This is a genomic window from Bacillus sp. REN3, from assembly GCF_017912555.1.
GTDB lineage: Bacteria > Bacillota > Bacilli > Bacillales > Cytobacillaceae > Mesobacillus.
Genome location: NZ_JAERSD010000018.1, coordinates 1 through 88,840, shown reverse-complemented (window position 1 = coordinate 88,840; position 88,840 = coordinate 1). Strand labels below are relative to the sequence as shown.

General features: G+C 44.5%; 91 protein-coding genes, 3 pseudogenes and 1 other annotated feature. Of the genes and pseudogenes, 81 read left to right on the top strand and 13 right to left on the bottom strand.

The genetic code is table 11. The features are described from left to right. Positions 1–385 precede the first annotated feature (385 nt). Positions 386–1,405, top strand: a pseudogene (locus JJQ88_RS15540) (IS110 family RNA-guided transposase). A 337-nt stretch (positions 1,406–1,742) separates the two neighbouring features. After that, on the top strand, positions 1,743–2,504 hold the full coding sequence (locus JJQ88_RS15535; RefSeq protein WP_210366956.1) for a tRNA threonylcarbamoyladenosine dehydratase: 762 nt from the start codon (positions 1,743–1,745) through the stop codon (positions 2,502–2,504). Positions 2,505–2,687: 183 nt separating this feature from the next. Here the strand turns inward: JJQ88_RS15535 and JJQ88_RS15530 are convergent, their stop codons facing one another. After that, positions 2,688–3,995 (bottom strand): replication-associated recombination protein A, encoded by a 1,308-nt coding sequence (locus JJQ88_RS15530; protein ID WP_210366955.1) that lies wholly within the window; start codon positions 3,993–3,995, stop codon positions 2,688–2,690. 202 nt (positions 3,996–4,197) lie between these two features. On the opposite strand from JJQ88_RS15530, the gene cymR reads away from it, so the two are divergent. From cymR to JJQ88_RS15425, 21 genes are all read left to right on the top strand, one after another. Continuing rightward, entirely contained in the window at positions 4,198–4,620 is a 423-nt protein-coding gene (cymR, locus tag JJQ88_RS15525; RefSeq protein WP_210366954.1) for a cysteine metabolism transcriptional regulator CymR, read from the top strand. A gap of 40 nt (positions 4,621–4,660) precedes the next feature. Beyond that, on the top strand, positions 4,661–5,806 hold the full coding sequence (locus tag JJQ88_RS15520; protein WP_210366959.1) for a cysteine desulfurase family protein: 1,146 nt from the start codon (positions 4,661–4,663) through the stop codon (positions 5,804–5,806). A gap of 49 nt (positions 5,807–5,855) precedes the next feature. Then, a complete protein-coding gene (gene mnmA / locus JJQ88_RS15515; protein WP_210366953.1) occupies positions 5,856–6,971 on the top strand; it encodes a tRNA 2-thiouridine(34) synthase MnmA in 1,116 nt (371 codons plus the stop codon). Between the two features lie 110 nt (positions 6,972–7,081). Beyond that, complete coding sequence (locus tag JJQ88_RS15510) at positions 7,082–7,738, top strand: tetratricopeptide repeat protein (protein ID WP_210366952.1); 657 nt, start codon at positions 7,082–7,084, stop codon at positions 7,736–7,738. A gap of 26 nt (positions 7,739–7,764) precedes the next feature. Then, positions 7,765–10,218 carry an SF1B family DNA helicase RecD2 gene (gene recD2, locus JJQ88_RS15505; protein ID WP_210366951.1) on the top strand — a complete coding sequence of 818 codons (2,454 nt, stop codon included), beginning with the start codon at positions 7,765–7,767 and terminating at the stop codon, positions 10,216–10,218. A 26-nt stretch (positions 10,219–10,244) separates the two neighbouring features. Next, positions 10,245–10,721: a PRC-barrel domain-containing protein gene (locus tag JJQ88_RS15500; protein WP_210366950.1), complete on the top strand. Its 477-nt coding sequence runs from the start codon at positions 10,245–10,247 to the stop codon at positions 10,719–10,721. A 10-nt stretch (positions 10,722–10,731) separates the two neighbouring features. Next, entirely contained in the window at positions 10,732–10,926 is a 195-nt protein-coding gene (locus tag JJQ88_RS15495; RefSeq protein ID WP_210366949.1) for a hypothetical protein, read from the top strand. Positions 10,927–10,950: 24 nt separating this feature from the next. After that, on the top strand, positions 10,951–11,082 hold the full coding sequence (locus JJQ88_RS15490) for a YrzQ family protein (protein WP_210366948.1): 132 nt from the start codon (positions 10,951–10,953) through the stop codon (positions 11,080–11,082). Between the two features lie 162 nt (positions 11,083–11,244). Further along, positions 11,245–12,324 (top strand): AI-2E family transporter, encoded by a 1,080-nt coding sequence (locus JJQ88_RS15485; protein WP_210366947.1) that lies wholly within the window; start codon positions 11,245–11,247, stop codon positions 12,322–12,324. A 64-nt stretch (positions 12,325–12,388) separates the two neighbouring features. Then, positions 12,389–12,602 (top strand) — a binding site (T-box leader). 74 nt (positions 12,603–12,676) lie between these two features. Further along, complete coding sequence (gene alaS, locus JJQ88_RS15480) at positions 12,677–15,310, top strand: alanine--tRNA ligase (protein WP_210366946.1); 2,634 nt, start codon at positions 12,677–12,679, stop codon at positions 15,308–15,310. A gap of 78 nt (positions 15,311–15,388) precedes the next feature. Continuing rightward, positions 15,389–15,658: an IreB family regulatory phosphoprotein gene (locus JJQ88_RS15475; RefSeq protein WP_210366945.1), complete on the top strand. Its 270-nt coding sequence runs from the start codon at positions 15,389–15,391 to the stop codon at positions 15,656–15,658. Next, a complete protein-coding gene (gene ruvX / locus JJQ88_RS15470) occupies positions 15,659–16,075 on the top strand; it encodes a Holliday junction resolvase RuvX (RefSeq protein ID WP_210366944.1) in 417 nt (138 codons plus the stop codon). A gap of 14 nt (positions 16,076–16,089) precedes the next feature. Then, complete coding sequence (locus tag JJQ88_RS15465) at positions 16,090–16,377, top strand: DUF1292 domain-containing protein (protein ID WP_210366943.1); 288 nt, start codon at positions 16,090–16,092, stop codon at positions 16,375–16,377. A 792-nt stretch (positions 16,378–17,169) separates the two neighbouring features. Further along, positions 17,170–18,321 (top strand): endolytic transglycosylase MltG, encoded by a 1,152-nt coding sequence (mltG, locus tag JJQ88_RS15460; RefSeq protein WP_210366942.1) that lies wholly within the window; start codon positions 17,170–17,172, stop codon positions 18,319–18,321. Positions 18,322–18,736: 415 nt separating this feature from the next. Continuing rightward, on the top strand, positions 18,737–19,375 hold the full coding sequence (locus JJQ88_RS15455) for an O-methyltransferase (protein WP_210366941.1): 639 nt from the start codon (positions 18,737–18,739) through the stop codon (positions 19,373–19,375). Positions 19,376–19,380: 5 nt separating this feature from the next. Then, on the top strand, positions 19,381–20,310 hold the full coding sequence (locus tag JJQ88_RS15450; RefSeq protein ID WP_210366940.1) for a peptidase U32 family protein: 930 nt from the start codon (positions 19,381–19,383) through the stop codon (positions 20,308–20,310). Positions 20,311–20,340: 30 nt separating this feature from the next. Further along, positions 20,341–21,609, top strand: coding sequence for a peptidase U32 family protein (locus JJQ88_RS15445; protein WP_210366939.1), 1,269 nt, complete (start codon positions 20,341–20,343; stop codon positions 21,607–21,609). Positions 21,610–21,612: 3 nt separating this feature from the next. Continuing rightward, entirely contained in the window at positions 21,613–22,248 is a 636-nt protein-coding gene (gene udk, locus JJQ88_RS15440; RefSeq protein WP_210366938.1) for a uridine kinase, read from the top strand. A 179-nt stretch (positions 22,249–22,427) separates the two neighbouring features. Beyond that, positions 22,428–22,904, top strand: coding sequence for a transcription elongation factor GreA (greA, locus tag JJQ88_RS15435; RefSeq protein ID WP_210366937.1), 477 nt, complete (start codon positions 22,428–22,430; stop codon positions 22,902–22,904). A gap of 69 nt (positions 22,905–22,973) precedes the next feature. Continuing rightward, positions 22,974–24,728: a peptidoglycan D,D-transpeptidase FtsI family protein gene (locus tag JJQ88_RS15430; protein WP_210366936.1), complete on the top strand. Its 1,755-nt coding sequence runs from the start codon at positions 22,974–22,976 to the stop codon at positions 24,726–24,728. Positions 24,729–24,828: 100 nt separating this feature from the next. After that, a complete protein-coding gene (locus JJQ88_RS15425; protein ID WP_210366935.1) occupies positions 24,829–25,515 on the top strand; it encodes a YrrS family protein in 687 nt (228 codons plus the stop codon). 31 nt (positions 25,516–25,546) lie between these two features. Here JJQ88_RS15425 and JJQ88_RS15420 read toward each other — a convergent pair whose 3' ends face one another. Continuing rightward, positions 25,547–25,753 (bottom strand): DUF2536 family protein, encoded by a 207-nt coding sequence (locus JJQ88_RS15420; protein ID WP_210366934.1) that lies wholly within the window; start codon positions 25,751–25,753, stop codon positions 25,547–25,549. 272 nt (positions 25,754–26,025) lie between these two features. Between JJQ88_RS15420 and JJQ88_RS15415 the strand changes: the two genes are divergently transcribed. The 3 genes from JJQ88_RS15415 to JJQ88_RS15405 all read left to right on the top strand — a co-directional run bounded on the left by JJQ88_RS15415 (position 26,026) and on the right by JJQ88_RS15405 (position 27,824). After that, positions 26,026–26,754: a 5'-methylthioadenosine/adenosylhomocysteine nucleosidase gene (locus JJQ88_RS15415; protein ID WP_210366933.1), complete on the top strand. Its 729-nt coding sequence runs from the start codon at positions 26,026–26,028 to the stop codon at positions 26,752–26,754. Positions 26,755–27,046: 292 nt separating this feature from the next. Next, a complete protein-coding gene (locus tag JJQ88_RS15410) occupies positions 27,047–27,301 on the top strand; it encodes a YrhC family protein (protein WP_246861214.1) in 255 nt (84 codons plus the stop codon). A 385-nt stretch (positions 27,302–27,686) separates the two neighbouring features. Continuing rightward, positions 27,687–27,824 carry a YrzI family small protein gene (locus JJQ88_RS15405; RefSeq protein ID WP_210366932.1) on the top strand — a complete coding sequence of 46 codons (138 nt, stop codon included), beginning with the start codon at positions 27,687–27,689 and terminating at the stop codon, positions 27,822–27,824. Positions 27,825–28,233: 409 nt separating this feature from the next. Here the strand turns inward: JJQ88_RS15405 and JJQ88_RS15400 are convergent. After that, positions 28,234–28,629, bottom strand: a pseudogene (locus JJQ88_RS15400) (sigma-70 family RNA polymerase sigma factor); the annotation flags it as partial. A 769-nt stretch (positions 28,630–29,398) separates the two neighbouring features. Here JJQ88_RS15400 and JJQ88_RS15395 point away from each other — a divergent pair. The 7 genes from JJQ88_RS15395 (at position 29,399) to JJQ88_RS15365 (ending at position 33,168) form a co-directional block, all read left to right on the top strand. After that, positions 29,399–29,626 carry a helix-turn-helix transcriptional regulator gene (locus JJQ88_RS15395; RefSeq protein ID WP_169098055.1) on the top strand — a complete coding sequence of 76 codons (228 nt, stop codon included), beginning with the start codon at positions 29,399–29,401 and terminating at the stop codon, positions 29,624–29,626. A gap of 62 nt (positions 29,627–29,688) precedes the next feature. Continuing rightward, positions 29,689–30,285, top strand: coding sequence for a hypothetical protein (locus tag JJQ88_RS15390; RefSeq protein WP_169098053.1), 597 nt, complete (start codon positions 29,689–29,691; stop codon positions 30,283–30,285). Between the two features lie 85 nt (positions 30,286–30,370). Then, positions 30,371–30,577, top strand: coding sequence for a hypothetical protein (locus JJQ88_RS15385; protein ID WP_169098051.1), 207 nt, complete (start codon positions 30,371–30,373; stop codon positions 30,575–30,577). 1 nt (position 30,578) lies between these two features. After that, entirely contained in the window at positions 30,579–30,842 is a 264-nt protein-coding gene (locus tag JJQ88_RS15380; protein ID WP_169098049.1) for a hypothetical protein, read from the top strand. Between the two features lie 76 nt (positions 30,843–30,918). After that, entirely contained in the window at positions 30,919–31,563 is a 645-nt protein-coding gene (locus JJQ88_RS15375) for a hypothetical protein (RefSeq protein WP_169098047.1), read from the top strand. A gap of 977 nt (positions 31,564–32,540) precedes the next feature. After that, on the top strand, positions 32,541–32,936 hold the full coding sequence (gene merR / locus JJQ88_RS15370) for an Hg(II)-responsive transcriptional regulator (RefSeq protein ID WP_169098145.1): 396 nt from the start codon (positions 32,541–32,543) through the stop codon (positions 32,934–32,936). Positions 32,937–32,967: 31 nt separating this feature from the next. Beyond that, the gene (locus tag JJQ88_RS15365) at positions 32,968–33,168 is read left to right on the top strand and encodes a hypothetical protein (RefSeq protein ID WP_169098043.1); all 201 of its coding nucleotides are present in this window, start codon (positions 32,968–32,970) and stop codon (positions 33,166–33,168) included. Positions 33,169–33,325: 157 nt separating this feature from the next. Here JJQ88_RS15365 and JJQ88_RS15360 read toward each other — a convergent pair whose 3' ends face one another. Together JJQ88_RS15360 and JJQ88_RS15355 are read right to left on the bottom strand one after the other, a co-directional pair. Then, the gene (locus JJQ88_RS15360) at positions 33,326–34,852 is read right to left on the bottom strand and encodes a recombinase family protein (RefSeq protein WP_210366931.1); all 1,527 of its coding nucleotides are present in this window, start codon (positions 34,850–34,852) and stop codon (positions 33,326–33,328) included. A 235-nt stretch (positions 34,853–35,087) separates the two neighbouring features. Further along, positions 35,088–35,462: pseudogene (locus JJQ88_RS15355) on the bottom strand (sigma-70 family RNA polymerase sigma factor); the annotation flags it as partial. Positions 35,463–35,729: 267 nt separating this feature from the next. On the opposite strand from JJQ88_RS15355, the gene JJQ88_RS15350 reads away from it, so the two are divergent. The 4 genes from JJQ88_RS15350 (at position 35,730) to JJQ88_RS15335 (ending at position 38,301) form a co-directional block, all read left to right on the top strand. Beyond that, positions 35,730–36,131: a DsrE/DsrF/DrsH-like family protein gene (locus tag JJQ88_RS15350; RefSeq protein WP_210366930.1), complete on the top strand. Its 402-nt coding sequence runs from the start codon at positions 35,730–35,732 to the stop codon at positions 36,129–36,131. 173 nt (positions 36,132–36,304) lie between these two features. Next, positions 36,305–36,544, top strand: a complete 240-nt coding sequence (locus JJQ88_RS15345) for a sulfurtransferase TusA family protein (RefSeq protein ID WP_210366929.1) — start codon at positions 36,305–36,307, stop codon at positions 36,542–36,544. A gap of 44 nt (positions 36,545–36,588) precedes the next feature. After that, complete coding sequence (locus JJQ88_RS15340; protein ID WP_210366928.1) at positions 36,589–37,725, top strand: NAD(P)/FAD-dependent oxidoreductase; 1,137 nt, start codon at positions 36,589–36,591, stop codon at positions 37,723–37,725. Between the two features lie 15 nt (positions 37,726–37,740). Continuing rightward, the gene (locus JJQ88_RS15335; protein WP_210366927.1) at positions 37,741–38,301 is read left to right on the top strand and encodes a helical membrane plugin domain-containing protein; all 561 of its coding nucleotides are present in this window, start codon (positions 37,741–37,743) and stop codon (positions 38,299–38,301) included. 30 nt (positions 38,302–38,331) lie between these two features. Here JJQ88_RS15335 and JJQ88_RS15330 read toward each other — a convergent pair whose 3' ends face one another. After that, positions 38,332–38,688: a group I truncated hemoglobin gene (locus tag JJQ88_RS15330; protein ID WP_210366926.1), complete on the bottom strand. Its 357-nt coding sequence runs from the start codon at positions 38,686–38,688 to the stop codon at positions 38,332–38,334. A gap of 114 nt (positions 38,689–38,802) precedes the next feature. Then, on the bottom strand, positions 38,803–39,486 hold the full coding sequence (locus tag JJQ88_RS15325; RefSeq protein ID WP_210366925.1) for a response regulator transcription factor: 684 nt from the start codon (positions 39,484–39,486) through the stop codon (positions 38,803–38,805). Between the two features lie 403 nt (positions 39,487–39,889). Here JJQ88_RS15325 and JJQ88_RS15320 point away from each other — a divergent pair, with 403 nt between their 5' ends. Both JJQ88_RS15320 and JJQ88_RS15315 read left to right on the top strand, forming a co-directional pair. Further along, positions 39,890–40,042, top strand: a complete 153-nt coding sequence (locus JJQ88_RS15320) for a hypothetical protein (protein ID WP_210366924.1) — start codon at positions 39,890–39,892, stop codon at positions 40,040–40,042. A 375-nt stretch (positions 40,043–40,417) separates the two neighbouring features. Beyond that, complete coding sequence (locus JJQ88_RS15315; protein WP_210366923.1) at positions 40,418–42,199, top strand: M3 family oligoendopeptidase; 1,782 nt, start codon at positions 40,418–40,420, stop codon at positions 42,197–42,199. A 78-nt stretch (positions 42,200–42,277) separates the two neighbouring features. Here JJQ88_RS15315 and pssA read toward each other — a convergent pair whose 3' ends face one another. Next, positions 42,278–42,817 (bottom strand): CDP-diacylglycerol--serine O-phosphatidyltransferase, encoded by a 540-nt coding sequence (pssA, locus tag JJQ88_RS15310; RefSeq protein ID WP_210366922.1) that lies wholly within the window; start codon positions 42,815–42,817, stop codon positions 42,278–42,280. Between the two features lie 121 nt (positions 42,818–42,938). Here pssA and JJQ88_RS15305 point away from each other — a divergent pair, with 121 nt between their 5' ends. Beyond that, positions 42,939–43,727 (top strand): phosphatidylserine decarboxylase, encoded by a 789-nt coding sequence (locus JJQ88_RS15305; protein WP_210366921.1) that lies wholly within the window; start codon positions 42,939–42,941, stop codon positions 43,725–43,727. A gap of 319 nt (positions 43,728–44,046) precedes the next feature. On the opposite strand, the gene sda is transcribed toward JJQ88_RS15305, so the two are convergent. After that, positions 44,047–44,187 carry a sporulation histidine kinase inhibitor Sda gene (gene sda, locus JJQ88_RS15300; protein ID WP_210366920.1) on the bottom strand — a complete coding sequence of 47 codons (141 nt, stop codon included), beginning with the start codon at positions 44,185–44,187 and terminating at the stop codon, positions 44,047–44,049. Positions 44,188–44,608: 421 nt separating this feature from the next. On the opposite strand from sda, the gene JJQ88_RS15295 reads away from it, so the two are divergent. The 13 genes from JJQ88_RS15295 (at position 44,609) to JJQ88_RS15235 (ending at position 56,415) form a co-directional block, all read left to right on the top strand. Beyond that, the gene (locus tag JJQ88_RS15295) at positions 44,609–45,124 is read left to right on the top strand and encodes a YqeG family HAD IIIA-type phosphatase (RefSeq protein WP_210366919.1); all 516 of its coding nucleotides are present in this window, start codon (positions 44,609–44,611) and stop codon (positions 45,122–45,124) included. Positions 45,125–45,126: 2 nt separating this feature from the next. Then, positions 45,127–46,233, top strand: a complete 1,107-nt coding sequence (yqeH, locus tag JJQ88_RS15290) for a ribosome biogenesis GTPase YqeH (protein WP_210366918.1) — start codon at positions 45,127–45,129, stop codon at positions 46,231–46,233. Positions 46,234–46,251: 18 nt separating this feature from the next. After that, positions 46,252–47,091, top strand: a complete 840-nt coding sequence (gene aroE, locus JJQ88_RS15285) for a shikimate dehydrogenase (RefSeq protein ID WP_210366917.1) — start codon at positions 46,252–46,254, stop codon at positions 47,089–47,091. Beyond that, entirely contained in the window at positions 47,085–47,378 is a 294-nt protein-coding gene (yhbY, locus tag JJQ88_RS15280; RefSeq protein WP_210366916.1) for a ribosome assembly RNA-binding protein YhbY, read from the top strand. Before aroE ends, yhbY begins: the two co-directional genes overlap by 7 nt. Before the next feature lie 20 nt (positions 47,379–47,398). Further along, positions 47,399–47,968 (top strand): nicotinate-nucleotide adenylyltransferase, encoded by a 570-nt coding sequence (locus JJQ88_RS15275; protein ID WP_210366915.1) that lies wholly within the window; start codon positions 47,399–47,401, stop codon positions 47,966–47,968. After that, the gene (yqeK, locus tag JJQ88_RS15270; RefSeq protein ID WP_210366914.1) at positions 47,958–48,524 is read left to right on the top strand and encodes a bis(5'-nucleosyl)-tetraphosphatase (symmetrical) YqeK; all 567 of its coding nucleotides are present in this window, start codon (positions 47,958–47,960) and stop codon (positions 48,522–48,524) included. The genes JJQ88_RS15275 and yqeK overlap by 11 nt, the downstream gene beginning before the upstream one ends. 4 nt (positions 48,525–48,528) lie before the next feature. After that, positions 48,529–48,882, top strand: coding sequence for a ribosome silencing factor (gene rsfS / locus JJQ88_RS15265; protein WP_210366913.1), 354 nt, complete (start codon positions 48,529–48,531; stop codon positions 48,880–48,882). Beyond that, positions 48,882–49,628, top strand: coding sequence for a class I SAM-dependent DNA methyltransferase (locus JJQ88_RS15260; protein WP_210366912.1), 747 nt, complete (start codon positions 48,882–48,884; stop codon positions 49,626–49,628). Before rsfS ends, JJQ88_RS15260 begins: the two co-directional genes overlap by 1 nt. A gap of 1,512 nt (positions 49,629–51,140) precedes the next feature. Continuing rightward, positions 51,141–51,692 (top strand): TetR/AcrR family transcriptional regulator, encoded by a 552-nt coding sequence (locus JJQ88_RS15255; protein ID WP_210366911.1) that lies wholly within the window; start codon positions 51,141–51,143, stop codon positions 51,690–51,692. A gap of 220 nt (positions 51,693–51,912) precedes the next feature. Then, the gene (locus JJQ88_RS15250) at positions 51,913–52,581 is read left to right on the top strand and encodes a TorD/DmsD family molecular chaperone (RefSeq protein WP_210366910.1); all 669 of its coding nucleotides are present in this window, start codon (positions 51,913–51,915) and stop codon (positions 52,579–52,581) included. Then, a complete protein-coding gene (locus tag JJQ88_RS15245; RefSeq protein ID WP_210366909.1) occupies positions 52,575–54,962 on the top strand; it encodes a DMSO/selenate family reductase complex A subunit in 2,388 nt (795 codons plus the stop codon). The genes JJQ88_RS15250 and JJQ88_RS15245 overlap by 7 nt, the downstream gene beginning before the upstream one ends. A gap of 26 nt (positions 54,963–54,988) precedes the next feature. Then, complete coding sequence (locus tag JJQ88_RS15240; protein ID WP_210366908.1) at positions 54,989–55,564, top strand: DMSO/selenate family reductase complex B subunit; 576 nt, start codon at positions 54,989–54,991, stop codon at positions 55,562–55,564. A gap of 14 nt (positions 55,565–55,578) precedes the next feature. Further along, positions 55,579–56,415: a dimethyl sulfoxide reductase anchor subunit family protein gene (locus JJQ88_RS15235; RefSeq protein ID WP_210366907.1), complete on the top strand. Its 837-nt coding sequence runs from the start codon at positions 55,579–55,581 to the stop codon at positions 56,413–56,415. Positions 56,416–57,028: 613 nt separating this feature from the next. Here the strand turns inward: JJQ88_RS15235 and comER are convergent. After that, complete coding sequence (gene comER, locus JJQ88_RS15230) at positions 57,029–57,853, bottom strand: late competence protein ComER (protein ID WP_210366906.1); 825 nt, start codon at positions 57,851–57,853, stop codon at positions 57,029–57,031. 89 nt (positions 57,854–57,942) lie between these two features. Between comER and JJQ88_RS15225 the strand changes: the two genes are divergently transcribed. The 3 genes from JJQ88_RS15225 (at position 57,943) to JJQ88_RS15215 (ending at position 61,450) form a co-directional block, all read left to right on the top strand. Next, positions 57,943–58,557 (top strand): helix-hairpin-helix domain-containing protein, encoded by a 615-nt coding sequence (locus tag JJQ88_RS15225; protein WP_210366905.1) that lies wholly within the window; start codon positions 57,943–57,945, stop codon positions 58,555–58,557. 88 nt (positions 58,558–58,645) lie between these two features. Then, entirely contained in the window at positions 58,646–59,077 is a 432-nt protein-coding gene (locus JJQ88_RS15220) for a deoxycytidylate deaminase (RefSeq protein ID WP_210366904.1), read from the top strand. A 33-nt stretch (positions 59,078–59,110) separates the two neighbouring features. Continuing rightward, positions 59,111–61,450, top strand: coding sequence for a DNA internalization-related competence protein ComEC/Rec2 (locus JJQ88_RS15215; protein ID WP_210366903.1), 2,340 nt, complete (start codon positions 59,111–59,113; stop codon positions 61,448–61,450). A 93-nt stretch (positions 61,451–61,543) separates the two neighbouring features. Here the strand turns inward: JJQ88_RS15215 and JJQ88_RS15210 are convergent, their stop codons facing one another. Then, entirely contained in the window at positions 61,544–61,678 is a 135-nt protein-coding gene (locus tag JJQ88_RS15210) for a YqzM family protein (RefSeq protein WP_210366902.1), read from the bottom strand. Between the two features lie 325 nt (positions 61,679–62,003). On the opposite strand from JJQ88_RS15210, the gene holA reads away from it, so the two are divergent. Beyond that, positions 62,004–63,026, top strand: a complete 1,023-nt coding sequence (gene holA / locus JJQ88_RS15205) for a DNA polymerase III subunit delta (RefSeq protein ID WP_210366901.1) — start codon at positions 62,004–62,006, stop codon at positions 63,024–63,026. A 41-nt stretch (positions 63,027–63,067) separates the two neighbouring features. On the opposite strand, the gene rpsT is transcribed toward holA, so the two are convergent. Next, positions 63,068–63,328, bottom strand: coding sequence for a 30S ribosomal protein S20 (rpsT, locus tag JJQ88_RS15200; protein WP_210366900.1), 261 nt, complete (start codon positions 63,326–63,328; stop codon positions 63,068–63,070). Positions 63,329–63,557: 229 nt separating this feature from the next. On the opposite strand from rpsT, the gene gpr reads away from it, so the two are divergent. The 12 genes from gpr to mtaB all read left to right on the top strand — a co-directional run bounded on the left by gpr (position 63,558) and on the right by mtaB (position 77,937). Beyond that, positions 63,558–64,673, top strand: coding sequence for a GPR endopeptidase (gene gpr / locus JJQ88_RS15195; RefSeq protein WP_210366899.1), 1,116 nt, complete (start codon positions 63,558–63,560; stop codon positions 64,671–64,673). Between the two features lie 75 nt (positions 64,674–64,748). Next, entirely contained in the window at positions 64,749–65,954 is a 1,206-nt protein-coding gene (gene spoIIP / locus JJQ88_RS15190) for a stage II sporulation protein P (RefSeq protein ID WP_210366898.1), read from the top strand. A 33-nt stretch (positions 65,955–65,987) separates the two neighbouring features. After that, a complete protein-coding gene (locus tag JJQ88_RS15185; protein ID WP_246861211.1) occupies positions 65,988–66,317 on the top strand; it encodes a YqxA family protein in 330 nt (109 codons plus the stop codon). 334 nt (positions 66,318–66,651) lie between these two features. Further along, entirely contained in the window at positions 66,652–68,487 is a 1,836-nt protein-coding gene (gene lepA / locus JJQ88_RS15180) for a translation elongation factor 4 (protein ID WP_210366896.1), read from the top strand. Positions 68,488–68,591: 104 nt separating this feature from the next. Beyond that, positions 68,592–69,731 (top strand): radical SAM family heme chaperone HemW, encoded by a 1,140-nt coding sequence (gene hemW / locus JJQ88_RS15175; protein WP_210366895.1) that lies wholly within the window; start codon positions 68,592–68,594, stop codon positions 69,729–69,731. A 76-nt stretch (positions 69,732–69,807) separates the two neighbouring features. Continuing rightward, the gene (gene hrcA / locus JJQ88_RS15170) at positions 69,808–70,839 is read left to right on the top strand and encodes a heat-inducible transcriptional repressor HrcA (RefSeq protein ID WP_210366894.1); all 1,032 of its coding nucleotides are present in this window, start codon (positions 69,808–69,810) and stop codon (positions 70,837–70,839) included. Positions 70,840–71,000: 161 nt separating this feature from the next. Further along, positions 71,001–71,600 (top strand): nucleotide exchange factor GrpE, encoded by a 600-nt coding sequence (gene grpE, locus JJQ88_RS15165; RefSeq protein WP_210366893.1) that lies wholly within the window; start codon positions 71,001–71,003, stop codon positions 71,598–71,600. A 36-nt stretch (positions 71,601–71,636) separates the two neighbouring features. Beyond that, positions 71,637–73,475, top strand: coding sequence for a molecular chaperone DnaK (gene dnaK / locus JJQ88_RS15160; protein WP_210366892.1), 1,839 nt, complete (start codon positions 71,637–71,639; stop codon positions 73,473–73,475). A gap of 178 nt (positions 73,476–73,653) precedes the next feature. Beyond that, positions 73,654–74,775, top strand: coding sequence for a molecular chaperone DnaJ (dnaJ, locus tag JJQ88_RS15155; protein WP_210366891.1), 1,122 nt, complete (start codon positions 73,654–73,656; stop codon positions 74,773–74,775). 19 nt (positions 74,776–74,794) lie between these two features. Beyond that, complete coding sequence (gene prmA / locus JJQ88_RS15150; RefSeq protein ID WP_210366890.1) at positions 74,795–75,733, top strand: 50S ribosomal protein L11 methyltransferase; 939 nt, start codon at positions 74,795–74,797, stop codon at positions 75,731–75,733. Positions 75,734–75,829: 96 nt separating this feature from the next. Further along, entirely contained in the window at positions 75,830–76,579 is a 750-nt protein-coding gene (locus tag JJQ88_RS15145) for a 16S rRNA (uracil(1498)-N(3))-methyltransferase (protein ID WP_210366958.1), read from the top strand. Between the two features lie 5 nt (positions 76,580–76,584). Next, complete coding sequence (gene mtaB, locus JJQ88_RS15140; protein ID WP_210366889.1) at positions 76,585–77,937, top strand: tRNA (N(6)-L-threonylcarbamoyladenosine(37)-C(2))-methylthiotransferase MtaB; 1,353 nt, start codon at positions 76,585–76,587, stop codon at positions 77,935–77,937. A gap of 229 nt (positions 77,938–78,166) precedes the next feature. Here the strand turns inward: mtaB and JJQ88_RS15135 are convergent, their stop codons facing one another. Continuing rightward, on the bottom strand, positions 78,167–79,093 hold the full coding sequence (locus JJQ88_RS15135; RefSeq protein WP_210366888.1) for a Na/Pi symporter: 927 nt from the start codon (positions 79,091–79,093) through the stop codon (positions 78,167–78,169). A 44-nt stretch (positions 79,094–79,137) separates the two neighbouring features. On the opposite strand from JJQ88_RS15135, the gene JJQ88_RS15130 reads away from it, so the two are divergent. From JJQ88_RS15130 to JJQ88_RS15075, 12 genes are all read left to right on the top strand, one after another. After that, positions 79,138–79,281 (top strand): hypothetical protein, encoded by a 144-nt coding sequence (locus JJQ88_RS15130; RefSeq protein WP_210366887.1) that lies wholly within the window; start codon positions 79,138–79,140, stop codon positions 79,279–79,281. A 90-nt stretch (positions 79,282–79,371) separates the two neighbouring features. Further along, positions 79,372–79,545: a 30S ribosomal protein S21 gene (gene rpsU / locus JJQ88_RS15125; RefSeq protein WP_015595024.1), complete on the top strand. Its 174-nt coding sequence runs from the start codon at positions 79,372–79,374 to the stop codon at positions 79,543–79,545. A 16-nt stretch (positions 79,546–79,561) separates the two neighbouring features. Continuing rightward, on the top strand, positions 79,562–80,008 hold the full coding sequence (locus JJQ88_RS15120; protein WP_210366886.1) for a GatB/YqeY domain-containing protein: 447 nt from the start codon (positions 79,562–79,564) through the stop codon (positions 80,006–80,008). A gap of 172 nt (positions 80,009–80,180) precedes the next feature. After that, on the top strand, positions 80,181–81,485 hold the full coding sequence (locus tag JJQ88_RS15115; protein WP_210366957.1) for an NfeD family protein: 1,305 nt from the start codon (positions 80,181–80,183) through the stop codon (positions 81,483–81,485). A 25-nt stretch (positions 81,486–81,510) separates the two neighbouring features. Continuing rightward, positions 81,511–82,509, top strand: a complete 999-nt coding sequence (floA, locus tag JJQ88_RS15110) for a flotillin-like protein FloA (RefSeq protein ID WP_210366885.1) — start codon at positions 81,511–81,513, stop codon at positions 82,507–82,509. A gap of 33 nt (positions 82,510–82,542) precedes the next feature. After that, the gene (locus JJQ88_RS15105; protein WP_210366884.1) at positions 82,543–83,019 is read left to right on the top strand and encodes a hypothetical protein; all 477 of its coding nucleotides are present in this window, start codon (positions 82,543–82,545) and stop codon (positions 83,017–83,019) included. Positions 83,020–83,092: 73 nt separating this feature from the next. After that, positions 83,093–83,377: a sporulation protein YqfC gene (gene yqfC, locus JJQ88_RS15100; RefSeq protein WP_210366883.1), complete on the top strand. Its 285-nt coding sequence runs from the start codon at positions 83,093–83,095 to the stop codon at positions 83,375–83,377. Positions 83,378–83,391: 14 nt separating this feature from the next. Beyond that, positions 83,392–84,579, top strand: coding sequence for a sporulation protein YqfD (gene yqfD, locus JJQ88_RS15095; protein WP_210366882.1), 1,188 nt, complete (start codon positions 83,392–83,394; stop codon positions 84,577–84,579). A gap of 2 nt (positions 84,580–84,581) precedes the next feature. Beyond that, a complete protein-coding gene (locus JJQ88_RS15090) occupies positions 84,582–85,541 on the top strand; it encodes a PhoH family protein (protein ID WP_210366881.1) in 960 nt (319 codons plus the stop codon). 181 nt (positions 85,542–85,722) lie between these two features. Further along, on the top strand, positions 85,723–87,906 hold the full coding sequence (locus JJQ88_RS15085) for an HD family phosphohydrolase (protein WP_210366880.1): 2,184 nt from the start codon (positions 85,723–85,725) through the stop codon (positions 87,904–87,906). Then, positions 87,903–88,373: an rRNA maturation RNase YbeY gene (ybeY, locus tag JJQ88_RS15080; protein ID WP_210366879.1), complete on the top strand. Its 471-nt coding sequence runs from the start codon at positions 87,903–87,905 to the stop codon at positions 88,371–88,373. The genes JJQ88_RS15085 and ybeY overlap by 4 nt, the downstream gene beginning before the upstream one ends. Further along, a complete protein-coding gene (locus JJQ88_RS15075; RefSeq protein WP_210366878.1) occupies positions 88,357–88,746 on the top strand; it encodes a diacylglycerol kinase family protein in 390 nt (129 codons plus the stop codon). The genes ybeY and JJQ88_RS15075 overlap by 17 nt, the downstream gene beginning before the upstream one ends. The last annotated feature ends 94 nt before the right edge of the window (positions 88,747–88,840 follow it).

Here is an 88,840-nt window from a genome sequence, read left to right as displayed (position 1 = left end):
AAGGGCCTGACAGTGAAGTCGCTCTTTGACTTCATTGGCAGGAGCGAAGCGACTCGGACGGGCTAAGCGCTGAAGCTAAACCAGCTCCACTGACGCCCCGCGGAAAGCATGTCCCCTGGAGTGGAAATCAACAGCCAGGTTTAACAGACATTCATGCAAATAAATTGGTACATAAGGGAATGAAAACTAGCCCCCCTTGTCAATAAAGTTATTGCGGTTGGCGTCAAGAGGTCATGGCTCTGTGATGCTTCGAGCTCTATTAACAGACGGACCCCAACGCCTGGTGCACATATGATTGTTGCTCCTTTATGGAAGTACGCAGGGTAGATTGCCCACTTAATAGGTTGTTGCACCAACCGCAATCCTTATAAACGAGGTGTTAAATATGAGAGTTTTAAATCCTTATGCATGCGGTTTGGATATCCATAAGGATACCATTGTAGGATGTGTGGCAACTCCTATCGCGAAGGAAATTCGCACGTTTGGAACGATGACCAAAGATCTTCTCCATCTCCTTGACTGGATTAAAGGCCGTAACTGTACAATCGTGGCAATGGAGAGCACAGGCGTTTACTGGAAACCAGTATACAATGTGCTTGAATGTACCGATTTAGATTTGATGGTCGTCAACGCCCAGCACATCAAAGCGGTTCCTGGCAGGAAGACAGACGTCAAGGACGCTGAATGGATCTGTGATCTGTTACGGCATGGACTTCTAAGAGGAAGCTTTATCCCTTCTCGTGAACAAAGAGAGTTGCGGGAACTCGTCAGATATCGGAGTAGCCGTGGAAGAGCGTACACGAGAAGTCAATAGGCTTCAGAAGGTGCTTGAGGGAGCCAACATTAAACTTAGTTCCGTGGCAAGTTCAGTTGTCGGTGTTTCTGGAAGGTTGATGATTGAGGCGATGATTTCGAGGGAAACGGATGCGGCATCCTTGGCCAAATTGGCAAAAGGAAAACTGAAGGAAAAGAGGGAGCAGCTGGAATATGCCCTGATGGGCGTCGTGGGACCACACCAACAATTGATGTGGGAACTTCAACTGAAACACTTGGATTTTATTGATGAACAAATCAAAGTGCTGGATCAGGAAGTGTCGAAACGACTTGCCCCCTTCGAAGAAGACCTCTTACGAATCATGACCATACCAGGTGTTGGGCGAAGGACTGCAGAACATCTAGTTGCGGAACTTGGCCTGGATATGAGCCGGTTTCCCTCCGCGCAGCTGTTGCCATAGGTCATGGAGTCATCAAGATTGTTTACCACATCCTAAAAAACAAGGAAGCATATCAGGAGTTGGGTGCTGACTATTTTGACAAACGAAGGGAAGAAACATTGGTAAGAAGAGCATTAAAAAAACTAAAGACACTAGGTTATGAAGTCGATCTTCAAAAATCTAGTGCCTAATACAAAGTATGAAAAGATGGGCATTTTTTTAAAAAAATTATACACTGTCCTTTAGCCCCCCTTCCCTTTTTTGCTTTTTTATCGTTAAAGGGGGTTTTCAGGGTAGAGCCTTAAAAAAAGGCCAGGTTAAAGACCGATATTGATTTTTGAATTCAGGATAGTTTGGAGCGGAACTTAACAGCCAATTTTGATATAGCCAAAAGAAAAGGCAACAGGGGTGAGCTAGCCGGCTATACACCTTAATTCCTATAAAAATACTTGTTTTTGACTGTGAGTATGATATATTCAAAAACGGGTATAAAAAAGTTAAGAATTTTTTACGTTTGGAGTGGGACAGATGCTTCATCAATTTTCCAGGAATGAACTGGCCATCGGCAAAGAGGGCCTTGATATATTGAAAAATAGTACTGTCGCAGTGCTCGGGATTGGCGGTGTGGGTTCATTTGCGGCAGAGGCGCTTGCGAGGTCAGGTGTAGGCAAGCTCGTGCTGGTCGACAAGGATGATGTCGATATCACGAATGTCAACCGCCAGTTGATTGCGCTGCTGTCCACAGTAGGCAAGCCGAAGGTTGAAGTGATGCGCGACAGGATCAAAGACATTAATCCAGACTGCGAGGTCATCGATCTCAAAATGTTCTACACTGAAGAAACATATGAACAATTTTTCAGCTATGGATTGGATTTTGTTGTGGATGCTTCCGACACAATTTCTTACAAGATTCACTTGATCAAGGAATGCCAGAAGCGGGGGATTCCGATGATTTCCAGCATGGGAGCGGCCAACAAGATGGACCCAACCCGCTTCATGATTGCCGATATCTTCAAAACGCATACCGATCCGATTGCGAAAGTCATGCGCACCCGCTTAAGAAAAGAGGGAATCAAGAAAGGAATACCAGTCGTTTTCTCTGACGAAAGCCCAATTGTGATCAGGGAAGATGTTCGGAAAGAAGTTGGAAATGATCATGCGGAAATAAGGAAAGCGAAAATGCCGCCATCCTCCAACGCATTTGTCCCTTCTGCCGCAGGCCTGATCATGGCAAGCCATGTCGTCAGGGAGCTTTTGAAGGATATCAAGATCCAACGCGTGAACGATTGAAAAAGCGGAAGGCCAGTTTGATGTGGCCTGTCCGCTTTTTTTTTGCCTATATAGGAAATAGCAGATCCATGGGTGTCGATTGTCGATAGCTATGGGTGCTTTTTGGTACAGCTATAGCGCCTAGCCTTAAAGTGATCAGCCGTCCTGCTGTGGCGGCAGATGACATGCCTCCTCGCGGGTAGTCTAATTCCTGTCGGGGCTGGACGAGGCACTCGAGCTTTTTGTTCTTCCGAGTATTTTATCATAGATGGCCGAGAGGGCATGCTCAAATTTCCCGGTCTTTTTAGGTTTGTAATATACCTTGTTTTTAATCCTGTCCGGAAGGTATTGCTGCTTCACCCAGCCACCCTCATAATCATGCGGATACAGATAATCGATTCCCCTGCCAAGAGCCTTGGCCCCCTTGTAGTGGGCATCCCGAAGATGGTTGGGGACTTCACCGCTGATGCCCGTGCGAATATCAGCAAGGGCGGAATCAATCGCCGTATAGGCGGAGTTAGATTTTGGCGACAGACAAAGTTCGATGACCGCATTGGCAAGAGGAATCCTGGCTTCGGGAAAACCGAGCCTTTCTGCAGCTTCGATGGCAGCGAGGGTCCTCTGTCCAGCCTGGGGGCTTGCCAGACCGATATCTTCATATGCTATGACAAGTAGTCTCCTGTTGATACTGACAAGGTCGCCGGCTTCGATTAATCTTCCAAGATAGTGAAGGGCAGCATTGACGTCGCTGCCCCTGATCGATTTTTGGAAGCCTGAGAGGACGTCATAATGGGCATCACCATCCTTATCATGGGCAAGGCTTTTTTTCTGCATGCATTCCTCTGCTGCCTGCTCATCGATAGAAAGGACTCCATCCCCATCTGGTTCAGTCGATAGCACTGCGAGCTCCAATGCATTCAATGAACTGCGGACATCTCCATTGGAGGCAGTCGAAAAATGCGTAAGAGCCTTCTCTGAAATGTTGATTTTAAGATTTCCCAGCCCTCTTTCCTCATCAACGATCGCCCTTTTCAAAGCGATTCTCACATCCTCAGGCTCCAGAGGCTTCAACTCGAAGATTTGACAGCGGCTGCGGATTGCCGGATTGATCGCATGGTATGGATTGCTCGTTGTAGCGCCAATCAGGACAATCATCCCATTTTCCAGGTAAGGGAGCAGAAAATCCTGCTTTGCTTTATCAAGCCGGTGGACTTCATCAAGGAGCAGGATCACTTTTCCAGACATCTTTGCCTCTGCTGCCACAATTTCCATATCCTTTTTATTGTTTGTGACAGCATTCAGCGTCCTGAACGCAAATTTGGTGCTCCCGGCGATTGCGCTGGCAATCGAAGTTTTGCCGATGCCAGGCGGGCCGTATAGGATCATGGAGGATAACTGCCGCGCTTTTACCATTCTATTGATTATTTTTCCTTCAGCTACAAGATGCTGCTGGCCGATGATTTCGTCGATTGTCTTCGGCCGCATCCTGTAGGCAAGTGGCTTAAGGTTCATTCTCATCGCTCCATTAGTACATAGATTCGTAACTATACAATAACATGAATGCCGTCAACAAGCATGTGCCATGCAATTTATGCTATAATGGCAAAAGCCTACCTATGGACTAAGGATTTTTGTTAAAATTTATATAAGAACATGCCCACAGGGGCATAAATAATAAATCTGGCAAAGAAAAAATAGATAGAGGTGTTTTTTTATGAAAATCTCAACCAAAGGCCGCTATGGGCTTACGATCATGATCGAACTCGCCAAGAAATACGGCGAAGGTCCTGTTTCCCTGAAGTCAATCGCCCAGATGAATGATCTGTCGGAACATTATCTGGAACAATTGGTTGCACCGCTGAGGAATGCCGGATTGGTCAAAAGTATCAGGGGAGCATATGGAGGTTATATACTTGGAAATGAACCGTCCAAGATAACTGCTGGGGACATCATCCGTGTCCTTGAGGGACCAATCAGCCCGGTTGAGGGAATCGAAAACGAAGAGCCCGCAAAACGTGAACTCTGGATCCGGATCAGGGATGCTGTCAAGGATGTCCTTGATAACACGACAATAGAGGATTTGGCTAATCATTCGGATGACTTTGGTGAATCTGATGCCTATATGTTCTATATTTGAAATCGTATAATCTTCTGAAGAGGAAGAGAGGGTATTGATAGTGGAGAGAATTTATTTAGACCATGCAGCAACAACACCGCTGCATCCAGAAGTTTTGGCTGCGATGGTAAAGGTGATGGAGGCGGAGTTCGGGAACCCGTCCAGCATACACCATTTCGGACGCGAAGCAAGGAAAATACTGGATGAGACCCGCCAGGAACTGGCTGACAGCATCAGAGCAAAGTCAAATAACATTATATTCACGAGCGGCGGGACAGAAGCCGATAACCTGGCGATCATCGGCTATGCCGAAAAGAATAGGGACAAAGGCCAGCATATTATCACGACGCAATTCGAACATCATGCTGTCCTGCACAGTTGTGAAGAGTTAGAGAGACGAGGCTTTGAGGTCACATACCTTCCAGTCGATGAAACAGGGCGGGTTTCTGCTGATGCTGTTGCCAAGGCATTAAGGGATGATACGATCCTTGTTACAATCATGCATAGCAATAATGAGGTCGGCACCATCCAGCCAATCCGCGAAATCGGGCAGCTGCTTTCGGAACACCAGGCTGTTTTCCATACGGATGCAGTCCAGGCATATGGGATTGAACCATTGGATGTCGAGGGACTGCAGGTGGATTTGTTGTCTGTTTCCGCGCATAAAATCAATGGACCTAAAGGAGCAGGTTTTTTGTATATCCGGGATGGCATCAAGATAGCGCGCCAGCTTTTCGGCGGGGAGCAGGAAAAGAAGCGGAGGGCAGGGACGGAAAATGTCGCCGCGATTGCAGGTTTCCGCGAAGCTGTAAGGGTATCGATCAGCGAGCAGGACAACAAGCGCCGAATCTATGAAGAATTCAGGAACATTTTTTTGGATAAGCTGAAAGAAAAAGGAGTTTATTTCCATCTAAACGGAAAGCTTGATATATCACTGCCGCATATTTTAAACTTAAGCTTTCCAGGGACAAATGTCGAAGCGATGCTCGTCAATTTGGATCTGTCGGGAATAGCTGCATCGAGTGGTTCGGCTTGCACGGCTGGATCGATTGATCCATCACATGTCCTGGTCGCCATGTTCGGAAAAGAATCAGACCGATTAACAAACTCGATCCGATTCAGCTTCGGATTAAATAATACAAAAGAACAGATTGGCAAAGCTGCTGAAGAAACGGCAAAAATCGTAAAAAGGCTAACAAGGCAGTAGCTTCCAATCACGGAAAACCATCAAAGAGAAGATGGAGAGAGGTGAATGAATGATGAAATCTCCAAAAGATACTAGAGTTGTCGTCGGGATGTCCGGTGGTGTCGATTCATCTGTCGCCGCGCTCCTTTTGAAGGAACAGGGCTACGACGTCATCGGCATCTTCATGAAAAACTGGGATGATACCGACGAAAATGGGGTTTGTACAGCTACGGAGGATTACGAAGATGTCATACGCGTCTGCAACCAAATCGGCATCCCTTATTACGCAGTCAATTTTGAAAAGCAATATTGGGACAAGGTGTTCACCTATTTCCTTGATGAATACAGGGCAGGGCGGACACCGAACCCGGATGTGATGTGCAACAAGGAAATCAAATTCAAGGCTTTCCTTGAACATGCCATGAATCTTGGCGCTGATTACCTTGCGACTGGCCATTATGCAAGGGTCGAGGACAGGGATGGGGAGCGCAAGATGCTCCGCGGCGTGGATGAAAACAAGGACCAGACATACTTTTTGAACCAGTTGAGCCAAAGTCAATTGGAAAAGGTGCTGTTCCCGATCGGAAATCTTGAAAAATCCCGGGTGAGGGAGATTGCGAAGGAAGCGAACCTTGCCACTGCCGGAAAAAAAGACTCTACTGGCATTTGTTTCATCGGCGAGAGGAACTTTAAAGAATTCCTTGGAAATTACCTTCCAGCACAACCCGGGAATATGGAAACAATGGCAGGCGAGATAAAAGGGAAGCATGATGGGCTGATGTATTATACCATCGGGCAGCGCCAGGGCCTTGGGATAGGTGGTGCTGGCGAGCCCTGGTTCGTTGTAGGCAAGGACCTGGAACGCAACGTCCTCCTTGTTGAACAGGGTTTTCATAATGAATTGCTCTATTCAGACAGCATCATTGCTGTCGATATCAGCTTTGTATCGGACAGGCCCAAGCCAAAGGCTTTCGAATGCACCGCCAAATTCCGCTATCGCCAGCCTGATAATGAGGTAACAGTCGAGCTGCAGGATGATGGGACAGCGAAGGTTATTTTCAAAGAACCGATCAGGGCGGTCACTCCTGGGCAGGCAGTGGTCTTCTATGACGGTGAAGAATGTCTCGGTGGCGGGACAATCGACGAAATCTTCAAGGATGGAAAGAAATTGACATATGTCGGCTAAGCCGATTTCAACCCCCGGCGGACTTGCTTTCGCTGGGGGTTGTTTCTTGAACCAAGGGAAAAAAATCAACATGATTATGGTATACTTGTCAGAAGATTGGAGTGGTGAAATTGGATAAAAACCAGACCGGAATTCAATTCATGAAGGATGGAAAATGGGAAGAAGCAGCGAAGGCTTTTATGGATGCCATCGAAGAGGCACCTGCAGATCCTGTTGCATACATAAATTTTGGAAACGTCCTGACAGCGGTCGGCGACAGTGAAAGAGCGCTGAATTTTTACAATAAGGCCATCAGCCTTGACGAAAATGCAAGCGCGGCATATTACAGCAAAGGCACACTCTACTATGAACAGCAAAATTTCCAGGAAGCAAAAAATATGTTTGAAATCGCGCTTAAAAAAGGACTTGCGAGCGGCGACAGCTATTTCATGCTGGGCATGTGCCTTGTCCAGCTGGGGAACAACAGACTGGCACTGCCTTATTTGCAGCGGGCCGCCGAGGTGTTGGAAGGGGATGCGGAAGCCAGCTTCCAATATGGACTCTGCCTTGCTCGTGAAGGTTTCATTGATGAAGCAATCGAAAGCCTTGAGAAGGCGGCCAAATTCGATCCGAAAAATCCGGACGCTCTATACAATCTTGGCGTCGCTTACGGGTTCAAGGAAGAAGGGGAAAAGGCACTCGAGCTGTTCAACCGCACTCTTGAAATACAGCCTGGCCACCTGTTGGCTATCCAGGGAAAGAAACTGATCGAGGGCCAAGAACTTTAGGTTTTGCAGGGAAAGAGGGGAGTTATGTGGAGAAGCAAGACTCACTTGATCTGTTTTCCGAACAGGGAAAATACATGAAGGGCAAGCATCTTGTCACGATTTTCCATAATGAACAAAATCTTTATACTGTTCTCAGGATCAGAGTAGAAGAAACAAATGAGCAGTATGAGGACAAGGAAGCGGTCATCACCGGATATTTCCCCCGGATCCATGAGCAGGAGACGTATATTTTCTTTGGGGAAGTAAAGGAGCATCCGAAGTTTGGGCTTCAGTTCCATGCTACCCATTTCCGCAAGGATCTGCCGCAGTCGAAACAGGGGATCATCAGTTATTTATCGAGCGATCTGTTTAAGGGGATCGGCAAGAAGACAGCTGAAAAAATCGTTGAAACGCTTGGAGAAAGGGCGATAACACGGATTATTGAAAATCCTTCGCTGCTTGATCAGGTTCCGAAGCTTTCACCCGAAAAAGCAAAAGAGCTGTATGACACGTTAATGGAGCACCAGGGACTTGAGCAGGTGATGGTCGCCCTGAACCAGTACGGCTTTGGCCCACAGCTTTCGATGAAGATTTACCAGGTGTACAAAGAACAAGCGATCGAAGTGATTCAGAATAATCCCTATAAGCTGGTTGAAGATATAGAAGGAATCGGCTTTGGCCGGGCGGATGAACTTGGCAGCCAGCTCGGGCTTACTGGCAACCACCCTGACAGGATCAAGGCAGCCTGCCTGTATACCCTTGAGAATTCCAGTATCCAGGGCGGGCACGTCTATATGGATGCCGAAATACTCCTGACAGAAGTCAAGACACTCCTCGAGGATAACCAAAAGATTGAAATTGAGTACACCGACATTTCAAAGGAAATCATCAAGCTTGGCGAGGAAGGTAAATTGGTGGCTGATGACCAAAGGATTTACTTGCCTTCGCTTTACTTTTCCGAGAAAGGCCTGGTCACGAATATCAAGAGGATCCTTGAACAGACAGAGTACGAAAACCAATTTCCTGAATCGGAATTTCTGATTGCCCTTGGGAATCTTGAGGAGCGGCTTGGTGTCCAGTATGGGGCAAGCCAGAAGGAAGCGATCCAGACGGCGTTGATGTCGCCGATGCTGATTTTGACTGGAGGGCCGGGAACAGGGAAGACAACAGTCATCAAGGGGATTGTTGAACTATACGCAGAGCTTCATGGCTGTTCCCTTGATCCGAAGGATTATAAAAAAGACGAGCCCTATCCATTCCTGCTGGCGGCGCCAACAGGCCGTGCTGCGAAAAGGATGACCGAATCAACCGGGCTTCCGGCAGTGACGATCCATCGCTTGCTGCGCTGGAATGGTGCGGAAGGTTTTGAACATGATGAAAACCAGCCGCTTGAAGGGAAAATTTTGATAATCGACGAAACATCAATGGTCGATATCTGGCTTGCCCATCAGCTGTTCAAATCGCTCCCGGACAATATCCAGGTAATCGTAGTCGGCGATGAAGACCAACTTCCGTCGGTAGGGCCGGGACAGGTGCTGAAGGATTTGCTTGATTCCGGCAGGATCCCGACTGTAAGGCTGACTGATATCTACAGACAGGCGGAAGGCTCTTCGATCATCGAGCTTGCCCATCAGATAAAAAACAGCTACCTTCCTGATGATATTACTGTCCAACAGCCTGATCGATCCTTTATCAAATGCAGCACGAGCCAGATTCCCCAAGTAGTGGAAAAAGTTGTAGCAAATGCGAAGAAGAAGGGGTATTCACCTAAAAACATCCAGGTGCTTGCCCCTATGTACCGTGGTCCGGCAGGGATAGACCGACTTAATGAACTGCTGCAGGAACTTTTCAACCCTAACCCGGATGGCTCTCGGAAGGAACTGGCTTTCGGTGATGTGAAGTACCGTGTCGGAGATAAAGTGTTGCAGCTTGTCAACCAGCCTGAAGCGAATGTCTTCAATGGGGATATGGGGGAAATCGTTGCGATTTTTTATGCAAAGGAAAACACGGAAAAACAGGACCAGCTGGTCGTTTCATTTGATGGCATTGAAGTGACGTATAACAGGACTGACCTTTCGCAAATTACCCATGCTTATTGCTGCTCTGTACATAAGGCGCAAGGCAGTGAATTTCCAATTGTTGTCCTTCCTGTTGTCAAAAGCTATTACAGGATGCTGCGGAGGAACCTTATTTATACTGCTATCACAAGAAGCAAACAATTCCTCATCCTTGTCGGCGAAGAGGAAGCTATGAAGATCGGCGTGCAGCGCAGAGAGGATACTCAGCGAAACACAACGCTTGTGGAAAAACTTAAGGAAATGCTTCCGGTACTGAATGGGGATGCAGGAGAGCATCATGGACGGATTGAAGAAAAAATCGCAAAAAGCGATAAATCTTTCAGGCATGAAACAGATTATTTGAAAGTCATGCTGGAGGCTGACCCGATGATCGGCATGGAAAACGTTACCCCTTATGATTTCATGGAGGACGGCGGAAACTAAAGGTGTTCGGAAAGGCGGGAACACTTTTGCGGACATTTTCACTTTTAAAAGGTCTTCCTGTTTATGAACTGGCAAGCGGGCAAAAAATGGGCGAAGTTTGTGATGTAAGCATCTCGGGCAGTGGAAGTGTGGTAGGCTTACTTGTAAAAACAGGTACGTTCATCAAGAGGACCTGTCTGCTGAGACTTCCACAGGTTGCTTCTTACGGCTGGGATGGGATCATGGTTCAAGACCGGTCAGCCATCGAAACACTGGAGACAGATCCTGAATATACCTTCAAGCACCAGCAAAGCCTTGCTGGAAAACAGCTGTTTTCGGGTGAAGGTGAACAATTAGGATTGCTGGATGATGTATATTTTCTGGAAGAATTGGGCACGATTGTAGGGTATGAAATCACGGATGGCTTTTTTTCGGATATCGCGAATGGAAAGCGTGTAGTCAAGCCCGTTGGTCCGCCTGCAATCGGAAAGGATGCCATCATCGTCAATGTAAAAACGAGATGAGGTGTCCCGCATGTTAACATGTCCAAATTGCCAGAGCAAGGATATAGGCAAAATCGGCATCAATCAATATTATTGCTGGAATTGCTATATTGAACTCTCCCTTTCACACGGGCTGATCCATACCCATCAGGTCGAGGAAGATGGAACATTGAGTTCCCTTGATGACTTGTTCGATGAAGATCAACGGCAATACGGCGGCTTGTAAAAATAATCGTTAGAGGTGAGGCGCATGAACAGAATGTTAACCTCGATCCTGGCATTAGGTGCTGGGATGGCAGCTTACAATTATGCCACCAACAATAAAATTGTTTCGGGCAGGCAAATGAGGAAGCTGCGAAGAAGAATCGACCGATTATTTTAAAAGGAAGCGATCCCCTGCAGGCAAGCAGGGGATTTTTTGTCTGCATCTTGAAACAACTTCAGTAAAAAGGGTACAGCAGCCAGATACATCCTCTGATATGACGTCCTGATGCATAAACCCCATCATTTTTTTTAAAGATATATCATGAAGGAGGGCGCGGAAATGGATATCCAGATAAAATGGTATTACCGGCTTGGTTTTTTTCTTCTCTTGTTCATTGTCATTTATGTATTCATCAAGCTTCAGCCATTATGGGTGCCAGTTATCGAAGTGATTTTCACCCTCCTCATCCCGTTTTCGATTGCAGCATTCATTACTTATCTATTCCATCCAGTCGTCGAAGCCCTGCATACTAGAGGACTGCACCGAGGAATCGCTATCCTCCTCATCTACAGCCTATTCTTTGGCGGGGCAGGCTTTGCACTGTACCGGGGCATCCCGGCGATGATCCATCAGCTCCGTGATCTGGCAGAAAATGCCCCGCTGTTTGCGGAACAATACAAACGGATGGTCAATAGCATCATGGACGAGACCTCAAGATGGCCAGCTGGCGTCCATGAACGAATCGAGGATGGAATCAACGGGCTTGAACAAAAGCTTGACCGCTTCCTTGCAAAAACGATGACTTTCCTGATGGATATTGCCAATTCACTCATCACGATTGCGATCATTCCCTTCATTGCTTTTTATATGCTAAAGGATTTTAAGTCAATGAAACGGGCAGTCTGGTATCTGACTCCAAAAAAATGGAGGCAGCCAGGTGCGAAATTCCTTCATGAAGTCGATAAATCCCTTGGCAGTTATATAAGAGGGCAACTGCTCGTCTGCTTGATCATCGGTGTGCTCTCATCTATGTTTTTTTGGATTGCCGGGATTAAATATCCTCTGCTTTTGGGGGCGATTGTCGGCATTACGAATGTCATCCCTTATTTTGGCCCGATCATCGGCGCCATCCCGGCCGTCATCATCGCGGCAACGATGTCCATGAAAATGGTGCTGATTGCCCTGGCAATCGTCTTTTCCCTGCAATTTCTGGAAGGGAATATTCTTTCGCCGCTGATTGTAGGCAAAAGCCTGCACATGCATCCGTTAATCATCATGTTCGCTTTGCTGGCTGGCGGGGAAACAGCGGGAATCCTGGGAATGATCCTGGCTGTACCGGTATTGGTCGTCTTAAGAGCGGCGATTGTCCATGCCAAGGACCACATCATACTTGAAAAGAAAAAACAGCGATTGACTTGATTTTTTGTCACAAGTTTGACAAACCGGAACCGTCTATATATAATTCGGCTATAGAATAATAATCGGCAAAATGTAGAAGGAACGAGTATGTTATAGACCATCGGCCAGAGAGGGATTTCCGAGGCTGAAAGAAATTCCCGGTGAAGGATAACAGAAGGCTATTCCGGAGTGCAGTCAAAACCTGCCGTGCAGCCGCGTTAAGGCGATATTGAGAGATGGGCATATAATCAACGTGTCCATAATCAGGGTGGTACCGCGAGCAAGCTCTCGTCCCTGTCCAGGGATGAGGGCTTTTTTTGTTGCCTTGAAATCCCTGAAAGCTAACAATTCATCGATTTAGGAGGCCAGGAAAATGAAAAACCTATCAGGTGCTGAAATCAGAAGGATGTTTCTCGAGTTTTTTAAGGAAAAGGGCCATGCGATTGAACCAAGTGCCTCACTTGTTCCGCATGAAGACCCGTCACTGCTCTGGATCAACAGTGGCGTCGCTACATTAAAGAAGTATTTTGATGGCCGCGTGATTCCCGCCAATCCTCGTATCGCAAATGCGCAAAAGTCAATCCGGACAAACGATATCGAAAATGTCGGAAAGACCGCACGCCATCATACTTTCTTCGAAATGCTCGGGAACTTTTCTATTGGTGATTACTTCAAGGAGGAAGCAATCGAGTTTGCGTGGGAATTCCTGACTGATAAAAACTGGATTGGCTTTGATCCGGAAAAATTATCTGTTACGGTCCACCCTGAGGATGATGAAGCATTCAACATTTGGCGGGAGAAAGTTGGCATACCGGAAGAACGAATCATCAGGCTGGAAGGAAACTTTTGGGATATTGGCGAAGGGCCAAGCGGCCCGAACACAGAAATCTTCTATGACCGCGGATCGGATTACGGTAACGATCCCGAAGATCCAGAATTGTACCCGGGGGGTGAAAATGACCGCTATCTTGAGGTTTGGAACCTTGTGTTTTCTGAATTCAACCATAATCCAGACGGAACATACACTCCGCTTCCGAAGAAGAACATCGATACAGGGATGGGGCTTGAGCGAATGGGCTGTGTCGTCCAGAATGTCCCAACAAATTTTGATACTGACCTATTTATGCCAATCATCCGTGCTGTAGAAGGAATCTCAAGTGGGAAATATGGGCAGACAAAGGAAAAGGATGAAGCATTCAAAGTAATAGCTGATCATATCAGGACGGTTGCTTTCGCTGTTGGTGATGGAGCGCTGCCTTCGAATGAAGGCCGCGGCTATGTCCTGAGAAGACTGCTGCGCCGCGCTGTCCGTTATGCGAAAAAACTGAATATTGACCGTCCGTTCATGTATGAACTGGTTCCGGTTGTTGGAGAAATCATGGAAGATTTCTATTCGGAGGTTAAAGCAAATACAGATTTCATCCAGAAGGTAATCAAAAATGAGGAAGACCGCTTCCATGAAACGCTCCATGAAGGGCTTGCCATCCTTGCTGAGCTGATCAAGAAAGAAAAGGAAAAGGGGAGCGGCATGATTCAGGGCAAGGATATATTCCGGCTTTACGACACATATGGCTTCCCTGTGGAGCTTACGGAGGAATATGCAGAAGAGGAAGGCTTGAAGGCTGATCATGAAGGATTTGAAAAAGAAATGGAACAGCAGCGTGAAAGAGCACGGGCTGCACGCCAGGAAATAGGATCGATGCAAGTCCAGGGCGGTGTACTTGGCGATATCAAGGAAAATAGTGAGTTTGTTGGTTATGATACATTTGAAACAAACAGCAAAATTACGGTTCTTGTAAAAGACAACGAGATTGCCGAGGAAGCAAATGAAGGGGACGAGATCCATCTGATTCTCGATGTCACACCTTTTTACGCAGAAAGCGGCGGACAAATCGCTGATAAGGGAACAATTGAAACTGGCGGCGTGAAGCTATCTGTCAAAGATGTTAAAAAAGCGCCAAACGGACAGAATCTCCATCATGCTGTCATCTTGCAAGGAACGGTACGGAAGGGCATGGAAGTGACAGCGAAGGTCGATCAGGACAACCGTGCAAGAATAATCAAGAACCATACTGCAACCCATCTTCTTCATCAGGCTTTGAAGGATGTTCTGGGCAATCATGTCAATCAGGCTGGTTCACTTGTTGAACCTGACAGGCTGCGTTTTGACTTTTCCCATTTTGGACAGGTAACTCCTGAAGAATTGGAGAAGGTTGAAGCAATCGTCAACGAAAAAATCTGGAAGAACATCGAGGTTGAAACAGGCTATAAGCCGATAGATGAAGCAAAGGAAATGGGAGCCATGGCTTTATTTGGCGAAAAATACGGCGATATCGTCCGCATTGTGAAGGTTGGCGACTATAGCCTGGAGCTATGCGGCGGCTGCCACGTGCCGAACACTTCAGTCATCGGTTTGTTCAAGATCATATCCGAAAGCGGAATTGGGGCAGGAACTAGGAGGATTGAAGCTGTCACAGGCGAAGCAGCATACAAAGTCCTGAATGAACAGATTGGCATTCTTAAGGAAGCGGCAGGCAAATTGAAGACATCTCCAAAAGAAGTAGCGAACAGGATCGATTCACTCCTTGCCGAAATGAAGCAGCTGCAGCGCGAAAGTGAATCACTTGCTGCCAAATTGGGCAATATTGAAGCAGGAAGCTTATCTTCGAAGGTAAAAGAGGTAAATGGCGTCCAATTGCTGGCAGCTCGTGTTAGCGCCGCTGATATGAATGGCTTGAGGAACATGGCGGACGATCTGAAGAAAAAGCTTGGGTCTGCTGTCATCCTTTTAGGGATGACAGATGGAAGCAAAGTCAATTTAATTGCGGCAGTTACGGACGACCTCATCAAAAAAGGCTATCAGGCAGGAAGACTTGTCAAGGAGGCAGCGTCGATTTGCGGCGGAGGCGGCGGAGGCCGTCCTGACATGGCCCAAGCGGGGGGAAAGGATCCATCCAAGCTGGATCAGGCGCTTCAATTTGCAGAAGAATGGGTAAAATCAATTTGATATCGACATGAAGTAGTGTAGAATGAAAATAACTTGTAGAAAAGTTTGCCTGCGAAACTTAGAAGTGAGGTGCATTCGATGAGCTCGTTTGATAAAACGATGAGATTCAATTTTCCCGAAGAGCCTGTTGAGCATGATGTCAATGAGGTCCTTCTGCAGGTTTATGAAGCGTTGCAGGAAAAAGGGTATAATCCGATCAACCAGATTGTCGGCTATCTGTTATCCGGTGATCCGGCTTATATTCCGCGCCATCGGGATGCCCGCAATATCATCCGGAAGCTGGAACGGGATGAAATCATTGAAGAGCTGGTGAAATCCTATTTGAGGAATAACCGAGAGGGGAAGTAAATGCGTACTATGGGATTGGATGTCGGCTCGAAAACCGTCGGCATTGCACTGAGCGATGAACTTGGATGGACAGCTCAGGGCCTTAAAACGTTGAAGATCAATGAAGAAGAAAATTTGTTTGGCTTCGACGAAATAGGTAAAATAATTAAAGAGCATCAAGTAGGCAAAATTGTCGTAGGGCTTCCCAAAAACATGAATGGCACGATCGGTCCACGCGGCGAAGCCAGCCAGACTTACGCCCGCGAACTGGAAAGCAGGTTCGGAGTGCCTGTTATCCTTTGGGACGAACGCCTGACGACTATCGCGGCCGAACGTGTATTGCTCGAGGCTGATGTCAGCCGGAAAAAACGGAAGAAAGTCATTGATAAGATGGCGGCTGTTATGATTTTACAAGGCTATTTGAATAGCCAAAATTAAATGAGGTGACTTACATGGACCACGGAGAAAACAATATTACAGTAGTAGACGAAAACGGAAACGAACAATTATGCGAAGTACTTTTTACTTTTGATTCGGACGAGTTCGGCAAGTCGTATGTCCTATACTATCCTGTCGGGGCAGAAGAAGAGGATGAGGATGAAATTGAAATCCACGCTTCTTCCTTCGTTCCGACCGAGGATGGCCAGGATGGCGAACTTATGCCAATTGAAACAGACAAAGAATGGGATATGATTGAAGAAATGCTGGAAACATTCCTTGCTGAACAGGACGAAGAATAGGTTCGGAAAAAGAGGCTGTCCCAAAAGGCCATGATTTTTGGCCTTTTGGCAGCCTCTTTTTTCTTATTCATGGAAAAACTAACGGTGGATCAATTAATCCACGTTATAATCGATGAAGGAAATATGATTTTGTTTCATCAAGAGAATCGCTCTTTTTGGTTTGTTGTTGTGGTGACTACATACTAAAAAGAGGACGGTTCTTTTATTTTTGCCTATCACCATAGACATCGCACACTTAGTTGATTGGAGCGGAAAGATTTCCTGTCCGTCGAAGTGCCTGGAGCGCAAATCAACGGGTTGTTTTACAAGTGAAAGAAAAGAGGCACCCAAAAGTTATACTTTTGGAACAGCCTGGCTTTTTTTTTACATACATTAATGAGAGTTTGTGCTGCTATCGGAGAGTTTAGTTCCTTTCCTCAAGTCTTTTTTCTTTTGGCTGTGTTAAAGTTGAATGTTTAAAGAGTTGATTGGAACGGAAGGGACTGACTCCTCGAAAATGCTAATGCATTTCCTTCGTGCGTGGGCGAATTCGCCGGAGCCTTTCAGTGTCCTGCGGGATGCAGCGGCAAGGTGGAGACCCCCTTAGGCGCCCTGAGCGCCGAGGAGATAGGGAAGCTGAAGCGCTTTGGTCAGCCCCGAAAATGTTCGATGTCGAATAATAGAGCAAAATGTCGCCTGGAGTATTTTTTCGTAATTATTTGCAAATAGAAATAAAAAATATAGTATAATGATGCGAGATATGAAAATAGAATCGATCTAGCTGGCCATTAGAGCCGACTGGAGGGGGAAGTTATGTCTGACGGAAAAAATATAAATGATAGCAAAGAGGAACGAAAGAAAATCATTGTTGAAAGGCTGATCGAGCAGCAAAAAGAAGCAAGAGTTGTGAGGAAGATTGTTTTTATCACTGCCCTTTTAATGTTTTTACTGATTGCAGCTATTGGCGGAGGAGGCTACTATTATGTTAAATCTGCCCTTAAGCCAGTCGAAACAGAGAGCAAAAAATTGATAAACGTGAATATTCCGATTGGCTCCTCGACCGCAGGAATCGGTAAAATCCTTGAAGAAAAAGGAGTCATCCGGGACGCCAGGGTTTTTAAATACTACGTGAAATTCAAGAATGAGTCCGGATTCATGGCTGGAGATTATAAAATGAAGCCAACGATGACAATGGATGAAATCATCCTGAGCTTAAAAACAGGCAAGGTCATGCAAGATGTGGCACTGAAAATCACGATTCCAGAAGGAAAGCAACTTTCGCAGATCGCGGGCATCATTGCAGAGAAAACGGATCAGGATCAGGAAGAAATCTTCAAGCAATTGAACGACAAGGATTTCATCAAAAAAATGATGGAAAACTATCCAGAAGTCCTGTCCAAAGACATCCTCAATGCAAAAGTCAAGTATCCGCTTGAAGGTTATCTGTTTCCTGCTACTTATCCTTTTTATACTGAAAAACCGACGGTTGAGGAAATAGTGACAGTCATGCTGAAGAAAACAAAAGAAGTACTTGGGGAATACCATGGGCAAATGGAAGAGAAGCAGATGTCTACACATCAGTTAATGACCATGGCCTCCCTTATTGAAGAAGAAGCGACTGAAAAGGCGGACCGGGATAAGATTGCCAGTGTGTTCTATAACCGCATGGATATAGACATGCCATTGCAGACGGACCCTACTGTACTTTATGCACATGGAAAACATAAGAACAGGGTGCTTTATGAGGATCTTAAGATTGATGATCCGTATAATACCTACAAGTATGTTGGAATGCCGCCAGGTCCAATCGCTAACCCAGGAGTGATGTCAATCGAAGCGGCTCTGGCGCCAGAACAAACCGATGATTTATATTTCCTGGCAACATCTACAGGTGAAGTGCTTTTTTCAAAAACGTTAGCGGAACATAACCGCAAAGTAGAAGAACATATTACAAACAAAAAATAGCAAAAGGAGAGGGGAAATGCGGAAAGGATGGCATTTCCCTTCTTTTTGTGTTAAAATAATTCAAGTGTTTTTAAAGCTAAACAAAAAGTTTGCTTGTCTTGACCAGGGCTCCTTCCAGTTTTATTGTGTACCGGAGCCCAAAGGGACTGGGATGGAATTGCTGCACATTGTGCCCCGCTTATTCGGCGTACTTGTTTAAAGGATAAAGGACGCTTTACGCTTTTTCTTGAAATAGCGTGCATTACAGATGTAAGAGTTTTGGCTGTCGATGGCTGGATTCCAGCCAGTATTTGCTGCAAGGCTGGATATTGCCTCTCTTATCCTGTGAACGCTATTTTTTTCGTGCCTGGATTGGCACAATTGTATGGCACTCAATCCATTGTCAAAGCGAATTTTGAATAGAGGTGAGGGCAGCTTGCTGAATGAAAAGCTGCAAAAATATATAGATTCACTGATCAAACCAAGAGAGGGCCTGCTCGCCGAGATGGAGAAGCATGCCCGTCTCCATGCTGTACCAATCATGGAGCCGGCCGGGATCGAAACAATGCTCCAGCTTCTTCGAATCCTGCAGCCGGAAACCATCCTTGAGATTGGCACGGCAATCGGCTACTCATCCCTAAGAATGGCCATGGCCCTTCCAGATACAAGGATCGTGACCCTTGAACGCGATCATGAAAGGTATGGCGCTGCCAAAGGATACATTAATGCAGCTGGCATGCAGGACCGGATTATCCTGATGGAAGGGGATGCCCTGGAAATAGCGGAAGAGGCCGGGAAGCATGGCCCGTTTGACGCTGTGTTCATTGACGCCGCAAAGGGACAATACAGGCGTTTCTTTGAAATATACTCATTGTACCTGAAGCCTGGAGGCATCGTCATTACCGATAATGTCCTATTTAAAGGGCTTATATATGAGCAGGAAATCGAAAGCAAGCGACTTCGCAGCCTGGTCAAAAAAATAGATGAATTCAATCGCTGGCTTGCCGGCCATCCCGAGTATGACACGGTCATCCTCCCGATTGGCGATGGCGTCGCGGTTAGTAAGAAGAGGTGATTGGAATGAACAAACCAGAATTGCTGGTAACACCAGTACGTATTGATGATATCGTCCTATTAGCGGATGCTGGAGCGGATGCATTCGTTATCGGGGAACAGAAATTCGGACTTCGCCTTGCTGGGGATTTTTCCCGCGAAGATGTGAAAAAGGCAGTTGAACTTGCCCATTCCAAAGGGAAAAAAGTATACGTCGCGATGAATGCGATTTTTCATAATGACAAAATCGATATGCTTGGAGAATACCTTGAATTTTTGAAGGATAATGATGTGGATGCTATTACTTTCGGCGACCCAGCCGTCCTGATGGCGGCAAGGGAGCATGCCCCTGACATGGAGCTTCACTGGAGTACGGAAACAACCGGAACGAACTGGTACACTTGCAATTACTGGGGAAGAAAAGGGGCAAAGCGAGCCGTTCTTGCCAGGGAAATCAATATGGATGCCATTATTGAGATAAAAGAAAATGCCGAGGTCGAAATCGAGGTTCAAGTACATGGAATGATGAACATGTTCCAGTCAAAACGCACTTTGCTTGGGAATTATTTCGAATACCAGGGGAAGGCGATGGAGATCGAGAACCGCAGGCAGGCTCGCAATATGTTCCTGCATGATAAAGAGCGTGAGAACAAGTACCCTATCTTTGAAGATGAAAATGGCACACATATCATGAGCCCAAATGATATCTGCATCATCGATGAACTTACCGAACTCGTCGAGGCTGGAATCGATTCCTTTAAAATCGATGGAATCCTGAAAAGTCCTGAATATATTCTTGAGGTTACCAAGCTTTACCGCAAAGCGATCGATCTTGCGGTTGAGGAACCGGAACAGTATGAAGAGGAAAAAGACAGCCTGCTCGAAGAAGCAGAAGCCCTTCAGCCTCCAAACCGGCCGCTTGACACCGGCTTTTTCTTTAAAGAAACAGTTTACTAAGGCAGATTAATGATACAAGGAGGTAACGTCATGACAGCAGTGACAGACAGTATTTCACAAATTGTCGATGGAAAACGGGTGATTGTGAAAAAGCCAGAACTGCTTGCGCCTGCCGGTAATCTTGAAAAGCTTAAGATTGCCGTCCATTACGGTGCAGATGCCGTCTTCATTGGCGGCCAGGAATATGGTTTGCGTTCCAATGCTGACAATTTCACGTTTGACGAAATGAAGGAAGGCGTAGAGTTTGCAAAGAAATACGGCGCTAAAATCTACGTAACGACTAATATTTTTGCACATAATGAAAACATTGGCGGACTTGAGGACTATTTGCGCGGATTAAAGGAAGCTGGGGTACACGGAATCATCGTCGCGGACCCATTGATCATTGAAACATGCCGCAGGGTGGCTCCTGAAATTGAAGTCCATCTAAGCACACAGCAATCTCTCTCGAACTGGAAAGCTGTCCAGTTCTGGAAAGAGGAGGGGCTGGAACGTGTCGTGCTTGCGCGTGAAACAAGCGCGGAAGAAATCCGTGAAATGAAGGAAAAGGTCGATATCGAAATTGAGACTTTCATCCACGGGGCGATGTGCATCGCTTATTCAGGCCGCTGCACATTGAGCAACCATATGACAGCCCGTGATTCAAACCGTGGCGGATGTTGCCAATCCTGCCGTTGGGATTACGACTTGTACCAGCTTGAAGGAGATCAGGAAAAAGCTTTGTTCGCTCCTGGAGAACACGCTTTTGCGATGAGCCCGAAGGACTTGAAGCTGATCGAATCGATTCCAAGGATGATCGAGCTCGGCATCGACAGCCTCAAAATCGAAGGAAGGATGAAATCCATCCATTACATCGCTACGGTCGTAAGTGTGTACCGAAAAGTCATCGATGCATATTGCGCTGATCCTGACAACTTCGCGATTAAGCAGGAATGGCTTGACGAGCTTGACAAATGCGCCAACAGGGACACAGCACCAGCGTTCTTCGAAGGTGTGCCTGGGTATAAAGAGCAAATGTTTGGAAACCATAGCAAGAAGACTACTTTCGACTTTGCAGGACTCGTCCTTGATTACGACGCAGAAAGCCAGATGGTGACCCTCCAGCAGAGAAACTACTTCAAGCCTGGCGACGAGGTGGAATTCTTTGGTCCGGAAATCAGGAATTTCACGCAAGTGATCGATAAGATTTGGGATGAAGAGGGCAATGAGGTGGATGTCGCCCGCCATCCTTTGCAAATTGTCAAGTTCAAACTGGACAAGCCGGTATACCCAAATAACATGATGCGGAAGGAGAAGTAAAGCATGACCCGCAAACCTGTTGTTATTGGTGTAGCCGGCGGCTCCGGCTCAGGGAAGACAAGTGTAACGAAAGCGATCTACGATAGCTTTAAAGGCCATTCCATCCTGATGATTGAACAGGACTACTATTACAAAGACCAGAGCCATTTGCCAATGGAGGAACGGCTGAAGACAAACTATGACCATCCACTCGCATTTGACAATGATCTTTTGATCGAGCATCTTAAGAAACTGCTCCATTATGAAGCGATCGAGAAGCCTGTTTACGACTATTCAATCCATACGAGATCGGATAAAGTCGTGCATGTTGAACCAAAGAATGTTATCATACTTGAAGGAATCCTGATTCTTGAGGATGAACGATTGCGTGATCTCATGGATATCAAACTCTATGTCGACACCGATGCTGATTTGCGTATCATCCGCAGGCTGCTCCGCGACATCAAAGAACGCGGGCGCTCCATGGACTCGGTCATCGAACAATATGTCAATGTCGTCCGTCCGATGCACAATCGATTCATCGAACCGACGAAACGGTATGCGGATGTCATCATCCCTGAAGGCGGCCATAATCATGTCGCGATCGATCTTATGGTAACAAAAATTCAAACAATTCTTGAACAAAAATCATTTTTGTGACACAATAGCATAGATAAAGTTGGGTGAATAAGCAAGACTAATGACCCGCTCCGATTTACCCATAAACATGGTTTTCTTTTATGCGCGCCCTTTTGCAAAGGACGCGCTCATGTATATTGTAGATTACATACATTTTGCACAATTTCGGGGAATTGTGAAGACTAGAAGGAGTGAAGGATTTGGCTACAGAAAAAGTTTTTCCTATGACGATAGCTGGGAAAGAAAAACTGGAACAGGAATTGGAATTATTGAAAACGGTTAAACGGAAAGAAGTCGTTGAAAGAATCAAAATTGCCCGCAGTTTCGGTGATTTATCCGAAAACTCGGAGTACGACTCCGCTAAAGAAGAACAGGCATTTGTTGAAGGAAGAATCACGACTCTTGAAAATATGATCCGAAACGCAAAAATCATTGATGAAGATGAGATTAGCACGGATTCAGTCAGCCTTGGCCGTACTGTCACATTCGTAGAGCTTCCAGATGGGGACGAAGAGTCCTATACGATCGTGGGAAGCGCAGAAGCAGATCCGTTTGAAGGGAAAATATCCAACGATTCTCCAATTGCCAAAAGCTTGATTGGCCGTAAAGTAGGAGAAGAAGTAACCGTACAGACTCCCGGCGGCGAAATGAACGTACGTATCATATCCATCAGCTAACAGAATATTTTTTACCTGGCAGTTTGAAATCCGCTTACCTCGTCAACACTTTTGACGAGGTGTTTTTTTATGGTAAAAAAAAGGCTGGTGATCTCAGCGTGCCTATTCATTGTCGGAATCGCCGTACTGCTGTTCAGGCTTTCCCAAATACAGCTGATCGAGACGGAATCCTTCTCGAAGCATGGAATCAACTTGATTGAAGCGAGTGTCCGCCAAAGGTCGCAGGAAATGGTCGTGGATGACGGACGCGGCCATTTCATTGACCGTTCCGGCAAGCCATTGACATATGAAAGGGCTTCTGTTCTTGTTCTTTTCCCTTTTTTGAAGAAAATGGACTGGCCGGTCGAGAAGGCAGCAGCTGTGCTTAATGTGCCATCCCATGAGTTGAAAATGGCTGTCGAAGCTTCAAAAGAGCCTTTTGCGTTCGGTGATCCAAAGCCTTTCATCCTGACTCGTAACCAAATGGAGAGGATAAATAGCATGAAAATACCAGGCGTATTCGCGGTGGAGCGGAAATATCCCCTAAGTAACATCCCTGCTGCACAGTTGCTGGGAGTCGTTGGGGAAAATGAAGGTGAACTGAAAGCAAGATATGGTGAGAAAGAGCTGTTCCCCAGAACGCTGATTGGCGTGTCAGGTCTTGAAAAAAGCTTTGATGAGTTCCTGGTGGCCGAAGGAAAGTCAAGACTTGTATACCATGTGGACGGAGAAGGTGCCCCGCTGTTTGGAATCAATGTAAAGTATATTGAGCCTGCTAATCCCTTTTATCCAATCAACATCCAAACTTCAATCGATAAACACCTTCAGGAAACCCTTGAAAAAGCAGTCGATGCGCATGGCATCAAAAAGGGAGGGATCGTCCTGCTGGACATCAAAACAAACAGCATATTATCTGTCGTTTCCCGCCCCCGAATGAACTCCGCTTCCCCCTTTAGCGGGGAGGGAATCGAAAACCTGATGGCCAAACAGCATATCCCAGGCTCTGTATTTAAAACAGTTGTTGCCACTGCAGCGATTGACCAGGGACTCGATCGTCCAGATAGGCTATATGACTGCAGCAAGAAAATCAATGGAGAACCGGATTTGAAGTATGACCATGGGATGCTGGACTTCAGCGAAAGCTTCGCCCGCAGCTGCAACCGCACGTTCGCTGAACTAGCAAAGGAGCTACAGGAGAAGGACCCGCATATGCTGGAAAAGTACGCTGAGAAGCTTTCCGCTATTGGTCCTGTGGGTTGGACTGGGGATGTCTTCCATCTGGAAGGATTCAGGCAGTTTCAGGATGAAAATAAGGGAAGGGTTTTCCTTTCGGACGATGCAAGGAAGGATCCCAACTACTCAGCGCTTTCTGGGATTGGGCAGCATGAAGTGAGGATTACACCTCTTGCAGTCGCGAACATGATGGCCACGATTGCAAGGGGCGGGGAAAAGGATATGGTAAGGGCAGTTTTGTCGATCCAATACCAAAACGGCAATAACATGACAGAATTTTCTCTGAAGAAGCTTCCAGGCGATACCATTTCACCAATCACCGCAATGAAGCTCCAGAAGCTATTGCGGGCGGTCGTGATCAATGAGGATGGAACCGGCAAATGGTTCAAGGATTTGCCATACGCAGTTGCCGGGAAATCTGGAACGGCCGAAACCGGTCTCTATACCGGGGAAGAGCAGCTTCACAATAAGTGGTTCGCAGGCTATTTCCCATATGAAGATCCAAAATACGCGCTTGTGGCTGTCAATCTCGGCGTGCCAGAGGATGAAGGAGGCGTCAATCCGTTGTTCTCGGATGTCGTGAAAGCAGTCTATGAGTATGATCAACAGTGATGCAGAAGCATTTCCGGAAGATTAGATAAAGATAAAATCCTTCAAGTTTCCCGCCAGTCATGATAGAATGTTGACAACCTGATATGGGAGGGAAAGGATCTTGAAGCATGATTATCAAAATCCAAATGAGGGTGCCCGGACAAGACAACGGGCGAAACGGAGAAAAACGAACCTTATTTTAAATAGCTTGATCGCGATTGTCTTATTGCTGATCATTTATGTTTCCGCAAATATCTTTTTCAGCAAGGATGAAGGGACAGCTGATAACAGCACCAAAGTGGAACAAAATGAAAAGGCGGGTTCTTCCGGAACAAAAAATAGTTCGAAGGATGACAGCGAGGATAAATCAGAAAACAGGGAGTCTGCTGATAAAAATGAAGATGAAGCTGCTGAGGAGGACGCCTCGAAGGACAGCGAGGAAGCTGAAGACAATGAAGGAGAGCCTGTCGTTACCGAAGGCGGCAGCGATCCAAATGTAAAGCAGACAATTGAAAATCCAGATTGGAAACCGGTTGGAACTAGCCAGACTGGAGACCATGTGGCTGTTTTCAGTGAGAACTCTGTCGATTGGCAGGAAATGATTGCAGCATACTCATATGCTACAGGCATCGATAAAAATAATATGACAGTTTGGTGGAATGAAAATAATGGCGGACCTAATTCCGCATTGGGGACGGTATCTGAAAAAGGAAGCGACCAGACGTTCAGGGTGGCAATCGAGTGGGTTGACGGCGAAGGCTGGAAGCCAGTCAAGGTAGAGGAATTAAAACAAAACGATAAACGCTAAAAGGTGAGTAGGGGGCCTGCAGAAGGGCCCCTCATTTTTTGGCCTTGAAATGGACCATTGCCGAATAAAATAGTCTGCCTTTTTCATCAATGTGCATCTGGTGCGAAACATGATGTACTGAAAGCATGATTGCTTTATTGATTTCAATTTGCTGGCTGATCTTTTTTTCAAGACTCTTTAAATCTGTTGCTTCGAAGAACTCGATTTTGTCCTCAATCAAGTCAAAGTGCAATTCCATTATCTTTTCTCCTTGTCAGTTTTGTCAATCCTGCAGCAATGATAAAGTTTAGTTGAAATGTTCTTTAGCAAAGCGGATAAAAAGTTAAATCCCTATAAAAATACCACGTTTTTTGATAAATTAAAACGGCAGGATGATTTTACAGGGGATCATGTGATACGGGAACGTGAAACATAAAAGCTATTAAAAGCATCTGGAAGTGTGGCAACAAAGTTTTTATATAATGCCATTAAGATCGCATTTATACGGCCAAAGATATTGGAGGAATCAGGATGAGGATTGGGATAATCGGCGCAATGGATGAAGAAATCGAGCATATTCTTGATGGCATGGGTCACCATGAAGCAAAAACGAAGGCTGGCATCACATATTATACAGGATCGTTCAATGGATATGGAATCGTCTTATGTAAATCGGGTGTGGGGAAAGTCAATGCCAGTGTTTGCACACAAATCTTGATTGATGAATTTGCTGTATCACATGTCATTTTCACCGGAGTCGCAGGGGCAGTCAATCCTGACCTCGGGATCGGGGATATCGTCGTATCATCGGACTGCGTGCAGCATGATATGGACGCAACGGCTCTTGGATTCAAGCTAGGGGAAATCCCTTATACGGATGAATCGCTATTTAAAGCGGACCCAAAACTGATCGACCTTGCCATCTCCGCTGGCAAAGAAACTGTCGAAGGCAGGAAAATCGTAAGCGGCCGGATTCTTTCAGGTGACCAGTTCATCGCCGATCGCAGCAAAGTCAAGTTCCTATATGATGAACTGCAGGGATATTGCACCGAAATGGAAGGAGCTGCTGTCGGACAGGTCTGCAGCATGAATGGCATCCCATTTGTGATCATCAGGTCGATGTCAGATCAGGCGGATGGCTCTGCGGATGTCAATTTCCTGGAATTCACAAAGCTAGCTTCGAAAAATTCATATGAAATCGTCAATGAGATGGTCAGAAACTGGCATCGTGACTTTCAGTCAAATCCCTTATTAATCTAAGGGATTTTTCACTTTAATAAGTAATGGGCTGCAAGAAGAAAATCCAGCTCAGGCGCCTGTTTTAGAAAAGGGAAGGTTTCAGTCGTCGGTACACCGATCTTACCCGGCGATGCTCCTTTCCTGCTTTAGGGCACATGGCTTGGCGCACTGCCTTCACAAGGCAGAGGGGATGCTCGAAGAAGAAAAAGATAAAAGAAATATCTGTATATTTTCCAGGAATTACATAATCAATGTATGTTTAAATATGTTAAAGTAAGGATATGTTCAATGACAAATCATTAAGGTGATCTAAATGAATGCAAAGCAATTATATGAGAGAATGGTCGATTACAAGCAATTTGCCATTGTTCTTTTAACGGTCGGCGTCTTTTTTTACCTGGGCGTCATCATTCCATCGACGACTAAAGAAATGACAGATATATATATTGCCACAGGAGCTTCTGTCGGCTTCCTTGCCGGGTCTTTCGTGTTCTTTTCGCTTGCGAAAAAATACCGGAACAATCTGATTGAATCAGAAGATGGCCAGGATTATTTGATGAAGAAATGACGTCCATATGTGGGGCGTCATTTTTTTATTCAATTGACGGCCAGGTGGACTCCAGTAATGAGTATTTGATCGTGGCGAAGACTTTTTGAAAATTGGGTCATAAAAAGGTTTACAAATACCTTTTAAGTGGATATACTTACCATTGTAAGCAAATAATTCAGAAGGAGGTCGAGTGAAATGATCATGATGGGAAAAGAATACAATTCGAAAACTGTATATTATGATGCGCATTCGACCGGATCGGACTGGGTTATTTAAACTGTTTCTACGACTAATACATCCATGCCGCAGGGAGAAGCGTGCCCTGCGGCATTTTTATGCCCATTTTGCCGCAGGGATTTCCTTGCGGCTATTTGTGTTGGAAAAATAAGGAGGTGAGCCGACAATGACCTTGAATATCTTGTTCTTTACAGTGACAATCAAAAGACGTCAATTCACAATGGAAGAAATTCGCCATATTGAAATGGTCGAAAAAATTCATGAAGAAAACAAGACTCGTCAGGCATGGCTTCGCCAGTTTTAATGATTGCCTAATTAAAAACAGAAAGGTGGAAAGAAAATGATTTATATGATTCAAGGAAGACTGGCTAGCCTGTGGGTGGAGAAGGACACCACCTAACCAAGAACGCGGGAGGTGTGTCGATGTCATTGCATGTTTTGCTTTTAACGCTTATTTTTAGGAGAAAATCATCACAGCCACGTAAAATTAATTAACAAAATGTTCACAACCTGATCCTTTTTACACAGTCCTAATATGATAAATTTGGATTGATAATCAGAGTATGGTAAAGAGGGGTGCAGGAGATGTTCATAATTGTGATGGGATTCGTCGTCTGCGGCACAATTGGATTGATCATCGCCGCGGAAGTAAGCGTGGAATAGGAAAAAGAGCGGCAGCCCATCGGCTGACGCTCTTTTTTTCGAACCTTGCTTCATTGTCCCATATTTTTTTTCTTCTCTTTTTCGGCACGATAAAATTCATGGAACATTTTCATCAATGCCCTTTTTTCAATCCTCGATACATAACTCCTGGAAATCCCAAGCTCCTTTGCAATTTCCCTCTGTGTTTTTTCCTTCTTTAAATCCAGGCCGAATCGGCCGACAATCACTTCTTTTTCGCGGTCATCAAGTACATCGATATATTCCTTCACTTTTTCCAGCTCCATATTCAGCTGGATTGTATCAATGACATCCTCGGATTCGGACTTCAGGACATCAATCAAAGAGATTTCATTCCCTTCCTTATCCTGGCCGATAGGATCATGGAGTGAGACGTCCTTTTTCGTTTTTTTCAATGCTCTTAAATGCATGAGGATTTCGATTCTAATGTCAAATGTGTGCATAGTCAAGGACAAGTTTTTCGAAGTTATGCCAATAAATATTACAAAATTGTTACAAAAATATTAAATTTGTGTTAAATCGTATTTGTGACGCTTGTCAAGGGATTTTGCGGTTGAATTACGAAGTAGAAGTCGCTTAGATAACGTTAGTATTTCGTTAGTTTCAACGAAACTTCGATACAATACTTCGCTTGATAGTAACCATTCTTTCGGAACTAAAAATCAAGTTCCTCAAGAACGGTGCAAGCAAAGCTTGCTTAACTTTGGAACATAAGTGACAAAGTTAATTAGATAACGACAAAGATATTCGCAATATAGATTCGATTAGATTGTCGCAAATTACGAAGTAAACGTTAATACGTAATAGATGTCAAAGAAGATTAAACGAAAATACATAAAATTAATCCTTACCGTTTCCGTATGCGGCATTGACATACAATCGGTTATTCCTCCGAGAAAATGCGATTGGTTGCGAGCTTTTTACCGTGACCGTCGCATTTTTTTATACATTGTATCTTGTTTTTTACGAATTTAGTCCAATTGTAACTTACAAGGGACGTTTTAGAACAATTGATAATTAGAAGCGGGTTCTTTAACGGGGGAATCCGCTTTTTTACAACTGAATATTGGTTGCCGACCCAAGTTCGATTTGACCTATCGAAGCAGCGTGCAGTAGTGCGATTGCCCGTCTTATTGGCGGGACATTACTTTTTGGTCAAGAACTTGTTTTTTACTAATTTAAAAGGAGGTTGAAAGTATGGAAGGATTTGTTGTCAAAGCATTGCGGACGAATCTAGGACTGAATCAAGGCGATTTTGCCCGTGAAGTTGGCGTATCTCAACAAATGATTTCGCTAATTGAATCTGACAAATTGCCAATTTCCGAACGACTTAAACAACGAATCATTTACCGATTCAACGTTAAGCCAGAAGAAATCGAAGCAATTCGCAATTTGAAAATCATGCGTAGGTTTGAAAGTGAATGAAAAAATCAAATTGAAAATTCAAACGCAACATTGTGTTGCGGTAAAAAGGGGGGAGTTGATTTATGTCAAAGCAACAATTGGAAGCGGTCAAGTCTAAAATTCAAGAATTGGAAAACAAGCAAGACGAATTGACGAATCAAGTAATTGAATTAACGCAAGCAATCGAAGATTCAACCGAACAATTACTTTTAGGGATTGTTTCTGAATCCGACGTTGAACAAGCAAAGGTATTGTTGAACGATAAGAAATCTGAACTTGCCGAAACAACCGAACTTCTTCAACGTGCCTATGCAGTACGCAAAAAATTAGCGGTTGAAAAGTTTGTTCCGTTCGCAAAAGAACACCGTGAAAAACGGTTGAAGGAAATCCAATCCCGATATGACAATAAGGTTGAATCCGTGATTGCTGCAAGAAATGAATTATTGAAGCAATTAGCGGAACTTGGTCAAATTAAGAACGAAATCGGGAATGTAAATCAAGAATACAACAAAACAATGTTTGACTTAGGGATTCCTACCGATAAGTATGGTCGAACTATTAATGAACGAAAAGTCTATTCACCAAAGGATTATACTCCCGAAGAATTTTGTCTTGGATTAAAGACTGAAACACAAGAAAAAACGTATTCCAGCGGTCGTGTTCCCGCTTGGGTGAAGTAATTATGAATGTTCTTGCAATGATTCATTTCTTGATTGCAGTTTGGTCATTGGTCATAATTGAAAAACATTTTGGTGGTGTATCGGAATGACGGCACTCGAAATGTTAGTGAAACAGACGGAATATGAAGTTAAAACGCTTGATATGATTCTTCGCATGAAACGCGAACGCAAGTCGCTTGAAGATATTGCGAAAGAAGTTGGCGTATCTACAACCGAAGTCCGTATCGCACGACCTAAGGGATTGGAACGGGCAAAGGAACGTCTTGAAAGATATAAAAGGGGGTTGAATTAATATGGCATATTCACAACGTAAAGCATTAGAAGAAATTGCGAAAGGTTATGCGGAAAGTCCGAAGTCAAAGAAGATAGTCGAGGAAGCTAAGAAAAATGAAAAGCATAACGTCGAGCAAATTGAGTATTGGCGTAAATTGCTTAATGAAGGACACAATCTTCCACCAATTTGTTTAATTGCAATTGGAATGTACGACGAGCAGATCCGCCAGCAGAAGGAACGTGAAAAAAGTGGAGAATTAACAACAATCGAATTAAAGAAGTAAGGACGTCCTTCGGGGCGTCTTTTTGATTGGTCAAAATGAACACACCAAAACGAACTTGGGATAGGAGGTCATCAATATGTTTGTTGAAGCTGATGGAAATATTAGATTTGAACCAATAAATGAAAACGAGGTCAAATTGTTGAATTATATTAAGAGAAAGAACGGTTTGCACGGTTGTCGCCGATTCAATGACTTCAAGTTCAACGACGACCGAAGTGTCACAATATTCTTGAAGGACGGGCGGGAAACACTAATTTCGAAGCATAGATTGTCGGAAGTATTGCAGAAAGGAAAAGTCGCCGCTTTCTTAGGGAACAATGGAATTTACGCAAATATCGCCGTTGGGAAAGGAATTCGAAGAAAGGAACAATTGCATAGATTCATCATGCGTCAGGAACTTGCCAAATACAACGGATTTTTCGAAGAAACGGGAATGTCAATTCAAGTCAATCATAAAAACGAACAAACTCTTGATAATCGGGACGAAAACCTTGAAGTGGTTACCGACCGTGAGAATTGTTTGAAATATAAATTGAACCATGCAAAAGGATTTACGAAGACGTCAAGCGGTAAATACCAGGTTGGAGTTTGTGGAAAGCATATTGGAACGTTTGAAACAGAATCAGAAGCCCGTGCAGCATACGTCAAAGCGGTCAAGGCGGAATTAAAGCGATTGGAACAAATACGAATGAATTGGTTGAAATCGAAAGGTCACGCATAGGTCGAACTTGGGAACGCACAAGAATACGTTCCCTATTACATAAAACACCCGCAAGCCTGTCGTTATATGTCCGATTATAGAAATATCACTTTGTCTCTTTATTGTGGTAAAGTGTTGATGCGTAAGGGATTAAACGGTCTTTCGTTATGTCACACGAATACCAAAAGTGACATTGGCGTTATATCATTGCACGTTTATTGCACGTTCAACGGTTTCTTGAAATCCTCGCTTTCCATGCAATATATGTTCCGTTTTGTCCGTTTTTTTTCATCGAAAGGAATTGCCCCAACGTTTGCAGTCGCAAGGGATTCCAGCGTTTTTGTTGCGGTACAATAGGACATAAGCGGAAATTGACTTCGATATAATTGTTCGAAACTCCAAAGACGACGAATCGGATATCCCAACGAATCAAACACGACGAATCACCAACGAAAGAATACGGGTTCGTGCGGTCTTGTATATTTCAATTCGTCCTATATTGCCTATTATATGACGAATAGCAATAGGTTTGTCCATAAGATAGTAATTGTAATGACGGGTTGTCTTCCGTATGTTTATACATCGCTTGCTATTTCATTGCAAGACCGTACATAGCCTTATGGTGAACGACATTTAATTCATGAATAACCATTCGGAATGATTCAATCGCAACACACACGCAAGTAAACGAAGAAACGGACGAAATATTCGACCCCACCCACGGGGGGACGGGGGGGGGCATTTCGGCGGAAGAAGACGCATTCAGAATATACACAACAATTTTGAAATATCGGGTCACTACACGTCAGGGAACGTCCTTCAAAAGTGAATGACCAAACGTAGGCGAGTATCTTGTTATGATATTACAAAAATATGAAATGAAATCCAGTGTGGTAAAAGTCAATTCTTCTTCAACTAACGGTAGCTAGTAATGAAAAATATTAAAATTTTCTTTACACTGTACTATGGTACAGGCTTTATAATTTGTATGGGGTGATATTATGTATGGGATTGGTGAGCTTGCTAAAAATTGCGGTATCAATAAAGAAACAGTAAGATATTACGAAAGAGTAGGTTTGCTTAAAAATACTCCTCGAACCAATGCTGGTTATAGGATGTTTACGGAGGAAAGTGTTAAGCGTATAAAATTTATCAAGAGGTTTCAAGAACTAGGATTTACTTTAAGCGAGATTTCTAAATTACTTGGGGTTGTAGATAAAGATGATGAACGATGCCTTGATATGTATAGCTTTGTTGTCGATAAAATTGCGGAAGTACGAGCGAAAATTGGGGATTTAAAAAGAATTGAACAAATGCTGCTAAAGTTAGAGGAATGTTGCCCCGACAATAAAGCTATATACGAATGCCCAATAATTGAAACGCTAGATGATTGAATGTAGTAAATAACAGAAATGGGGGGTTAATATGGTCATACAATCAAATATGTCTCCAAAAGCAATAATTGACGTCTGGGAAATTACGATACCTATTTTTGCGAAATTTAATGTACCAATAACAGATAAAGCATTAGAAAGTAATGTTGATTCTGAGATTCTTTTGGGACTTCTTGCTGAATTAAATACAGCTGTTGGAAGTTCCTCCGTTACCTGTATTGAAGGCGGCTGACAAATGCCAACTAAAAAGGAGTAGGTTACTCCCATAAAAAATGAACTTTACTTTGAAGTGGTACTCCTAATTTAATTAAAGGAGTGCTTACTTCATTTTGAACCGTCGAAATGTGGTTTTTTGTTCGAAAGAAAAGACGCTCCGCCCTTGGAACGTCCTACAATGAAATGAAGTCAATTTTTCCGTTTGAATATACACGAATTTCCCGATATAACATTCGAAGTAATTCTTGTTTTTCTTCAATCGACATAGATTCGGGATTTTCGTTTTCAAAATATCGTTCAACCGCCTTTGCCCGAATTTCGTCGTTGACTTCGTTATTTTTCCGTTCTTCAATCAATGCAGCGGTTTCTTCCTTCAACTTCAACAAGTGATCTTCTTTTTCTTTTAACTCTTTCAATTGGTTGCGAATATCTTCTTCGTCCACAATATCGGCATTGTTCGTCAAAAAGTCGAGAAGACGTTTCCGCCCCGATTTAATGCGAACGAGTTCCGATTCAATGCGTTGCAATTCCGATTCTTCGAATGAAATTGAATCCTGGGATTCGGTTGTTGCCGCAACTTCGGAATATGCCGATTCCCCTTCGGTTGTAATGACATTGACAAAATGATTCCATACATAAGCGTCAAGGTCTTCGCATTTTACCCGATTTCCACAACCCTTATGCTTCGCCCCTGCGGTATTCTTGACGTCGGAATATTCAAAGACATAAGTTCCCCAATTCTTCGCCCGTCGCCCCGTCATGGTATTGCCACAATCGCCGCAACGAACCAATCCCGAAAGAAGATATTTGTTCTTTGAAGTACCAGCCCAACGACGTCGGGATTCCTTCAACAACTTTTGGGCAAACTTGAATGTTTCCTTTTCGATAATCACTGGAACTTCGACGGGAATCCATTCTTCTTTAGGTCGTAAGGTCATTGAAACCTTTTCGTCGTCTGAATCCTTGTATTTGTTGACAAGCATTCCTTCCGTATTCCATTTGTTGTGATAGAATACACCCGTGTAGGTTTCATTCATAAGAATCTGGCGGACTACTTGCCTATGCCAAACGCCTTTTCGTTTTTTGGTCGGAATTCCTTTGTCGGTCAAATAGTGGGCGATTCCATTTATACCCTGTACCCGCCCCCGTGGGTCGGTAAATAGTTCGAAAATCAATCGAACAATCTTTGCTTCGGGTTCATATATTTCAAGTTCTTGCGATTCCTTGTTGAACTTGTATCCATAAACTTTGACGTCTTTGACGACTTTGTTCTTTCGAGCCTTTGCACGTCTTCCGTTGGTCATACGTTCTTTGATTTTCGCCTTTTCGAATTCCGAGAATGCCCCACGCATTTGATAGAACAAAATTCCTTCGGGTGTATTCTTGTATTCTGAATTGACGAAGATTAATTTTGCTCGTTTTTCGATTTCTTCCGTAACAATCAATTGATTCGCAAGTTTCCGTGATAAACGGTCGGGGTCATAGACGATAACTTTGTCAATTAGTCCTTCCCGAAGGTCATTCCGTAATTTTGAAAGTGCCGGACGTTCAAGGAATCCCCCCGAATAGCCGTCGTCCACGTATTCAATACATTCCGCATTTTTGCCCGCCTTTTCACGGCATTGGCGAATTTGGTCTTGAAGTGAAGATCCGCTTTTAGCTTGTTCTTCTGTTGATACCCGTGCGTATAGTGCAATCATTGTTCCGTCGTTCCCTTCTAATTTTTTCTTTAATTGCGTTATAGCAATTAGCAATTAGTCGGTCGGTTGCGTCGCTTCTTATGAATTCGGAATGAAATTTACTTGCGGAGATATAACCTTTTTTACTCATTGGTGTCGTCCCTCCCGTTTTCAATTTCGTGGTTGCTTCACAAATAAATGTGTTGTGTGAAAACGGTTATTGTGACGTTAAGAGGAAATATTTTTGAAATGATTGTTTCGAAGTGATACGCAACACTATTGACTTTACAATTTCATTCTCGATACAGCGGGCAGCATAGGTCGCAAGCTTCGTTCCTTTTCCTTCGGAATAGCTTTCAATCGCTTTGATCAGCCCGATGGTACCGATGGAAATCAAATCCTCCGAATCCTCTCCCGTGTTCTCGAATTTTTTGACGATATGGGCAACGAGCCTCAAATTGTGTTCAATCAGCATGTTTCTTGCATGCGGATCGCCATTTGCCATCAACCTTAAATATTTTCGTTCATCAGCAGCAGATAACGGTTGAGGAAATGCATTGTTTTTTACATATGAAACAAGAAGGATAACTTCTTTCACTAGATATCCTAACGCTGTAAGAATGCCGGACATGTTTTCCACCCCCGTTCGTAGGCTTCCGCCTATACTAAATTCCTATGAACTGTTGAGGCTGTTTGTGTCTGTCCAGGCAAATATTTATTTTGGAAATTTTTTTGATTGCTTCAAGTTAAGCTTGCGGAGTTCCTCCTATGGATGGCTTGTTTTGTCACTTTTTAGATGAAAAACGTTCACACAAAAGAAACAGACATAGTCATAGGGGTATGGGTATAATAACGATGTAAGATAAATAATAAAGACGATTCAAGGAGGAAATAAATTATGGAACAGCAAGCACCATCCTTAGCGATCATTTTATTATCGGAGGACCTTGAAAAGCTGCATGCTGGCTCACTCGTCGGATCCGTTGCATCCATGACAGGAATGACAGTGAATGTTTTTGTCACGATGAATGCCCTGAAGTCTTTCAGGAAAGACAACTTTGAAAACGGGGACTTCGTTACCGGGACAATCGGCAAGCAAATGCTGGCGAAGAAAATTCCTTTGTTCGATGACCTTCTGAAGGAAGGGAAAGAAAACGGGGAGCTTAATATTTACGGATGCGCTCTCGCTATGGACATTATGGATTGGAAAGAAGAGGACATGATCGATGTGTTTGACGGAGTGATTGGAGTGACGAAGTTCCTAGGCATGACCCAGGGAGCTACAGTCGTAACAATGTAAAAGAGCGGAAAAGGAGAAAGTGGAGGGGCTTGCAAGCCAGGCTCCGTTTTCCTTCCTAAAAGGAAACGGAAAGTTCCTGCAGCCAAAAACCAACGCCTCTTAAACAGCGGCAATGTTTGCGAAAACAACCGGATAACTTTTATCACTAATATATTGAACGGGAGGAAAAAACAATGAGTGAAGTAACTGTGAACAAATCAATTGATGCCAGAGGAGCTTATTGCCCAGGACCTTTAATGGAGCTTGTAAAGGGAATCAAGACAGCGCAGGTTGGCGAGGTAGTTGAAGTCCTTTCCACCGATAAGGGTTCCGCAGTGGATATTCCTGAGTGGGTGAACAAAATGGGTCACGAGATTGTTTACACAGAAAGTGAAGGGGAAGAATTCAGAATCGCAGTCAGGAAAGTTAAGTAGAGTAATTTTCCAAACAAGGATTCCATAAAAGAGGTGTGGTTCAAATGACGAAGAAAATTGTAATCCTGGGTGCCGGCAGTGCAGGCACGATGGTTGCCAATAAGTTAGCCCGGCAGCTTGGTGAACAGGTCAAAAAACGGGAAGTAGAGATCACGTTGATTTCCAATACGGAAAAGCATATCTATCAGCCGGGCTACCTGTTCATCACATTCAATGAAAAACCATCCGAGCACTTTATAAGAAAACAGGATTCACTCGTCCATAGGCATGTAAATCTTGTGTACGATGATATTGAACATGTGGATGTCGAAAAGAAAATGGTCAAGGGCAGCAAGCAATACCAGTATGATTACCTTGTGATAGCGACTGGATCCCATCCTGATTTTGACAGTGTCCCCGGGCTGAAAGATGGAGCCCATAATTTTTATACGATGGAGGGGGCTGAACGTCTCCGCGATGCCCTTGCGGAAATGGAAAAGGGCAGGATCCTGATCACGATCGATGTCCCGCACAAATGTCCCGCGGCTCCACTGGAGCTTGCTTTGATGCTTGATGATTATTTCAGGAAAAATGGGCGGCGGAAGGATATCGAAATAAAATATGCGTATCCGATTGGCAGGATCCATTCACTTGTTCCGGTTGCTGAATGGGCTCAGCCAGAGTTTGACAAAAGAGATATTAAATACGAAACCTTCTTCAATCTGGAAGAGGTAGATCCTGAACGCAAGGTTGCGATTACAATGGATGGACAGGAGCATGAGTATGATCTGCTTATCACAGTACCTGCCCATACTGGCGCAAAAGCGGTGATCGATTCCGGCATTGGGGATGAGTCTGGCTTTATTCCAACAAACCGTACGACATTGAAGATGAATGGACAGGATGATGTGTACGTTATCGGCGATGCGACGAACCTGCCAATCAGCAAGGCTGGTTCCACTGCCCATTACCAATCCGAATCCCTTGTGGCGAACATCATAAGCCGGATCAGCGGACGTCCTGAAACAGCAGTTTACAATGGAAAGGTTGCTTGTTTCCTGGAGAACAGCCTTGAGGATGCAAGCATGATCACATTTGATTACAACAATCCTCCACAGCCAGCAGCGACTTCCGACCTGCTGCACTGGTTCAAGGCAGTATACAATGAGCTATACTGGCTGAATGCCAAAGGGATTATATAGAAGGGGTGGGTTACGATGGCATTGGAAACACCTCAAGCTGAAAAAACGGAACAGCACAAGCTCGTCAGCTTTACTGACGCTGCCATGAATGGAGTCACTGGAGAAATGGTTTCTGCCATCGCTGAAAAAGGCGTGAAGATGGTTGAGATGGCTGATGATATCCTGCAGCCTGAAACTCTTTCCCTCCTGAAGGCATTGCCAGAGACAGCAGAAAGTCTTGAAAGGACCCTTCTGGAAGTCAAACGACTGGAGGAAACCGGTGTCCTGAAATCCCTTATCCAGCTGGCGGACCTTGCAGCGAGCATGAAACAGGGTATGACCGGACCTATGATCACGGATATGGTGGAAAAAGCAATCAAGGGCGTTGAACTTGCTGATACATTTGTGCAGCTTGGCGCAATTGATTTAGTAGAAGGAATGTTGACCGCATTCCATAATGCCCAGCTGGAAACAAAAGAGAAAGAACCGCTTTCTTCCATGCAATTAATGAAAGCAGTGAGGCAGAAAGAAACAAGGGAAGGCATGACATTAATGATTGCTTTCTTGAAGAACCTGCCAAAGGAATTGAAAAAATGAAAGAAGGAGAGGAACATCCTCTCCTTTTTCTCATTTATATAAAATCTGTTCCTTCATTGAACTTAGTTTTTCAAGCACTGCATCAATGTCCTTGTTTGGAACACCAAATTCCTTCAGGCTTGCTGCAAGGTGTGTTGCGATTGCCCCGAAGTGTTGCTCATTCAAGTTCATTCCCTCATGGGCCTTCGCCATGCTTTTGCCTGAATACTGGTTCGGGCCACCTACTGCCCAACTGATGAACAAGCTTTGGTGTTGCCGTTGCTTTGTCATATCCGTATTCACAAAAAAATGGTTGACTGTCTCATCCGCCAAAACATAGTCATAAAAAACATCGACTACCTTTGAAATGCCTTCCTGGCCGCCAAGTCGTTCGTATAAAGTATCCATTCGATCCCTCCCGGATATTGGTGGTGTATTCTTTTTATCCGGAGGGATTGAAATGAAACCTTTTATTTCCTATATCAGACATATACCAAAAGTTACCATAATGCTCTCCAATTCCTACTTTCCCGCTTTCTCGAGCCATTTGTAACCAACTCCCCAAACAGTAATCAAATAATCATCTGCAGAGAAACCTGCCTTTCGCAGCTTATCACGTAAATTCCTTACGTGGGAGTCAATCGTCCTGTCCTCAGTAGCAACACCGTAACCCCAAATCACCGAGATCAGATGATCTCTGGTAAATACTTTGTTAAGGTTCTGGAGGAAAAGGTTCAGGAGCGAAAATTCCTTCGGTGTCAACGGGATGGATAGGCTTTTGAATTTTACTTCATATGATTCAGGATTGAGGATGAGCCCATTGAAGGAAATCATCGAGTTTGTTGCTGGGGTTCTCCTTAGTACTGCTTCTATCCTTGCCAGCAGCTCGCTTTCATCAAACGGCTTGCTGATATAATCGTCCGCCCCGATTTTTAAGCCCTTCACTATGTCTGGCTTCTCGCTTCTTGCCGTCAGCATGATGATTGGGATGTCCCAATGCCTCCTGATTTCCCTGCAAGCATCCCAACCGTCCATCTCTGGCATCATCACGTCGAGCAGGACAAGGTCCGAAGTATATTCCTCCAGGAAAGAGATCGCATCATGGGCGGAGGTCTTCTTGATGCATTTATAGCCAGCAGGCTCAAGATATAAAGACAGCAAGTCCAGCATTCGTGTCTCGTCATCTACAATCAAAATTGTTGACATGATCATCCTCCTCGCCAATTCATCCTTTCTTTCTATCTTACACTATATGTTTGAAGATACTGTGCATTTTTCACAGAACGAATTCAATGCCGCCTAAACAAAATTGGATTTTATCCCATATGCTGATCATAACATATGGCTGTTTTCTAAATCGTTTTAAGAGAAACAAATAGTTCAAAAATGGTACGGAGGGGCAAGATTCCTCGAAAATGCCAACGAATTTTATACGTGGGTGAATTTACAGAAGCTCATTCAGTGTCCAGCGGGATCAGGGGGGAAGTTGGGACCTCGGCACTCACTCACACCCGACGGATAGAGGGCAACCTGAAGTGGAAATCAACCATTCATTAAAAAGGTACAAAGTTTGCGAAAACAGCCTGAAATAAAGAAAAGGGGTGAGAAAATGCCACACGGAAACTATTATCCAGCTTTTTATCCAGTACCGTACGGAGGTTATCCAGGAGGCTACGGAGGAAACGGTGCCTGGTTCGCGCTGTTTATCATCTTGCTCGTAATCGTCTTAATATTTGGCGGCTGGTGGTACTTTCATTGTTGATTCGCAGAAGGTTTATGCTGATGGGCATAAACCTTCTGCTTCATCGACTTAGAAAGGAGCAAACTAGGGTAAAAGAGCAGTGAAACATTGTTTCACATAGGCATCCTGCCACTGGAAAAGCCAATCATGCCAGTCAAGGATAAGCCTTTTTCATCTCCTTGCAGCTCGCTGTCCGGCGATTTTTTTCAACTGATAGTTTAATCGACAGGAAGGGAATTCAATGAAGCGCTGAGTTCAGGAGTATGGAATATCAGTGCAATTACGCTTCTATTATTAGGTTGCCTACTGCCGCTCAGCGAGCTTTTATCTCAGATGAAAAATAGGGATTTTTAAAAAACTGTATTATAATAAATGGGGAGAAAAAAAGGGGGAGCAATGATGTCAGTTACATACTCGGAAGTGTGGGATTTGGATGTTTTTTTTGAAGGTGGGAGTAGCTCGGTTGCCTTTGCAGCGCATCTTGAAGAAACAGGGAACGCCATATCAGCTCTCAGAAAGAAAGTCGAAGGCTGGCAACCTTCCAATCAGGAAAGTGATCGAGGAGATTTGGCCGATTTAGTTGAAATGTTTGACTATGCGGCAAAGAAACTACTTCAGGCAGGGGCATTCGTGAGTTGTTTGCAGGCCCAGGATACTGAGGATAAAAAAGCTGATCAGCTCAGGGCAAGTGCAACAGAAATGAGCGCTGCCCTCCAAACAGCATTGAATATCTTTGACCAGAAGCTTGCCGGCTTTTCAGATCAGGTCTGGCTGGAACTTGTCAAAACCGGTCTTTTAAAGGAATTGCGGTTTGTTTTGGATGAGCGGAGGGAACAGGCTGCAGAGAAACTTTCCGAAAAGGAAGAATCGGCAATCAGTGCCTTGACTATCGATGGATACCATGGATGGAGCCAAATGTACGATCTGCTTGTTAGCAGTACAAAGATCAAGACAAAATCCGGAACCCTATCGGTCGGACAGGCTGCGAACAAGATGTCAGATCCAGACCGGAATGTCCGTAAAGAGGTTTTTGAAAAGTGGGAGAATGCATGGGCCGAAAAAGAGGATTTTTATTCCAGTACTTTGAACCATCTGGCAGGCTTCCGTCTGAATGTTTATAAGCTTCGTGGATGGGATGATGTATTGAAGGAGCCGCTTGATATCAACAGGATGGAAAAAGGGACGCTTGAGGCGATGTGGGAAGTCATTGCTGGAAATAAAGAACCTTTTGTCCGATACCTTAACAGGAAAGCAAAGCTGCTGGGACTCGAAAAGCTTTCCTGGTACGATCTGGATGCCCCGGTAGGAAGTGCTGAAACGAAAATGACTTTTCAGGCAGGAGCCGATTTTATCGTCAATCACTTCGCAAAATTCGGCAAGGAAATGGCGGACTTCGCGAAAATGGCATTCAAGAACAAATGGATCGAAGCGGAAGACCGGCCTGGGAAAGCACCTGGCGGCTTCCATACGTACTTTCCTGAAAGCGGCCAATCGCGCATTTTTATGACTTATTCAGGTACCCTTTCCAATGTTTCAACGCTTGCCCACGAGCTGGGACATGGCTTCCATACATACGCCATGAGGGATTTACATTTGCTGAACCGCAATTATGCGATGAATGTCGCGGAAACAGCGTCTACATTCGCTGAAATGATTGTTTCCGATGCAGCTGTGAAGGGTGCAGGATCGAAGGAAGAGAAATTGATCTTGCTTGAAGATAAAATTCAGCGTTCAGTTTCACTTCTTATGAATATCCATGCAAGGTATTTATTCGAAACAAGGTTTTATGAAGAACGCAAACATGGGGCTGTGAATGCGGAAAGGCTGAATGCATTGATGACGCAAGCGCAGACAGAAGCATATGGCGGTGCCCTTAAGGAATATCATCCATTGTTCTGGGCTTCCAAGCTTCATTTTTACATTACAGGTGTGCCATTTTATAATTTTCCTTATACTTTCGGCTTCCTGTTTTCTCTCGGCATATATGCAATGGCCCAGGAAGAAGGTCCAGGATATGAAAAGAAGTACATTGCCTTATTAAAGGATTCCGCCTCCATGACGGTTGAAGATCTCGCAAAAAAACACTTGGACGTTGATTTAACGAAAAAGGGTTTTTGGGAGAAAGCAGTAAGGACATGCGTGGAAGATGTTGAAGAATTCCTGGCCTTGACAGAATGATCCCAATCATAAACCCAGCCTGCAAGGCTGGGCTTTTGTTCTGAATAGACTCTTATGGCATTCTTTATCCTTCAGGGATTATACTTTGCGAAGCTTGAAAGGGCTGATCATTAACAAACTGAGAATAAGCATAATAAAAAGGAAGATTTGAGCAGGAATATAGGGAATCATGAGGTAGCTTAAAGTAGCGAGGACACCTGCTGCTGTAATCGGCAGCCCGGTGAAGTAGCCGTTGCTTTCTGAAATATTGAATCTGGCAAGCCGGTACGCTCCGCAACCGATATAAAATACTGTAAAGAAAGACCCAGGTGCCCCAAAACCCGATAAAACCGCCTGATAGATTAATAGTGCAGGAGCCACTCCAAATGATATAATATCACTCATGGAGTCCAGTTGCTTTCCTAGTTCAGATTCTATATTGAATTTCCGGGCAGCCATTCCATCAAAACGATCCGCAAGCGCAGCAATAAAAATGAGCAGCAGACTCAAATTAAGGTTGCCGTTCATGCCGACAATGATGGCAAATCCACCAAGACAGAGATTGCCAAGTGTCAGGACATTCGCAGTCTGTGCTTTTGCCTTTTTGACCGTTGAATCAAGGACATCGAGTAACATCATGGTTTTCACTCCTTATAAAGTGAAGCGGTACTAGCACTTTAGTCTATTATATAATAATATATAATTCTAAGCTGAATATGCTTCCAAGTAAAGAATACTTTAAAAATCTGGAGGTCATACATTGATTCAAAGCATATACCGCCTATTCATTGAATTAACAAATGGAAAATGGTCATCTGCTTTCCTGCAAAAATTCGCGCAATCCCCAAAGAGCAGAATGATCATCCCGTCATTTGCAAAAATATATCGAATAAATCAGGATGAAATGGAAAAACAGCTTGATGAATATCCAACACTCCATGATTTCTTCATAAGGAGCCTGAAAGAAGGGGCCAGAAACATCGATCAGGATCCTGGCACCGTTGTCAGCCCAGTGGATGCAGTCATAGAAGAGATCGGAACCATACAGGCAGATAGAACAATTGATGTAAAAGGGAAGATCTATTCCATTTCCGAAATGCTGGGGAATGACGAGGCGATGAGGAGATATGATCAAGGTACATACATGATATTTTATCTTAGTCCAAGCCATTACCACCGAATCCATAGTCCTTTCACAGGGGAGGTCCATAATCAGTGGACACTTGGCTTGAAGTCGTACCCAGTCAATAAAACCGGACTGAAATATGGCAATGCGCCTCTATCGAAAAATTACCGGAGAATCACCGAAGTTCGCCATAAGTCAGGTACGGCAGCAATAATCAAGGTTGGTGCGATGTTCGTCAATTCGATTGAGGCGACACATGATGGGGAGATGCTGGAAAAAGGAGAGGAAATGGCGTATTTCACCTTTGGATCGACAGTTGTCATGCTCTTTGAAAAAAATACATTCCGTCCCGATCCTTCCATCTCCGTTCCCCGGCCCATCAAGTATGGGGAAAGGATTGGGGTCTTGAATGAAAGCAGATAAAAAAGGCACAGATTCGTTTTGTGCCTTTTTGTTGTTACGAAATTATAAATTCCTTCAGTTGTGGATAACTGAAGGAAGTATTCAGAATCTAGCTCCAGCGCCTAGGCCCTCGAGACGCTTCGATCATGCCAGAAAAGTAAAAGAAATGATTTCACTGTCTGGCCCTTTGAGGACCGGGAACCTTTAGTGCCGAATCTTCCCCAGGTTGTGGCGAGCTTGGTCGGCCAGCGCTTGTGCTAGCTGAACGAGGCGCTTGCGCGTATGGTTCATGGAAATCCTCAATATTATAAGAAAAAAAATAGCCCGTCCAGGGCCCTGTTCACGAAGAAAATTTTATTCGGTTGGATAGTGACCGGCGGTGGATCTCTGTTTCAATCAATCGGATGAATTCATGGCTCAAATTTAATTCTCTTGCTTTATGGTAGGACTCAATCAATAGTTCATCAGAAAGTTTTCGCATTCCAGCCTTCACCTCCATATGGTTGCTTCTAAGCAAGAGCCAATTACATATATTAGTAATTCCATTCCTTCTACCCTAACTCTATCAAAATAAAACTATCAGAACAACTGTTCTAATTATCCACAGTTAACAGTGGATAACCTGTGATTAATTTGTTTATAATCGGGAAAAAAGTAATTAAATCAGTGTGTATATTGTGAATAAGGTTATCCACAGCTGCTGTAGAGATGAAATTTTGTCGAAATATTTTTTTAAAAAGTGAAAGATAGATGGGTTTTTATCGAATGCTGTTGCTTTTTTGACTAATTGAGCAACGATTTAAAAAAATATCCCACGGTTAAATGTTTGCTTTGAAAGCTAGGTTAAAATTGGGTATGATGTTAACGTTATGATAGGAACTAAATAATGAGGTGTAAGAACATTGCTAAAGCATTTTTTGCCAGACCAGCATGTAAAAAGCATTTTTGATATCAAGCCGGAAAGCTTAAAGGAAAAAGGGATAAAAGGGATCATTACCGATCTTGACAATACTCTTGTTGAATGGGACCGTCCCTACGCCACCCCTAAGCTGATCGAGTGGTTTGACCATATGAGGAAGAATGAAATACTGATCACGATTGTTTCAAATAATAATGAAAATAGGGTGAAGTCGTTTTCCGATCCCCTTCAGATTCCATTTATATTTGAGGCGAGGAAGCCAATGGGCCGCGCATTCCGGAAGGCATTGAAACAGATGGGACTCAAGAAGGATGAAACTGTCGTCATTGGGGACCAACTGCTAACGGATGTACTTGGCGGGAACCGGAATGGTTTCCATACAATCCTTGTTGTCCCTGTAGCACAGACGGACGGATTCTTCACAAGGTTCAACCGGAAAATTGAACGCCGGATCCTCAGTTGGTTCAGAAAACAAGGAAAGCTGAAATGGGAGGACTGAATATGGGGGACGAACAACTTGTCTGTACAGGCTGCGGGGTGAGGATCCAAACAGAAGATCCAGACCAGCTTGGTTACGCACCACCTTCATCGCTTGAAAAGGAAATGATTGTTTGCCAGAGATGCTTCCGCCTGAAAAATTACAACGAAATTCAGGATGTAAGTCTCACGGACGACGACTTCCTGAAGATTTTGAACGGGCTTGGCCAAAAAGAAGCCTTGATCGTCAAAATCGTCGATATCTTTGATTTCAACGGTAGCTGGCTCCCTGGGATCCAGCGATTTGCTGGGAAAAATCCTGTCCTGCTAATCGGGAACAAAGCGGATCTTGTGCCTAAATCAGTCAAGCAACGCAAGCTCATCGACTGGATGAAGAAGGAGTCAAGGGAATTAGGATTGAACCCCATTGACGTATTCCTTGTCAGCGCTTCAAAAGGGCTGAACATCAAAGAAGCGGCAGTTGCCATCGATCATTACCGCAATGGAAGAGATGTCTATATTGTAGGCTGCACAAATGTCGGCAAATCGACATTCATCAACAGGATTATCAAGGAAGTGACAGGGGAAGGCGATATCATCACCACATCCCACTTTCCTGGCACTACTTTGGATTTGATTGAAATCCCGCTTGCTGACGGCAAAGCTATCGTCGATACACCTGGAATCATCAATCATCATCAAATGGCTCACTATATAGATAAACGGGATTTGAAACTCATCACCCCAAAAAAGGAGATAAAGCCGAAAATCTACCAGTTGAATGAGGGACAGACTTTGTTCTTTGGAGGGCTTGCAAGATTTGATTACATTTTGGGAGGGAGGAGGTCTTTTGCCTGCTACTTGCCTAATGGAATCGGCATCCACAGGACAAAGCTCGAGAAAGCAGATGAACTGTACAAAAACCATGCGGGGGAATTGCTGACACCTCCTCGTCGCGGGCAGCTTGATGACTTCCCGGAACTGGTCAAACATGAATTCACGATCAAGGAGCCGAAGACGGATATTGTTTTTTCCGGGCTTGGCTGGATAACAGCAAATGAAGCAGGTGCAAAAGTAGCCGCCTATGTGCCGAAAGGCGTACATGTCCTGTTAAGAAGGTCATTGATCTGACAAAGGGAGGGGCTCAAAATGAAGAAAATGTTTGCGGTAATTGGGGATCCGATTGCCCATTCCATGTCCCCTGCGATGCATAATGATTTGTTCGGCATGTATGGCATCGATGCCAGCTACCTTCCTCTCCGTGTATCTTCAAGTGATCTGGAAGTTGCAGTAAAAGGCTTGAAAGCAATCGGTATAAGCGGCTTCAATGTGACGATTCCTCATAAAACAACAATCATGACGCATCTTGACAGACTCGATCCCCTTGCTGAAGCGATTGGCGCAGTGAACACGGTAAAGAATGAAGATGGGCAATTGATAGGATATAATACAGATGGCCCAGGCTTTGTAAGGGGCCTGAAATCTAAAATTGCTGATCTTGAGTCAAGGTCAGCTTTGATTATTGGAGCGGGCGGTGCTGCCAGGGCGATTTATTTTTCAATGGCCGAAGCAGGAGTACAAAAGATTGATATTTATAACCGTACCCCGCAGAAAGCAGAAGCTTTAGTTGAAGCATGCCCTTACAAGGTGGATTCCAAAGTCGTTTCTAGTGAAGAAGCCAGGAGGCGTATGGGAAGCTACCGTCTCATCGTGCAGACGACATCAATCGGGATGCTGCCGGATACAGATAAAGTCCCGCTTCAAATAACGGATATTCCTTCAGATGCTCTTGTCAGTGACATCATTTATAATCCGCCGCTGACAAAGTTTTTGGAAAATGCAGCCGAAAATGGGGCCACAGTACAAAATGGGATCGATATGTTCATTTATCAGGGAGCACTTGCATTTGAAAAGTGGACAGGGATATTCCCTGATACAGAAAGAATGAAACAAAATGTTCTGCAACATTTAGGAGGTTCGACATGTTAACAGGCAAGCAAAAGCGTTATTTACGATCGAAAGCACATAACCTGAACCCGATTTTTCAAGTTGGTAAAGGCGGGGTTAATGATAATATGATCAGGCAAATCGAAGACGTACTCGAAGCAAGGGAACTGATCAAAGTAAGTGTCCTGCAAAACTGCGAGGAAGACAAAGATACAGTCGCTGAACACCTTTCCCGTGGAGCAGGAGCTGAGTTGGTCCAGGTCATCGGAAATACAATTGTCCTTTATAAGGAATCACATGAAAACAAACAGATCGTTCTTCCTCGATAATGAAGCTGGGAGGTAGCGAAATGAAGAAGATCGGCATTCTTGGCGGAACCTTCAATCCTCCGCATACAGGCCATCTGCTGATTGCAAATGAAGTCCTTCAAACCTTCGGGCTCGAGGAGGTTTGGTTCATGCCAAACCAGGTTCCGCCGCATAAGGATGTCCCATCTCCGGTCAGCAATGCCGACAGGCTGGCAATGCTCGAGCTTGCGATTGGAGATAACCCGGATTTCAGGATCGAGATGATCGAGCTTGAAAGGAACGGGAAATCCTATACGTATGAAACGATGAAGTTATTGAAGAATAGACATAAAGATGCTGATTTTTACTTTATCATTGGCGGTGACATGGTTGATTATCTACCCAATTGGCATAAGATCGATGAATTGCTTGAAATGGTAAAGTTTGTCGGAGTGAACAGGCCTGCTTATGAGGGGAAAACAAATTATAAGATCCTGTTTACTGAGACACCGCAAATGGATATTTCTTCAAGCATGATCAGGAATCGGGTTAAGGAAGGCAAGAGTATCCGTTACTTGCTACCTGAGCCTGTAAGGGTATATATAGAGGAGCATGGTTTATATGGAACGTAAAGAAGCATTAGATATCGTGAAGGGCCAACTGACAGAGCACAGATACCAGCATACGTTAGGTGTGATGGAGACGGCCATAAAGCTCGCCGGAAAGTATGGGGTCGACATGGAAAAGGCGGAGCTCGCTGCCATCTTCCACGATTATGCTAAATTTCGCCCAAAGGATGAAATGAAGAAAATGATCATCGAACAAAGGATGCCTAAAGATTTGCTCGAATACAACAGTGAATTGTGGCATGCGCCAGTCGGTGCATATTTGGCAGAGAAAGAAGCCGGGATTACCGACAGGGAAGTGCTAGATGCGATCCGGTACCATACTTCTGGAAGGGTTGGCATGACCCTGCTTGATAAAGTAATCTATCTCGCGGATTATATAGAGCCTGGGCGTCATTTCCCCGGTGTGGAGGAAATCAGGGAACTGGCAGAAAAGGATCTTGATTTGGCGCTGGTCCAGGCAATGAAGAATACGATCCAGTTTTTAATGAAGAAGAACCAGCCGGTCTATCCGGATACTTTCCAGGCTTATAACAGCTTAGTAATAAATTCAGGAGGATGATTAGATGAGTGGACAAGATTTACTGAAGACTGTGGTAAAGGCAGCAGATGATAAAAGGGCGGAAGATATCATAGTCTTGAACATGAAAGGCATTTCACTGATTGCCGATTACTTCCTGATTTGCCATGGGAATTCAGATAAACAAGTGCAGGCTATTGCCAGGGAAATCAGGGAAAAAACTGAGGAGCAAGGTTACGAACTCAAGCGGATGGAAGGCTTTGATGAGGCAAGATGGGTATTGATCGATATCGGGGATATCGTTGCCCATGTTTTCCACCGCGATGAAAGAACCTATTATAATCTGGAACGTTTATGGGGTGACGCTCCAATCGAGAATCTCCAGAGTGAGTTAAGCTGATGTCCTACGAAAAATTCGCATACCTGTATGATGAGCTAATGCAGGATGTTCCTTATGATAACTGGCTGGAGATTATCAACGCTAATGCGAAAAAATACCGGGTGGACGGCAAAAACCTCCTTGATTTAGCTTGCGGTACAGGTGAATTGTCGATAAAACTTGCCCGTCAGGGATACAAAGTAACAGGAGCTGACATGTCGCCCGATATGCTGGCAGTTGCGAAAGCGAAGGCAGATGCCATTCCACTGCCGATCGATTTTTTCCAGCAAGACATGACCGAATTAGAGGAACTCGGCGAGTTTGACATTGTCGGCATTTTCTGTGATTCGCTGAATTACCTCGAAGATGAACACGCAGTCGAGAAAACATTCAAGGGTGTGCACCGCTTGCTGAAAGAAGGCGGGATCTTCTTGTTTGATGTCCACTCAGTCTACAAAATGGAACAAATATTTACCGATGCTTCCTTTACCTGGACTGATGAGGAAATCAGTTATATTTGGAACAGTTTCTCCGGGGATGATCCATTAAGCGTTGAACATGAATTGACTTTCTTTGTCAGGGATGAAAAGTCAGGCAAATATGACCGCATTGATGAGCTTCATTACCAGCGTACATACCCACAGGATTTTTATGAGAGAATGCTTGACCAGGCAGGGTTTACAAGGATCGAGGCAACAGGGGATTACAGTATGAGTCAGCCTGGTCCCAAGGCTGAGCGGATTTTTTTCGCTGCTGTCAAGCCATAAAATAAAACTGCCCCGTAAGAAAAAAAGGAATAACTGTTTAAAAGGATGGTTATCTGACGAATATCAAATTCCATTCTTTCCTTCCTTTTTTGTTTTCGAACCCTTGTCATTCGGCAATTTTATTTAACGTTTGGATTAGACCTTTCCCCAGGTTTCTTCCGATTTTGGGACGATTCGGTCTTCAGAGGGTGATAATCTGGAGAATAAATGTTCCAGGTTATCACTGTATTTTATCGTAAAAAATGATGTCCTTTTAATTCAGGAATAAACTTCTTAAAATATAGAATACTCTTCCTTTTTTTGCACATCATACATTTATCTTCATGAACGGTAAGGGCTTTGTAGCTTTCTTGACACTTTGTGCATTTTTTAGTATAAACGGAGTGTTCGATTTTTTCAGCTGGGAGAATTTGCTCGATGACAGAAATAGCCTTTCCCGGACAAATATCCTGACAGAGAAGGCAATTAGAACAACTTTGAGCGGAAATGGGGGAATGGGAATCTGACAGAACAAAACAGTTTTTAGGACACAAAGCTTTACTTGCCCCGCATTAGGTACATTCATCAAGTTAAATCTGGATTTCTGAGAATTAGTGTTTTGGAAAGTACTTTGCGAGATTTGCATCATCCCCATAAAAACGCCATTTGGCAGCCTCACAACATCTTTTGCTCCTTTTTTCCAGTTGGTAAATAATTCTCTTCTAGTGAATGACTCTTCTTTTTACAAATTTATAATCTTCATAAAAGACTGAAAAAGGAGCTTCACCTAGTTTAGTTAATTCTTGATTTGCGTTGGCCACTGCTTTCTACCGACCTTCAGGTAGAAATTACCACTCAGAGATAATTTCTCTAATCCCCTAATTAAAATAAACCAGCAACTCTCTTACTGACAGGGACGGTCTGCGGAAGCAACCAGCTATTTTGGAAAATTCCTCTTTACGGAAGGAAACCTTGTATGACCTGAACAGGACAGACAGATATGCAGTCGCCGCACTCAAGCATTTCTCTGCCTGAATCACAGGCACTCCACTTCCTTAGGAAATGGCAGATTCGGAACAACCCTTAAAACATTTATCGCAGGTTGAATGCGGACTTAGATGGCGTATACAAGACGCTATAATTTGAAATTCATAATCTAGGCTCTCAAAACATTTATTAAAATTCGCAACACCCAAAACCCTTCCTAATTCCTTGAATTCGCTATAGTCTTGCTTTAAAATATCAGTTGATTGTCATGAAGATACTATATAAATAGTAACTCAACTCAGTATATACCAAACTGAAGTCGATGATAGTAACCTTTAAGGTGAATAATCATCAATTTATTAACAGAGATGTTACTTTCTTGTGAAAACAATTGTCACTATATCCCTCTTCATATAAGATTAAAATTGAACGATTCCCTTATACAGCGGTTTGCGTGTTCATGGATTGTCAGAGAAAAGTCATTTCAAAAAAATACTCTATAGAGTATTATATATTGCATACACCACAAATAAAGGGGGTAATAGAGTGGAACACGAAAACATTCCCGCTTCACGAAAGGAGCAAATCCTTTTGGCAGCCAGCCGAGTGATCGAACGGGAAGGAGTCATCAATCTGACAATCGAGAAAGTTGCAAAAGAAGCGGGAATAAGTAAGGGTGGCTTATTGTACCATTTTCCTAATAAAGAACTATTAGTAACGACATTGTTCTTGGGGTATTTGAATAGTTATATAAAAGGAACAGAAAAAAGGGCAAAACATGATGCCTTAGAAAACGGAAAATGGACAAGAGCTTTTTTACTCGAATCCATTCGCGATTCGGAATATTATCCTATGGTGGGAGCGGACTTGATGTCTAATTGCCTTACCCATCCAGACATGTATGCTGAAATGAGAACAGCATACGAGGATTGGCAGAGGCACATTGAAAATGACGGTATTGATCCTGTAAAAGCAACTATTGTACGCCTTGCCGCAGATGGTCTCTATTTTATGGATCTTTTTCGATTATCTCCCCTCAAAGATGACTTGCGAGAGAAAGTCATAGAAAGGTTAATGAATTTAACAAAAGAAAAATAGAAAGTTACGGAGTTTGTCACAGGCGTTAAATCTGGGACAACTCCTTTTTTTATGGTATTTTCTCTATCTCCAAGGTATTTAAATAGTTGTATTTTCAAAAAATGTTCACTGGTTATAATACCGTCTGGACGGTACACTTTGGTTGTGAATTACTAGAGATTGACTCAGGTTCAACGCGAAGAATATTTTGAGTTTTCAATTCTTGAAGGAGGAACTAACATTGGAAAAAATTAAGCTTGTCCTAGAAACTAGGCATTTTATTTATTCGCTCCTTCAGCATGTTTGGAGCAATCAACCGACTGAGGAGCAACTGCTCCAATGGAAAGAAAGACTACCATATGAATTTTTAAGGGAAGTGAGTGCGTCTGGGGGCAAGGATATACAAATATTTTTTGAATCTCTGACATGTAACAGTATTTATGAAACAGCAGGAAAGGAAAGGGAGGAATACAATAGATTATTCTATACACCGGGTAATCAGGCGGTTCCAATGTGGGAATCCACCTATGTAACCAACGAAAAACTTTTGTTTGACTTTCCAACAATAAAAGTAAGGGAAATGCTAAAAAAGTATGGCTTTGAGTATATTCACATTGGAAAAGAGCCTGAGGACCATATCTCAGTGGAACTGGATTTCATGGATAAATTAATCGAGAAAAGTCTGGAGGCTGTTTCAAATCATGATGAAATCGACTTCCGTCGACATATGAAAGGACAAAAGATATTTTTGGAAAATCATTTAACAAAATGGATAGGACCATTGGCGACCAATATTATGGATTCGACAAGCAGCCTTTATTATAAGGGGTTCGCCAAACTTTTATCAGATGTAATTTACGAAGATAGCCAACTGGTAAATGAAACATTGGAGGCGATGGAAGAATGCTAGAAAACCTTTTCAAAAAAATTAATGATGAAGCAATACCTCGGAGAACCTTTCTGAAATGGACGGGAGCAATTACCGCACCAGCTGCTTTGGGAATTGGGACTACAGCGGGCGTGCTTAAAAAAGTGAAAGCCGAAGAGGAGTCTTCTTCCACAGAAGAAACGATTATTTCTACCTGTAACATCAACAATTGCGGAGGGCGCTGTGTTATCAAGGCTCATGTGAAAGATGGACAGGTTGTCCGTGTAACAACGGATGATCGTGTTGATGAAATTGGGGACCCGCAGTTGAGAGCTTGTGTCCGTGGACGTGGATACAGGAAAATGCTCTATAATCCGGACCGTTTAAAGTATCCAATGAAAAGAACTGGAAAAAGAGGCGAAGGGAAATTTGAGCGGATTTCCTGGGATGAAGCTACCGATATACTCGCAAGGGAAATCAAGAGGATTGGGGACAAATACGGACCGGGTTCACGCTATGTCAATTACGCCACTGGAGCCTGCTGGGGACTATACGGTCCAGATGTGGTTGCAAAGAAAATCCTTTCAGTTACCGGGGGTTTTCTTGATTATTACAATGACTACAGCTGCGGAGCTGCTAATATCGCAACTCCATACACATATGGAGATAACAGTTCTGGGAGCAGCTTTGATAACTACTTACACTCAAAATACATTCTACTATGGGGATTGAATCCGACTGAGAACATTTGGTCTACACCCATGCAATTCTATTTGAAAGAAGCCAAGAAACGCGGAGCAAAAATCGTTGTCATAGATCCACGTTATTCGGATACAACAATAGCCCTGGCGGACGAGTGGATTCCTATTTTACCTACTACCGATGGAGCAATGATGAACGCGATGATGCATGTCATCATTACAGAAAAGCTTTACGATCAAGCATTTATTGATAAATATTGTATAGGATTCGATGAAGACCATATGCCAAAGGGTGTTCCTGAAGGTGAATCATTGACCAGCTATATCTTAGGTGAAAAAGATGGCATCGAAAAATCGCCTGAATGGGCAGAGAAAATATGTGGTGTATCTGCTCGTAAAATAAGACAAATCGCAAGGGAATACGCAACGGCAAAGCCTGCAGCACTTATTCAGGGATATGGTCCGCAGCGACATATGAATGGGGAACAATTCATTCGCTGCGGTACGACCCTGACCTCAATTACAGGAAATGTCGGAAAAGTTGGTGGATCGGCTGCAGGTACAGGAAATTGGTACCGAGCTGGTATTTCATGGGCATTTTCTTATGATAATCCTGTTGCCGCAAAAATCCCCTGCTTCCTGTGGACGGAAGCGATTGAGCGTGGGAACGAGATGACAAGGGAAAATGACCGATTATTAGATGCAGATCATTTAAACACAAATATTAAAATGGTTTTCAACATGGCAGGAAATATTTTAATCAACCAACATGGAAACATTAACAGGACGAGAAAGATTCTAGAAGATGAGTCAAAGGTTGAATTCATTGTATGCAGCGATATCTTTATGACTCCAAGTGCTAAGTTCGCCGATCTGCTTTTGCCGGCAACTACTTTCTTTGAACGCTGGGATATTGGTGTTCCATGGTGTTGGGGGGATTACGCTGTATTAGGGCAAAAAGTAGTTGATCCTTTATATGAGTGTCGGAATGAATATGATGTATTTGCAGATGTAGCAAAAAAGCTAGGTGTCTATGATGAATATTCACAGGGCGGAAAATCAATGCTTGATTTATTAAAGGAATCTATTGAGTTAACCCGTCAGAGTGACCCATCTTTTCCTACATTCGAGGAGTTTAAAAGAAAAGGCATCCACGTGTGGAAGTTTGACAAACCCCTGGTCGCCTATGAAGAGCAAATTAAAGATATAGAAAATCATCCTTTTTCCACTCCTTCAGGTAAAATTGAAATTTTCTCCAAATCTTTATGGGATATGGATCATCATGATGTCATTCCTGCTGTAGGAAAATATGTTGAGGTTAAAGAAGGTCCACATGGAAAGCTGCGTGAAAAATACCCGATTCAGCTGATTGGCTGGCATTATAAGAGAAGATGCCACTCCACCCATGACAATCATCCATGGATGGAGGAAGTTTCCAGACAAGAAATGTGGATGAACCCAGAAGATGCGATCAAGCGCGGGATTAACGAAGGAGATCGTGCAAAGGTATACAATGACCGAGGAACCATTTTCATACCAGTGCATATTACAAATCGGGTGATTCCAGGAGTTGCCGCGATGCCACAGGGAGGATGGTATACACCGGATCAGGATGGGAATGACACAAGGGGATCCATTAATGTCATTACAACTCATGAACCTACCCCCCTTGCAAAAGCGAATCCGTCCCACACCAATTTAGTGGAAATCGCGAAAGCCTAAGACTTTTTTAGAGGGAGGAAAGAGAAGTGTCTCAACTTGGTTTTTATTTAAATCAGGAAGTATGTACAGGTTGCAAGGCATGCGTTGTTGCTTGTAAGGATAAGAATGATCTAGAGGTCGGAAGAAATTTTAGGCGTGTATACTCTTTTGAAGCTGGTGATTACTCAAAAAACGGTGATGCTATTGTCCAAAATATCCAGGCGTTTTTCTTATCCATATCATGCAACCATTGTAAAGATCCTAAATGCGTAAAAGGGTGTCCTACTGGAGCCATGCATAAACGAACTGAAGACGGAGTGGTAGTTGTTGATCACAACCGCTGTATCGGCTGTAAATATTGTGTCTGGAATTGCCCGTATGAAGCCCCGCAGTACAGCGAGAAATTAGGAAAAATGACGAAATGTAATATGTGTATAGACCTTCAGGAAAAAGGGGAAGGGCCTGCATGTGTAGGAGCATGTCCGATGCGAGCAATAGAAGTAGGGCCGATTGAAGAGTTACGAAAAAAGTATGGCACCACCAACCAGATAAAAGGTATGCCAAAACCGTCGATTACGAGCCCAAATATCGTAATTACCCCACATAGGAATGCCACCATCTAAGGGAGGGAATAAAGATGCATGAATGGCCATTACTGATTTTCACTATATTTATACAGGCTGCTGTGGGGGGCGTATTGATTTTATGGATATTTCAAAGGATAAATGTGAAAATCCATACTGATACTTATCCACTGTTGAGACAGCCTTTAATAGTAGTTTCAATTTTATCACTGGCAGGACTGGCAGCCTCTTTTGCCCATTTGGGTTCGATTGAAAATTCCTTTCATGCAGTCAGAGGCATGGGTTCTTCTTGGATGAGCCGAGAAATAATATCAACCGGAACTTTTATTGGTTTTACATGTATGACAACGGGTCTTGCTTTAGTACGAAGGAAAGTAAATACGATTTTACTTTTTTTATCGACAATAATTGGCCTGGGATCAGTCTTTTCCATGGGAGTGGTCTATTCTGAGACTTTGGTGAATGGATGGAATCACATCCATACATATTTAGCTTTTTTTGGGAGTTGTTTTACTCTGGGAGCAGTTCTCATTGTAGGGTTGATTGCTCCTGCGCTTAATAGTGAAAGTCCAGCAACTAAAATGACGAAAATCGCATTTTTTATAGCAGTGGTTGGAATCAGCATAGAAGCTGTTGGTGTGGCCCTATATTCTTTAGGGAACTTTGAGATCATGATGATTAATGGCAATACAGTTAAAACCGTTTTGGAAGGATATCAAATGATTGTAGGAATCCGTTGGATTGTTGTGATTTTAGGAGTCGGGTTACTGGGATATTTAACTTATTCATCAAGGAATAGAATATCTCAATTCCTGTCGGTTGCAGCATTGATAGCAGTCCTGGCTGCCGAAGGAATCAGTCGCTATGTATTTTATGTAATAGGAGCATAATTTGGCGAAAAGTTCTATAAAGGCACTCTATAGAAAAAAACAAGGGGCAGGTTGAAAAATGACCTGTTCCTTTTTCCAACTTGCGAGCGAGGCCGTTTGTATAATGAAAGTTCACCAAATAAATGTAAAGTTATTTATGATGCTATCTGGAAACTAATAATAAAGAAGCAAAAAACGCGGTTGTATAGCTTGTGGCTACCGAAGAGATCTGCCGATTTTTTGGCTTTCCTTGTTGAACAGAAAAAGCTGTCATTTTTCCTTGTATTGGAATAATGACAGCTTTTTTCTTGTTCCTGAATTCTGTTTTTACCTCTTTATTCTCCTATCTGCTTCAGTATCTTTTTTAGAAGGGCGGGTAATATGGCCATGGGGGCCTGCGATTCCAGGCTAATCACACCTGAAGATGTGGCTGCACCATACCGTAGAAAATGACAAAAGTGTAAATGATTGAAGGAACTTAGCATTCTGGTCAATCAAGCAAATCAAATTTGGTTCAAAGTTAACTTCTTTATCAACTAATCAGAACGTTGGGCTCTTGAAAATAGTTAGAGTTTTTTATGAAAATTGGTGATTATTTTAAAAAACATGCAGGATTTTCAAGATCGATGGAGAATTATTGATTATTGAATGCCTCCCTCGCCTTTTCAAGATCTTCCTCGAATTTTCTATGTGTCGCCCGGAACAGCTGCTCAAACATATCCCCTGTTTCACGTTCTAGCACCTTGATTCCTTCTCCTGTAATCCCGCCCTTCACACATACCTTTTCCTGCAAGGTTGGCAATGTGTAATAATTTTTCCTTAACAGTTCTCCAAGTCCGATCAGCATCTCAGTCGCTAATGTTGTTGCAGCCTCGTGGCTGATTTCAGTCTCTTTGACTGCGGCGTTTATGAAACTCTGGACAAGATGGCTGAAAAACGCAGGGCCGCAACTGACAATGTCAGAAGCTACTCTCGTGATGTTTTCCTCGATTTCCACAGGTACAGAAATCCTTTCAAAAAGACTATATAGACCGGCTCGCCATTCATTGCTGCAGCTTTCACCATAAGTGAAAAGTGAAACACCGGATAGACCTCTGTTTGTGATACTTGGTATGATCCTAGCTACGGAACACGCGACCTTTTTTTCTATTTGCCGTACGCTTATCGGGCTGGTGATGGAGATGACACATTTATCCTTCGTTAGAACAGGTTTGATAGCATCGAGCAATTCACCCATTTGATGGGGCTTGACGCAGAGGAAAATGGCATCAGCCTGCCTTGCTGTTTCCAATCCGGTTTTAACCACTTGGATTCCGGGATAGCCCTTTTGGATTTCTTCTGCTTTTGCCAAAGTCCTGTTTGTGATCAGCATTGAAGAAGGAGGTACGGCATTCCCATCAAGTAGAGATTCAGCAAGAATTCTCCCCATATTCCCTGTTCCAATTATCCCTATTTTCACAACCCTTCCCCCCTCCATTCGTTATTTTCTCCTATAACCTTATGTTTGTAACTTTTAGAATATGACAAGATGAAAGGTGCTGTCGTTGTATGGACTGGATAAAAGAACATAAATTTTACTTGCTCGCCGGCTTTGCTGCTGTTGCATTTTTCTTCTATTCTTCACTCACCCCTGGAAGAGACCTGGCGCAGATGGAAGAGATTGCCCCGATCACGGGGGAAGCTGTTGCCGGACCTCCAGCGGAACGGGCAGCAGCGGAGAATGAGCCTGTCACCATGATGGCGGATATAAAGGGGGCTGTTGTCCACCCTGGTGTATATGAGATTGCTGATGGTAGCCGTATCATCGACCTGATTGAAATCGCTGGAGGACTTTCAAAAGAGGCTGATACCTCGACAATCAATTTTGCGATGCATGTAAATGATGAAATGTCCGTCTATATCCCAAGGAAAGGAGAGGAGGCAGTGAACCCGATCGACAGCCAGGCGGCACCTCAGCCAGGGAAAAAACAAACGGTTAACCTGAACCGCGCTTCCGCTAATGAACTTGAAACGCTTCCTGGGATCGGCCCTTCCAAAGCCGCAGCGATTATTGAATACAGGGAAACAAATGGTAACTTTAAAACTGTTGATGATCTGAAATCAATCAGTGGCATAGGGGACAAAACATTTGAAAAACTGAAGGATTCAATTTCCGTGAACTAATGATATAGAAATTGAACTCTTTAAAATAAAGCTTTACACTTATAAAAGACAAGCCATAGGCAATATTTGATTTAACGGGGGGTTTTGCATGAAAAGGAAAAGCTGGGATGAATATTTTTTGGATATCGCGGATGAAGTCGGGACAAGATCAACATGTCCGAGACTGCACGTAGGCTGCGTGATCGTAAAAGAAAAACATATTGTGTCGACGGGCTACAATGGTTCAATCCATGGACATGATCACTGTGAAGATGTTGGCTGTCTGATCAATGAACAGGGAAGGTGCATCAGGACCCTTCATGCAGAAGAAAATGCCGTGCTGCATGCGGATAGGAAACTATTGAAGGGAGCAACAGCGTTCGTAACGCATGAGCCATGTGAAAAATGCGCCAAGACCCTAGCCCAGGCTGGAGTGGCCAGGATTGTTTACCGCAATGCCTACCCAAATAAATGGAATGAGATCTTTCTGCGGGATGTCGAGGTTGTCCATATGCCTAAGGGCCAGAGTGAGCAACAATAAGAGCCGAAATAATCAAGAAAAGAGCCACAGACAATGAATAGAGTTTCCATAAAAGGCAATCTCTTTTACTTCGCTTTGATATCATTAATGGGGCTGTTGACTGTTTTTGAAGATGCTGTTCTCTATGGAGGCTTGTCGTTTGCGGCAATCCTCCTGTTGAAGAAATATAAACAGTCCCCCGACTATTTCGTCTATTTGCTTGGGGCCTGCTACCTGACTTTTGTGGTGGCGGGTTTTATTGAAGAGCAAGGGGCGGTTTCAAGTTATACAGGGGATGAAACAGTATTCCGTTTTGTGGTCAAGGATAAAATGAAAGTGGACGGGGACATTTTTTTTGCCTATGCCGATACTTACCCAGAAAAAGAAAGGATTGCCATACGATACAGAATAAAGTCGAAAGAGGAAAAATTGCTAATAAGAAAGATGCTGCTGCCGGGGACTGCCTGTAAAGCAGAAGGCTCGCTTGAGTCTCCTTCAGTGGCAAGAAACCCCAACGCTTTTGATTATAAAAACTATCTGGAACGCCAAGGGATCTACTGGACATTCAATGTTGAAAGCCTTGAGCCTGGCAGCTGTCTGGATGCTTCGGATAATACGCTGACAAAGTTGAAGAGATTTAGGCAAAAGGAAATCACTATGATTGAAGAAAGCTATCCAGCAGAGACAGCAGCTCTTTCCATCGCTCTTATTTTTGGTGACAGAAACTTGATCAACCCTCAGACAGAAAGCTCATACAGGAAAATTGGCATCATCCATCTTCTTGCGATCTCGGGCCTGCATATTGCTTTGATGGCTGGTATGTTTTATTTTCTTTTGATCAGGACAGGTCTGTCAAAGGAAATGTCCGAACTGCTATTAATTCTGGCTCTTCCAGTCTACACGGTCATAAGCGGACTTGCTCCTCCTGTAGTAAGGGCTGCAGGAATGCTGATTCTGCTCATAGGTGCCCGTCGTTTCCGCATAAAGCTTCCACCTTTCGACGCTATATCAATCGCGTTCATGCTGTCGTTGATCGTCAACCCAAAGCTCGTATATGATACAGGCTTCCAACTCTCTTTTTCCGTAAGCTTTGCCCTGATTGTGTCAGCAAAAAAAATACTTTCGACGTTTAGGCATTATCTCACGCAAATTGCTGCCGTTTCGTTTGTTGCCCAGTTAGCAGCGATGCCGATTATCCTCTACTCTTACTTTGAATTGTCTGCCATTTCCCTCCTTGCAAACCTCTTGTTCATCCCTTTATTTTCCTTTATTTTACTGCCGCTGGTACTGCTTGGGTATTTTATTTTCACGCTTACTGGAGTCCCGCCCGCAACTTTTTTTGGTTTACTGGAAAAAGCCATCCACCTTGTTAATGTGCTTTCCATTTCACTTTCAGAAGTCCCAGGTGCCATGATGACCATTGGCAAGCCTGGAAAAATGGTAATGATATCCTTGGTCGCGGCCATTTGGCTCTTTTTCTTGAAATGGGAAAAAATAAGAATTCAGAAACGTCAACCGCCACCGCTTTTCTATCTTTTTCCTGTCATTCCCCTATTGCTGCAGGTAGCAGTTCCTTATATCAATCCTTATGGAGAAATCATTTTTCTTGATGTTGGACAAGGAGATAGCATTTTGATTCGCATGCCATTCAACAAAGGGAATTATCTTATTGATACGGGGGGTGTCATCAGTTTTGGCGCCGAGGATTGGAAGGAACGAAGAGAAGGGTTCGATCCCGGGAAGGATACTGTCTTGCCGCTTTTGAAAAGCAAAGGGATCCGAAAGCTTGACAAGTTGATTTTGACGCATGGGGATGCTGATCATATCGGTGGTGCAGCTGCACTGATTGAGGAGATTGGGATTGGACAAATCGTCATGCCGCGGTACGTTGATCGTTCAGCCCTTGAGGAAGAAATCATCAAATTGGCGCGGAAGAAAAAAGTCCCCCTTTATTTCGGCGGTGATGGAACAGCATGGACTTCACCCGGCGGGAAATTCAGGTTGATGAACCCTTCTGGGGAAAACGCGGACAGGAATGAAAACTCGATTGTCATGCTCGCAGACATCTCGGGAAAGCAGTGGCTGTTCACAGGAGACCTGGGAACGGAAGGGGAAGCTGCCCTCCTAAGGAGATATCCCCAGCTTGGCACAGATGTCCTGAAGGTGGGGCATCATGGGAGCAAAACGTCAACCTCTGCTGGATTCCTTGATAGGCTGCGGCCGGATTACGCTGTCATATCGGTAAAAAAGAAGAACAGATACGGCCATCCCAGCAGCGAGATTCTGGACAGGCTGAGGGAAAGCGGCATCCGGATTTACAGGACGGACGAAAATGGAGCGATCATTTACAGATTCAAAGGAGAAATTGGAACGTTCAGCACGCAACTTCCATAACATAGATCATAAGAAAGCTTGATAAGCAAAAAAGGAAAAAGACTGCACCATCGTATGCAGTCTCCGTCATTTTATCCTATGTAGCCTTCATTATTAACTGCCGATTAGCTGAACAACCGTGGCAATGATGAACATTGTTGCAAAGAATCCAAAAGAAACAATGAACCCTACACCAGAGTCAACGGCGTCATTGCGATTGCTTTGGACATTCTTTTCAAATTCGTTCACAGTCAACCCCCCCTATTTCCTTAATAGTATAAGCGATTTCATTTTAAAAATCCAGTATTCTTCGCATTGCCTTCCTTTATAAAAAAAGCCCCAACTGCCTAATTGACAAGAGTTGTCACAAATACATTTCCCTTCGTGGGCAAAAATAATCTTACAAAAGATGTACCGCTGCAATATAAGTATCCCGGGCCTTATATTCCAGCGTTCAATATAAATAAGGGAATTGGCGGGCAAGGAACTGCCAATTCCCTTAGAATGCTTGTCAAAATGTCCTCGCTTCTTTACCATAAGGGTAGGAAAACTGTATTGATCGGAGCGAAGGACATTGGTATTGGACAATTGGAAAAAAATCAGGAATAAACAGTTTGAACCTGTTTATTTACTATATGGAACGGAAGCTTTTCTTATAAATGAAACGAAGCAATTGCTGGTTGACCATGTTTTGGAGGAAGATCAAAAAGACTTTAATTTATCGGTTTACGATTTGGAAGAGACCCCCGTCGAGGCGGCACTTGAGGATGCCGAAACCTTCCCTTTCATGGGGGAGACAAGGCTGGTCATCCTGCAGAACCCGCAATTTCTAACATCCGAGAAGTCTAAAGGCAAAACGGAACACAATCTTAAGAAAATGGAGGAATACCTTTCTCACCCTGCACCTTATTCCATCGTGGTTTTTTCTGCGCCGTACGAAAAACTTGATGAGCGGAAGAAAATCACGAAGGAATTGAAACGAATGGCAGCGGTAATCGAGGCGAAAAAATTAACAGAACAGGAATTGAAAGTGTGGATCAGAGAAAGGGCAGCAGCAAACAGAGTAGTTATCGAGGAAAATGCTGCAGAACTTTTATTGGCGCTTTCGGGCACAAACTTGTTTATGCTGACATCGGAAATTGATAAACTTGCCCTGTATGCCGGGGATTCACAGACGATTACCCATGAGATTGTTGATCGGCTTACTTCAAGGTCTCTCGAACAGAACATCTTCTCCCTGGTTGACAAGGTTGTCAATCGCAATGTCGAGGCAGCGTTGCGCATTTATTATGACTTATTGAAACAAAATGAAGAACCGATCAAAATCCTGTCTGTACTTTCCGGCCAATTCAGACTTATTTACCAGGTAAAGGAACTGTCAAGAAAGGGATACGGTCAGCAGCAAATTGCGACAGCGCTTAAAATCCATCCATTCAGGGTGAAGCTGGCGGCCGGACAAGCTAATTCATTCCGTGATGAAGAGCTGACCAGGATCATTAAAATGCTGGCCGATGCGGACTATCAGATGAAAACAGGCGGGATGAAAAAAGAGATGCTGATCGAGATGATCCTTTTTCAAATCAACAGCAGAAAATAAAAAAACGACCGCTACGGTCGTTTTTTTATCGATAATTTAAATTAGCCGTTAGCGTTTAATTTTTTCATTAAACGGGCTTTCTTGCGGGAAGCTGCGTTTTTGTGGATAAGACCTTTCCCTGCAGCTTTATCAAGCTTGCTGACTGCTTCAGCGTAAGATGCTTTCGCGTTCTCATCGTTGTTCACGATTGCTGCTTCAGCTTTTTTAACTGCTGTGCGCATAGAAGATTTCACAGTAATATTTTGTGCTTTGCTTGCTTCATTCGTTTTCACACGTTTGATGGCAGATTTAATGTTTGGCATTCCGTTCACCTCCTAAAAAAGCATCGAGAATTTTATGGAACTCGACATTTCCAGTACGCTTCTTATTTATTAAGAACAAATGATATTTTATCAAACAGGTGTTAATAATGCAATACTCTCCGTAATTTTTTCCCGAAGGCATAATGTGAATTATTTTTGCAGAAGAAGGAAAAGATAGGAAATAGTATGCTGTTTTAGCAGTCAAATTGCACCTGGAGGAATGGGAATTATGAATGAATCACCAGACTTAAGCCTGTATTCGGTTAGGACTGACCTGGCTGTCGAAGCAAGGGAAATGGTGCTGGAAGGGCTGGTCCATGACCAAAAAGATGTTTCGCAGATTGATGGCGTCATCATAAAAGAAAGAGAAGTGAATGATATAAAACTTTCCCTGGTTGAGGTGACTGCCGAAGGAGAAAAGAATATCGGCAAAAAGCAGGGAAAGTACCTGACCATCGAGATGATCGGGATCAGACAGCAGGATACCGAGCTTCAAGGAAAGGTCCAGAAAGTATTTGCTTCTGAATTTGCTGACTTTATCTCCCAGGAGGGGATTAAAAAGGATGCTACCTGCCTGGTGGTTGGCCTTGGGAATTGGAACGTCACGCCAGATGCATTAGGTCCGCTCGTTTGTGAGAACATGCTTGTCACCAGGCACCTTTTCGAATTACAGCCGGAATATGTAGAGGAAGGCTATCGTCCGGTTAGTGCCCTGGCACCAGGCGTAATGGGGCTGACAGGTATCGAGACATCGGATATCATTTTTGGGGTCGTCGAGAAAACGAAGCCGGATTTCGTCATCGCGATCGATGCCCTGGCTTCAAGGTCAATCGAGAGGGTGAATTCAACAATCCAGATCTCTAATACCGGCATCCATCCAGGTTCCGGTGTAGGCAACAAAAGAAAGGAACTTAGTAAGGAAACGCTGGGCATCCCGGTCTTTGCCATCGGTGTACCGACGGTCGTCGACGCTGTTTCCATCACAAGCGATACAATCGATTTCATCCTGAAACATTTTGGAAAGGAAATGAAGGAAGGCAGCCAGCCTTCAAAAGCACTCGTTCCTGCCGGGATGACCTTTGGGAAAAGAAAAAAGCTGACAGAAGAAGATATGCCAGGAGCAGAGCAGCGCAAAACATTCCTCGGAATGATCGGCACCCTAGAGGAAAATGAAAAGCGGAAGCTGATTTATGAGGTCCTCTCACCATTGGGACATAATCTTATGGTCACCCCAAAAGAAGTGGATGTTTTTATTGAAGACATGGCCAATTTGATTGCAAGCGGCCTCAACGCCGCTTTGCATACGAACATCGACAAAGACAACGCCGGGCTGTACACACACTGACTGATAAACAATATTTGTTCTATTTTCTCTAGTAAAGTCATAACATTTACTAGACTTGCACAGAGAGGTGGAACAATGAGACCTAGTAAACGACATGGAATGATTGTCGCCGTCCAAGGGACACAATTGGTAAAAGCCGCACTAGCCTTCGTTTTTTTTCTCATTGGCATATTTTCAGTCAGTGGAATCATGACTTCTCTTCGGCCTGAGTTGAGAATTGCCTCTGATTCAGTCAATCAGGCGGCGACGAATCTGAATGGCCAGCTTCTGTACAGCCTAATAGGATGGGAAAATCACCATTTTCTTCAGTCGCTTCCTGAAAGCCAGGAAAAACCAAAGCTATCCAAAATGATGTTCAATCTGTCGACCAATATCAATCTGGATGATCCAAGAAGCTTGATTAGACGTGAATTGCCGGGATTTTCAATATTCGACAGCAACATTCTTGTTGCCGGGGAAGGAACCAATTACACCAATATGCCAATGGAGTCGTCCCCTCCGCCAGAGGTGTTGAAAGCTGGCAAGGAAGCGGCCTTGCAGAATACAGAGGGACTTTCATCCAAGCCATCAAACGATGCCTCTGTCCCCCAGTTGACGACCGATGGCAGGAAAATAGTTTATATTTACTTCACCCACACACGTGAATCATATCTTCCTTATTTAAAAGGAGTTACAGACCCTGATAAAGCTTACCATTCCCAGGTGAACGTCACAAGGGTCGGCGATCACCTCAAGGAAAGCTTGGAAAGACGGGGGATAGGGACAAAGGTTGACAAGACCGATGTGATGGCCAATTTGAACAAAAAGGGTCTCGGTTTCGGAAGAGCATACCAGGAATCAAGGCCAGTCGTACAGGCAGCGATGACAGGAGACAGAGACCTGCAATATTTTATCGATATTCACCGTGATGGCTACCGCAAAGACAAGACAACGATTCAAATCAATGGAAAGCCTTATGCAAAAATCGCCTTCGTGATTGGCGGGGAAAATGCGAACCACGAAAGAAACCTTGCACTTGCCCGGCAACTGCACAATCTTCTTGATAAAAAATACGGGAAGGGGTTAAGCAGGGGTATTGTAGAGAAAAAGGGCGCGGCGACAAACGGGAAATTCAATCAGGATTTATCGCAGAACGCCTTGTTGATCGAGTTTGGCGGTGTCGATAATACCTTTGAAGAATTGAAACGTTCCGCTGATGCGCTAGCAGATGTATTCAGTGAATTCTACTGGCAGGCAGAAAAAGTAGGGGCCCCAGCCCAGCAGCCTCCGGACAAGCAATAATACTCTCCAGGGTGATCAGGATTGAAAATGTTCATGCTAAAAAGTATAGTGCTCGCCTCCTTGATGTTTGTTTCAGTTCTGTTCGGGATGCAGCAGGCGAATGACGGTCTCCATAAAATGAAGGGATATGATGATCCCGGTTTCAAGAGCGCTTTTAAGGTCAAGGAAGATGGAGATGGAAACTTCAAAAGCTCTATCCTCGGCAGTGATGTATCCAGCCACGACCTCGAACAAAAAAGAAAAAAATTAGAGGAAATGAAAGCCTACAACTTTTTTTCTTCTCTAGGAAAGAATCTGGCTGAAGGTATCTCGAATGCTGTTGAAAAAGCAATCAATCTGTTTGCCAAAAACAACGAGGAATAAAAAAGCGGGTTCATCCCGCTTTTTTCATTGATCAAGAATGATGGAATTCACTTCGATTACTGTCCAGCTCAAGCGTCCAGCCAGTTTTCATCCATGGTTCGACTCCTTTGAGTATCCAGCTGGAGACGGAAGCTTCAAGCAGCTTGGTTCATGAGCCAGCTGAAGAAAATTAGAGCAATTGCTCCGGGCTATTACAGTTAAACGAAGATTTCCGCAAATGGCTTCCCCTTCTTCCCGCATAGCCTGCTGGCTGTCATTTTTCATTGAATCTTGATATTCCTGCTGATATAATCAAAAATAGTCTACACGCGCGAGAATAGTAGGAGTGAAAGCAATGAACAGAGAAGAAAGACTTAAAAGACAAAAGAAAATCAGGAACTTTTCAATCATCGCCCATATTGATCATGGGAAGTCAACGCTGGCTGACCGGATCCTTGAAAAAACAAATGCGCTGACGGCGCGCGAAATGAAAGACCAGCTTTTGGACTCCATGGATCTGGAGCGTGAACGAGGGATTACCATAAAGCTGAATTCGGTTCGATTGAAATACCAAGCTAAGGACGGAGAAATCTATACCTTCCATTTGATAGACACTCCTGGACACGTCGATTTCACGTATGAGGTCTCGCGCAGTCTTGCTGCCTGTGAGGGTGCGGTCCTAGTGGTGGATGCTGCTCAAGGGATAGAAGCGCAAACACTGGCGAATGTGTACCTTGCGATTGATAATGACCTTGAAATCGTTCCGGTTATCAATAAAATTGATTTGCCAAGCGCAGATCCTGAACGGGTCAGAAATGAAATAGAAGAAGTGATTGGCCTCGATGCATCGGATGCGGTTCTTGCATCCGCAAAAGCCGGAATCGGAATCGAGGACATCCTTGAACAGATTGTCGAGAAGGTCCCTGCACCGGAAGGCGACCCCGATGCACCGCTAAAAGCACTGATCTTCGACTCCATCTATGATGCGTATCGGGGTGTAATAGCGTATATCCGAGTCGTCGATGGAACGGTCAAGGCCGGCGATAAAATCAAAATGATGGCGACAGGAAAGGAATTCGAAGTCACAGAGGTCGGGGTTTTCATGCCGAAAGCGACTCCAGTTGAAGAACTGTCTGTAGGAGACGTAGGATTTCTGACTGCGGCGATCAAAAATGTCGGCGATACACGTGTCGGTGATACAATCACGAACGCCAAAAATGGCGCAGCTGAACCGCTTCCTGGGTACCGCCGTCTGAATCCGATGGTGTACTGCGGATTGTACCCGATCGATTCAGCTAAATTCAATGATTTGCGTGAAGCTCTTGAGAAGCTGGAGCTGAACGATTCAGCGCTTCAGTTCGAGCCGGAAACATCCCAGGCGCTTGGGTTTGGTTTCCGTTGCGGATTCCTTGGCCTTCTCCATATGGAAATCATCCAGGAGCGCATCGAGCGGGAATTCAAGATTGACCTGATCACCACTGCGCCGAGTGTTATCTACGATGTCATCTTGACTGACGGGACTGAATTGAAGGTGGACAATCCTTCCAATATGCCTGATCCGCAGAAAATCGAGCGTGTCGAAGAACCATATGTAAAAGCAACAATGATGGCACCAAATGATTATGTCGGCGCAATCATGGAGCTTTGCCAGGAAAAACGCGGCATTTTCATAGATATGCAGTACATGGATGAAACACGAGTCAGCATTGTTTACGAAATACCATTATCCGAAATCGTCTATGACTTTTTCGATCAGCTAAAATCCAGCACAAAAGGATATGCGTCCTTTGACTATGAATTAATCGGCTATAAACCATCAAAGCTTGTCAAAATGGATATTTTGCTGAACGCCGAAAAAGTGGATGCGCTGAGCTTCATTGTCCACAAGGATTTTTCATACGAACGCGGGAAACTCATTGTCGAAAAATTGAAGGACCTGATCCCGCGCCAGCAATTCGAGGTGCCGATACAGGCAGCCATCGGCCAGAAGATTGTCGCACGCTCGACGATCAAGGCAATGCGCAAGAACGTGCTCGCAAAATGCTATGGCGGGGATATTTCGCGAAAGCGGAAGCTGCTTGAAAAACAAAAAGAAGGTAAAAAGCGCATGAAGCAGGTTGGTTCCGTGGAAGTTCCACAGGAAGCCTTCATGGCGGTCCTGAAAATGGACGACTCCAATTCAAAGAAATAATATAACGTGGGAGGCCGGATGTGCTTGTGAAGGACAAGTGTTTCCGGCCTCTTTTCCATCCGCTGTTATCAAAGAATCAAGATTGACATAGGAAGTGATCGAGAATGAAGGCGGCTTATATCCATATCCCTTTTTGCCACCATATTTGCCATTATTGCGATTTTAACAAGTTTTTTTTAAAAGGGCAGCCAGTGAACCAATATTTACAGGCGCTAGAGAAGGAAATGGCCCTGATTGTAAAAGGCAGCCAAGAAAAGATGGAGACAATCTTTGTGGGCGGGGGGACACCGACTGCCCTGAATGAACAGCAGCTAGAAACATTGGTGACGGCCATTGGGAACCATTTAAAGACTGACGGGAATACCGAGTACACATTTGAAGCAAACCCAGGCGACCTGACAAAGGAAAAGCTTGCGATTTTGAAGGCGGCCGGTGTGAATCGACTGAGCTTTGGAGTTCAGACATTCAATGATCAGCTGCTAGAGAAAATTGGCCGCTCTCATCGTGCCAAGGATGTCTTTGCTTCCATAGAAGCCGCGAAGGCTGTTGGATATGAAAACATTAGCATCGATTTGATTTACAGCCTGCCCGGCCAAACGAAGCAGGATTTCATCGAATCGATCCGAACTGCCATAAGCTTGGGCCTCGTCCATTACTCTGCATATTCCCTGATCATTGAACCGAAAACCGTGTTCTATAACTTAATGAAGAAAGGGAAGCTGCCGCTGCCTGGAGAAGATGCTGAGGCGGAGATGTATGAGGTGCTCATGGATGAGATGGAGCGCCATGGATTGCGCCAATATGAAATCAGCAATTTCGCAGTCCCGGGATATGAAAGCAGGCATAACCTCAAATATTGGAACAATGAAGAATACTATGGGTTCGGAGCAGGGGCCCATGCTTATGTCAATGGCTGCAGGCAATCGAATTACGGTCCGCTGAAAAAGTATATGGATTCCCTGGAAAAGAGTAAACTTCCGATCATCGAATCCCACGAGGTGACGAAGGCTGAAAAAATGGAGGAAGAAATGTTCCTCGGTTTAAGAAAGACAGAAGGCGTCGGGATTCGACAATTCGAGGAAAAATTCAAGATCGATCCCCGGCTTCTTTTCGCTGAACAAATTGGAGATTTTTCAGCCAGAGGCCTGCTAGAAGCTAATAGTGAAAGAATCTTTTTAACCCAGAATGGGCGCTTGCTCGGAAATGAAGTTTTTCAATCATTTCTTGGGGTATCAAATCATTGACATCGCCCAAGTTTATTGATAATTTATTAATAGAATTAGCACTCGTTGTAATAGAGTGCTAACAGAGGTGATGATGTTGTTAACAGATCGTCAGGTGCTTATACTTCAGGTGATTGTTGATGACTTTATTCGTTCTGCACAGCCGATTGGTTCCCGAAGTTTGGCGAAAAAGAATGGAATCACGTTCAGTTCGGCAACAATCAGGAATGAGATGGCAGACCTTGAAGAAATGGGATACATTGAAAAAACCCATACTTCATCGGGCAGGATTCCATCAGAAAAAGGGTATCGCTATTATGTCGACAATCTCCTCCTGCCGCAAAAGCTGAACAGCTCTGATTTAGCAGCCGTCAAGTCCATTTTCGCCGAAAGGATATATGAACTGGAAAAGATCGTCCAGAAGTCGGCCAAGATCCTTTCAGAAATGACGAATTACACTTCGATCGTCCTGGGCCCTGCCGTAAGTGACAATAAATTGAAGAGGCTGCAAATTGTCCCGTTAAACAAGGAAACAGCGATTGCGATTATCGTGACGGACACCGGACATGTGGAAGACCGGATGTTCCATTTTCCGGCGAGTGTTTCCCCGTCCGATGTCGAAAAATTGGTCAACATCCTGAATGAACGCCTTTCGGGGGTTCCCCTGACCAATTTGAATTCCAAGATCTATAAGGAAATCGCAGTTTTACTGCGCCAGCATATAAGCAGCTATGATCTGGTTTTACATGCCATCTCCAACATTTTGAACATGCCGGCACATGAAAAAGTGTTTTTTGGAGGCAAGACGAATATCCTCAGTCAGCCTGAATTCAATGATGTTGAAAAAATTCGCAGCCTGATGAACATGATTGAAGAAGAGGATCGCATTTATGAGCTGATCAGGAAAAACCCTGCTGGCATCAATATAAAAATCGGAACGGAGAACGATAATTTAGCTATGGAGAATTGCAGCCTGATCACAGCAACCTATCAAATGGACGAAGAAAAGATTGGATCGATTGCTGTCCTTGGTCCCACAAGAATGGAATATTCAAGGGTCATCAGCTTGCTTCAGCTGATCAGCAGCGATTTATCAAAGGTGCTGACAAAACTGTATCAAAGTAAATAGGCATGGAAATATTGTTTAAGGGTGGAACATCCTGTTCCATCCCGTATCTTTGTGCTTCCGGAATGCTTCCGGGCGATAAAGGGCGTATAGTATAGAAACAATCAATAAGGAAGATTGTGCAGGAAGACGCCTGCATGCTGCTTTGAGGGAGGTGAATGAATATGACAGAAGAGAAAAACACTGAGCAAGAATTGAAACAGAAAAGCCAGATGGAAGAAGAGGTTGAAGAGGTATTCGCTGAAGAAGAGGCGCCTGTAGAAGTTGAAGCTTCTGACCAAACGGATGCTGCTGGAGCTGAACAGGATCAGGCACAGGAGAAAATTGCTGTGCTTGAAGGGAAGCTTGTGGAAGCCGAAAACCGTTATCTCCGTCTTCAGGCCGACTTTGATAACTTCCGCCGCAGGTCAAGGATCGACCTTGAAGCGAGCGCTAAATATAGAGCACAAAGCCTCGTTACAGATTTGCTTCCGGCCCTCGATAATTTTGAGCGGGCGTTGAAGATGGAAGTAGACAATGAACAGGCAAAGTCCCTGTTGCAGGGGATGGAAATGGTGTACCGCAGTCTGTTGGAGGCGCTGAAAAATGAAGGCGTCGAATTGATTGAAGCTGTTGGCAAAGAATTCGACCCGCATCTCCATCAGGCAGTCATGCAGGCAGAAAATGAAAATTTCGGTCCAAACATCGTTGTTGAAGAATTCCAAAAGGGATATTTGCTGAAGGACCGCGTAATTCGGCCATCAATGGTAAAAGTGAACCAATAAATGGGATTACATAAAATAGTCAGGAGGTAATTGATTATGAGCAAAATCATCGGTATCGACCTAGGTACAACAAACTCTTGCGTTTCCGTGCTTGAAGGCGGCGAACCCAAGGTTATCCCAAATCCAGAGGGAAACAGGACGACTCCATCCGTCATTGCTTTCAAAAATGGCGAGCGTCAGGTTGGAGAGGTAGCTAAACGCCAGGCAATCACAAATCCGAACACGATCATTTCAATCAAACGCCACATGGGAACTGAATATAAAGAGGAAATTGAAGGCAAGGAATATTCACCACAGGAATTGTCAGCGATCATCCTTCAATATATGAAGTCTTACGCAGAGGACTATCTTGGCGAGCCTGTAACAAAGGCAGTCATCACTGTTCCAGCCTACTTCAATGACGCCGAACGCCAGGCTACAAAAGACGCTGGCAAGATTGCTGGCCTTGAAGTTGAGCGGATCATCAACGAGCCGACTGCAGCTGCGCTTGCGTATGGCCTTGAGAAGGCGGAGGAAGACCAGACAATCCTCGTATATGACCTTGGCGGCGGAACGTTTGACGTTTCCATCCTTGAACTTGGCGATGGTGTTTTCGAAGTTAAGGCTACTGCTGGTGACAATCGCCTTGGAGGGGATGATTTTGACCAGGTCATCATAGATTATCTCGTTGAGCAGTTCAAGAAAGAAAACGGCATCGACCTCTCAAAGGATAAAATGGCACTTCAACGTTTGAAGGATGCTGCTGAAAAAGCGAAGAAGGATCTTTCTGGTGTAACGTCTACACAGATTTCCCTTCCGTTCATCACTGCCGGGGAAGCCGGTCCGCTTCACCTTGAAGTGAGTATGACCCGCGCGAAATTCGAAGAGCTTTCTGCAGGACTTGTTGAGCGTACGATGGGGCCAACCCGCCAGGCACTGAGAGATTCCGGCCTGTCTCCATCGGAGATTGACAAAGTCATCCTGGTCGGCGGCTCTACACGCATCCCGGCTGTACAGGAAGCAATCAGGAAGGAAACTGGGAAAGAACCTCATAAAGGTGTGAACCCGGATGAAGTAGTCGCAATGGGTGCAGCAATCCAGGGCGGCGTCATTTCAGGGGATGTGAAGGATGTTGTCTTGCTTGACGTCACTCCGCTTTCATTAGGTATTGAAACAATGGGGGGCGTCTTCACGAAATTAATCGAGCGTAACACAACCATCCCGACTTCAAAGTCGCAAGTTTTCTCAACTGCAGCTGATAACCAGACAGCGGTCGACATCCATGTCCTGCAGGGTGAGCGCCCAATGGCCGCTGATAACAAGACGCTTGGCCGCTTCCAGTTGACAGATATTCCGCCTGCCCCACGTGGCATTCCGCAAATCGAAGTCACCTTTGATATCGATAAGAACGGGATTGTCAATGTCCGTGCGAAAGATCTCGGAACAAACAAAGAGCAGCAGATCACAATCAAGTCATCTACCGGTCTGTCTGATGATGAAATCGATCGCATGGTAAAAGAGGCTGAAGAAAATGCGGAAGCAGACAAGAAACGCAAAGAGGAAGTTGAACTGCGCAATGAAGCAGACCAGCTCGTCTTCACGGCTGAAAAGACCTTGAAAGACCTTGAAGGCAAAGTGGATGAAGAAGAAGTCAAGAAAGCAAATGCAGCAAAGGATGATCTGAAGGCTGCAATTGAAAAGGATGACATCGAAGAAATCCGCACCAAGAAGGATGCGTTGCAGGAAATCGTCCAGAACCTCAGCGTCAAGCTGTATGAAGAGGCCGCTAAGCAGGCGCAGGCTCAGCAGGGAACCGCCGGACAAGACGGTGCTCCTAAGGATGACAATGTAGTCGATGCAGAATTTGAAGAAGTGAATGACGACGATAAAAAATAATCCGTCATAAGATCCAAAAAAGTCAAAGTCAGGTCTTACTTGGCTTTGGCTTTTTGTTTGAAATAAATGATGTGGAAAGCATTGTGGAAAACCGTATGGCACATGTTTTAAATATTGCATATGAATGTACGAGAGTGTTAGAATTATCTTTATGTGAAAAGATTCGGGAGTGGTAATCATGAGCAAACGGGATTACTATGAAGTCCTGGGAGTCAGCAAGACGGCTTCCAAGGATGAAATAAAGAAGGCTTACCGCAAGCTTTCAAAAAAATTCCATCCGGACATCAACAAAGAGCCGGGAGCAGACGAAAAGTTCAAAGAAGTAAAAGAAGCATATGAAGTACTGAGTGATGAACAAAAACGCGCCCAATATGACCAGTTCGGCCACGTCGATCCGAACCAGGGCTTTGGCGGCGCGGATTTTGGCGGGGGTTTTGGCGGATTTGAAGATATTTTCAATTCCTTCTTTGGCGGAGGAGGCAGACGCCGTGACCCAAATGCGCCCAGGCAGGGAGCAGATCTCCAATACACGATGACACTCAAGTTCGAAGAAGCCGTTTTCGGAAAGGAAACGGACATTGAAATACCCCGTGAAGAAACTTGCTCAACCTGTGACGGTTCCGGCGCTAAGCCTGGCACGAAGGTGGATACGTGTAAACACTGTCACGGCAGCGGCCAGCTGAATATTGAGCAAAATACCCCGTTTGGCCGGATAGTCAATCGCCGGGTCTGCCACTACTGCAACGGTACTGGTAAGGAAATCAAAGAGAAATGTCCAACATGTTCTGGTACAGGTAAAGTCACTCGCCGCAACAAAATCCATGTCAAGATTCCTGCAGGTGTCGACGATGGCCAGCAGCTGAGGGTCGCAGGCAAAGGGGAAGCGGGTATAAATGGCGGGCCTCCTGGTGATTTATATATTGTCTTCCACATCAGGCAGCATGAGTTTTTCGAACGGGATGGCGATGATATATACTGTGAGATGCCAGTCACCTTCGTTCAAGCCGCGCTGGGAGATGAAGTAGAAGTGCCAACCCTGCACGGGAAGGTGAAGCTTAAGGTTCCAGCAGGCACGCAAACAGGGACAAAGTTCAGGCTGAAAGGAAAAGGAGTTCCGAATGTCCGTGGATATGGAACAGGGGACCAGCATGTCCTTGTCAGGATCGTGACCCCTACAAAGCTATCGGAAAAGCAGAAGCAGCTGCTGAGGGACTTTGCGGATGCAAGTGGACAAATGCCGCTTGGAGAGCATGAAGAAAGTTTTTTTTCAAAAGTTAAACGTGCCTTTAAGGGTGAATAAAGGATTGGAGCTGGTATGAATGAAATGGTCTGAACTCAGCATTTTGACAACGAACGAGGCCGTCGAGCCAATTTCCAATATCCTGCATGAAGCAGGTGCTAGTGGAGTAGTGATTGAAGATCCGGTTGAGCTTGTGAAGGAAAGAGAGGACCAGTTCGGAGAAATATACCAACTCAATCCAGACGATTACCCTGAAGAAGGTGTCATCATAAAAGCGTATCTTCCTGTCAACAGTTTCCTTGGCGAAACAGTGGACGAGATAAAAGAAGCAATCAACAATCTGATTATCTATGATATTGATATCGGGAAAAATAAAGTTACGATCAGTGAAGTGAATGAGGAAGAGTGGGCAACCGCCTGGAAAAAATATTACAATCCGGTCAAGATATCGGAAAAGTTTACGATTGTTCCGACATGGGAGGAATATACTCCAGTCCACACGGATGAACTCATCATTGAGCTTGATCCTGGAATGGCTTTCGGTACTGGAACACATCCGACAACAGTCATGTGCATCCAGGCACTTGAACGGACCGTCAAGCAGGGAGACCGGGTGGTTGATGTCGGCACAGGCTCAGGTGTTTTGAGCATTGCCGCAGCAAAGCTTGGAGCGGCAAAAGTGGAGGCACTGGACCTGGATGAAGTGGCCGTCAAAGCTGCAAACCTTAATATTAAGCTGAACAAGGTACAGAATGTGGCTTCCGTTTCCCAGAACAACCTTTTGGATGGCGTTAATGAAGGAGCCGATGTCGTCGTTGCGAACATCCTGGCTGAAGTGATTCTCAGGTTCGCGGATGATGCAGGAAAGGTTGTTAAAAATGGTGGTTATTTTATCGCCTCAGGCATTATTCAGCAGAAAAAGGAAATCGTCAAGGATGCGTTGGCTTCGGCCGGTTTTGATATTGAGGAAATCATGGCAATGGAAGACTGGGTAGCAATCATTGCAAAGAAGAAGTAGGGAGGAAGAAGGGGAGAGGATATGCCCCTTTTTTCTGTCTTTTCTCTGGCAGTTATCTTTTTTGTCAACCGAAAGAATTTGAAAGCAGGTGCTGTCGTGCAACGTTATTTTGTTGAAGGGCGATTGGCTGACGACCAATTCCGGATCAGCGGTGATGACCGCCATCACATTGCACGGGTGATGAGAATGAAGGCTGGCGATGAAATCATCTGTGTGACACCTGAAAACAGGAGTGCGATTTGCCAAATTGAAGAAATTACCGATGAAACGGTGGTGGCAAACGTTGTAAAATGGGAGGAAAGGACCTCTGAGCTGCCGGTCCTTGTAGTAGTAGCGAGCGGTCTGCCCAAAGGGGATAAACTTGAGTGGATTATCCAAAAGGGAACAGAACTTGGTGCCTATGAATTTATCCCCTTCACTGCAACCCGCTCAGTCGTCAAATGGGACGGCAAAAAAGCTGTAAAGAAGATTGAACGCTTGCAGAAGATTGCTAAGGAAGCAGCAGAACAGTCCCACCGACGGAAGATTCCGGATGTGTCGAATCTTGTCAGCATCAAGGAATTGATCAAGAAGGGCAGCAAATATGACCATAAGCTGATTGCCTATGAAGAAGAGGCCAGGGAAGGGGAAACTTCTGTTCTCTCTTCCACGCTTGCAGAAACAAAGCCAGGCGAAACGATCCTGATTGTTTTTGGACCTGAAGGCGGCCTGACATCGCAGGAAGTAGCCCTGCTCAAGGAAAACAGCTTTAAACCATGCGGCCTTGGCCCGCGTATCTTACGGACGGAAACAGCTCCCTTATATGCTCTGTCAGCTGTCTCCTATCATTTTGAATTATTGAGGTGAAAAAAATGCCTACAGTTGCGTTCCATACATTGGGTTGCAAGGTGAACCATTACGAAACGGAAGCCATTTGGCAGTTATTCAAGGAACAGGGGTATGAGAGAGTGGATTTTGAATCCATCTCGGATGTCTATATTATCAATACATGTACAGTGACGAACACGGGAGACAAGAAAAGCCGCCAGGTCATCCGCCGGGCAGTAAGGAAAAATCCGGACGCGGTTATTTGTGTAACGGGATGCTATGCCCAGACATCCCCTGCTGAAATCATGGCCATTCCCGGAGTGGATATTGTCGTCGGAACACAGGATCGCGTCAAGATGCTCGATTACATCGCACAGTACAAAAAAGAGCGTCAGCCGATCAATGCAGTAAGGAACATCATGAAGAATCGTGTGTATGAAGAACTGGATGTTCCTGCATTCACTGATCGGACAAGAGCATCACTGAAAATCCAGGAAGGCTGCAACAATTTCTGTACATTCTGTATCATCCCATGGGCCCGCGGCCTTATGAGGTCAAGGGACCCTCAGGAAGTCATCCGTCAGGCACAGCAGCTTGTCGATGCCGGCTACAAAGAAATCGTCCTGACTGGCATCCATACAGGAGGATACGGCGAAGATATGAAAGATTATAATCTTGCCGCATTGCTAAGGGATTTGCAGGCTAATGTCAAAGGCTTGAAACGTCTGCGCATTTCCTCAATCGAAGCAAGCCAGATTACAGATGAAGTTATTGAAGTGATCGACAATTCGAATATCGTTGTCCGCCATTTGCATATCCCGCTCCAGTCGGGCTCCGACACAGTATTGAAGAGGATGCGCCGAAAATATACAATGGAGTTTTTTGGAGAGCGGCTGGATCGCTTGAAAGAGGCATTGCCGGGACTCGCTGTCACGTCTGACATCATTGTCGGTTTCCCCGGGGAAACCGAAGAAGAATTCATGGAAACATACAACTTCATTAAAAAACACCAGTTTTCCGAGCTTCATGTATTCCCATATTCCAAGCGTACAGGAACACCTGCCGCAAGAATGGAAGACCAGGTTGATGAAGAAGTCAAAAACGAACGTGTTCACAGACTCATTGAACTCTCAGACCAGCTTGCCAAGGAATATTCTTCACAGTTTGAAAACGAAGTGCTTGAAGTGATTCCCGAAGAAGTTTATAAAGAAGCTCCAGAAAGCGGTTTGTTTGTCGGTTATACCGATAACTACCTGAAGGTTGTATTCCCTGCAACCGAAGCGATGGTCGGCAAGATTGTCAAGGTAAAAATCGTAAAAGCTGGCTATCCATACAATCAAGGACAGTTTGTCCGTGTCCTTGAAGAGGAGAAGCCGGAAGAAAAAGCGGTAATTTAAACAAATTGGAAAGAGCTGGCGATGGAGCCAGCTCTTTTTTTATAGGGTTAGAAAATTCAAAATTGTATTTGAGCGGCATCCGTTCATTTGAAAAGGCAAACAGTTCCTCCGGCAGCCACTTTTTAAGCCTTTCACGTATACAAAACGGTTTTGCAAATATCCAAGCTTTGGTGAAGCGGATAAATGGTCAAGGCAACTGGACGAATACTTTCAACAGACCTCCTTAGAGTTACCTGCACCTTCCATGGACGAACTCGATCAACCTGCCAAACTGTTCCGCGAAGGGCAAGACAAGCAATGAAGAAATGACATTGTAAACGACACTTACGTGAGCAAGCTGCACTTCGGGACGGGCTGCAGTATACGGAGCAAGCGCAGCGATTTGGTCGATGAATGGATAGAAAACAGCTGCGCCAGCAATGTTCAACCATACGTGGGCATATGCGGTCAGCTTCGATTCCCTTCCTCCCCCGTATGATGCAAGCACTGCCGTTATGCAGGTTCCTATGTTCGCGCCGAGCATCATTGCGACAGCCGATCCCATATATAAGGTACCTTCTGTCAGGAAACCCATGATAATGCCAGTCATGGCCGTGCTCGACTGGATTGCTGCCGTCAGAATCGTACCAGCTGCTATGCTTTGGAAAAGGCTGTTATTCAAATTGGCAATGGTGCGCTCTACCTGTGCAATGCTGGTTACAGGCTCAGCGAGAAAAGTAAACCCCCGCATTGCTGCGAAAACAGCGGCAATGCCGAAGGTTACCATGCCGATGCTGCGCCAGGATCCTTTTTGGCAAACCATTAGTATTGCCCCAAGAACAGCCAGGGGCACGATGAAAGCATCAATGTCAAAGGTGATGATTTCAAGCGTGAAGGTAGTACCGATATTCGATCCGAGAATGATGCCAATGGACCTGGAAAAGGACAGCATCCCGGCGGAAATCAGCCCGATCGTCAGTACCATTACCGCTGAACTGCTATGCAAAAGAGCTGTGACCGCCATGCCCGCCAACAATCCCCTGAAGGGTGAATCAGTCATTACAGACAGCCATTTCTGCATCCTGTTGGCAGAAAGGTGGAAAAGCCCTTTCCTCAACAAGGTCATTCCGCCTATGAATATCGCAATAAATAATAGAAATAATAGCGTATAAACCATGATCCTCACCCTCTCACTTATATGTATGAAGAGAGCGGCTGGACATGCTTGAAAATTTTGCCCGTGAAAGAATGCCATTCCCCCTTGAGAAGAAGCGTAATCCAATAAAAGAGTTGCTTGAAACCATCCATCCAAAGGCTGTCAGCCACCGAAATGGGCAATTAAAAACAAGGGCTAATTACAGTTGACCTCATCACGGTGTTATATTATAATTGCAAGGTACATGGTTTCCATGTGTTTTGGTGTTAGTGTGTTGTGCTCGGAGGGAGGGAAAGAGAATGTCTAAAACTGTCGTTCGTAAAAACGAATCGCTTGAAGATGCTCTTCGACGCTTCAAACGTACTGTTTCTAAATCAGGTACTATTCAAGAAGCTAGAAAGCGCGAATTCTACGAAAAACCTAGTGTAAAGCGCAAGAAAAAGTCTGAAGCTGCTAGAAAACGTAAGTTCTAAGAGAGGGTGGAATCAATTGAGTCTGCTCGAGCGTTTAAATAATGATATGAAACAAGCGATGAAGAACAAAGAAAAGGACAGACTCACTACGATTCGGATGATCAAAGCTTCTTTGCAGAATGAGGCAATCAAATTAGGCAAGCAGGAGCTTTCCGAAGAAGAAGAGTTAACTGTACTTTCTCGTGAAGTGAAACAACGCAAAGATTCCCTCCAGGAATTTGAAAAAGCAGGTCGGGAAGACCTTGTTGAAAAGGTAAGAATTGAATTAGAACATGTCGAGGCATATATGCCGGAGCAGCTTAGCGAAGAAGAAGTGGCGGAAATCGTCAAAGAATCAATCGCAGAGACAGGTGCGGCATCAAAAGCCGATATGGGTAGAGTAATGGCTGTCATCATGCCTAAAGTTAAAGGTAAAGCAGACGGATCTCTCGTTAATAAACTCGTACAACAACACCTTTCATAAAAAGCTCAAAGGCCACAGGATTTTCCTGTGGCCTTTTCAGTAATAAGAGACCGATACATATTTCCGATTTCCGAAAATTTGTAGAAAGTAATTGAAACCTTTTGGGAGAATAGTCGTATTAGGGATATGGCATTACAATTAAAAAGGGGGTGTCAATTTGAAGATAAAACCCATGATCGCCAGCCTGATCATTGTTTTATCGTTCGCCGGCCTGTTCAATCCATTCGGCGCGGAAGCGAAGGAAAAAATCGTATATGTTGTACCGGTTACCGAAACCGTTGAAAAGGGTTTGCTTGCTTTTCTTGAAAGGGCTGTCAAGGAAGCAGAGGAAGCAGATGCGGATGCGATTATTTTTGATATTCATACTCCTGGGGGGGCAGTGGATGCAGCTGGGGGAATCGGCAAGCTTCTGACAGGGACAAAAATAAAAACGGTTGCATTTGTGAATAAAGAAGCATTATCCGCAGGTGCCTACATTTCTTTGAACACGGATGAAATTTATATGGTACCCGGGTCAACGATGGGAGCAGCGGCAATCATCGACCAACAGGGGAACACAGCAGGAAAAAAAGCTGAATCTTATTGGAATGCAGCGATGAAGGCTGCGGCAGTCGAAAGCGGACGTGATCCCATTTATGCCCAGGCAATGGCGGACGAGAGCATAGATCTGCCTGAATTGGGCGCCGGGAAAGGAAAATTGCTGACACTGACAGCGGATCAGGCACTTGATGTCGGTTATTCCGAAGGAACTGTGAAAAATATGGATGGTCTGTTGGAAAAACTCGGTTATGAAGACGCGGAAGTCAGGAATGTCAATGAGACATTCGCCGAGAAAGTGGCAAGGTTCTTAACAAATCCGGTAGTCATCCCGATTTTGCTGACGATTGGCAGTCTGGGGCTTATCATTGAGCTTTACTCACCTGGCTTCGGATTACCAGGATTCGCAGGACTTACGGCACTTTTATTATTCTTTTACGGCCATCTTGTTGCCGGCCTGGCTGGTTTCGAAACGATCATTCTTTTTGTCCTTGGAATAGGCCTGATCCTCCTGGAATTTTTCGTCCCGGGCGGAATAGCCGGCATTATAGGTTTTGGCGCAATCATAACAAGTTTCTTCCTTGCGACGGATGATGTAATGCATATGGGGATTTCCCTCCTGATTGCCTTTGCTGCCTCTGTACTGTTTTCCATTTTGATGATAAAGGTGTTTGGTAAAAGGATGAAATTTTTCAAACGGATTATACTGACTGATTCAACTAGCACTGAGAAGGGGTATGTTTCAAATAAGAATCGGCTCGAACTGATTGGTGTCGAGGGAGTGACCTTAACACCTCTACGGCCGTCAGGTACGATCCTGATTGAAGATGAGAGGATTGATGCCGTCAGCGAGGGAGGATTCATTCCAAAAGACACCAAAGTAAGGGTTGTAAAGACTGAAGGGTCAAGAATCGTGGTCAGAGATGTTTCAAGTCATTAACATAAACATTGAGGAGGAAAAATGAATGATAGAAGCAGGAACAGCATTTATATTGATCGCCGTTGTACTTGGGGTGATCTTATTGGGAGTGTTGCTGACATTCGTGCCTGTGATGCTCTGGATCTCGGCGCTTGCAGCGGGTGTCCGTGTCAGCATTTTCACACTGGTTGGGATGAGGTTGAGGAGAGTCATTCCTAGCAGGGTCATCAATCCGATGATCAAAGCCCATAAGGCAGGACTGAATGTTACGACAAACCAGCTTGAAAGCCATTATCTTGCGGGAGGTAATGTCGACAGAGTCGTCAATGCCCTTATTGCTGCACACCGGGCCAATATTGAACTTTCATTCGAAAGAGCAGCTGCGATCGACCTTGCTGGACGTGATGTGCTAGAGGCCGTCCAGATGAGTGTCAATCCTAAGGTAATCGAAACTCCATTCATTGCCGGTGTTGCTATGGACGGGATCGAGGTCAAGGCCAAGGCGAGGATCACAGTGCGCGCCAACATTGACAGGCTTGTCGGTGGAGCTGGTGAAGAAACCATCGTTGCCCGTGTAGGTGAGGGGATTGTTTCAACAATCGGGTCTTCCGATGACCATAAAAAGGTGCTTGAGAATCCAGATATGATTTCGCAGACAGTTTTGTCAAAAGGGCTGGACGCTGGAACAGCATTCGAAATATTATCAATCGATATTGCGGATGTGGATATCGGTAAAAATATTGGCGCAGAGCTTCAAACCGAACAGGCTGAAGCTGATAAGAAGATTGCCCAGGCTAAAGCAGAAGAGCGCCGGGCAATGGCAGTAGCCCAGGAGCAGGAAATGAAAGCGCGTGTCCAGGAAATGAGGGCCAAGGTTGTCGAAGCCGAAGCAACAGTACCGCTTGCGATGGCGGAAGCGCTGCGTGATGGCAATATCGGCGTCATGGATTACATGAATATCCAGAACATTTCGGCTGATACTGATATGAGAGGCTCCATCGGCAAGATGTCAAATAGCAAAAAAAATGATAGCGGATCCAATTGATGAGAGAACCCGATAACAGAAAGGGGGCTCAGCATGGAAGCATTGTTTGATTTAATCACCAATCCAATTGTCCTTTTCATTTTGATTGGCTTCTTTTCCAGTCTTTATAACAAAGCGAAGGGGAATGCCGAGGATCAGCAGAGGCCGCGGCCTGCACGTCCTGCCAGGGAAACCGTTGATATGGGAAATCCGCAAGCAAGCCGGCGAGTGCCGCAACAACAGCGGACAACGGAAGCAGTGGAACCGCCGGGCACTCTAAATGATATCCAGAAGGTGTATTTGGAGAGGAAAAGACAGGCAGACCAACAGCCTGACGAGTCGAGGAGAAAAGAAAAGGGCAGGTTGGGCGAACGGAACCGGATTCAGGAAACGAAGCAGCCCGATAGGAACCAAGGTTCATCGTTCGATTTCCAGCCAGACGGCGATAAGCTCATAGAAGGGCTGGTCTGGTCTGAGGTTCTTGGGCCGCCAAGGGCGAAACGGCCCTATCATCCGCCCTCCAGAAATTAGGAAGACAACGAAAAAAGGTGCTAGAACCTTCTTTTTTCTCATACATATGAGATGAAAGGGGGTTCTTTTTTTTATGGCGAAAAAATGGGGCCAGTCAATACGGAATTGGATCACGCAAAAGATGGATCTTCCTCCAGATGTCATGATGGATCTCCCTAGAATCACGATGATCGGTCAAGTTCATATATACATTGAAAACCACCGGGGGTTGCTTTCGTTTTCCGAAAGGGAACTCCGGCTCCTAATTGAACAGGGACAGCTCCTGGTAAAAGGGAAAGCGTTCGTCATCAAGACGATTTTGCCAGAAGAAATCCTGCTGGAAGGGAAAATCGACCAGGTGATCTATATAAATGACTGAGCGGGGGGAGACGAATGAAAAATAAATGGTTCGTTAGGTTTTCTGGAGAGGTAAAGGTCCAAGTGACTGGAAAAGGAATCGAAAGGCTCCTCAATCAGCTGATCCGGGAGGGCATAGCGATATGGGATGTAAGGAGGAATGGGCAAGAAATGGTCACCTTCAATATTAGCTTGGGCCATGTGAAAAACATCAGGCTTCCGGTAAGGAACAGCGGCTGCAAAATACGTTTTCTGGAAAGGGCGGGCGGCCCTTTCTTTTTAAGGAAATTATGGACAAACAGCGGACTCCTTGTTGGCGCAGGCATATTTTTTATCGTGATCATGCTTCTGTCCAACATGGTTTGGGGAATAGAAATAAAAGGAGCGAGCCCGGCAACCGAGCATCAAATCCGAAAAGAATTGGACAAGATGGGAATCCGAACGGCAAAGCTACAATTCACGATTGATCATGTGGAGAATATCCAAAGGACGCTGACGGACCGGATTGAGGCTGTAACCTGGATTGGCGTAGAGCTTAAAGGGACAACTTACCATTTCCAGGTCGTAGAAAAAAATGAGCCAAAGAAAGCTGAAATTATTGCGCCAAGGCATTTGGTTGCCAAGAGGAAAGCGGCAATCGTAAAAATTTTCGTCGAAAAAGGTGAAGCTGCAGTCAAGGTGAATGATTATGTGGTCCCGGGACAACTGCTGGTTTCTGGCCTGTACGGCAAAGAAGGGGAAATGAAGCAAGTCCCCGCCACCGGTGAGATTCTGGGTGAAACATGGTATAAAACGGAGGTTGAGCTGCCTCTGAAAACTACGTTCCATGTATTCAGCGGAAACGAAAGGCGTAATTACTTGATAAAAGCTGCTGGAAAAGGGCTGCCTGTCTGGGGGTTCGGCAAACCGGATTACAAGGAGTATGAAACAGAAGTGAATGAGCTGCCGGTTAGATTCTTCAGATGGGAGCTGCCGGTCAAGATCGAAACGAAGACGATCAGGGAGCGTGAAAAGGTGACAAGGATCTACAGGAGGGAAGAAGCGATTGAGAGCGCAAAAGAAATAGCAAGGAAAGATATAAAAAACCGACTTCCTGAAAATGCTATCATTAAAGGGGAAAAAATTTTACATCAGTCGATAGAGAATGATAAAGTAAAATTAATCACACATTTTACAATTATTGAAGACATAGCAGAAGGCCAACCAATTATCCAAGGAGACTAAGAATGACAGAAGACTTGAAAACGATGGAAATCCAATTAGCGGACCCGAACGAAGCGATTTCTCTGTTCGGCAATGCCGATATGATTCTAAAGCTGGTCGAGCAGGAGCTTGGTGTCTCGATCGTGACGCGGGGAGAAACGGTCAGGGTATCTGGACCTGAAGGGAAAGTGAAGCAGGCTCAGGCTGTCTTGGAGAATTTGCTCTCGGTCATCCGAAAAGGAATCAGCATCAGCCAAAGGGAAGCGATTTATGCTATTCAGATGTCGGAAAAGGGGACGCTTGAATACTTCCGTGATTTGTACGAGGAGGAAATCACGAAGAATGTAAAAGGGAAGTCAATAAGAGTCAAGACACTTGGCCAGAGGCATTATATCAATGCGATCAAAAGCCGGGATCTTGTTTTTGGCATCGGACCAGCAGGAACCGGAAAGACGTATCTCGCTGTAGTCATGGCCGTAACAGCTCTTAAAAATGGCACTGTCTCAAAAATCATTTTGACAAGGCCGGCAGTTGAAGCTGGAGAAAGCCTTGGGTTCCTCCCAGGGGATCTGAAAGAGAAGGTTGACCCATACCTCAGGCCACTCTATGATGCTTTGCATGATATTTTAGGGACTGAACATACATTGAGATTGATCGAAAGGGGAACAATCGAAATTGCCCCACTTGCCTACATGAGGGGAAGAACCCTTGATGATGCGTTCGTCATACTTGATGAAGCTCAGAACACGACACAGGCTCAAATGAAAATGTTTTTGACGAGACTTGGTTTCGGATCAAAAATGGTCATCACGGGAGATACATCACAGGTCGATTTGCCAAAAGGCGCGAAGTCCGGCCTTGTTGTGGCCGAAGATATTTTAAAAGATGTGAAGGGAATCTCCTTCGTCCACCTCGAGCAGGCTGATGTTGTCCGCCATCCCCTCGTTGGCCGGATCATTGAAGCTTATAGCAAATTTGAATGACGCCCCGTCCGCTTTCGGCATCGCCGGGCGGTCTTTTCATATTCCGCAGTCCAAAGCCTTGCTTCCAACTGTGAAATGGTAGTGAAAGTTCGGGCGAAAACTGATATGATTTTACATAAAGTCAGATATTATTCCCAAGAATTCACAACTGGCGCCATATGCCAAAATTGGAGGGCTTTATATGGAAAAGCTACAGGTCCAGTTATCCACCATATTGAACATGCTGAATATGAAAGTGTTCCGGGTATTACTATTTTCGTTGATCGGCGTTATCATGTACGCAGCAATGTACAGTAATGTCAAACCCGAAAAGCTGGACCTGTCACTTTTCTCAGTCGCGGAACAAACCATCCGTTCCCCGGTGACCATCGAGGATAAGGAAAGTACCGAAGATAGCCGCAGGGATGCGATTGAGCAAGTCAAGGATGTATATATTGTCAAAAGGGAATATACCCAAAACCGGGTAGATTTGATCACCTCAATATTCGGTTCCGTTGCCGAAGTGAATAATGAAGCAAAAAAAGCTATAGAAGAAAAGAAAAAAGAAGCTGCTGGCAGTGATGGGGGAACAAGGCCTGTCCCAGTGGAAATCCCAGTTAACGAGAGACTGGAAAAATTGAAAACGAAATTAACTGAAAATGAAACGAAGAATCTCTCTGACCAGGTTTTCACCGCCCTTCTCGAAGCTCTGCCAGAAGAGCTTTCAATCGCCCAGGATCTCACTGTGACAGCGATTAATAACGTCATGAGCAGCAGGATTCCTGCTGATGAAGTGGAAAATGCGAAAAAACGCGTAGAAGAAGAATTGAAATATTCCAGTCTGGACAGCAGCTTACGGCCTGCTGTGATCGAATTGGGCCGGTATGCTATCGTTCAGAATGAATTTTATGATCCACAGGCGACAGAAGAACTGCGTCAACAGGCGAGTGATGGAGTCGAGCCTGTCAAGATTCTGGAAGGGCAGATCTTGGTGGATGAAGGTCAATTGATCAGCAGGGACATTTACAGGCAGCTTCAGCTTGTCGGGTTGCTTGAGAGCGAGAATTCATACAGGCCATTCATTGGATTGGCCATGATGGTGTCCCTGGTCTTGTTTGCGCTTTATCACATTTTTAATGATATGAAAAGCGACGTCAAAAAACAAAAGTATCTACTGATTTTCAGCATTATTTTCATCTCATCGATTTTACTCATGAAGCTGCTCAGCCTGTTTGGGGAACTTGATTACTCGGAGATTGGCTATCTTTTCCCGGCAGCAATGGGTGCGATGCTCATAAAGATTCTGATTGATGAGAGGCTGGCACTCTTCCAGGTCGCTGTGCTTGCGATCTGCGGGACAATCATTTTCAATGAAGATATAACCGGAACATTGAACGTAACAACGGGCATTTATATACTTGCGAGTGGACTCGCGGGCATCATGTTCCTACAGAAACAAAATCAACGTTCAAAAATCCTGCAGGCCGGACTGTTTGTGTCAGTCGTCAACCTGATTGTTATTTTCTCCATCCTGCTATTAAGGAACAGCCATTATTCAGGATTGGAGTATGGCTTTTTCACACTTGTGGCGTTCCTATCAGGGGTATCCTCGGCAGTGCTGACAATCGGTCTGCTGCCATTTTTCGAGGCTGGTTTCGGCATCCTTTCAACCTTGAGGATGATTGAACTTTCGAATCCGAACCACCCGCTGCTCAGGAAAATCCTTACGGAAGCGCCTGGCACCTACCATCATAGTGTCATGGTAGCGAACTTATCAGAGGCGGCCTGCGAGGCAATCGGAGCGAATGGTTTACTTGCAAGGGTTGGATGTTATTATCATGACATTGGAAAAACAAAGCGTCCGCAATTTTTTATCGAGAATCAAATCAATATGGAAAACCCGCATGACAAGCTCCCGGCATTAACGAGCAAAAATATCATTATCGCTCATGCTGCCGATGGTGCTGAAATGCTGAAGAAACACAAGATGCCGAAGGAAATCATCGATATTGCGGAGCAGCATCATGGGACCACATTGTTGAAATTCTTTTATTACAAGGCGAAGCAAAGCGGCCTTGAAGTCAAGGAAGAGGATTTCCGCTATCCAGGACCAAAGCCGCAGACGAAAGAGTCTGCAGTCGTCGGAATAGCTGACAGCGTGGAGGCAGCAGTACGTTCTCTCTCGCACCCTACTCACGAACAGATTGAAACTCTTGTGCAGAAAATCATCGCTGACAGGCTTCAGGATGGCCAACTAAGCGAATGCGATATTACATTGAAAGAGCTGAATACTGTGTCAGAAACACTATGCGAGACACTTAAAGGAATTTTCCACTCCAGGATTGAATATCCAGAAATGAATAAACAGAAGGTGAAGCAAGCATGAATTTAGAAATCGATTTCCTCGATGAAGTGAATGAGGTAACGGAGCAGCAAATTAATGAAATTGAAAAATTGTTATGCTATGCAGCTGAACTAGAAGGTGTCCACGATGGCAGCGAACTTTCCGTCACCTTCGTATCGAATGAAAGAATCCAGGAAATCAATCGGCAATACAGAGATAAGGACCGTGCTACTGATGTCATCTCATTCGCGATGGAGGAAATGGGCGCAGGGGAAATCGAAGTGATTGGTGCTGATATGCCAAGAGTGCTGGGAGATATCATCATTTCTGTACCAAGGTCAAGGGAGCAGGCAGAGGAGTACAACCATTCCTTCATGAGGGAGCTTGGTTTCCTGGCTGTCCATGGTTTCCTGCACTTACTGGGATATGATCACATGAATGAAGAAGATGAACAAAAAATGTTCTCGAGACAAAAAGATATCCTGGAGGGGTATGGTCTTGGGCGCTGAAGAACAGAGGAAGCACAGGCTTGCTGCTTCATTTAGATTCGCCTTCCAGGGAATCGCCGCAGCAGCAGCCGGGGAAAGGAATTTCCAGATCCATCTCGGGATTTCAACTGTTGTCGTCTTCTTTGGATTATGGTTTTCCATCACCGTTTTTGAATGGATTGCCGTTTTGCTGGCAATTGGGGGAATGCTGGGACTGGAGCTTATGAATACTGCCCTCGAACGGACTGTGGACATGTACACAAAGGAATTCCATCCCCTGGCGAAACAAGCGAAAGACATTGCTGCCGGGGCAGTACTCATATATGCGATTATCAGCATCATCATCGGCGCGCTGATTTTTTTGCCAAGAATAATTGTGGCCCTTGGCTTTTAGTTGCCTTATCAAGGCAACTCAGACTGTAGACAAACTCGATGGAATCGAGCTTGTCTACAGTTTTTTTGGTTTGTGCTGGAATGGGGGCTGTTGA

Bases quoted from the DNA above. Each gene is read 5' to 3' on its own strand.
- JJQ88_RS15535 (WP_210366956.1), top strand. From the start codon at position 1,743: ATGCTTCATCAATTTTCCAGGAATGAACTGGCCATCGGCAAAGAGGGC.
- JJQ88_RS15530 (WP_210366955.1), bottom strand. From the start codon at position 3,995: ATGAACCTTAAGCCACTTGCCTACAGGATGCGGCCGAAGACAATCGAC.
- cymR (WP_210366954.1), top strand. From the start codon at position 4,198: ATGAAAATCTCAACCAAAGGCCGCTATGGGCTTACGATCATGATCGAA.
- mnmA (WP_210366953.1), top strand. From the start codon at position 5,856: ATGATGAAATCTCCAAAAGATACTAGAGTTGTCGTCGGGATGTCCGGT.
- JJQ88_RS15495 (WP_210366949.1), top strand. From the start codon at position 10,732: ATGTTAACATGTCCAAATTGCCAGAGCAAGGATATAGGCAAAATCGGC.
- JJQ88_RS15490 (WP_210366948.1), top strand. From the start codon at position 10,951: ATGAACAGAATGTTAACCTCGATCCTGGCATTAGGTGCTGGGATGGCA.
- JJQ88_RS15485 (WP_210366947.1), top strand. From the start codon at position 11,245: ATGGATATCCAGATAAAATGGTATTACCGGCTTGGTTTTTTTCTTCTC.
- alaS (WP_210366946.1), top strand. From the start codon at position 12,677: ATGAAAAACCTATCAGGTGCTGAAATCAGAAGGATGTTTCTCGAGTTT.
- JJQ88_RS15475 (WP_210366945.1), top strand. From the start codon at position 15,389: ATGAGCTCGTTTGATAAAACGATGAGATTCAATTTTCCCGAAGAGCCT.
- ruvX (WP_210366944.1), top strand. From the start codon at position 15,659: ATGCGTACTATGGGATTGGATGTCGGCTCGAAAACCGTCGGCATTGCA.
- JJQ88_RS15465 (WP_210366943.1), top strand. From the start codon at position 16,090: ATGGACCACGGAGAAAACAATATTACAGTAGTAGACGAAAACGGAAAC.
- mltG (WP_210366942.1), top strand. From the start codon at position 17,170: ATGTCTGACGGAAAAAATATAAATGATAGCAAAGAGGAACGAAAGAAA.
- JJQ88_RS15450 (WP_210366940.1), top strand. From the start codon at position 19,381: ATGAACAAACCAGAATTGCTGGTAACACCAGTACGTATTGATGATATC.
- JJQ88_RS15445 (WP_210366939.1), top strand. From the start codon at position 20,341: ATGACAGCAGTGACAGACAGTATTTCACAAATTGTCGATGGAAAACGG.
- udk (WP_210366938.1), top strand. From the start codon at position 21,613: ATGACCCGCAAACCTGTTGTTATTGGTGTAGCCGGCGGCTCCGGCTCA.
- JJQ88_RS15430 (WP_210366936.1), top strand. From the start codon at position 22,974: ATGGTAAAAAAAAGGCTGGTGATCTCAGCGTGCCTATTCATTGTCGGA.
- JJQ88_RS15420 (WP_210366934.1), bottom strand. From the start codon at position 25,753: ATGGAATTGCACTTTGACTTGATTGAGGACAAAATCGAGTTCTTCGAA.
- JJQ88_RS15415 (WP_210366933.1), top strand. From the start codon at position 26,026: ATGAGGATTGGGATAATCGGCGCAATGGATGAAGAAATCGAGCATATT.
- JJQ88_RS15410 (WP_246861214.1), top strand. From the start codon at position 27,047: ATGAATGCAAAGCAATTATATGAGAGAATGGTCGATTACAAGCAATTT.
- JJQ88_RS15405 (WP_210366932.1), top strand. From the start codon at position 27,687: ATGACCTTGAATATCTTGTTCTTTACAGTGACAATCAAAAGACGTCAA.
- JJQ88_RS15395 (WP_169098055.1), top strand. From the start codon at position 29,399: ATGGAAGGATTTGTTGTCAAAGCATTGCGGACGAATCTAGGACTGAAT.
- JJQ88_RS15390 (WP_169098053.1), top strand. From the start codon at position 29,689: ATGTCAAAGCAACAATTGGAAGCGGTCAAGTCTAAAATTCAAGAATTG.
- JJQ88_RS15385 (WP_169098051.1), top strand. From the start codon at position 30,371: ATGACGGCACTCGAAATGTTAGTGAAACAGACGGAATATGAAGTTAAA.
- JJQ88_RS15380 (WP_169098049.1), top strand. From the start codon at position 30,579: ATGGCATATTCACAACGTAAAGCATTAGAAGAAATTGCGAAAGGTTAT.
- JJQ88_RS15375 (WP_169098047.1), top strand. From the start codon at position 30,919: ATGTTTGTTGAAGCTGATGGAAATATTAGATTTGAACCAATAAATGAA.
- JJQ88_RS15365 (WP_169098043.1), top strand. From the start codon at position 32,968: ATGGTCATACAATCAAATATGTCTCCAAAAGCAATAATTGACGTCTGG.
- JJQ88_RS15360 (WP_210366931.1), bottom strand. From the start codon at position 34,852: ATGATTGCACTATACGCACGGGTATCAACAGAAGAACAAGCTAAAAGC.
- JJQ88_RS15350 (WP_210366930.1), top strand. From the start codon at position 35,730: ATGGAACAGCAAGCACCATCCTTAGCGATCATTTTATTATCGGAGGAC.
- JJQ88_RS15345 (WP_210366929.1), top strand. From the start codon at position 36,305: ATGAGTGAAGTAACTGTGAACAAATCAATTGATGCCAGAGGAGCTTAT.
- JJQ88_RS15340 (WP_210366928.1), top strand. From the start codon at position 36,589: ATGACGAAGAAAATTGTAATCCTGGGTGCCGGCAGTGCAGGCACGATG.
- JJQ88_RS15335 (WP_210366927.1), top strand. From the start codon at position 37,741: ATGGCATTGGAAACACCTCAAGCTGAAAAAACGGAACAGCACAAGCTC.
- JJQ88_RS15330 (WP_210366926.1), bottom strand. From the start codon at position 38,688: ATGGATACTTTATACGAACGACTTGGCGGCCAGGAAGGCATTTCAAAG.
- JJQ88_RS15325 (WP_210366925.1), bottom strand. From the start codon at position 39,486: ATGTCAACAATTTTGATTGTAGATGACGAGACACGAATGCTGGACTTG.
- JJQ88_RS15320 (WP_210366924.1), top strand. From the start codon at position 39,890: ATGCCACACGGAAACTATTATCCAGCTTTTTATCCAGTACCGTACGGA.
- JJQ88_RS15315 (WP_210366923.1), top strand. From the start codon at position 40,418: ATGATGTCAGTTACATACTCGGAAGTGTGGGATTTGGATGTTTTTTTT.
- pssA (WP_210366922.1), bottom strand. From the start codon at position 42,817: ATGATGTTACTCGATGTCCTTGATTCAACGGTCAAAAAGGCAAAAGCA.
- sda (WP_210366920.1), bottom strand. From the start codon at position 44,187: ATGCGAAAACTTTCTGATGAACTATTGATTGAGTCCTACCATAAAGCA.
- yqeH (WP_210366918.1), top strand. From the start codon at position 45,127: ATGGGGGACGAACAACTTGTCTGTACAGGCTGCGGGGTGAGGATCCAA.
- aroE (WP_210366917.1), top strand. From the start codon at position 46,252: ATGAAGAAAATGTTTGCGGTAATTGGGGATCCGATTGCCCATTCCATG.
- yhbY (WP_210366916.1), top strand. From the start codon at position 47,085: ATGTTAACAGGCAAGCAAAAGCGTTATTTACGATCGAAAGCACATAAC.
- JJQ88_RS15275 (WP_210366915.1), top strand. From the start codon at position 47,399: ATGAAGAAGATCGGCATTCTTGGCGGAACCTTCAATCCTCCGCATACA.
- yqeK (WP_210366914.1), top strand. From the start codon at position 47,958: ATGGAACGTAAAGAAGCATTAGATATCGTGAAGGGCCAACTGACAGAG.
- rsfS (WP_210366913.1), top strand. From the start codon at position 48,529: ATGAGTGGACAAGATTTACTGAAGACTGTGGTAAAGGCAGCAGATGAT.
- JJQ88_RS15260 (WP_210366912.1), top strand. From the start codon at position 48,882: ATGTCCTACGAAAAATTCGCATACCTGTATGATGAGCTAATGCAGGAT.
- JJQ88_RS15245 (WP_210366909.1), top strand. From the start codon at position 52,575: ATGCTAGAAAACCTTTTCAAAAAAATTAATGATGAAGCAATACCTCGG.
- JJQ88_RS15235 (WP_210366907.1), top strand. From the start codon at position 55,579: ATGCATGAATGGCCATTACTGATTTTCACTATATTTATACAGGCTGCT.
- JJQ88_RS15225 (WP_210366905.1), top strand. From the start codon at position 57,943: ATGGACTGGATAAAAGAACATAAATTTTACTTGCTCGCCGGCTTTGCT.
- JJQ88_RS15220 (WP_210366904.1), top strand. From the start codon at position 58,646: ATGAAAAGGAAAAGCTGGGATGAATATTTTTTGGATATCGCGGATGAA.
- JJQ88_RS15215 (WP_210366903.1), top strand. From the start codon at position 59,111: ATGAATAGAGTTTCCATAAAAGGCAATCTCTTTTACTTCGCTTTGATA.
- rpsT (WP_210366900.1), bottom strand. From the start codon at position 63,328: ATGCCAAACATTAAATCTGCCATCAAACGTGTGAAAACGAATGAAGCA.
- gpr (WP_210366899.1), top strand. From the start codon at position 63,558: ATGAATGAATCACCAGACTTAAGCCTGTATTCGGTTAGGACTGACCTG.
- spoIIP (WP_210366898.1), top strand. From the start codon at position 64,749: ATGAGACCTAGTAAACGACATGGAATGATTGTCGCCGTCCAAGGGACA.
- JJQ88_RS15185 (WP_246861211.1), top strand. From the start codon at position 65,988: ATGCTAAAAAGTATAGTGCTCGCCTCCTTGATGTTTGTTTCAGTTCTG.
- lepA (WP_210366896.1), top strand. From the start codon at position 66,652: ATGAACAGAGAAGAAAGACTTAAAAGACAAAAGAAAATCAGGAACTTT.
- hemW (WP_210366895.1), top strand. From the start codon at position 68,592: ATGAAGGCGGCTTATATCCATATCCCTTTTTGCCACCATATTTGCCAT.
- grpE (WP_210366893.1), top strand. From the start codon at position 71,001: ATGACAGAAGAGAAAAACACTGAGCAAGAATTGAAACAGAAAAGCCAG.
- dnaK (WP_210366892.1), top strand. From the start codon at position 71,637: ATGAGCAAAATCATCGGTATCGACCTAGGTACAACAAACTCTTGCGTT.
- dnaJ (WP_210366891.1), top strand. From the start codon at position 73,654: ATGAGCAAACGGGATTACTATGAAGTCCTGGGAGTCAGCAAGACGGCT.
- prmA (WP_210366890.1), top strand. From the start codon at position 74,795: ATGAAATGGTCTGAACTCAGCATTTTGACAACGAACGAGGCCGTCGAG.
- mtaB (WP_210366889.1), top strand. From the start codon at position 76,585: ATGCCTACAGTTGCGTTCCATACATTGGGTTGCAAGGTGAACCATTAC.
- JJQ88_RS15135 (WP_210366888.1), bottom strand. From the start codon at position 79,093: ATGGTTTATACGCTATTATTTCTATTATTTATTGCGATATTCATAGGC.
- JJQ88_RS15130 (WP_210366887.1), top strand. From the start codon at position 79,138: ATGCTTGAAAATTTTGCCCGTGAAAGAATGCCATTCCCCCTTGAGAAG.
- rpsU (WP_015595024.1), top strand. From the start codon at position 79,372: ATGTCTAAAACTGTCGTTCGTAAAAACGAATCGCTTGAAGATGCTCTT.
- JJQ88_RS15115 (WP_210366957.1), top strand. From the start codon at position 80,181: ATGATCGCCAGCCTGATCATTGTTTTATCGTTCGCCGGCCTGTTCAAT.
- floA (WP_210366885.1), top strand. From the start codon at position 81,511: ATGATAGAAGCAGGAACAGCATTTATATTGATCGCCGTTGTACTTGGG.
- JJQ88_RS15105 (WP_210366884.1), top strand. From the start codon at position 82,543: ATGGAAGCATTGTTTGATTTAATCACCAATCCAATTGTCCTTTTCATT.
- yqfC (WP_210366883.1), top strand. From the start codon at position 83,093: ATGGCGAAAAAATGGGGCCAGTCAATACGGAATTGGATCACGCAAAAG.
- yqfD (WP_210366882.1), top strand. From the start codon at position 83,392: ATGAAAAATAAATGGTTCGTTAGGTTTTCTGGAGAGGTAAAGGTCCAA.
- JJQ88_RS15090 (WP_210366881.1), top strand. From the start codon at position 84,582: ATGACAGAAGACTTGAAAACGATGGAAATCCAATTAGCGGACCCGAAC.
- JJQ88_RS15085 (WP_210366880.1), top strand. From the start codon at position 85,723: ATGGAAAAGCTACAGGTCCAGTTATCCACCATATTGAACATGCTGAAT.
- ybeY (WP_210366879.1), top strand. From the start codon at position 87,903: ATGAATTTAGAAATCGATTTCCTCGATGAAGTGAATGAGGTAACGGAG.
- JJQ88_RS15075 (WP_210366878.1), top strand. From the start codon at position 88,357: ATGGTCTTGGGCGCTGAAGAACAGAGGAAGCACAGGCTTGCTGCTTCA.